The sequence below is a fragment of the Shewanella sp. W3-18-1 genome (assembly GCF_000015185.1).
GTDB lineage: Bacteria > Pseudomonadota > Gammaproteobacteria > Enterobacterales > Shewanellaceae > Shewanella > Shewanella putrefaciens.
In genome coordinates this window covers 2,076,178-2,191,520 of sequence record NC_008750.1, presented here as the reverse complement: position 1 = coordinate 2,191,520, position 115,343 = coordinate 2,076,178, and the positions used below count along the sequence as shown (strand labels likewise).

The following is a 115,343-nucleotide window of genomic DNA, read 5'->3' as shown; positions in this document are numbered from 1 at the left end:
CACTAACCCCGTTGCCTCAACGGCTCTTTGTATTTGGTATTTCATCAATGGCGCCTCAAACCCTTGAAGTGCTTTATCATTTAGCAAGCCGTATTGATGTGATTATCTTGAGTTTGAGTCCATGCCAGCATTATTGGGGTGATATTATCGATCCACGTCACCGTGCACGCATGGCGGTGCAATACGCAGGCAAGCGCCAATTAGCAGAGCAATGGGAAGATAAACTTGAGGTTGGTAATCCTCTGTTAGCAAACAATGGCAAGATGGGGCGTGAGTTACTCGATATGTTGCTTGAGCTTCCCGCCGAGCATTGTGATTTTGGTGATGATGTTTACTGTGAACCTTGCGATGACCCTAATGATCCTGCCAGTCACGCCAGTATGCTCCACGGGGTGCAATACGATATTTTAGAGATGCAGACCTTAGATAGCGTACTTGGGCCTGATGCTGCGCTTTACCAAAATATCGCAGCACGCCGCATACTTAAAAAAGATGACGAGTCAATACTCGTTAAGAGCTGCCATAGCCCACTGCGAGAAGTCGAGACCCTACACGATCACCTTCTCGATATGTTAAGTCGCCATCCCCAATTGTCCCCCAAAGATATTGTCGTGATGATGCCCGATGTCGCCGCCTATGCGCCTTATATCGATGCTGTGTTCGCAGCCAAACAGGGCCTGCATTATATTCCCTATGCCATCGCGGATCGCGGCGCGGCACAAGAATCACCTCTTATTAATAGTTTTTTGAATTTACTTGGGATTAATCAAAGTCGTTTCGGCTTGACCGATATCCTCAGCATCCTCGAAGTACCCGCCATTTTGCGCCGTTTTCAGCTTGATGACGATGAATTACAACTGATCCGCCGCTGGCTTGATGAAGCTGGCGTTCGTTGGGGGCGAGATCAACAAAGTCGCCTAAAACAAGGTGTACCCGCATTTGAGCAAAACTCTTGGGCCTTTGGCATAAAACGACTGATCTTAGGTTATGCCTTAAGTGACGATGCGCCGCTCTATCAAGATCATTTAGTGGTTACCGGCATAGAAGGACAATCGGCACAAGCACTCGGTAAACTGCTCAACTTTATCGAAGCACTCGATGAAACCCAACAAATACTCGAAAAGCCCCAAACGGGCGCCGTGCGTTTAATGGAATTAACGACATTATTAGATGCCTTTTACGACACAGATGAAGACGAGCGCGAGCAGTTACAAGATATCCGCGATGCCATTGCCACCCTAGAACAAGAGCTATTATCCGCAGGAAAACCGATCGAGGCACTATCAACAGCCCAAGCCGATATCGCCACGTCGCTAACCTTAAGCATCGAAGTATTACAGCAATGGTTTAATCAGCGTTTAACGGAATCCCGCGTTGGTCAACGCTATCTTGCAGGCAGTGTCAACTTTTGTACCCTTATGCCCATGCGTTCCATTCCCTTTAAGCTTGTCTGTTTGCTCGGGATGAATGACGGGGTATATCCAAGAGTGCAACACCCAGTCGGTTTTGACCTTATGGCCCACTTTGGGCCGCGTAAAGGTGATCGCTCCCGCCGTCTTGATGATAGATATCTGTTTTTAGAAGCCCTACTCTCAGCGCGCGAGCAGTTATATATCAGCTACATTGGTCGCAGTGAAAGGGACAACTCGGAGCGTATCGCCTCGATGCTTGTTTCTGAACTGATTGAATATTGTCAGCTTTGTTATCTGCCTGAAGATCTATCGCCGCAGCTTGCCACTATCAGTAACAGTGAAGAGGTAGAAAAAGCCCTGCTCAATGAGATTGTCAGTCAACAGCCATTGCAACCCTTTGATCCTAAGTTGTACCAAGCCGAAACGGCGGGCACAAAAGGGATCAAGCAAAGTTACAGCCAACAATGGTGTCCACCCAATACTCGAACGGATAATGGTCGTTTTATCGATGAATTCACTCGGATAGTGGTCGAGAATGAAATCACACAGGCCGCTATTATTGAAGAAGAACATCTGGATATTTCAGCCTTGATCCGCTTCTTTCGTAATCCGGCACAATACTTCTTTAACCGTACACTCAAGGTTGATTTAAGCCTTAATATTCAAGCTGATGACAATGACGAACCCTTTAGCTTGAATGCCCTTGAACGCTATATGTTACAAGCACAACTACTCGACAATAGCATAAGCCAAGGTGTGTTAGAACCGGACATTGAGCTTTTAAAACGCCTAAAAGCCAGTGGTAACTTGCCCATGCATCCCTTTGACGACCTACTGCTACGCCAATATCAGCAGGACATTAAACCGCTTATTGGCAGGACCTTATTCCTTAAAGGCGAGCAGCAGAGCCATCATGCAGACATTAGACTTAGCTTCGATTTAGCGATTTCACCCACAACTCAGCCCAGTAAAACGCGCAGAGTATGGCTTGAAGGTCGCATTGATGATATTAGCCCTAAGGGACTCATCAATTACCGCCCTGGCAGTGCCCATGGTCGCGATATACTGAGGCTGTATTTACGCCACCTGTGCCTTATGGCGATGGGGTATGACCATGCTAGCTATCTATTGGATATGGGACATTTTCATGCGCTTTCGCCCATCACGCCAGAGCACGCCCACCAGCTATTGACTGATTTACTGCAACTCTTTTATCAAGGTCAACAGCATCCCCTGTGTTTTATGCCACGCACCGCCCTTGCTTACGCGAGCAGTGAAGGCGAACATGCTGAAAGACTCAATGAGGCACAGGCTGAATGGCTAGATGAACAAGGAGAAATAGGTGAAGGTACAGAGCCCCATTATCAACGGCTATTCCAATTCCCACAGGATTTTACTGAAAACACCTTTGGCGTACTCGCCGACCGTATTTATCGCCCCATGGTCAGTTTATACGTGAAAGACACGCTGGCTCAGCTTGAGGACTTTGCCCTCAATAATGGCATGAACCTCGGAAGTGTTAACTTAGATCCAGCGGCCGACATCAATAGCGTTAGCACACAACAGCATATCTCACGGGGAGAATAAAGATGGGTGAAGATAGGATGTTGAGTACACACACGACAACCCAAACGCCAACAGTACAACATCAGGCTGAGGCACTTAACCCACTGACATTGCCCTTTGGCGGCAGTCGGCTGATAGAAGCCAGCGCAGGAACGGGTAAAACCTATACTATTTCAGGTCTTTATCTGCGTTTACTCCTAGGTGATGGCATCGATACCCCTTTAACCTGTGAACAAATTTTAGTGGTCACCTTTACCAATGCCGCAACTGAAGAATTAAGGGATCGTATTCGTCGCCGCATTCAAGTCGCCTTTAAGTGTTTTTTAGGCTTGCCGATTGAGGATCCCTTTGTACAAGCACTTTACGACAACACGCCTGTTGATGAACGCTCAATTGCCCTTAGGCGTTTCGATTTAGCACTAAAATCCCTCGACGAAGCCGCGATTTTTACTATTCACGGTTTTTGCCAGCGCATTTTGTCGGATCTTGCCTTTGAATCATCCCTGCTTTTCGAGTCAGACTTTACCTTAGATGATAGCGAATTCCTGCACCATGCTGTGCGGGATTTTTGGCGTGAGGCTTGTTATCCCTTACCAGACTACTTAGCCCAAGTTATCGCAAAAGAGTTTGGCGAGCCCGACGGTTTAATCAAACAACTGCGGCCATTACTGGGGGCGAGCCAAGCGCAACCGCTTAGCCCAACAGCAAACTTTACCACCTTAGCGCAATCCCTCAGCCAGAGTTTAGAACGCTTCAAGTTAGCTTGGCCCCGTGGCCGTGATGGATTACTCGAGTTATTGCATAACTTGCCACTTAATGGCACGCGATTTGGCAAGCCAAGTGATCATTATCCCAAGCTTGCCGCGATGTTCGATGCCTTAGATAATTGGCTTGCCTATGGAAATGGTCTACCGCCCATAAAAGTATTGGAGGATTTATCCCTATCGGAACTTAAGCTCAATAAAGGCGGCGTGCTCCCAAGTGTAAGCGAAGCTCCCTTACTGGATCATATGGAGCAATTGGCGGCACTCATTAAAGCCGTTAAACCCGCGTTTTTGTATAGTGCTAAACAGGGGATTAGCGCGCGTTTTGCAAAACAAAAACAACAACAAAATGTATTGACGCCCGATGACCTACTCACCACCTTAGCCGAAGCATTAAATGCCAACCGTCAGACCTTACCCAAAGCGGTAGCAAGTCGTTTCCCTGTGGCATTGATTGATGAGTTTCAGGACACAGATCCCCTGCAATTTGCTATTTTTTCAAGCATTTATCAACCCCATCACGCATTCAATTTACCAACTGATAATCACCTTAATCATGCTGAAAACAACCTCAGTCTATTGATGATTGGCGATCCTAAACAGGCGATTTATGCTTTTCGTGGCGCCGATATCTATACCTATATCGAGGCTCGCAAAGCCACTGAAGCCCACTATCACTTAGATACAAACTACCGCTCAAGCACCAATATGGTCGCTGGCGTTAACCATTTATTTAATCGACATCCCGATCCTTTTATCAGTCAATCGATTCCCTTTGACAGCGTCAAAACACCCAGTAGCGCGAAGCATAAAATATTAACCGAGCCAAGTGAAAATCCCGCTGCGCTCAGAGTAAGACTATTAAGTGAAACCGAAAATGGCCTAAATAAAACCACGGCAAGGCATCGACTCGCTAACGATGCCGCGGCAGAAATTACCCGTTTGTTAACGAGTGCCGCCCATGGTGAATGCTATACTCCTAAAGGGCCATTAATGGCTAAAGACATTGCCATATTGGTGCGTGATCGTAACGAAGCCGCGGTAATGAAAGCAGCACTCAGTCAGCGCCAAATCGGTGCTGTGTTTTTAAGTCGCGACAGTGTATTCGATACCCTTGAAGCGCGAGAAATGTCGTTGATCCTACGCTCACTGGCAAACCCCAAAGATGAGCGCGCACTGCGAAGCGCCCTCGCCACGGCATTACTTGGTTACAACGCTGAACAAATTCATGCATTTAACCAAAATGAAGAGCAGAGACAACAACTGTTAGAACAGTTTTTTGATTTACACACTATCTGGCAAAAACGCGGCATCATGCCAGCACTGCTCAGTCTTGCCAATAGTACGTCACTTATCGAACGTTTGCTGCACGCTCCTCAGCCCAAGTTGGATAACAATCAAGAGCAAGAAACAACATACGGTGAACGGCGCTTGACCGACTTTCGTCATTTAGCTGAACTATTACAGCAAAAGGCCACGGAACTCGACGGGATAAGTGCCCTACTCAATTGGTATGAACAACAACTTATTGATAATACAGGAACAGATGAACAACAGCTTCGCCTAGAAAGCGAGCAGAATTTAGTGCAAATCGTCACTATCCATAAAAGTAAGGGACTCGAATACCCCGTTTGTTTCGTGCCCTTTGTCAGTCTGGCGCGGGACAATCGCCGTCGCCCAACACCTATGCTTTACCACAAAATAAACCAGACTCATGGGCAAGCGTTAGTGTGGGATATTGAAGGAACAGAGGAAGGCTGGGAGCAGTTTAGGCAAGAAACCTTGGCCGAAGATCTCCGGCTATTGTATGTGGCACTCACTCGGCCTGTGTATCTGTGTTACTTGTATATCGCTAACCACAGCCGTCAACTCAAAAATGGCCTTAAAAGTCAGCTCCATGAAACCGCTATTGGCTATCTTCTGGGGATCACCGATGCCGATTGTGATTTTAACCGTATCAGCCAAGCAGCACAAAATCTTGCCCAACGTATTGATGCGATTAGCATTGATAAAATACCAGAAGAAACTAGCCTGCAAACATTGCCATCAAGCCATGATGCAACCCAAACACTCGCCCCCAAAACAATCCATCGCCAGTACAGTACACCTTGGCGAGTCGGCAGTTATTCTGGTTTAGTGAAAAATACCAGCCACGGTAAAGCCGCGCCCGGTGCCGATGATGAAGCGCTCAGCGTCTTAGAACAAGGTGTTGCATCACGCGACCAACTTGAAACCGATAACAGCTTAGATCCTAAGCCATTTGGGCTTAATCGCTTTAACTTTGAGCGCGGCGCAAACGCAGGGAGTTTTATGCACTTAGTGCTCGAGCTAATTGATTTTACAAAGGCAGAGTTCGATTTACCTGAGCAACTTCCTAAAGCCATGCTGCAATATGGTATCGCAGCCGAATGGGTAGACGTCTTGCATGCTTGGTATCTTGATATCCTCAAGGCACCCCTTGCACTGATGCCCGCTGAAGCCGAAGCGACGACTCCACTTATCAATCCAAAGCTGTGTTTGGCCACATTATCAAAACAAGATACCTTAGTTGAAATGGAGTTTTATTTACCCCTTAACGCGCTAAAAGATACACAGCTTAATGCGTTATTGAATCAGTTTGGTTATAGGTCAACCCTTAAATTTGATGATCTTCAAGGTATGCTGAAAGGTTTTATTGACTTAACCTTTGAATATGAAGGTAAATTTTACATTGCTGACTATAAATCCAACCATCTCGGTGATGATATATATGCCTACCATCAGGCGGCTCTTCAGGGAGCAATTAAAGAACATCACTATGATTTACAGTACATTCTTTATTCCCTCGCCCTGCACAGATACTTACGATTGCGCCTGCCCGCATATGATTATGACACCCATATAGGGGGTTGTTATTATTTGTTTTTAAGGGGAATGTCTGCTCAATATCCTGGCTATGGTATTTATTATGATAAACCGCCTAAGGCACTGATCTATGCGCTGGATGCTTTATTTGATAACCCATTTATCGACACTGGAGTTACGGTATGATGCGCTCAACATTCGGCTTAAATGCGCACGCTCATTCAGCGGAGCATTGGGTTGACTATGGCGCCATCCAACTTACGGCGCCACTAGCTGATTTACTCAAACAGTGGGAGCAAGAGCGATTGATAACATCGCTCGATCGGCATTTTGCACTACAAATGAGTCAGTTACATCAGGGTGATAGCCAAAATCCCCTGTTTATCTTACTCTGTGCGCTGTTGAGCCAACAGTTATCTTCACAGCATAGTTGCTTAGTACTTGCCCATATCGTGCCTCTCAACCCCATGGCAGAGCAAGTCAGTCATTGTAAAATCACATTAAGCCTTGATGAATTAACTAGCATTCTGCAAACCTTTGATGCCGTGGGCCAAGCTGGCAGCAATAAACCCCTGATTATCGAAAATGGCAGACTCTACTTACAGCGTTATCATCAGTTTGAAACTGCTGTTGCCACCTCGTTAATTCAATTATCCGCACAAACCAATACTGTAAAAGTTGAGGATCTTAAAAGTCACTTAGATCAGTTATTCCCTGCCAACAATGCCGAAATAATTGATTGGCAAAAAGTGGCAACGGCCACCGCGCTTGGCAAAAAGCTGGCGATTATCACCGGTGGGCCTGGCACAGGTAAAACCACAACGGTGACTAAGCTATTATTATTGTTGCAATTGGAATCAAACCAAACGATCCGCTTAGTCGCTCCTACGGGAAAAGCCGCGGCGCGCTTAAGTGAATCCATTAAGGCCTCAAAAGCCCGCCTTGCGAAAGAACTGAGCCTTAATCAAAGCGACAATAGCCAAGCGATATTTTTAACCGCACTCAGCCGAATACCAGAAGAGGCCTCTACTTTACACCGACTACTTGGGGTCATTCCTAATTCACCTCAGTTTCGCCACCATCAAGGTAATCCGTTAAGGCTCGACTTATTGATCGTGGATGAAGCCTCGATGGTAGATTTACCTATGATGTATAAGTTGTTAAATGCCCTACCAGAGCATGCCAGTTTGATTTTACTGGGGGATCAAGATCAGTTGGCTTCCGTTGAAGCGGGTGCTGTACTTGCCGATATTTGTGCAGGTTTAAAACTGCCTATGCCGCAAGGAGGTACACAAGAATCACTTTGGCAAATGCGCTATTCGCTCGAACAGGCCACACAGCTCAGTATATTGACAGGCTATGACTTAACACCATTTATCAGCCAGTCCCCCAAAATGGGCGATAGTTTATGTATGTTAATGCATAGCCATAGGTTCAAAGGGGATGCGGGCATAGGACTCCTTGCAAGTGCAGTTAATCGCGCTGATCTTCAAGGGATTCTACAGGTGTGGCGCCAAGGATTTGCGGAGCTTAACTGGTTAGAACACAGTACTCACCTGAGCCAAACCCAAGCAAAAGTCAGTGAACCGGCACACAACACTGGGCTTAACTTACTGCTTGAACAAGCATGCGCACAATATGGCGATTACCTCGGTTTATTAAATCAGGATATAGGGAATCGTCCTAGCACCGCAGAAATTATCGAGCGTTTTAACCACTACCGGATTTTATGCGCCATGCGCTCGGGTGATTATGGGGTAGAAGGTATTAACAGCTATGTCACCCAAGCGCTCACCCATGCCAAACTTATCAAACCACAACAGGAGTTTTATTTAGGCCGCCCGATTATTATCCAAAGTAATGACTATAACTTAGGCTTGTTTAACGGGGATATCGGACTAATTCTACAGGATGAAGATAAACCCGAACGCCTAATGGCACACTTTATTAAGGCCGACGGTGGTCTGCTTAAAGTCTTACCCGCACGTTTACCAAAGCATGAAACCTGCTACGCGATGACAGTGCATAAAAGCCAAGGGAGTGAATTCAATCGCGTGGCTTTGGTGCTACCACCGAGTCCAAGCCTAGCTCAGTGGCAACTATTAACTAAAGAATTAATTTATACAGCAATTACCCGCGCGAAAGCACATTTTACTTGCTTAGGCTCCCAGCAAGTTTTTGAGCGAGCCAGCAGCCAAGTCACCCAAAGGGCATCGGGTCTTGCCGATAGACTTTGGGGTTAAGGAGTAAGATTGATGGCTGAAAACATCATTAAATTAAATAACATACAAGAGGTTACCACGCTATTTGATAACATAGCGCCGGAAGCAAATCTGCCCGCTATATGCTATGAAAAGACCCGCTATATTCCATGGTCCGTATTTCAGAATATGCAGGTTTATGCACTCGATTTTGAGCCTTATCTTTCTATCGCTCAGCGCTGCAATATGCACTATTTTGGGATAATGCAAAGTAAACATCGTGTGTATCTTGCCCACAGCAATGATGCAGGCCATGCACCGCGCTGGGAGGCAAGGCCGATGACCTTGGCACAGCTCATGGATAGTGAATTAATGGAGTATTTGAACCAAAATCACGCCTATAACTTAGGTTTAAAGATAAGTTTCGATCTCGATTATGCAATTTAACCCTATGATAACCACACGTAATTTAACAGTGACCGAGATCCAATTGAAGGTCAATCTACAATAGATAAATCGACTCATTTATGCCTAAAAGACCAACGTTTAGTCCAGCAAATACCCTCGTCGTACTTGATTTTGAAACATCGGGTTTATCACCCAATCAAGGAGCTAGAGCCATCGAAATTGGTGCAGTATTGATTGAAAATGGCGTGATAACCCAACGATTTTCAGAGCTAATGGGTCCTGGCTTTAGGATCAGCTCTTTTATTGAAGACTACACAGGGATCAGCAACCAAATGCTGAGAAATGCCGCCCCCTGCCACGAAGTGATGGCACGTTTTGCCGATTTTATTGGCGATAACCATTTAGTGGCACACAATGCAGCCTTCGATCAACGCTTTCTTGATGCTGAATTTGCCCATATCCACCACGAGTATCAAGGCCAATTTGCCTGTTCTTTACTACTGGCAAGACGTTTATACCCCTTAGCGAGCAATCATCAACTGGCGACTCTAGTACGTTATAAACAATTGCCTAATAACGGCACCTTTCACCGAGCTTTAGCCGATGCAGAAATGACTGGCCACTTATGGTTAGCCATGCTGGCGGATTTACAGCGTGATTTTGCGATCACATCACCGCCTTTTAGCCTAATGCAAAAAATAACTCAAAAAACAAAAGCCGATGTGGCTAAATTTATCCGCCAATACAGCGCGAAATAAAACCCTTAAGCCCACTAAAATAGACGAATGCTGTGCACATTCGTCTATTGCGCAGATTAAGAGTCTTATTAATTAAAGGCCTAATTGGTCAAGTAAATCATCGGCATTAGCATCTGTTGTAAGTGAGGCTATCGCGGGTTTATCTTTCATTTTGGACCAAGGTGATACATCGCTATCGTTACTCGCACCGTTATTACCATGTTGCTCAAGCAAACTATCTGGATCGAATTCCTCATCGTATTCAAACTCGTCCAATTTAATAAATTCAGTCTTATCCATTGCAAACTCAAGGTAGAAAATATGGTTATTTTCTGTTTTAAAGGACACCCTTCTTGCGACAGCATCATCTAAATTTGCATCAATAGAAATAGTTAACTCTTTATTAATAGTCAACATCTTAGGTTGGCTTTGGCTAATGGATGTTTGCAACTCTTTAGAGATTTTATTAATAAAATCACCAAGAATTTGATTCATTAACTCCCCCATCACATTTCCCACTTCATCAGAAGTGTGGGAAAACGCCAACTCGGACTCCGGCATCCCCATATTCAACATATACCGACGATAGATCTCAATGGCGGCGGAAGCTGAAAAGTTGATCACGACAAGTCCAGAAAAACCACCATCAAAAATAGAAAAACAGCCAAGATCTGGCTTAAGGCGAGTCCGAGCAATACTCTGCACCATACCCGCATGGCTAACATGGCTAGCACTCGTGCTCGATAACACGTGGGCCACCGAATGACATAGCTTTAGTAAAATATCATCCGAAGTAACAATTGTGTCTGTAGTCATAATCAATTCTCAAACTGAACGATGAATTAATCTTGCGCGTAAAACCCAAAAAAATCAAAACTAAAACAATTGATTAGCCTCTTTTATCAAGAATAAAACCGTGAAAAACCTGTAACCTATTGATATTAGGTTAGTCTTCCAGATGATATGGCAATTCAAAAACAGGGCGAATAAAGAATAGGCTCGTTAACACTCACTTTTCAAAACCGTTGAATAAGATATCCTGCTTAAGATCAAAGAAACCTTCGATTCTTATTAACCTGTTACTAAATTTAGTAGTAAGTGATTCAATTAACAATGATTCGCATGTATATTGAGTTACACTATTTTTGTGTGTATTGTGCCTTTAAGGAACCCAAATGATCACATTTTTACGTCAACTGACAATATTGCAACGACTGATGATAATGCTCATCATGGCGGCAATAGGTACTGTTTGTTTTGCTAGCTTTTCAATAAAATTACAGTACAACAATTTGATAGAGCAGAAATGGCAACAGATCGACGGGCAACTTGGCAGTGTTTTGAGCATACTCGATGCCCATCGCCAAGATGCCCTTAATGGGAAATCCACCGAAGAAGAGGCAAAAAAAGCTGCAGCGGCATTAATGACCCAAATTCGTTATGCTGGCGCGGGTTATTTTGTTGTGATAGATGACACAAATCAAATCGTTGCACACGGTGAAAATAAGGCTTTAATTGGCACTTCGGCCATGAATGTTAAGCTGACAGATGGTTCAACCCCATTAGCAACCATGTTGCCGTTAGCGCGCAAAAATGCAAAAACCACCTTAGAATATCCATTTACGAATCCTGTCACTAATGTGATTGAAGATAAACTTGCCGAAGCCCGTTATTATCCTCAATGGGGCTGGACGATTGTTACTGGCGCATATCTTAGCGATGTAGAAAAAAACCTTAAATCGGTCATCGTTGATTATCTGATTATCATGTTTTTAATCTCTGTACCCATTTTTGCCTTTTTCCTCGTATTAAATCACTCCATCACCTCACCACTTAACGATGCCATTGAAGCATTGGAAGACATTGCCCAAGGTGAAGGGGATTTAAGCCAACGTTTAAGCACTAAAGGTAAAGATGAAATAGCCCACCTTGCCCAAGCTTTTAATCTTTTTGCACAAAAAATTGGCGATATGATTGGCCACTTACAACCTCTTGGCCATTCATTGGATAACGATGCAAAACAATTAATGCAAGCCGTTGAAGAATCCAATCAAAGTGCTGAGCATATTCACCGTGAAACCGGCAGTGTTGCTACCGCGGTGAATCAAATGCTCTCAACTACCCATGAAATGGCGAACAATACCCAACAAGCCGCAGATGCAGCAAATAGTGTTAAAGAACAAGCTCAGCAAAGCCAAATAGTAATAGACAATACCGTCCGCAACACTGAGAAACTCGTTCAAGAGCTTAAAGCCTCTGAAATCATAACCCAAAAGCTTGGCGTTGCCTCAGGGCAAATTGGCAGTATTCTTGATGTGATCCGCGGTATTGCTGAACAAACCAATTTACTGGCACTCAATGCAGCGATTGAAGCCGCAAGGGCGGGTAGTCATGGTCGTGGTTTTGCTGTCGTTGCCGATGAAGTCAGAGCGTTAGCTAACCGTACTCAAGATTCGACGAATGAGATTCAGAAGATCATCACTGAGATCCAATCCGGTGTTAGCTCAGTGATGAAAAGTAATAGCCAAACCCAACATCAATCCGATGAACTGCAAGCTCAAGCTCACGAAGCAGGTAAATCAATGGCGGCTATTTTGCAATTGATTGCCCATATTAGTGATATGAATACTCAGCTTGCCAGCGCAACGGAAGAACAGTCATTAGTGACAGAAGAAATTAACCGAAATATCTGTAATATCTCAGATTTAACCGAAGTATCGGTCAAAGCAAATGAAAGTAACAGCCATGCAGCACAATCGTTGCAGGACATTAGCCAAGATATGTCCCATACACTAGGTCAATTTAAAATCTAATTGGCCCAAGGTACATGTAAAAAGGCGCCAATCGGCGCCTTTTTTAATTAAAATGTTTCAAAACAAAAAACCTCACGCCTAAGCCAATAGGATTAGGGTATCCTGTCAAAAATATCAACAGAGGAACAGCCGATGCGCATGACTTTAGCCGTTCACACTCGGCAATACACCATCCATAGTTTTAGCCCCAATGCCCAACTACCGAGCAACATCTTTGCCGAAGATGTGTATTTTATCAGTAAAACTGCAGAAGGTTTTACGGTCGTTATCGGCAGTGATGTTGAACTAGACAGTCTTGAACAAGAAGGCCATTGGTGCTGTATAGAAGTGCTTGGGCCTCTCGGTTTTTCAATGACGGGCATTTTATCGAAAGTCTCTAGTACATTAGCCGACGTACAAATCAGTATTTTTGCTCTTTCAACTTTCGATACCGACTATATTTTGGTGAAACAAAGTCGTCTCACCAGTGCCATTGATGCTCTAAGAAAACAGGGTTATCAAGTTATCGAATCACAAGAAACACAGTAGAACGTAAAAGAGTGGATCCGCTATGTATGAAAAATTTGTCACTATTACCGCCAAACATGGTATTCACACTCGCCCAGCAGCATTACTCGTCAAAGAGGCTAAAACCTTTAACTGTGATGTTTTAGTGGAGTGCAATGGTAAACAAGCCAGTGCTAAAAGTTTATTTAAATTACAAACATTAGGTTTATATCATGGTGTTACTGTTAGAGTGTTTGCCGATGGAGAAGATGCACAGGATGCAGTTGAAAAAGTCTCCACACTCTTAATTACCTTAAGTTAAACTCTATTTCGCATTTAATTACGCGTAAATTGTAGGAATCAATATGTCGATAACAGGGATCATAGTGTCATCGGGTATTGCCTTTGGACAGGCATTACACCTTAACTACACCAAAAACTACCTCGATTATCGGCCCATTCCCCTCGCGAGGATCCCACAACAGCAAGCAAAGTTTTTCAAAGCATTACAGGAACTACAACAACAACTTAGCCATAGCCAAGCTAAACTTTCTGCCGAATGTGAAAATTATCAGCTTATTGAAGCCGATTTATTGCTGTTACAAGATGAAGAACTTATTGAGCAAGTCAAAGATGCCATTAGGACTCTGCAATTATCTGCCAGCGTCGCAGTTGAGCGGATATTCGCTCACCAAGCTAATGAATTAGCATCCCTTGACGACCCCTATTTAGCCAATCGGGCGCAGGATGTGCGCAGCCTTGGGCAACGTCTCGTTTCTGCCATCCATGGCCACTTAGATCAAGGCTTAGAGAAACTACATTCTCCCACGATTTTGCTCGCTCAAGATCTTACCCCGGCTGAGTTTGCTTTGCTGCCAAAGGAACATATTAGCGGTATCGTTCTGAAAACTGGCGGGTTAACCAGCCATACCGCCATCTTAGCCAAAGCCGCGGGAATTCCCGCTATTTTAAGTTGCCAGTTTGATGCCGAATGTATTCCCAATGGTACGCCCTTAATTCTCGACGCCCTTAATGGCGAATTGTGGGTAAAGCCTACGCCAGAGGAGCAAGCTCGGCTGACGGTCACATTGCACCATGAACAGGCTCGACGTGCAGCACTCGATGACTATAAAAACGTCCCTGCACAAACTCAAGATGGGCACCAGATTAGCCTATTAGCAAACGTGGGCAACTTGAACGATATCACCCATGTAAGTGATGTTGGTGCCGACGGTATTGGGTTATTTCGTACCGAATTTATGCTAATGAATGCCAGAACCTTACCCGATGAAAAAGCACAGTACAGCCTATATTGCGAGGCATTACATGTTCTTGGAGGAAAAACTTTCACTATTAGGACCTTAGATATAGGGGCCGATAAAGAATTGCCTTGTCTATATCAGGAAGTGGAGGAGAATCCTGCACTCGGGTTACGGGGAATACGCTACACTTTGGCGCACCCTGAACTGTTTAAAACCCAATTACGAGCCACGCTCCGGGCCGCTAATCATGGCCCAATTCGATTAATGTTTCCGATGGTCAATCAAGTCGAGGAACTCGAACAAATTTTTAAGCTGATTGCCGAATGTCAAGCTGCGTTAGAGGAAGAAGAAAAAGGTTATGGCGAATTGAGTTACGGCATTGTGGTAGAAACACCTGCCGCAGTACTCAACCTCAGTGCCATGCTGCCTAAACTGGACTTTGTAAGTATTGGCACCAATGACTTAACCCAATATGCCATGGCAGCCGATCGTACAAATCCGCAGCTTACACGGGACTATCCCTCACTCTCCCCTGCGATACTTGCCCTGATAAAAATGACCATATCACAGGCGAAATCAGCAGGCGTTAAAGTATCACTTTGCGGTGAACTTGCCAGTTCACCTCTTATGGTGCCTTTATTGGTCGGTATGGGTCTTGATGAACTGAGCGTGAATTTAAATTCCCTGTTAGAAGTTAAAGCTGCCATCTGCCAAGGGGATTTTGAACGATTTTCTGCGCTAGCGCACACTGCATTACAACAAGATAGAATTGCAACCTTACAGCAATGTATAACAAGCTATAAATAGTAGAATTTATTCGTTATGCTGCATCACGGATCGAAAAAATAATGACAAAAATCAATACAAGGGGCTCAACATTATGGGATTTCTAAGCCGCATAAGACGATTGGTATCGGGGCAACCCCATTTAGCCGGCGGTATCATGGTATATGCACCTGTGAGTGGTGATATTGTCGCCATTGAAAAAGTCCCCGATGTTGTTTTTGCAGAAAAAATTGTTGGAGACGGCATTGCAATTGCGCCTAAAGGTGATCAAATGCTTGCCCCAATTGATGGAACCATTGGTAAAATTTTCGAAACCAACCACGCCTTTAGCATAGAGTCACCACAAGGTTTAGAGCTATTTGTGCATTTTGGAGTGGGTACCGTTGAACTTCGTGGCAAAGGTTTTAAGCGACTTGCGGAAGAAGGCCAAACTGTAAAAGCTGGCGATCCGATTTTAGCGTTTGACATTGAGTATCTTAGGGATCAAGTCGAGAGTTTGCTTACCCCTGTAGTCCTCGCCAATATGGAGGACGTTAAATATCTTGATAAAGCTCAGGGAAGTGTGACCGCAGGTAAAGATGTGATCTTTACTGTCCAACTTTAATGATGAATATAAATTAAAACCGCTTAACCATTCTATGCCGCCACACTGCGTACCTATAGATCACACTGTCTGTCACAACATCTAGGCTAGCTCATAGGATCTAGCCTAAGATATACCCGTCATTCCGCAGCTAATTCCAGAATTTAAATAGTGTGATCTGGCGATCAGCTTTTCATAAAAACTACGACACCATCTTGACCGCGATCGACAGTTTTGATCTATTACTGCTATTTGACGGTCTCAAAATATGTCTACCCATCCTGTTATTAAACGCTTAGATCACCTTGGTCTCATTGCCGCCTTTTGTCACGAAATTGGCCTGCCACGGATGATAGATGCCGTTATCCCAAAATATTCTGACCACAATGTTTCTCATGGTGACGCGGTATTGGCCATGCTCCTAAATGGACTTGGCTTTCATAGCAGAACACTGCACATGTTCTCGGACTTTTTTAAGACCAAGCCTGTATCTAAGCTACTCGCCAAAGACATTGAAGCACACCACCTGACTGATGATGTACTAGGCCGCACATTAGATGCTCTATACGAAGCCGATGTCTCAGCGCTCTATCAGGTTATTGCTGAGCGTGTTGTTGATAAACTGGGCTTGACGACCGATTCTGTTCATCTTGATATCACTAGCTTCCACGTTGATGGTGAGTATGCACAAGATGAAAACACCAACGTGATTAAGCTTGTAAGAGGTTATAGTCGGGATCATAGGCCAGAGCTTAACCAAGTCGTGCTTGAACTCATCTGTGAAAACCAAGCAGGTATTCCTGTTTACATGCAAGCACTGAGTGGTAACACCAATGATGCCAAGGCATTCGCTGAAGTCACTAAAAGACACATACATTGCCTAAAAGCCGCGCAAAATAGTCGTTACTTTATCGCTGATGCCGCTTTGTACACCGAAGAAAGCATCTCCTCGCTAGATGAGCAAAATCAAAAATTCATTACCCGTGTCCCCATGACCATCAAGCTCGCAAAACAAGCACTACTTGCGCTAGAGCCAGAGCAATTAAGCACTATCGGTCATGGCTACTCAGGATGTTGGATAGACTCGGATTACGGAAAGGTCAATCAACGTTGGTTGCTCGTTCACAGTGAACAGGCCACCAAGCGGGAAGAAATCACTTTCTTCAAGAACTTAGAGAAAAACATAGCAAAAGAAATCAAAGCGTTGGAAAAGCTAAGTAAAAAACCATTCGCTTGTGAAGTTGACGCAGAATTAGCGTTTAACGATTTCAAGAAACAATGTGACTTACTTGGGTTTGAACAAGGCACTCTCATCAAACAGCCGACTTACTCTCATTCGGGCCGCCCAAAGACAGATGAAGCACCGACAGGATACCAATACTTTATCGAAGCCGCCCCCTTCACCGACCTAGAAAAAGTAAAACTGGCTAAGCTCAAAGTAGGCATGTTTATCCTCGCGACGAATGACACCGACAATGAAGCACTCACCATGGCGGCTCTTCTAGCACATTACAAATCGCAACAAAAAGTCGAGCGCGGCTTCCGTTTTCTAAAAAGCCCTGAGTTTTTAACCTCTTCCATCTTCTTGAAAAAGCCTGAGCGCATTGAAGCGTTGCTAATGATAATGACGTTGAGCTTGCTTGTTTACGCTAGTTTAGAACACAAAATCAGAGAACAACTCGCACAAACCGAAGCGTTCTTCCCAAGTATGGTAAAGAACAAGACGACCTCCAGACCGACGGCACGTTGGGTCTTCTTGCAATTCGAAGGCATAGATACGCTAGAGATTAACGGCCAAAGGTTCATCACTGGACTTCAAGATCACCAAACACAACTACTCAAATTACTCGGTAGATTCTATGAGGTAGTTTATTCCTAAATTAGCTGCGGAATGTCGGATATACACCTGCAATGTGCCATTAAGTAAGTTAACCTAGACTGGCCAAAAAGGCTTCTCTGATCAACGATAATACTCATCAATTCTCATTCCCAAATAACCCACATTACCTCACGCAAAACCCAAAAAAATCAACGTCTACGCTGGCTCTCGTGTAAAAGAATGACTATATATCTAGTAGTGCTTTTTTAATAAAGAGGAATAACAATGAAGTTCAGTCATAAGATTGTCGCCGCATCCTCTGCGTTACTTTTAGTGACAGTAACGCTACTCACAATAAAACAATACTACTCCATCCAGAAGGAAATGCAGGCACAAGTCGAAGCCAGTGTCACTGAAATCGTTGATGGTGTAAGAAACACTGTTTCATCGGAAATAGAAGCACGTAAACAACTGGCAGCTTATACCACTAGCTTGATAGAGCAAGATCTCACCCCAGCCCACATCAGTAGCGTTATTACGCGTCCCACGGTCAAAAATGCATTTTTGCTTATCGGTTTCGGATACGAAAAGGATGGCACTAATATTAATAATAATCCGAGTTGGGATCCCGGCGCTGGATGGGATCCAAGGGCGAGACCTTGGTATAAAGATGCAAAACAAGCCGATAAATTGATCATCACAGCACCCTATCCTGACTCTGCCTCCGGTGAAATTCTTGTCTCTATCGCAACCCCCGTAAAAGAGAGCGGTCAATTTATTGGGGCAATTTTTTATGATGTTAGCCTTGTTGGATTAGCAACATTAGTCAATGAGGTGAAGCTATTCAACGCTGGATATGTGTTTATTGTTGCGCAGGATGGAACGACAATCGCCCACCCAGAAGAAAAGAGAAATGGTACTCCAATGGCTGACTATCTGCCTAACATCAAAGTGATGGAACAACCTCAAAAAGTGAGTATTGACGGTAAAAACTTCACCTTAGATTTCTCTAAAGTGGCAGGAGAAAACTGGTATGTCGGCGTTATCTTAGATGAAGATATTGCCTATGCCGCCGTAACAGATTTACGCAATAGCTCTATTCTCTATACGGTTATCGCTTTACTTATCAGTATTACTGTACTTCTCCTACTCATCACAACTTTGATGCGCCCATTGCAAACCTTGAATGATGCGATTCAAGATGTCGCTTCTGGAGAAGGTGATTTGACCCAACGTTTGAATACAAAAACCGATACTGAGTTTTCATCTTTAGCCATTAGTTTCAATACCTTCACTGCTAATCTTCAACAACTTATTATTGAATCTAAATCGATTGGTCGACTCATCCATCAGAGTTCAGAAATGACATCGGTAGAGTTACAACAATCAACTGATGCAATGAACTCGCAGCTACATGAACTCGAACAACTTGCCACCGCAATGCATGAAATGGCAACGACCTCAACAGATGTCGCACGCAATGCTCAGGGTGCAGCCTCTGCGGCCAAAGAAGCAGACGACGCCACCAGTGCAGGAACTCGCGTCGTTAGCGATACAACGAAGGCGATTAATGCCTTATCCTCCGAAATCGATATGGCAGTATCTGAAGTCAAAATCTTAGGATCTGCGACAGATAATATTGCGACTATCTTAAAAGTCATTAACGATATCGCAGATCAAACCAATTTGTTGGCCTTAAATGCGGCAATTGAAGCTGCAAGGGCGGGAGATTCAGGGCGTGGCTTTGCCGTTGTAGCCGATGAAGTCAGAACTCTCGCGCAAAAAACACAGCAATCGACAACACAAATCCGCAATATGATAGAACAACTTCAGCAAGGAGCCCGAGCCGTGGCAGAAGTGATGCACCAAAGTAAGGAAACCGCAAAAGATGCCGTTACCCGCGCCCAAGATGCTAACACTGCACTCGATAAGATCCGTGAAGCCATATTACAAATCACAGACATGAACCTACAAATTGCTTCTGCGGCTGAAGAACAAAGTCTCGTTGCCGAAGAAATAAACAGTAATACAATTAGGATCAAAGATTTATCTGTCCAAGTTTCAGACACGGCCATTCGTGCTAACTCTGCAATGCATACACAAACGCAACATATCAAAGAACAAGACGCAATCCTGAATAAATTTATCGTCTAAGTCATCCCCTTTAGGAAAGGGGATATCCTACTTGTGACATCCAGCGCACAATGCCACAATGCGTGCAAAATCAAAGTTTGCACGCATTGCGTGCCCTACACTGGAGCAAGATTTTGACTCTCTTTGGTATTAAAAATTGTGACACTGTGCGAAAAGCACGTAAATGGATTGAAAATCATCAGCTTACTGTTTGCTTTCATGATTTTAGAGAAGATGGCTTAACCCAAGAAGATCTGACGTTCTGGTGCGATACCGCTGGATGGGAAACGGTATTTAACAAACGCAGTACTAGCTTTCGTGCGCTAAATGAAACCGATAAAGCCGATATCGATAGAGACAAAGCCATTCAATTAATGTTAATCCACCCTACGCTTATCAAACGTCCCATATTAGTTATTGGCGAGCAAGTACTGGTTGGCTTTAATGAAGCAAACTATAAGAAGGCCTTTTCCCTATGATGACAGCCGAACATTTTCCGGTCACCGAACTTGCTAAAGACCTGATTTCACGCCCTTCAGTCACTCCACTCGATGAAGGCTGTCAAACATTAATGGCAGAAAGACTGAGCGCTATCGGTTTTAATATCGAACCCATGATATTTGAAGACACCACCAATATGTGGGCACGCCGTGGCAACCAAGGCCCAGTTTTTTGTTTTGCAGGTCACACCGATGTGGTACCCACTGGGGATATAAGCCGCTGGCATACACCACCATTTGAACCCACCATTATCGATGGTTATCTGTATGGCCGTGGCGCCGCGGATATGAAAGGTTCCCTCGCTGCCATGATCGTGGCGACCGAACGTTTTGTGACAAAACATCCTGATCACCAAGGCTCTATCGCCTTTTTAATTACCAGTGACGAAGAAGGTCCATTTATTAATGGCACCACTCGGGTGATTGATACCCTAGAAGCGCGCAAAGAAAAAATCACTTGGGCACTGGTGGGCGAACCTTCATCAACCCTCAAGTTAGGCGATGTCGTCAAAAATGGTCGTCGTGGCAGTCTCACCGGCAATTTAACCATCAAAGGGATTCAAGGCCATGTGGCTTACCCTCATCTTGCTGATAATCCTATCCATAAAGCGGCCCCTTTCTTAGCGGAGCTAAGCCAAATGCATTGGGATAACGGCAACGAATTCTTCCCCCCCACCAGCATGCAAATCGCCAATATTCACGGTGGTACAGGCGCATCGAACGTGATCCCCGGCGCCTTAGAGGTGATGTTTAACTTCCGTTACTCGACAGAAGTGACTGCCGAGATCCTTATCGAGCGGGTAGAAGCCTTATTAAAAGCCCATGAACTTGATTATGATATAAGCTGGATATTCAATGGATTGCCATTTTTAACCGGCGATGGTCCTCTACTCGATGCCACGCGGTACGCTATTCACCAAGTGACGGGTTATGACACCTCACCACAAACCACTGGTGGCACGTCCGATGGTCGTTTTATTGCACCTACGGGCGCTAAAGTTTTAGAGTTAGGTCCAGTAAATGCGACCATTCATAAAGTGAATGAATGTGTAAAAGTGGATGATCTTGAACAACTCGCGCTGTGTTATGAAGTGATTTTGGAACAGCTACTGTGTTAAACACATCGACAATATCTCCTGCAACTGCGCGGCTTTATGGCTTAGAGCCTAATGCGCTCGTTGAAATAACCAGCCCATACCATAAGCAAGAAACACGGTTTAAGTTGGAAGCCAAGACCGCCCTTGCCTTCGAAGCTATGGCTGCCAAAGCGGCACTCGAGGGCATTCACTTAGCTATCTGCTCTGCCTATCGTCCCTTTGATCGCCAATTGGCCATATGGAATGCCAAAGCCAGTGGTAAACGAGTTGTTTTAGATGCTTGTGAGCAACCCATTGATATTGAAGGATTGAGTGATGATCAATTGATCGACTTGATTTTACTCTGGTCAGCACTCCCCGGTGCATCGCGTCATCATTGGGGCACAGATATTGATGTATTCGATGCCAATCAAATTGATGTTAAAGCACTTAGGCTTATTGAGGCTGAGTATATTGAGGGAGGCCCCTGCGCCAAACTGCATAGTTGGCTAAAAGAGAATGCCCGTGATTTTGGTTTTTATTTTCCCTTTCAGCGCGGACAAAGTGCGGTCAGTGCCGAACCTTGGCACATCAGTTATTTCCCCGTTTCGCAGCTATTATTACCCCAATTTGATACCCATGAACTGGCAATATTGTTAAAAAACAGTGATATGTTATTAAAAGATGCCGTACTCACCCGCTTAAACACCTTAGTGGATGAATATGTACGACGTATCGCAAAACCTGAATAACGGTGTCAGCTTTATCCTATTGCTGGTGTATTAATTGATATTAAGTAGGTTTTTATGGATTTATCTTTATACCGTCAAACTAAGATGATTTCAGGTCGTCAACTGAGTTATCTCGATATCGGTACTGGGCCAGTCTTGCTCCTAGGACACAGTTATCTCTGGGATAGCGCTATGTGGGCGCCGCAAATTATGGCATTAAGTTCCCATTACCGCTGCATAGCACCAGACCTGTGGGGACATGGACAATCTGACACACTGCCAGACAACTGCAACAACTTACTTGATATTGCCGATCATATGCTTATGCTGATGGACACCCTTGCCATTGATAATTTTAGTGTTATAGGGCTTTCAGTTGGCGCAATGTGGGGCGCAGAGCTTGTCCTAAAAGCGCCAACTCGAGTTAACAGCTTAGTCATGCTCGACAGTTTTATTGGGTTTGAACCAGAAATTACCCGTGCAAAATACGATAATATGTTGGATTTGGTCGAAAATGCCGGTGTCATTCCCCCTGCCCTTATCAGCGCCATTTCCCCCCTCTTTTTTGCAAACAATGCCATAAACAATCATCCAGAGCTGGTGGCGGGTTTTGAACAATATTTAGCCTCAATACCCCCAGAAAATATTCCGGCAATAGTACAGCTTGGACGTATGATTTTTGGCCGCCGAGATACTATGGATTTTGCGGAACAATTTACACTGCCTTGTTTAATCATGGTCGGTGTTGAAGATAAAGCCCGCAGTGTATTAGAAAGCTACCTGATGCACGATGCCATTGATGGCAGTGAACTGGTACATATCCCTCATGCTGGCCATATCTCAACTCTAGAGCAAGCCGATTTTATTAACCAACGGCTTAACCAATTTCTCAAACCTCTTACCAAAGATGCCTCATAACAACGCATTGGATAGACCAGCCGTCATAAAATTACTGGTATACTCTTGCAGAAAATTCGCTTATGCGTGATTTAGAGCATTAAAGATAAGTTAATGCGTTAATAAAACAATAGGTTAAAATGAAACTACTCAAACCTTTATTTGATAATAACCGCCGTTGGGCAGGACGCATACGCCAAGAAAATCCCGATTTCTTTGAACAATTGGCAAAACAGCAAAATCCTGAATACCTGTGGATTGGCTGCTCAGATAGCCGTGTACCTTCTAATCAAATCATCGATTTAATGCCCGGCGAAGTGTTTGTGCACCGTAATATTGCCAACATGGTCATCCACACGGATCTCAACTGTTTATCTGTGCTGCAATACGCCGTCGATGTACTGAAGGTAAAGCATATTATGGTAGTAGGCCACTATGGTTGCGGTGGTGTACGCGCAGCGATGAGTCAACAGCGACTCGGCCTTATCGATAACTGGCTCGGGCATCTACGGGATATTTACCGTATCTACCAAGAAGAATTACTGCAAATGGATGAAGCCAAACGCTTCGATCGTCTGTGCGAACTCAACGTGATTGAGCAAGTCGCCAATGTTACCAGTTCAACCATAGTGCAAGAGGCATGGGACCGTGGACAAGAAGTCGCCGTTCACGGTTGGATTTATGGCATAGATAATGGCTTACTCACAGATTTAGATGTCACTGTCGATCGAACTCAAGGTTTAGCCAATCCTCGCTAAGCAAATAAAAGTGGTCGATATTAACGTACTGCTTGCCTTATTTAGGATTAAAGTTCCAAGTAAGGCAAGCAGTTACAATATAGCCAGAAGCGATAGCTTAAAGAGAAAAGTCTTCGGCAGTATGTTGACCGCCCTATTCCACCGCATTTAAACTCTAGCCCATACTTAAGGTCTCTGCCGCGAGCCCTTTTATCTGTCTACAGCACATAACCTTGATAAGTAGGATATTTTGATGAACGTGATTCTGTTAATCCCAGCGCGTTACGGCTCTAGCCGCTTCCCAGGCAAGCCATTGGCACCGATTAACGGTAAGCCAATGATCCAGCACGTGTATGAACGTGCATCGTTAGCAAAAGGTCTCACGAATATTTATGTTGCTACCGATGACGAACGTATCAAAGCGACCGTTGAAGGATTTGGTGGCAAAGTGGTGATGACCAGCCCAGATGCCGCATCGGGAACTGATCGTATCAATGAAGCGATCAAACTGCTGGGATTGAAAGATGATGATTTAGTGATCAACGTACAGGGCGATCAACCCCTGATTGATCCCACGGCTATCGAGCAACTGATCAACCTATTCGAACGTCAACCGGGTGAGTTTGAAATGGCAACCCTAGGCTATGAAATCGTCAACAAAGCCGACATTGATGACCCAATGCAAGTAAAGATGGTCTTTGATAACAACTACTATGCCTTGTATTTCTCCCGCTCGCGTATTCCCTTTGGCCGCGATACCCAAGATTATCCTGTTTTTAAGCATTTAGGGATTTACGCCTATACAAGCAAATTTGTACAAACCTTCGCCGCGCTGCCATTAGGCCGCCTTGAAGATCTAGAGAAACTCGAGCAATTACGCGCTTTAGAACATGGTCATAAGATCAAAATTGCCATCAGCGCCTCTAATTCTCTTGAAGTCGATAGACCAGAAGATATCCACAAATGTGAGCAACGTTTAGCGGCAGGTTAATCCCGAAAACAGATATGCCAAACGAGGAGCTGTATATGTCGACCTTAGAAGTCTGGATCATTATTATTTTGGTCATCGGTGTTATCGCCAGCAATCTGGCAGCACTAAAATACAGTGCTAAGTTTAAGCTACCGCAATTTGGTCAGCATGATAAAGATAAGCAGCTAAAGACAGGTACAAGCGCTTCTGCTGCGGATCCTAACAAAGCACCTACCGAAGCAGATAATGAAAAACCATTACAGCAAACATCGCTGAAAGAGACTGTCTCAGAACCCAGTAAAACAGACAACAAAGAGTAACCTAGGCTCAAGTTAGGTTACTTTATGGGAATTCAAAGGCGCTAAATGCGCCTTTTTGTTAAATAAACGGCCAAAGACCAACCCAATAAACCTATTTCGACAAAACAACGACCTTAAATGCTCTTTCTTGCCGAAGTCCGGCTCAATGGCCGCTCCTCGAGATGCGCCACTAAAAAGACTAAAAAATTAAACAGAAATTTTATTCTAAGATTATGATTTTTATCGGGCTGTGCCGCGACTAACTTCTTTAAGGATTTAATTCTAGAATAGGCATTTTCAACTAAATAGTCGTTTTCTTTCCCGATATATGTAGCAAAACCAGTAAATTCACCAATAAATTGCTGCGTCACTTTACGGCGATTTAGCCCCGTCAGTGCAGTGCCCTCTTTGAGTTTGGCTTCGAAGACACTGTACTCCAAACCATTGGCAATCGCGTTTTGCGACAAACCACTACTCAAGGCATCGGCAAGAAAACCTAAATTCGCTTTTAGCTCGAAGGCTATCGCTTGTTTACTGGCGCTCGATTGTTGCCAACGGCTGCGTTCTTTATCGAAAATATCGTATAGCTCTTTCCAAATAGTCATGCGCTTTGCCTACCTTGCACGAAATGGATCCCTGTTGTTTAAATCACTAGCCGCTGAAAGTTATCATAAATTTAAGCGTTTCTGCACAAATCTATTTCAAAAAATAATTTATACTAAAAATACAAATCTGAAGTAAAAAAATAGCCCGAACAAGTCGGGCCATCTCTCAATTGGTTTTCACCTTAATAGTCGTACACTCATTAAACTGTGCCAGTTTGCTTTAGTTTATTTTTTTGTGCGGCGAGTTTACGTAGCGCTTCTTTCTTCTCTCGACGCGCTTCAATCACTTGATTTACGTCGCTACCGATATGCGCTTCGTTTCTTGCCTTGGCGAGATTAACTTGACGTTCGCGCTCGACAAAACGCTTGCGCTGCTCATCAGAAATTTTATCGACACAATGAGGACAACTGACACCCTGCACATAGGCAGGACTGCGTTTTTCGGCTTCAGTGATCGGCATACGGCAAGCATTGCATTGATCGTACTGGCCTTTCTTCAACTCATGGTTAACGGCAACACGATTATCAAACACAAAGCACTCGCCTTCCCATAGGCTTTCTTCTTGTTTGACTTCCTCCAAGTATTTAAGAATACCGCCTTCAAGATGATACACCTCCTCAAAACCTTGCTCCTTCAAATAGGCCGTTGACTTTTCGCAACGAATGCCACCTGTACAAAACATCGCCACCTTTTTATGTTTGACAGGATCAAGGTTCTGCTTTACGTATTCTGGGAATTCTCTAAAGGTTTCAGTGACAGGGTTAATGGCATTTTTGAAGGTTCCGATCTGTACCTCATAATCATTACGAGTATCGACTAAAATCACATCAGGATCAGAAATCAGCGCATTCCAATCCTTAGGTTTAACGTAAGTGCCAACCACTTTTAGTGGATCAATCCCTTCCACACCCATAGTCACAATTTCGTTTTTCAGTTTAACTTTAGTGCGGTAAAACGGCATTTCATCGTCGAATGATAACTTGTAAACAATATTGTCTAGACCATTTTGATTATTGAGCCACGCTAATAAGGCTTCGATAGCCTCTTGGTTGCCAGCAACCGTGCCATTGATCCCTTCACTTGCGAGTAGCAGCGTACCTTTGACCTCAGCCTGTTCCATCATAGCGAGCAAAGGTGCTCGGATAGATTCAAAATGCGGCAACGACACAAACTTATATAACGCACACACAACAACTTTAGTCATAACACCCTCTTTGCTGGCTGGAACTTAATTTCCAGTGCATGAACTTAAAATAAACGATGAATTTGCGACAGATCGCAAAATAGCGCGAAATTTTACCTGAGTCACAATCAAATAAACACAGACAAAAACAAAGGTCATTAAATAGGGCGGCGTTAGGCTGGGAAAATGATTTATACGTCAATATAAAAAATGTGATCTAGAATGCTAGCTAAAAACAAACAATCTTGTTAGGAATGAATGTAACTCAATAACTTTTAAGAAATTTTTTATTTTACCTTGTAGCAATCGGTAAAATATTCAAGTAAGGTAAAGCACACTTAAGCAACGATACCTATTCAAGTCATTAACACGTGGTAAGACATCTTAATCCCTTTTACAGGTACGAGTTACAAGGATAAGTCAGTTGGAAGATATGGATATTAATATTATGGTTATGCTAGTGGGTCTGCTCGTATTACATTTTTTATTTGCGTTTAAAGCCTTTAAAAGTCAGGTTCATATCAGTACTAATAAAAAATGTTTTTGGTGTTTATTAAGCCTGCTATTTGGCCCTTTAGGCTACTATAGCTACCATGGTTTTATCCCCTTAGATGCCATTCTCAAAGAGTAAGTAAAAAATAGCGCAGTACATGACTACGCTATTCATCTTTGCTGCACCACAAGGTAATGCTCAGCTTACAAGTGACTATGTAATAACACTGAGTCATCAGGAAGCTTTTGTATAACAGGTGCTTGCCCTTCAGCCAATGCCTGTTTATAACTTTGATTCATCTTAAGCGCTAAGTATAAATCTGGTCGAACTAAAATCCCGCCTTCACCTGTTTGCATGCCCGTCAGTTCAAACCACCCAAGCATCTGACGTTTACGCCCGGCCAATACTAAGCGCACACCTCGTTTTTTCAGTAACTGATGTAAATCCGCCAGCATGGCCATGACACTCAGATCAAGGTGTGTAAAACAAGGCACTGCATCAATAATGATGCAATCTACGGGCTCGGGTTCACGAACAAACTTCTCGAGTAAACGGCGCTTAAAATAAGTCGCGTTAAAGTAAGTCAGTGGTGAGTTAAAACGGTAAATAAATACGCCAGGCACTGGTTTCGCTTTTCCCGAGTCATCAATACTCCGAATGACCCCTTTTTCATCTAATCCAAGCACTTGATCTGTCGGACGCATCACGGTTGCTAAAAACTGGAATAGTCCCAGTAATACCGCCAAAGTAATCCCAGGAATAACACCAATAAATAAGACTGAAAATAGCGTAATACAAGCAAGTAAAAAAGCTGAGCGATCTCTGACCCGTAAATTCCATAATGCTTTTAAATCGATAAGTGAAATTGAGGCAATGACTAAAACAACCCCAAGGGCGGAACTTGGAATATATTTCAGCGGTGCGGTAAAAAACAATGCTACTAAGGCGATTAATACCGCAGCAATAATCGAGACAAGCTGACTCTTTCCGCCATTGGCATCATTGACTGCAGTGCGAGAATCTGCGCCGCTCACGGCAAAACCTTGGGATAATGCTGACGCAATATTGGCAATGCCAAGTGCTCTAAATTCTTTATCTGCATCAATATCATAACCATTTTTTGCAGCAAAACTTCGCGCTGTGAGCATCATACTGACAAAGCTCACCATGGCTAAGTTAAGTGCTGGTACTACCAATTCACGGGCAATGCCAAGATTAAACACTGGGGCATAAAACGAGGGTAATCCTGCGGCCACCTCTCCCACTACATTGATATCAAAGGCGGTCAGATTAAATACCCAAACTAAAAATGCGGCCATAGCCATTGCGCACATTGAGGCAGGCCAAAGGGGGCGAAAACGCTTGATCAGCGCATAGGTTGCCAATGTCACAATCCCCATCAGTAGGGTCGGCCAATGGGTTTTAGATAAGTAGGAGGGCGCCCCAGTAAGCCGCTCAATCAAGTAACGCTCATCGAAGGTAAATCCAAATATTTTGGAGAACTGCCCCACAATAATAGTAATGGCTACCCCGTTAAGGAGTCCCATCAAGATGGGTTTAGAAAGGAAGTCCGCTAATACACCGAGTCTAAACCGACTCGCGATAAGACACCAAAAGCCGGTCATCGCGGTCATCGTCATGACTAGCTGCCAATGCTTCATGCTATCACCAGCAGCAAGTGGGGTGACAACCGCGGCAATCACCGCACAGGTAGCAGCATCAGGACCGACAATTAATTGCCTTGACGTGCCAAACAATGCATACACTAGCATAGGTAAAACACAGGAATATAAACCGACAGCGGCATTTACCCCTGTAAGTTGGGCATAGGCAATCGCCACTGGCAACGCCACTGCTGCAACGGATAATCCAGCGCGTACATCATCCCTAAGCCACTGCTTCTCATATTGCAATAACTGCGCTAACCCGGGCATAAAGGATACTAAACTGGGAAACTTCACGTGGTTAACCTCCATATACACCCCCAAGATACGCACATCCTTGGAGGCAAGAATATCAAGACATGCCTAAATTGTTAGCGAAAGGCCTATGTCACAAAAAATTCATCAATATTAGGTTGGTTATGACATAAAGCCAATCGTTACGCGAGTTTGTTTTCCAGAATATTTATGGATTTAAGGGTTCTGAAATTTAAGCTAACGTAAAATCATCGGTAAAGACACCAGAAGTAAACTACCCATAAACCAATTGAAGTGTCGCTTACGTTTAGCGGTATTGAGTTTTTTACTGATCGCTGCGCCCATCAATACCCAAGTAAATGATGCTGGAAATCCCACTAAGTTAAACACTAATACGCCGAGAAAAGCACTTAACCAAAAGCCCTCCCCACTTAATGTAAAAGCACTACAAAGGGTAATTGTCGACATCCAAGATTTAGGGTTAATCCATTGAAACAATGCAGCTTCTATTAGCGTCATTGGTTTTCGCCCATCATCTAGATAAGTTTCTTGCACTGGTAAAGTCACTAATCTGTAAGCTAAATACAACAAGTAAGCTAAAGCGAAGTATTTCAGCACTTGATGCAATAGGGGGACTGTTGCAAACAAAGCACCAAGACCAAGCAATACCGATAGATGCAAAGAGGTCGAGCCTAAGCGGATCCCCGCAATATGTGGCACAGTCCGTAATACGCCAAAATGCGCACCTGAGCTAGCCAATAGAATATTATTCGGGCCGGGTGTCATTGTCATCGTGGCACAAAATAGCGCCGCCGAAGTCATTAAACTCCATAATTGTGTGTCGTAAAAAAATGCAATATTCATAATTACCCATAATTGTATGCATACATTGTTTGACATAAAAATATTCAACAAATAATATACGGTGAATATTAGAGATCAATGGATTTATTGTTATGGGTACAATTTGGATGCCAGACCTAAGTGCTTTTTCAGGTCCAAAATACCAACGCTTAGTCAGTGCAATTGAACAAGATATTTTAAATGAGCAACTGCCCCATGGCCGTAAACTCCCACCACAGAGGCGTTTAGCCGATGCACTAGGTGTCACGATAGGGACAGTTACGCGTGCCTATGCCCTTGCTGAGCAGCGGGGATATGTTGAAGCCCGCATTGGCGATGGCACCTATGTCAGCGGTTCCCCATCTCCAGTAGCAGAATTAACGAATGTGCCACTCAATATGGCAACCTGCCAACAACCTCTCACCGATCAAACGAGTACATTAAGCGACTGCCTTAGCCAACTCGCGAAAGATCCCAGAAAATTAAGTCAATTGATGGGTTATAGAGCAAGCCCGTTAGATCAACACCAACAAGTGTTCCATCAATGGTTATCCCAACGAGGCATAGAACAAAAGCCTGAACAATTGATCTTTAGTCACGGGGGGCAACAGGCCATTTTTGCCTGCCTGAGTGCATTTTTATTTAAGGGTGATGTGCTATTGCTCGAACAATACAGTTATCCCGGTGTACGCATTTGCGCTAAACAATTGGGTATTACCAGCATCGGAGTCCCACTGACGGATGAAGGGGTTGATCTCGCTCGATTTGAAGCATTAGTGCAGTTGCATAATCCTAAACTGGTTTATTTGACCTTGAATAACCAAAATCCAACCTGTATCCAATACAGTCATGAGCAAAGGTTAAAATTACTTGAACTTTCTGAATTATATGAATTTTATATTATTGAGGATGATGTCAATTATTGTTTGCCAGAGGAATGGCATATACCGCTATGGCAATTAGCACAGCAAAAAGCCGTTCCTCGAGTGATCTATATTTCTAGTCTTTCTAAACTTTTTTCCGGCGGTTTAAGGCAAGGTTTTATCTTAGTACCGGAAGCACTCATCGCCCCAGTTCGCTTGGCTATTCACAGCCAATGCTGGATGGTATCACCGCTCAATGTGGAAATCGCCTGCCAAATCATCAAAAAAGGAAACATCACAGCAGCCCGGGATGCCATAGTACGCCAACGCCAAAGCCAATGTATTGCTATGGGTGAACGCTTAGGTTTAAAACAGCGCTGGCGCGGCTTAAATGGCTGGTTGCAATTACCCGAGGATATTAAAGCACATCACTTAGTCACGGCTTTAGCAGCCAAAGGCGTACTCATTCGTAACGGTGATGATTTTAATTGCCATGATAATTTTATCCGCTTAAGCCTTGGTGGCGCGGACAATGATGCGCAATTCAATCTCGCCGTTGAATGTATAGAAGCGACCATACATTCCTTGGTGCAAAATGCCTACTCTGTGGTTTGACTCAAAACAGCCATGAATTTTGTTCACGCAAAATGCAAGATAAACTGAAAATCGCGCTAATCTACTAAAAATAACGCCAGCAGCATTACTGCTGTTGGCGTTAATCTGGATGGGTATACTAAACCGTTATTTTACATTCAACTGATAAACACTGGTGCTGCCGCTAACCTCGTTGCCAATAATCAGCAAAGGTTTGCTGTTAGGACTCTTATCAGCACTCACAAACTTCATCCCTTCTGGGCCTAAATCCCCCGCCAGAGTCGCATCACCTTTAACCACTCCAGTTTCAGTATTAATCGTAAAGTCAGCGTCAAAATCACGATTGACGACATAATCAATAAAATGCACATCGAAAGGATTCGTCACGTCATAAATCATAAAACCCGAAGTTCGCTCCAAACCAATAAAGGCATAAAGACGCTGGCCAATTTGACCTAAGGCCAAGGCTTCTGGCTCCGGGCCTTTATCATCACTGCGGCTATCACCTTTATTTTCTTCGTTGTTATTATTGAATTTATTACCTAATAGTGCTGCGGTAATACGTTCAAAATCACTGCCACTGTCAAACACTTGTTGACCATCGGCAGTCCAAATCGAGAATGAACGAGCACCAAAACTAACAATCCTATCGTAATCGCCATCTTTATCATCATCCCCCATGCTTGTCGTTACCTTAAGACGTGCTAATTGGGTTTTATCCTTAGCGGCTGCAAATTGGGGATGATTGGCATCGAGTATTAAATCCCCTGCTCGGGCTTCTTCCGAAAAAGCACTGTAGTCACGGGAGTCACCTTCATTAGCTGTGACAATAAAGTCTGTGTTATTCCAGCGGTACGTCGCAAGAGTGTCGGGTTGATACATGCCGTAAACGCCGGTGTAGCTTTGCAAGTTCACTCGGTCATCTTTATCACTCGCATCAATTTTATTCACTTCAAGCCCATAATCCTTCAGACCTAAGGGTAAAATTTTTGCAACTTTGGCATTGACGATATCAATGACAGCAATGGCATTGTTCTCTTGTAAGCTGACAAATGCACGACGGTTATCTTGGCTTACCGCGATATATTCAGGTTCTAAATCCTGTGCCACACTGGCCATTGGGCCATTAATTTTGATGTCCGCAGTGATCTCACTATGACGTGTACCACCTTGATTAAAATCACTAAAGCCTATGATGGTAGCCGTTGCTGCAGGTTTACCCTCTGTAATAGCAATAAGCGCAATGCTGCCTTCAGGATCTAAGGTATAGGATGAATTGGGTTCGCCTTCATTGGCGACTACTACCATTTTGCCATCATGGGTAAATACCACATTATCCGGCAAGGCACCAACTTCAACGGCACTGATAAACTGTGGAGTATCTGCACCGTTAAGCTGATAAAAGGCTACAAAACCATTAGCTTGCGTTTTATTACCCGCCGCATCCCCACGTTCAATTGCCGCAGCAAGCAAGTTACCCGAAATGCTAACGCTATTGACGCTCCCCATAAAGGTTTGCCCCACATCTTTAGCAACATCGAGTTCTGCTAGTTTATCGAGATTATTCAATGCCAAGGGTTCAGTGGCTGCTGATGAGGTTGCTAATAAACTACCATCAATAATATCGACTTTACCGCTGATCGCATTAACGACAAAAATACGATTTGAAGCACTATGGTATTCAACAATCTCGGCGGCACTTAATCCATAAATGCCCGTCTGATGCCGACCAATCAACTCTGCAGTTAATCCTACTACTTGAGGCTGACACACAAACTGTATTTGTGTGGGGTCTACTTCACTTTCATCTAATACCCCATTGCGATTAACATCTAATCCGGTCTCAATACGCTGACCTCCCGCGGGACAATTAGCATCCCCAACATTCAATGCAGTCACGTTAACAAGTGAACTCAGTCCATTGTCGCCTTTATCACCCGTAGCACCGTCATCACCACTGCAAGCACAAAGCAATAAGCTACCCATAACAGCCGCTGTAAGAGGGAATGTTCTTATTTTCATCGTTATATTATTTCCTGTCAGAATGGGGTAAAGAGAAACTAAAGCCCATTAAACTAAAGAAGGAAAAAGTCGCAGGAATGACAATATGGTGACACTTAGGTGACAAGATAAAACCTAGATACAACAGTTGGTTAAAAATTGAAAAAGTATATTCACCGTTCAAGGCATATCATTTATTCAGTTCTCCTTTCGTTACACTTTAATACGAAAAAGAAGAGAAAGAAGCGACGCCAATGATTGGTTTATTTGCCTGACCGCTTTACTATGTTATTGCTTAGCTTCTTCGAGCCTTGTGTGCCAGTGAACGAGACAAGCCATTCGCGTTAATCCCCATATACATAACAATCAATATTGTATTGAGCTAAATATTGATGATAGATATGGTTGACCAAGGAATAGGCTTCTTACCATTTAACAGCAAGTGTTAATCACAGAAGTGAGTTTTTATTTCTTTCGCCACCCGAGGTTACAGTGGATCCACAATTACAACCTAGTAGCACAGCCACTAATATCAGACGCATACCCAATTTAGGCCTGCTTATTCCCATGCTAGCTGCCATAGTGGCAATTACCCCTCTGGCTATCGACATGTATTTACCCGCAATGTCGACCTTGGCACTGAGTTTCCATACCGACATCACTACAGTGCAACAATCACTGAGCATCTATTTAGCAGGTTATGCACTCGGCATGTTGTGTTTTGGCCCATTAGCCGATCGCATCGGTCGAAGACCTATGGTCATTATGGGGCTGAGCGGATTTATGCTGACAAGTTTTCTGATTGGCTTTGCAGCACAAGTCGAAATCTTTTTAGGGCTGCGTTTCTTGCAAGCTTTTATTGGTGCTGCGGCAACAGTCGTTGTTCCTGGGTACATTAAAGAAGTGTATGGGGACAATACGGCAAAAGGCATGTCCTATGTCAGCTTAATTATGATGCTAGCCCCCTTATTAGCCCCCAGTATCGGTAGCTTAATTTTAGAGTTAGGCGAATGGCATTTAATTTTCTTCATTCAATCTGCCTATGCAGCGCTGTTGCTGTTGATGGTGATAATACTGCTGAAAATGCCAAGCGATAAAGATCAAGATACCCGTAGTCAAAAATCCTTCTTAGGTGCATATGCCACTGTATTTTCCCGTGCTGGCGTTAAACTGAATATTGCCAGTGGTGTATTAACCTCCTTTGCCTTCTTCTGTTACCTCACAGCATCTCCCTTTATTTATATGGAAGTATTTGATTTAGATAAATCTTTTTTTGCTATTTTATTTAGTATTAATGTTGGCGCTTTGATGCTGGCCAATATCCTTAATACCCGAGTAGTAGGTCGTTATGGCTCCTTAAGAATGTTACACGTTTCAACTTTCTTTGGTGCCTTGGCCGGTGTCGGACTATTAGCAGTAAACCTACTAGAACTTAGTTACCACTTTACTGTGATGATGCTCATTCCTCTCATGGGGTGCTTAGGGATAATGTCGGTGAATGCCGATGCCATAGTGCTCATGAAATTTAAACAAGAGACCGGAACTGCTACTGCAGTTATTGGTACCTTAAGGTTTGGTTGTGGTGCCCTTGCAGGCCCTCTGCTTGCTGTATTTTATAATGGTACTGCCGTCCCCTTCTCGGCATTAATGTTAGCAGCAGTGGTACTCGTGGGGATTTGTCAGTGGAATAGACCTAAGCATAAAGCAGGCTAGCAATCAAAACGCAATATCAGCTTTCATTAATATTGCTTATCTTTGATGAAAAACGATGTCCTGACATCGTTTTTTTATTTTACATCGTTTACTTCATTGATATTTAGCGTTTTTATAAAAATATCATCACAAAAACCTAGCCTCACAGACTTATTTACTGCGCTTAGAAAGTTGAAAATGTTTCAAGTTGGTTATTTTTTAGATAAAACGCTTGAAATGTCATTTTTTTTGAATATGATGAAATTCTGTTCATTGCAACAGTTGCTGCATCCAAGAGGATGAGTCACTTGCCCTACTAGAGCAAGTTCAGCAGTTTGGAGTCTGAATTACCCTTCAGGCTTAACTTTAGAGCGATTACCGTCGCTGTAACAAAATACTGTTTACCGTAACGGTACTATGCAATAGGAGTTCCACATGGAGATGTTATCCGGCGCCAGCATGATAGTGCGATCCTTAATAGACGAAGGTGTAAAGCACGTATTTGGTTATCCTGGCGGTTCAGTTTTAGATATCTACGATGCCCTACACGTTATCCCCGGTATAGAACACATTCTGGTTCGTCACGAACAAGCCGCCGTGCATATGGCCGATGGTTATGCACGTGCAACGGGTAAAGTGGGCGTGGTACTTGTCACCTCAGGTCCTGGCGCCACGAATGCAATTACTGGTATTGCTACTGCCTATATGGATTCAATTCCGCTGGTGGTATTGTCCGGCCAAGTACCGAGTAACCTGATTGGCAATGATGCCTTCCAAGAATGCGATATGATCGGTATTTCACGCCCGGTAGTAAAACACAGCTTTTTAGTCCAAGATCCAAAACAAATCCCTGAAATTATTAAGAAAGCGTTTTATATTGCTTCAACAGGACGCCCTGGCCCTGTCGTTGTCGATTTACCAAAAGATTGTTTAAACCCTGCGTTGCTGCACGAATACCTCTATCCCGAAAGCGTAAAAATGCGATCCTATAATCCAACGACTTCAGGGCATAAAGGTCAAATACGCCGAGGCCTACAAGCGCTACTGACGGCTAAAAAGCCAGTGCTATATGTGGGTGGTGGTGCCATTATCTCTGGTTGCGACAAGCAAATTTTGCAACTTGCTGAAAAACTGAATATCCCAGTGATTAGTACACTTATGGGACTTGGCGCCTTTCCTAGTACCCATAAAAATAGCTTAGGTATGCTTGGTATGCATGGCCGTTACGAAGCTAATATGACCATGCATCATTGCGACTTAATCTTCGGCATAGGTGTCCGTTTCGACGATAGAACCACTAACAATGTTGAAAAATATTGCCCAAATGCGACCATTCTGCATATAGATATCGACCCTTCATCCATATCCAAAACCGTGCGCGTGGATATTCCCATTGTAGGCTCTGCCGATAGCGTGCTTGACAGTATGTTAACGCTGTTAGACGAATCGAATGAACGCAATGATAACGATGCTATCGCAACATGGTGGAATGATATCGAGCAATGGCGTAGCCGTAATAGTCTCGCCTATGACAAAAATACTGTTCGTATTAAGCCGCAGCAAGTCATTGAAACTTTATATAAATTGACCCATGGGGATGCTTATGTCGCCTCTGATGTGGGTCAGCATCAAATGTTTGCAGCACTATACTACCCCTTCGATAAACCCCGCCGCTGGATCAACTCTGGTGGCTTGGGCACTATGGGATTTGGTTTGCCGGCTGCTATGGGTGTTAAGTTAGCTATGCCAGATGAAACCGTAGTCTGTGTCACGGGTGATGGCTCTATCCAGATGAATATTCAAGAGCTATCAACCGCATTGCAATACGATACTCCTGTCAAAATTATCAATTTAAACAATCGCTTTCTTGGGATGGTTAAACAATGGCAGGACATGATTTACTCTGGTCGTCATTCTCATTCTTATATGGATTCAGTGCCTAATTTTGCCAAAATTGCCGAGGCTTATGGACATGTGGGTATGACTATCAGCGATCCTGCCGAGCTTGAATCAAAAATGGCAGAGGCCTTAGCGATGAAAGACAGATTAGTCTTTATTGATATCATGGTGGATGAAACTGAGCATGTTTACCCTATGCTTATCCGCGGCGGGGCAATGAATGAGATGTGGCTAAGCAAAACGGAGAAATGCTAATGCGTCGAATTATATCTGTTTTATTAGAAAACCAATCCGGTGCCCTGTCTCGAGTAGTGGGCTTATTTTCACAACGCGGCTATAACATTGAAAGTTTAACCGTGGCACCCACCGATGATATTACACTGTCGCGTTTAACTGTCACCGTCGTTGCCGATGAAAAGATCCTTGAGCAAATCGAAAAACAACTGCATAAGTTGATTGATGTACTTAAAGTATCGAATATCACGGAGTCAGCCTATATTGAGCGTGAACTTGCCTTAGTGAAAGTGCGAGCTCAGGGTGAGTTCAGGGAAGAAATCAAGCGGACTGCCGATATTTTTCGTGGCCAGATTGTCGATGTCACCGCGAACCTTTATACCATCCAGCTAGTGGGTACGACTGACAAACTCGATGCTTTTATCCATGCGATGGGCGAAGTTACAAAAGTGGTTGAAGTCTCGCGCTCAGGCGTTGTCGGCCTTTCCCGTGGTGAAAAAGCCATGAAAGCCTAAGGCTCAGAAAATATAAAACAAAGGGGAGCATTTGCTCCCCTTCTCTTTTAGGCTAGCATCGCAAAGACCATTATTGCTGGTTATCTAATAAACGCGATGATGTGATTTCAATTTTGCGTGGTTTTAATGCTTCAGGGATTTCACGCACTAAGTCGATATTCAATAACCCATTTTCTAAACTGGCACCCAGTACAGTGACATAATCGGCCAATTGGAAAGTACGCTCAAATCCGCGTTCAGCAATACCTTGGTACAGATATTTACGCTCGGTTTGGCTTTCAGCCTTATTGCCTTTTACCAGTAACTTTTCACCTTCGCTACTGATCTCAAGCTCTTCCATTGAGAATCCCGCGACAGCCATAGTGATGCGGTAACGGTTTTCACCTAATAATTCAATGTTATATGGAGGATAACCTGAGTTACCATTATTAGCTGCGGCATGTTCGGCCAGTTGTGCTAAACGATCAAAACCAATGGCACTACGGTAAAGTGGAGTTAAATCATAAGTACGCATATTCATATCCTTGTCTTAAGCAATATGGGAAATTAGCGGACAACCTTCACAAACAAACGTGATATGTCTCGCCGAACTTAACTTCTGTCCTTGCGGCACAGAAACAATCACGGATCCTCATCGAGCGATCCTGCAATAGATATAAGGATAGGAAAGCCGATTTCAAGGGAAAAATTTAAAAAAATTTTCCAATAAAAAAGGAGCCATCAGGCTCCCTTCTTCGGTCTTGCACTCAGATTAACGAGTACGTGGACACAGTTCTTCAGCACTGAAGAAGTAAGCAATTTCACGAGCAGCAGATTCAACAGCGTCTGAACCGTGTGCAGCGTTTTCGTCGATGCTTTCAGCGAAATCAGCACGGATAGTACCAGGAGCAGCTTGAGCTGGGTTAGTTGCACCTAAAATTTCACGGTGAGCTAAAACAGCGTTTTCGCCTTCTAATACTTGGACCATAATTGGGCCAGAAGTCATAAATGCAACCAGAGCACCAAAGAAACCGCGTTCGCTATGCTCTGCATAGAAACCTTCAGCTTGTTCTTTAGTCAGGTGTAACATTTTAGCCGCAACGATCTTAAGACCTGCAGTTTCAAAACGATTGTAGATAGCACCGATGTGGTTTTTTGCAACAGCATCTGGTTTGATAATAGAAAATGTGCGTTCGATCGCCATAATAACGAGCTTCCTTTGTCAGCAAGTTTGAAAAAATTCGCGCGGATTATACGAAATTTAAAAGCCAAATCCTATCTTTATAGCCAATTAGCCTGAAATATTGCGCACAGTAGCTTTATTCGTAAACAGTTTGACCATACAAAATGCCCCACTAGGATCAAAAATCCGAGTGGGGCCAATCAATTATGAATATGGGATTATTTTCGATTTTTAGCCCAAATCCCCGCCCATGCAATCAAAGCCACAAGGATAATTGCAGGGGCAAGATCTAATAGGTGATGGAATAGACCAACACCGCCATGCCCTGGATGAGCCCAAGCCATTGAAGGAACGAGTATAGATAACAAAACAAGCAAAAGTTTCATGTGAACATCCTTGCAGTTGCGATACCAAAGTTAAGACAGCAAAATGTCTTAACCAATGTATAACAAGATACGGTATTCATCCAGAATGAACTTGATTGCGATCAAACTCCCACAAAATATTCTCTACGCCACCACTAAAACGTGAGACAAATCACCTTAGCCAATATTCATAAAGACAGTATGACTCACATTAATGGTGCTATCTGTGCTTTTAACTACCCAAAAATCAGTTATTTCTCTTCAATCCAACATTGCTGAATGGCTTCAAGAATACGTTCATTACAATGTTTAGGCTCATCATCAAAGTCATCTAATGCTAAGATCCATTCATACAACTCAGTAAAATGTAATTTGTGAGGGTCAACATCTGAGTGTTTTTCGAGTAACTCTAATGCAATATCTAAGGAATCTGTCCATTTTAAGCTCATCTTTTTCTCCTTATTCATTTATAGGGAAGCGAAAAAACTGATAGCCTTAATGTGACGCAACCTACACTATTTAACCTTGCGCCTGAGTCACCTTTTTCACTTTAGTCACATTTTTTTCAACAAATTCAATAATCGCACCTGCCACATCTTTAGTGGTGGCACCTTCAATCCCTTCAAGCCCAGGGGAGGAATTCACTTCCATTATGACGGGGCCATGATTCGAGCGTAGCAAATCAACACCTGCCACATTCAGTCCCATAGTCTTAGCTGCACGAATAGCAACGGAGCGCTCTTCAGGCGTAAGTTTAACTAAACTTGCGGTACCACCACGGTGCAAGTTAGAGCGGAACTCACCTGGCATAGCTTGACGCTTCATGGCGGCAATCACTTTATCACCGAGCACAAAACAACGAATATCCGCGCCATTTGCTTCTTTAATATATTCTTGCACCATGATATTGGCTTTAAGGCCCATAAAGGCTTCAATGACACTCTCGGCAGCTTTACGGGTTTCTGCTAAGACCACGCCAATTCCTTGTGTGCCTTCAAGCAATTTGATAACAAGAGGCGCACCACCCACCATATCAATTAAGTCAGGAATATCACTGGGTTTATTAGCAAACCCTGTAATTGGTAACCCAATTCCACGACGTGACATCAACTGCATTGAACGTAATTTGTCACGTGAACGGGAGATGCCAACGGAATCATTCAAAGCATAGACCCCCATCATCTCAAACTGACGCAGCACCGCCGAACCATAAAAGGTGATCGATGCGCCAATACGGGGGATCACTGCATCAAACGTAGGAAGTTCTCTCCCACCAATATGAATACTCGATTGCCGCATGTTGATATTCATATAACATTCAAGGGGATTAATTACGTGTACTTCATGACCACGTAGTTGAGCCGCTTCAACGAGTCGCTTAGTTGAATATAGCTCAGGCCCTTGCGATAGGATCGCGATTCTCATTCTGGTCTCCGGCAACCATTTAATTTTGAGCGCATAATACGCCTGCTAAAGGATAAATCAATCATCGCTATTATTGCTTGAGCAAATGCTCAGCATCATAAGTCAAAAACCAGTCGCTTGGACTGGTTTTTGACTATTTAAGCGGCGCAGCTTGATGGCTAATTACCTTCACTCACCATATTGACCGTGTACTTAGGGATCTCAATCACCATATCACTATCGACCACTTTAGCCTGACAGGATAAGCGACTCTCAGGCTCAAGTCCCCAAGCTTTGTCTAACATATCATCTTCAAGTTCATCACTTGGCTCAAGTTCATCAAAGCCTTCACGCACAATACAGTGACATGTTGTGCAAGCACAGGACTTTTCGCAAGCATGCTCAATATTGATGCCGTTACGCAACGCAACATCAAGAATAGTTTCACCGACATTTGCCTCAAGCACTGCACCATCAGGGCACAGCTCTGCGTGGGGAAGAAAAACTAATTGTGGCATCACATCACCTATATGTTATCGATCGATTGGCCCTTAAATGCCACTCGAATAGAGTTGTCCATACGTCTAGCGGCAAAATCTTGGGTTTGCTCATCCAGTCGTTCAATCGCTTGTTTAATTGCCTCGGCATCATCGCCCGTGGCCAATTGCGCCACATTGGCCATAGTGGCATCGATCTGCCCACGCTCATCTTCATTTAGCAAATCGCCATCTTTCGCTAACGCGGCATGTAAAGATTCGAGCACCCTTGCAGCTTCGACTTGCTGCTCGGCAAGCATACGGCGGCTTATATCATCTTTTGCGTACTTCATCGAATCTTTCAACATAGTCGCAATTTCAGTATCTGATAAACCAAAAGATGGCTTCACTTGAATGCTCGATTGCACCCCCGTGGATTTTTCCATCGCGGTCACGCTGAGTAAACCATCGGCATCCACTTGGAAGGTCACCCGAATGTGCGCAGCACCTGCGGCTAAAGGCGGAATACCTTTCAAGGTAAAACGCGCGAGTGAACGGCAATCAGCCACTAATTCACGCTCCCCCTGCACCACATGGAATGCCATGGCCGTTTGACCATCTTTAAACGTGGTAAATTCCTGCGCCCGTGCAACCGGAATCGTGGTATTACGCGACACCACTTTTTCCACTAAGCCGCCCATGGTCTCTATGCCTAACGACAAAGGGATCACATCGAGCAATAACAAATCCGATTCGGGTTTGTTACCCACTAAAATGTCAGCTTGAATTGCAGCGCCAATGGCGACAACACGATCGGGATCTATAGATGTCAGCGGTGGTTTGCCGAAAAAAGCTTCGACCTGTTCACGCACTAATGGCACGCGCGTTGAACCGCCAACCATCACAGTTTCAAGCACTTCTTCTGCTGTGACGCCAGCATCACGTAGAGTTCTGCGGCAACTGGCGATAGTTTTTTTCACTAATGGGCTAATCAAACTATCAAAGTCACGTTTTGTGACAACTTGCTTAAGTTCAGAACCATCGGCAAGGATGATTCTAGCTTCGGTTTCATTGGCATCGGTTAACGCTTCTTTAACCCGGCGAGCCTCAATCAATAATTGACGACGTAACTGAACATCGATGTCACCAAGCTGCCAAACTTGCTGCATATGTTCCTGTAGCAAATGATCGAAATCATCACCACCAAGAGCCGAATCTCCCCCTGTTGCCAATACTTCAAATACGCCACGATTTAAACGTAAAACTGAAATATCAAAGGTACCACCACCTAAATCGAAAATGGCAATCACACCCTCTTGCTTAGAGTCTAAACCATAGGCAATCGCGGCTGCGGTTGGCTCATTGAGCAAACGCAAGACTTTAACACCCAACAATGCCGCAGCATCTTTAGTGCCTTGACGTTGGGCATCATCGAAATAGGCGGGAACTGTGATTACCACACCTTGGAGTTCGCCGCCTAAGGTTTTTTCTGCTCGGGCAATAAGTGGTCGCAAAATCTCAGCAGAGACTTGCACTGGATTGACTAGGCCTTGGGGAGTGACAAATAAAGGTAACCCATTTTCACTTTCGGCAAACTCATAGGGAAAGGACTGTTCACCCGTTTGAATATCGGTCAGACTACGCCCCATAAAACGCTTTACCGATACTATCGTGTTCTTTGGATCTTGGGCTGAGCTTAATGCCGCAAGCGCACCAACTTCAACAGTGTCTTGGGTATAACGGACAATGGAGGGTAAAGAATGTTGTCCATCTTCGTCCGGCAAGGTTGCCGTTTCTCCACTTCGAACTGCTGCAACCAACGAATTGGTCGTACCTAAATCGATACCAACGGCAAGTCTATGTTGGTGTGGCGCGGCACTTTGACCGGGCTCAGCTATCTGCAAAAGGGCCATATATATCCAACTTAGTAACGCCAACCCCAAAAAAAATGAAGTTGGCTGAATCACATAAACACGGAAAATTAATCTAACAGAGCATCTTCAATTCTTGTCAGCTCATCATGCAATTTTGCCATAAACTTGAGCTTGCGAACTTGATCTGCCGCTAACAAAGCATCTTCATCTTTGCTACTGTTAAGTTGTGCAGTCAACATATAAGTAAGTTTGGCACGATACTCGGCAAAGGATTGATATAACTCATCAATACTCTCTTGAGGATCAGTGCTGTGACGGATATCTTCTAAAGCCTCACGCCACTCCATTTGCTGCATCAAAAAAACAGTATCTTTGACTGTGGTGGTTTCATGGCTTAGATCAATACCGCGCAGTGACAACAGATGCTCAGCACGACGAATGGGGTCTTTTAAGGTTTGATAACCATCATTCACTTGTGCTGTGCGCTGCACAGACAACAACTTCTGCTGCTCAGTATCATGGGCAAACTTATCGGGATGCACCGCCCGCTGCAATTCGCGATAGCGTTCTGCAAGCACAGCGGTGTCTATATCGAAGGCAGGAGAAAATTTAAACAGCTCGAAATAATTCATGCGTCAACTTTAGCGGTTAAACAGTGAAACTCTCACCACAACCACACTCACCTTTTGCGTTAGGATTGTTAAATTGGAAGCCTTCATTGAGCCCTTCTTTAACAAAATCCAGCTCGATCCCTTGAAGATAGATAAGACTCTTGGCATCTATAATGATTTTCACATCTTCGATATCAAACACTTCATCGTCATCATTCAAAGTATCAACAAACTCAAGCACATAAGCCATGCCAGAACAACCAGAAGTTCTTAAGCCAAGGCGAAGGCCAATACCTTTGCCTCTATTTGCTAAGAAAGATCTGACTCGCTCTGTTGCCGCTGGGGTCATTGTAATCGCCATCTTAACTCCAGAAGCTACTGAGCTTGCTTCGATTTATACTCATCAATAGCGGCTTTAATGGCATCTTCTGCCAAAATTGAGCAGTGAATTTTCACTGGAGGTAACGCAAGTTCCTCAGCGATATCAGTATTTTTAATCGCTGCGGCTTGTTCAATCGTTTTACCCTTGACCCACTCAGTTACCAGTGAACTAGAGGCAATGGCACTACCACAACCGTAGGTTTTGAACTTAGCGTCTTGAATGATGCCATCAGCACCAATTTTCAACTGAAGTTTCATCACGTCACCGCAAGCAGGCGCGCCTACCATACCGGTCACGACCGAAGGATCGTTTTTATCAAAGGAACCTACATTACGTGGGTTCTCATAATGATCTATCACTTTTTCACTGTAAGCCATGGTATTACTCCAAAATTATCTATTGTTAAGTGTCAGAACTAATGATGTGCCCACTGAACTTGGTTCAGGTCGATACCATCTTTAAACATTTCCCATAACGGGGACATTTCTCTTAATTTATCAATAGATTGTGTAATAGTTTCGATAGCATGATCGATTTCTTCTTCCGTTGTGAAACGGCCAATGGAGAAACGAATTGAGCTATGTGCCATTTCATCATTTAAACCCAGTGCACGTAATACGTAGCTCGGTTCAAGGCTGGCTGAAGTACAAGCCGAACCCGATGAAACAGCTAAATCTTTTAAGGCCATCATCAAAGACTCACCTTCAACATAGTTGAAGCTGACATTGAGGCTACCGCAAAAACGTTGCGTTAGATCACCGTTAATATACGTCTCTTCAATATGTTTGATGCCATTCCATAATTTATCGCGCAAACGACCAATACGTTCGTTATCTGTTGCCATTTCCGCTTTAGCTATCGCGGCGGCTTCACCTAAACCGACTATTTGGTGAGTCGGTAATGTGCCACTGCGCATACCACGTTCGTGTCCACCACCATGCATTTGCGCTTCTAAGCGAATACGAGGTTTACGGCGAACATAAAGGGCACCAATGCCTTTAGGGCCATACATTTTATGACCAGAGATTGAAATAAGATCGACCTTTGTGGCTTGCACATCAATTGGCAATTTGCCTGCACTTTGTGCTGCATCCATATGGAAAATAATGCCTTTTGAGCGGCATAACTCACCGATTGCATCGATATCGTGGATCACACCGATTTCATTGTTGACGTGCATGATGCTAACAAGAATAGTGTCGTCACGCATAGCAGCTTCTAAACGTTCCATCGGAATAATGCCGTTAGATGCGGGCTCTAAATAGGTGACTTCAAAGCCTTCACGTTCTAGTTGACGGCAGGTATCGAGTACAGCTTTGTGTTCAGTCTTGCTGGTAATGATATGCTTGCCTTTCTTGTTATAGAAATGAGCAACACCTTTGATGGCTAAGTTATTTGACTCAGTCGCGCCAGAGGTAAACACAATTTCACGGTGATCGGCATTGATCAAATCAGCCACTTGATTGCGAGCAATATCCACCGCTTCTTCAGCTTGCCAGCCGTAGCGATGTGAACGAGAGGCTGGGTTGCCAAAGATGCCATCCATCGTCATATATTGGAACATCTTTTCCGCGACTCTCGGATCGACAGGCGTGGTGGCGGCATAATCTAAATAGATAGGAAGCTTCATAACACACTCCGTACTTAGCAGTCTCTGCCGAGGCTACATACAACGTACAATATAATTTTTATGTATAACAAGGAGCCTATAAAATGACTCTTTGTTCCTTTTGCATAGTGTCTTGCTTAAGCGAGATAAATTGCACATCGCGCTTCTGCATCAAGCCGGCAAGACTGATACCATCTAAAAAATCTGAAATTTGTTTGCTTAGATCACCCCAAAGCGAGTGCGTTAAGCAGCGAGTTCCACTCTGACAATTGCCTAATCCTTGACAACGAGTCGCATCAACGGACTCATCTACGGCATGAACAACCATACCCACTGAAATATCGTTGGCTTCTAGGCCTAAGCGATAACCACCACCCGGACCACGAACACTGGCAACTAAGCCATGTTTTCTTAACTTAGCGAAGAGTTGTTCCAAATAAGAAAGCGAAATCCCTTGTCTTTCAGAGATATCCGCTAAGGGAACCGGCCCCGATGCTGAGTGGATGGCCACATCCAGCATAGCGGTTACTGCATAACGACCTTTAGATGTAAGTTTCATAGCTACCATAGCTCCCGAACAGGTATGGAAAGCATTTCAACATACCCGAGTAAATTAGTCAAGTATAAGTCCTACTAAAACACTCAGGTAATAGGTCATATTGTAAACCAATACCCTGTCATCTTGGTGGGGTATTTAACCTTTTTCTCTCTGAAGATTCAATGCCAAAACCGCAATAAATAAGCCTTAAGAGACCTAGATCGCGATCTAAAGCACTATCATTAGCGATAAACCTGATTGCTTATTCCAAAACACCACAAAGAGAGTGAAATATAAACCTATTCCCTAATCTGTGGATTTATTAACAGCACTGGCACTTCTTCTGGGCAAACACGATCTGTAGCGAAGCTTAAATGCTAGGATCAAACTCTTCTAATGAACTTTGACGTTTATCCGCTGCCGCTTTTTCTGCCTCATTAAACTCACCCATATCAAGCTCTGGCAGTTTTTCAGTGCAGACATCCCCACCTAAACGTTGTATTGCCTGACACAATTCTTGCACTTTTGAATCCATTAAATGCATATGATCTAGCATTTGACCTATGGCATTAGCGACAGGATCAGGATTATCAGGTGAAACTGCATAGGCATCAAAACCGTATTTCTTTGCCATAGCACTACGGCGTTCAGATTTTTCCTTCGATTGAGGTGAAGGGGTTGCGACAACGCGCCCAGGAATACCGACTACTGTGGTATCCTTAGGTACATCTTTAACAACAACTGAATTAGAGCCTACGCGTGCGCCATCATGCATAGTAATAGGACCAAGGATCTTAGCCCCTGCACCGACCACTACGTTATTGGCTAAGGTTGGATGACGTTTCCCTGCCTGCCAAGTCGTTCCCCCTAAGGTTACCCCATGGTATAAAGTACAATCATCACCAATCTCTGCGGTTTCACCGATCACAACCCCCATACCATGATCGATAAAAAACCGATGGCCTATGGTTGCGCCGGGATGGATTTCAACCCCCGTCAGCCAACGGGAAAACGTCGATAAACAACGTGCTGTCAAGCGCCAATCTGCCTTCCATAATTTATGGCTTATCCTGTGCAACCAAATAGCATGCATTCCTGGATAGTTAACCAAGATCTCAAAGGCACTGCGCGCCGCTGGATCACGGTGATAAATAGATTCAATATCTTCTTTTAGCCTAGCTATCACGCCCATTGTTTATCCTTCGCGATTATTTTTGACTATTGTAGGGTTAACTATTTTTGTTTATTGCTAACCACTTTATCGATGGAAGTCAGGATCCCTCTAAGAATATTCATTTCCTGGCTTTCAATCCGTGCACGACTGAACAAACGGCGCAATTTAGTCATCACTTGTCCAGGGTGGTTTTTAATAATAAAGCCCGTAGAAAATAACGTATTTTCAAGGTGTACAAAAAAACGCTCTTGATCGGCTGCCAATGGATATTCTGTCGGCTCTTGTGCAGATTCAATTCCAGCTAAGTGTGCAACGCGGGTTTCATAACAAATAATTTGTACCGCTTGAGCGAGGTTAAGTGAGCTGTACTCAGGATTTGCAGGGATCGCCACATGATAAGTACATTGTTGCAACTCTTCATTGCTGAGCCCATGATTTTCACGGCCAAAAACAATGGCAACAGGGCCAGTTACGCTTTCTGTAACCAGTTTCTGCCCTGCTTCGCGTGGTTCAAGCATAGGCCAATCTAAGGTTCTGCTGCGCGCACTGGTGGCAATGACCAGACTACAATCGGCAATGGCTTCGGCGAGTGAGTCGACTTTAACGAGGTGTTTCAAAATATCAGAAGCACCCGCGGCAAGCGCAATAGATTGACCATCGGGTTCTACGCGAGGTTCGGCAAGATATAGCGTAGACAGACCCATTGTTTTCATCGCTCTGGCGGTGGAACCTATATTGCCGGGGTGCGATGTCCCCACTAAAACCACACGAATATTACTTAGCATGAAACAACTTAATTTAATTCATAAAACACTGGGGGCGAATATTATCACAGGCGCGGGCGAATGCTTATATGAAAATCGGTATTTGATATAACAATCAAATCGAGTATAATGCCGCCCGCTATTTTAACGTTCTTTAACATCCAGGGGATTGCAATGCATCCGATGCTGACGATTGCTGTACGCGCTGCCCGCGCGGCCGGCCAAACTATTATGCGCGCCTATACTGAACTTGACCGTGTTGAAGTCAGTGCTAAAGGTATCAATGATTTTGTTACCAGTGTAGACAAGGAAGCAGAAGCGGCTATTACGTATCAAATTCGTAAATCTTACCCAGATCATACGATTGTGGGTGAAGAGAACGGCGAAAACCGTGGTAGTAACAAAGACTATATTTGGATAGTTGATCCTCTGGATGGCACTAACAACTTTATTCGAGGCATTCCCCACTTCGCTGTTTCTATTGCACTGCAACATAAAGGTAAAACTGAAGTTGCCGTCGTTTATGATCCTGTTCGCGAAGAACTCTTTACCGCTATCCGTGGTAAAGGCGCCAAACTTAACGATTTCCGTATCCGTGTTACTAATGTGAATGAATTAGCGCCAACCATGATTGGCACTGGTTTTCCATTCAAATCTCGTCAACACACCGAAACTTATATGGCTATTTTCGGTGAGGTTTTCAGTCAATGTTCAGACTTACGTCGCGCAGGTTCTGCCGCATTAGATTTAGCCTATGTTGCCGCGGGGCGTTTGGACGGTTTCTTCGAAATCGGCTTAAAGCCTTGGGATATTGCTGCTGGCGATCTGATTTGCCGCGAAGCTGGCGGTACTGTGACTGATTTTACGGGAAACCATAACTATTTGGTTTCGGGTAATATCGTCGCTGGCTCACCTAAAGTGACTACAGAATTAGTGAAAATCATGCGTCCTTTATTGAATGAAGGCTTAAAGCGTTAATTTATTCACAATAATTCACCCAAGAACCCATATTAAAAAGCCCGTGATATTTAAAAATATCACGGGCTTTTGTTTAGTTTCTCATCAAGCCAATATCTGCCAACTACCTACCCGCTAATGCTTGCGCAGGTCCAATTTGACTGGCCTTCCATGCTGGATACAGCGTTGCAATCAGACTCATCACAAATGCCATAGCAATCACTAAGATGGCATCTGAGGTATGTAATTCTGAAGGCAAAAAGTCAACGAAATACACATCCGCCGATAAAAGCTCAATACCCAATAACTGTTCAATGGTACTGGCTATCTCACTTAAATTAAGTGCAACACTAATACCAATAATTCCTCCTAAACCGCAGCCTAATAGGCCATTTAGAGCGCCCTGCACCATAAAAATGCCCATTATGCTTAAGCGGCTCAGACCCATGGTCATTAAAATCGCAATTTCAGAGGCTTTATCCCGTACCGCCATCACAAGGGTTGAGACAATATTAAAACAGGCAACACCAATCACTAACACTAATACCAAGTACATCACGGTGCGAACCAGTTGAATATCTTGATATAAATGCCCTTGAGTTCGAGTCCAATCACTAATATAAACCGATTGTTTTTGCGCATAGCCAAGTTCACGGACTTTGGCTGGTGCATCAAATACTTGCTCGACACTGATCCGCACCCCTGTCACGCCATTCTGCATATTAAGGATCTGCGCAGCATAACGCATTGGAATATAAGCCGTCGTCAGTTCAAGCTCTCCCCCCAAGGCATAAACGCCCGAGACCACAAAACGATGACTCTTTGCTGCACGTAGACTGCCCGCATTTTCGGGGTCCATATCCTGCACATATAACGCTAGCGTATCGCCAATCTCAAGTCCTAACTTTTTCAGTAAACTTTTACCAAGGACAATATGATTCTCATCCTGTGCGAGGCTCTGCCAGCTTTCATCATTCATAAACTGGGCTAGTGTGGACACTTTAGTCTCTTCTTCAGGCGCAATTCCAACCACGGATAATCCTTGAAATCCGCCAGGCTTTTGCACTAATCCTTGCATGCGAATAAAGGGCGCCGCACCACGAATCCCCTCAATTTGCAGGGCGCCCTCTGCAACGCTCTGCCAATCGACAATGGGCTCGTTAACCCCAACAATATCGGCTTGAGGGATAACGCCAAGGAGTCGTTGCTCAAGCTCACGCTCAAAACCATTCATGGCCGACAACACCACGATCAATACCGCAACGCCCAAGGCAATGCCGGCGGTGGATGCAAAAGAGATAAAGCTAATAAAACTGTTTGATTGGCGAGCGCGGTAAAAACGCCAGCCGATAGATAACGCTAACGGTCCTTTCATACTTGGGTTTCCGCCGCGACTTGCAAGTAACCGTTTTTCATCATCAATTGTCTATCCATACGCGCGGCTAATTTATGATCATGGGTCACCACCACAAAGGCTGTACCAAGTTGATTCGCTAACTCGCGAATAAGCTCATATACTGCATCACCACTATTTGCATCAAGATTACCCGTTGGTTCATCGGCAAGCACCAATTTAGGTTGATTGATTAACGCCCGCGCAATGGCTACTCGTTGACGTTCGCCGCCCGATAACTCGGCGGGAATATGCGTTATGCGGTGACCCAGCCCCACCCGCTCAAGTAGCAGTTTTGCATCGGCAATCGCTTGCTTACGATCTTTCCCTTGAATAAATGCGGGCATTGCCACATTTTCTAGCGCGGTAAATTCAGGCAATAAATGGTGAAATTGATAAATAAAGCCTAAATCTTGATTGCGGATCTGCGCTTGGCGAGCACTGGATACTTGATATAAATCTTCGCCTAACAGCAAAACTTTACCCGCCGTTGGCTCATCCAAAGTGCCCATAATATGCAATAAGGTGCTCTTACCCGAACCAGAGCTACCGACAATGGCTAACTGTTCGCCTTTAAAGACCCGCAGATCCACATTGGACAATACTTGCGTAGTCACCGCGCCATCATGGTAACTCTTACTGACATTCTGCACTTGCAGTAACACGTCTTGCATTGAGGTTCTCTCTATAAAATACTTGTTATAGGTTTGGCCATTTACCTAAGCCAACACTTGATTATTCGTATCAACTTCCGATTATTCATATCTTAGTGCATTAGCAGGTTGCACTCTGGCTGCACGCAATGCGGGATATAAGGTCGCGAGTAACGTCACGAGTAAAGTGCCCACCACGATAACGGACAGTTGCGTCAACTCAAGTTTGACGGGTAGCACTTGTCCAGCACCTAAAATAGAAATGCCAAGGGTAGACATAATCCCATTCAAATTAAGCGTGAGGAGAATGCCAACCCCTAACCCCAGCACTAAACCTAATATGGCATTGAGCGAGCCTTGCACAATAAATATGCCCATCACAGCGGGGGTAGTTAGGCCTTGGGTTTTCAGCACTGCCACATCCGTCGTTTTATCCACCACCATCATCACTAATGCCGAAACAATGTTAAAGGCTGCCACGGCAACAATCAGACTGAGCATCAGTGACATCATGTTTTTTTCCATTTTCACTGCGCCAAATAAGTGCCCGTAGGTATCGCGCCAATCGCTGGTTGTTGCCTCGATATTTTGTTTGAGTAAGATATCTTGCACCTTAGGCGATAACGCTGGTGCGCTAAAGGGATCATCAAGATAAAGCCGAAGTTGATCGATTGCTTCGCTGGGCTGACGCATTAATCGCTTAGCATCTTGATAGTGAATATAAGCCACGCCAGCATCGACTTGAGAGCCCATTTCAAATATGCCTGAAACCAAAAATTTACGTTGGCTAGGTACTGGACCAAAGGGTGAATACACCACCCCATCACCACTTAATAATCGAACCGTATCACCTGGATTCACTTTAAGTTGGCGCGCCAACTCGGAGCCCAAAATGATCTTATATTGACCCGCGACAAGTTCATCAAATGCACCTGAATAGGTGTGCTGTGCAATAACCGAAAGCTTTGCTGCAAGCTCGGGAAATACCCCGAACACTTGCACCGCGCGAATATTAGCCGCCGATTGCACCATAGCTTGGGTTGAAACACTGGGTGTGACGCCTTGCACACCAGGCAAAGCCTTAAGCACATTCGCCTGTTCAGTCCAATCGTTTAAGGGCGCACTGGTATAAACCGTGAGCTGCGGCACTGCGCCAAGGATGCGTTGTTTAAGTTGACCTTCGAGACCATTCATCACAGAACTGACCACAATTAAGGCGGCAACGCCTAAAAAAATGCCTGACACTGCAAATAAAGTAATAAACGAGGCAAACGCGTTTGCTTTTCTGGCCCGCCAATAGCGGTAACCAACGTAGAAAGGAATTCCTAAATTCATTGAAAGGGGGCTGCGTCCTGTGTGCTGAACTTGCTAAATCATGAAGATGGGCACGATAATAGGGGTTTAGGTCCTATAAATAAAGAGGCAAGCCTTGTTCACTGACTCCAATCCGTATTTTAGTGTGCCTCACCCCTTCACAGCTTACCTAAGTGCATGGCCGCAGAGTCAGCCAGTACCCAGTGAAATAGCATTAAGATCAATGCAATCACTGGGGATACAGCTACTCAGTGAAGTCAAAGAACTCGAGGCAAACTGCCTACTGCAACTGCGGCATATAGATAATGAAGCTAAGGCCGTTGTCGACTTTCTCAAACTACAATCCCGCAAAGTCGATTTAGTACTACAGCATGTACTAGAGAAAGAAACCCAAGAAGGCGATAAATTCCAGGGCTGTCAATTTGGTGGTAGCAGTATTCGGCTGATAAGCCCAAGCCCACTCCCCCTTGGCGCCCAGTATAAAACGACGCTTTTTATCCACGATGAATTGGTCGCCATTTTATGTTTCGCGAAGGTAGTCGCAAGTAACCCTGATACAAGGGTTCAAAACGATGGCGATCCCACTGCCGAGCAATATTTTATCGATCTTGAATTTAGCCAAATTCTTGAATCCGATATCGAACAATTGGTAAAAGCCAGCCTTAACGTACAACAAAAACAACTGAAACTGCGTAAACTTGCCAGAGATGGAAACCAATAATGGCTGACTTTTCACTGGCACCTGCGCCTGCAAGCCTCTACAATGTCTGCAACTCTTTGTGAATGAATCAGTTTATATTCCACGCCAATGACTCACTTTTCAGCCCTAACGCCACCAGTCGTCAAAAATGGTACTCAAATGCAAACCCTATCCGCACTCGGTGGTGTTTGCCAAGCGGTCACACTCGCCAGCTTAGTGCGCCAACATCCAGGGACAACACTGCTTGTCACCAGCGACACGCCTAGCGCCTTAAGCTTAGAGTTAGAGCTCACCTATTTACTCGGTAAATGTGATATCAAGGTTCGGCTATTCCCAGATCGTGAGACCTTACCCTATGACAGTTTCTCGCCCCATCAGGATCTGATCTCTCAACGCCTAGAAACACTGTCACAAATATCCCAAACCGAACACAGTGTGGTTATCGTCCCCGTCACCACTTTGATGATGCGCCTGCCACCTAAAGCCTATTTGAGCGCCAACGTCTTTGTACTTAAAAAGGGCGATAGATATCAATTACACAATGTACGCCAACATTTAACCGATACAGGTTACCACTTGGTGGAGCAAGTGTATGAACATGGCGAGTTTGCCATTCGTGGTTCGATTTTGGATATTTTCCCGACGGGCGTTAATATGCCGCTGCGCATCGAGCTATTCGATGATGAAGTTGAGACCATTCGCCATTTCGACCCTGAAACCCAGCGTTCGTTACATCCTGTTGAGTCCATTCGTCTATTACCGGCCAAGGAGTTTCCGACTGACAGTGCCGCCATTGAAGGATTTAGGCAACGATACCGCCGCCGTTTTGAAGTGATAGTCAAAGAGCCTGAATCGGTTTACCAATTAGTAAGTCGTAATCAAATGCCCGCAGGGATTGAAAATTACCTGCCACTGTTTTTTGATGAAGTCGCCACCCTATTTGATTACTTACCCAAGGAGACTCAACTTGTCACCCTTGGGGATATTGAAAAATCCGCCCGAGCCCATTTGCAGGAAGTCGAAACCCGCTACCAAGACAGACGTGTCGATCCACTGCGGCCACTGCTCGAGCCTAAAGAACTGTATTTACTGATTGAAGAGCTATTTGCGGCATTTAAACCACTGCCGCGCTATCAGTTTATTTCGCCCACTACCGAGTCGGTAGAGACAGGTAAAGCCACGGTTATCGATGCTAATCAACTTCCCGATATCAGTGCGAATCACAAATTAAAGCAGCCATTACTCGCATTACAAGATTACGCGCAAAATGCACCGCGGATGCTATTTAGCGCCGAGTCTGAAGGACGGCGCGAAGCCCTGCTTGAACTCTTAAGTAAAATCCAACTTAAACCCGCATTATTCAGCCATTTTGATGAATTTATTCAAAGTGATGCCAAACTGGGGCTTATCGTTTCGCCACTGTCACGCGGCTGTTTACTTAAGCTCAGTCCAAAAGATGCCGTGAGCATTATTTGTGAGACAGAACTTTTTGGTCACCGCATCTCCCAGCAGCGGCGCCGGGAAAAACAGCGCCAGATCAGCAATGATGCACTGATTAAAAACTTAGCCGAACTGAAAGTCGGTCAACCCATAGTGCACCTCGAACACGGCGTGGCGCTATACCAAGGCTTAGTGACCCTAGACACGGGCGGTTTAGTTGCCGAATACCTGCAATTAGAATACGCCGGTGGCGATAAACTCTATGTACCCGTATCGAACTTACACCTGATCAGCCGTTACAGTGTTGGTGCAGATGAAGACGCCCATCTCAATAAACTTGGCAACGAGACGTGGGCCAAAGCCAAGAACAAAGCCATAGAGAAAATCCGCGATGTGGCAGCCGAACTGCTTGATGTTTACGCCCGTCGCCAAGCGCGTCCCGGCGAAAGTTGCGAGATTGACGAAGAGGAATATGCCCAATTTGCCCAAGGGTTCCCCTTTGAAGAAACCGTCGATCAAGAAAGTGCTATCCATGCCGTATTAGCAGACATGCGTTCCCCAATTGCCATGGACAGACTTGTATGTGGTGACGTGGGCTTTGGTAAAACGGAAGTCGCAATGCGCGCAGCCTTTGTGGCCGTCAACGCAGGTAAACAAGTAGTTGTACTGGTGCCCACCACACTGCTTGCCCAGCAACACTATGAAAACTTTAAGGATAGATTCGCCGATTGGCCCGTTGTCACAGAGGTGATGTCGCGATTTAGAACGGCAAAAGAACAAACCCAAGTGCTCAAGCAGCTGGAAGAAGGTAAAGTCGATATCGTTATTGGCACCCATAAGTTACTGCAATCTGAAGCTAAATTTGAAAATCTCGGCTTACTGATCATTGATGAAGAACACAGATTCGGTGTACGCCAAAAAGAAAAAATTAAGGCGCTGCGGGCCAATGTGGATATTTTAACCCTCACAGCAACCCCCATTCCGCGAACCTTAAATATGGCCATGTCGGGCATGCGTGATTTATCCATTATTGCCACCCCGCCCGCCAAACGCTTAGCAGTAAAAACCTTTGTACGCGAATCCGATCCCGCAACCGTACGCGAAGCCATTCTGCGGGAAATTCTGCGGGGCGGCCAAGTCTATTATCTGCACAATAATGTCGAAAGCATTGAAAAATGTGCCCAAGGGATTATCGACTTAGTGCCTGAAGCTCGCGTTGTCGTCGCCCATGGTCAAATGCGTGAACGGGATCTTGAGCGAGTCATGTCTGACTTTTATCATCAAAGATTCAACGTGTTAGTCTGCACTACTATTATCGAAACTGGGATTGACGTCCCCAGCGCAAACACCATTATTATTGAGCGCGCCGATACCTTTGGTCTGGCACAATTACACCAACTGCGTGGTCGTGTAGGCCGCTCACATCATCAAGCCTATGCTTATTTGATGACACCACACCCCAAACGCATGACAAGTGATGCCCGTAAACGCCTTGAAGCCATTGATGCACTAGAAGATCTTGGTGCTGGATTTATGCTCGCAACCCAAGATTTAGAGATCCGCGGTGCGGGAGAACTCCTTGGGGACGAGCAAAGCGGCCATATTTCCAAAATTGGTTTTAGCCTTTACATGGAAATGCTCGAGTCGGCGGTAAAAGCGCTTAAACAAGGCAAAGAGCCATCGCTTGCGCAAATGCTCAACCAGCAATGTGAAATCGAACTGAGGATCCCAGCGCTATTGCCTGAGGCCTATGTGAGCGACGTAAATATTCGCCTATCCTTATATAAACGCATTGCAGGCTGCGAAACCCAAGAGGCACTCGATGAATTAAAAGTCGAATTAATTGATCGCTTTGGCTTACTGCCAGAGGCAACTAAAAACCTCATGGAAATGACGCTCTATAAACATCAAGCAACTCGCCTAGGGGCGACTAAAATTGAAGTACACGCCAAAGGCGGCAGTATCGAATTTAGCCATGATCATGTGATAGATCCGGGTTTTATTATTGGATTACTCCAAAGCCAGCCACAAATCTATCGAATGGAAGGGCCGAATAAGTTAAAGTTCAGTCTTACTGCTGAAACAGCCAAAGATAGACTCGATGTAGTCAAACTCTTGCTTGAACAATTATCGCAACATCGTCTTGGAGATAAATAGTGTTACGTCAACTCGCGGTCTCTATCGCCACCCTCATTGCACTATCGCATAGCCAGTTAGCCCGCGCTGAGGCTTGGTTTGAAGTGGAAGTCTATATCTTCGAACGCAAAAGCCAATCAACCGAGCAATGGCCAGATACTCCCATAGCCACTAAGACGAATCGAGTCATTGACTTAATCTCACCCGTTGTCGGCCAAGCGGTGACACCAATGGCCACGGAGTCAGCACCTTGTACTTTAGTATTTGATGCAGAGGCCAATAGTCACTGTGCTGAAAACCTCAACACAGATGGCACCTCAAGCATCGATCCCTTAGCCAATATGTCAGATAGAGTAGAATACCGTTATCCCTCCGTGATACCCGCCCAAATTGGTAGCAATGGAACTCAATATGGCTCTGCAAAGGGAGAACCTATATTACTCTCGACGAGCCAAGGTAAGTTTTCAAGTATTATTAATAGCTTATCAAGGGAGCGGGGAAATCGCAGCCTATTACATATGACATGGCAGCAACCGATGCGTACTAAGAATGGCTCAGTGCCTATCCGTTTATTTGCGGGCAAAGATTTTTCAGGAACCTACCATTTTGACGGCCGAAAAATAGTGCAACAGGCTCTCAATGAGTCCATATCGAATACCAATGGCAGCACAGTGTCAGCACCGGCAATTTCCCCTGTATGGGAACTTGATGGCACATTAAATATCTATCTTAACCACTATTTGTATATTGAAACGGCATTAAATTTACGTAAAGAAGGTAGAAAAATGTTACCCGCGCCGACGGACGATGCGAATGTCAGTACGTCAGCTTCACTTACGGCCCCTAAGGTAATGACACCTTATTTAATGGCAATTCCACTTGAGCAAAATCGCCGAATCAAAAGTGAAGAAATCCATTATTTAGATCATCCCGAAATGGGTATGGTGATCCAAATACGTAAGATGGCACAACCAAGTGCCCAACAACAAAACCAAAATGCCGAATCGATACAAACGGTTGGACAATATTAAGCAAGCTCGTACATTGCAAAAACGAAAGTCAAATCAGTGCGCCAAAATTAATGCTTCATTTTTTGACTTAACACTGCACTGTTATTTAAGACTGTACAATGGAGAAGTCGAGGTAAATATCATCGCCCTCGTCTTCTCCCACAGTCACTGTTAATCCCTCGGTACAAGGTACACCCACCTCGCACCAAGCAATCAAATTATTCACCGCAATATCACTGCCCTGCGCTAACACTTCGACACTACCATCACGACAATTCGTTACATATCCCGTTACACCTAAGGCTCTGGCTTTAGTCAGCGTTGCATGACGACAACCCACACCTTGTACTTTACCCGTCAAATTAATTAATACACGCTTCATCTCACGCCCCTTTTGCACACAAGCCTGTTATTGAATTAAGCATAGCCGCAATTATCCGAAGGCTAAGTGTTAACCTATGGATCTATAGAGCAAAAAACAAACAATATTTGAATTTACGCAAAAAAACAGCTAACAAAACTGCAGTTAGCTGTGTCGGGCGACATACGCAAAGGGATATCCAATAAATGGACAAATAAAGCAGCGACTTTGTATCATTTTGTTACAAAATAGCGAGAATCGCTACTCTACACAATAAATAATTATTTTCAAGAGTTTGAAAAATAAAACTATCCACCTTTATGGAATATAATACTTTTAGTTGAAAATCATCTTAGGCTTCTGTCTATATTGTTCATATTTGAAAACACCCATGTGATCACAGGAAGCATCAAACTATTTTGATGCTTATACCAATCGTATTAAAGGCGAGATAGTGTTTATCTGGTAGGCTAATGATGACGAAACAAAGGGGTTGGTAATTGAAATGTCGCTATTCCACTTCAATCACGATCGGCGTACATAGCAAAAAGTTAACGTAATTCCAGCAAAGGATATGCAAATGGCAAAAGCAGAAAACCAGCTCATCCGCCTGTCTCTTGATCACAAGTCCTGTTCAAGAGACAGAGCAAGTTCGTAACCCTCAAGGATTGCTTGCAATTTGAGCCATCCTTCCCAGAGCGTCTTTACTGATGCTCTTCCATTTCTTTTACTGTCTTTCCAACCACCAAGCCTTGCCAGGTGCTCATATGCCCATTTTGCAGTGGGTACTTCCTCTGGAGGTGGCGTCTTTATTCTTTTAAGCCAAAGTAACTTCCACGCTCTTGGTGACAAGATTTTCTCACTGCTAATGTCTTTGATTTGCTCATTGGCAAATTTCAATTGGAAGATCCTTACCGCTAAAAAGGCATAAATAGTCGCTAATCTATCTAAGTTATCTTTGCTCTGTACTCGAAGGTCTTCAACTCCGGTCCCTTCACTTTTCCAGACCTTATGATACTCCTCAATCAGCCAGCGCTTCTCGTAATAACCGATAATTTTTAAAGCATCTTCGGCACTGTTTACTGGCTCATTGGTCAGAATATGCCAATTGAGCGTCTTCTCTTCATCACCGACTTCGGAGCAACCCACATAGTTCAGAGAAATGGGGGAGCCTTTTTTGTTAGCCGGGGTTTTTAACGTTACTGCCGCATATTTAACATCCAGCGTGACTTCTCGAGCTTTACGACCGCCCCTTTGAGCTATCTGGATTTGGCGTTGTTTCACACTGTTAAGCTCTGATGCAAAATGATAAAGCTTATCTGAACCTTCTTCTATATGACGACTCATCATTGACCGCACAACAAAACGTTGTTGGTTCGCTATCTTGTAAAGGAGATAATCGTAGATGTCGGCTTCACGATCACAAACCGATATCACGTTAGCCATCGCGGTTCCTAGACGTGCAGCCATATTACGTGATGCACTTTCCCATTTATAACCTTCTTTTTCTTCGTAAGGTCGTTTTAAATTCTCACGGCGGATACCTCGAGTCTTGATGTCTCTGGTCCATCTGTGTTGTTCAATCAATCCAACAACGTCAAGAGTTTCAGGAGCAAACAACAAAATACTATGGGCAAGCAGACCTCGATAACGATTACCTTGGTTGACATGTCCTAAGTCCGCTCGAATAGAGCGATGCTTGTAGCTTAAGGTGGTTGTATCTTCAATAGCGAGAAGGAGGGGGTAACGGTGGGCTTGATTGACTGTCGCACGAAAACCGGCTTCAGCAATATCGTCTGCTGATACATTATCGTTTCGAATAAACCGGTAAGCGCCCTCCATACTTGCTGGTGAAGGTGACGATTTTACTACCGACTTACCGGGATGCTGAGCTAAGTCTGACGCCATTTTTACGAGCCTAGCCGTTCTTCTTGGGTCACCAAGTTTAGCATGACCAAATTGTTCTTCAGCCCAATCATTATTGCCTTTTATCATCTCAGGGAGCCTCAATTAAAGCCGTTAAAGATCTGATCGTGAGCCAAGAATTTAGTTCAAAAAAAATCCCTCATATCATATGAGGGACTTCTGTATAAAAGACAGGCTCATCCGCCGGTTTTTGCTTTATTACGCACTCACCTGATTAAGCGATAACGTGCTACTCGCTTATCATCTGACCATTTTGATAGCGATATTCGGATGACGGTTCACCATTAACGTAGTACACCAACCTGCCGTGCAGTTGATTATCAAGATACTCATCACTTTGCAGTAGGCTACCATCTTCGTTAAAGCTGTAGCTTTTACCTTGCAATTGACCTTTCTTATCATATTGCATCTGCCCTAATAAATGGCCGTTAGCGGAAAAGGCCTGCCAGTTCCCTACTTCGTGTCCTGCCTTATAGTTGCCATGCCATAGCTTAACCATGCTGTAGCTGCTTTCATCTTGCAGCAGCCATTGGCCTTCGCGCTGACCATTAACATATTGACCTTGGGCCTGCAATTGTTTATCAAAGCCACGCTGTAGATACGCGCCATGTAACTTTTCGTTTTTATAAAACGCTTGATGCATTACCGTGCCGTCTGTGGCGATTTCGCTCTGTTCACCATTAAGCTGGCCTTGTTGGTTAAACTGCTCATTACGGGTCGTATCAGCGTTTTGGGTCACCCACTTACCAACCTTTACGCCTAAGTGATATTGCCCAGTGACAAACCCACCAACTACGGCATTATCTTCGCGATATGCACCGTGCATTTTACCTTTGCGGTAGTTTATCCGTCTGATATAGCCATTCCAGCCATCACCGATATACAAACCTTCGTAGTGCCCCTCGAGTTGTTCTTCGCGTCCAATCAATTCACCGGTTGCAGTAAAACGCTGACGTAGGCTCCAATCTTTGACAGTATCATACTGATATTGATAGGTTAATACTCCTGTTGCATCGAAGCGTTTTTCAGTAGTCATCCGACCTTTAGCGAGGTATTGCGTGTCGTTCTGGCTTACTACTTTACCAGTATCATCGTAGGTAATATTTTGAATTTCACGGCCATCCTTATCGTACAATTGTTGCGCTGCTAACTGCCCTAGTTGATCAAAACGCTGCTGGTTTCCCACCTGCTTATCATGCTGATAGTGTTTAATTTCTCGTAGCACATCTGCGGCCTGATAAATCAACACTTCACCGTGTAATTTCCCCTTAATGTAAAACTCTTTGGTGAATAACCAGCCTTCCTTTGTCCAATACAGTCGCTCACCTTCTCTTTTTCCTGCCACCATATTCACGGTTTGTTCTGGCTGACCATTGGAATGAAAGCTTTCATAAAGCCCTTCCATACCGTTAGCACCATAGGTTACCCGTGTTTGCAACTGGCCATTGTCAAAATAACTTTGCGATAAACCTAATTCAGCCCCATTCACGCGATGCTGATGATCTCGTAATTGGCCATTGGTATGGTAACTTTTCTGCTCACCATGCAACTGGCCATTCAGGTAGTGGTACTCTCCCGAGAGCGTTCCATCTTCCCAGTAATGCAAATGTGTTCCCTGATAACGCCCTTGTGCATCGCCACTGCCTTTGCGAGACAGTTGACCGTCGGGATAGAAGAACTCGAAATCACCGACAAGATAACTCTCGGCTAAATTAGGTCCTTTAACGCTACCCTTAAAAACCGGCTTATCCGTCTCCAGATAAAATAGCTGCACTGGCAACACGCCATTTTGCTCTGTTGCCGCTTGCTCCTGATAATAGATAGCTTCGCCCGGCACATCGCTAACCCGCCATAGTTCGTCGAGTAAGATCCGCTCCGCTGACAGATTAAATGACATCAAGAGTACTGATAATAGTAATAAAACTCTCATATCACCTCCTTAAGGTAACGGTGGGAAAGTGTTAACCCACTGTTTATTGACGGGTTCGCCGCTTATCGTCAAATACTCTATCGCGGCTGCACGCCCCGCCAGTACAAACCAGCGCTCCTCACGTAATACTTGCTGCAACGGACGCTGATAAAAATCATCGCTCTCATCTTGAATAGCAGGAGCTAGCGGTACATTCTGCGCATTTAAAAAACGATAACGGCGCATAAAATCGGCCACAGTTTGACGGGTATCAACATTCGGCAATTGCGTGATATCAATCAACCAGCTTTGCTCGGGTTGATACACTAGCGCTTGCCATTGAGGCGTACCTTTACAGGCCAAGGTGCTGCTGACATTGATATCGTAAAAATTGCGGCGGATCCCATCGGCGCTACTCAATTGGTACAGTACAGACTTATCCAGCCCACCACCGAAACCCGTATTAGTGTTAGAGCTTATATTTGTCCATTGCAGTGTGTGCCCGTTTACCTTAGGTGCATCCACAACACTGAGCGTACACACCGCTGCCTGCTCTGAGGTTAACAACAAGCTGACACCGTACTTAGCCACGATCTGCGGCTCAAGTAAGGCGATATCGACAGGTGTGATAGCTTGCGGCTGATTATCATAAGCCGCATACATATCATCACGGTAAAGCAGTTGTTGCTGGACTGGTGGATACGCCACATTTTGCGCGTAATCTAAGGTCGGAATAAAACGAATATTTTTAGTCAGTTCGCCGCTGTCAGCCGCAGTATTCACATAGAGTGTCAGCGTTGGCGGCACAGCGGTAAAGGTAAACTGCGTGGTCGTTTCATATTGGTCAAATGACACCAGCGCCAACATATTTTGCTCTGCTGAAGTTAACCAATCCGGTCCAGTGGGCGGCGGTGAAAGATACTGCACCATAGCGCCTTCGGCACCATCATAATGCCTATATAACCAAGATTTGTCAGAACCTCGCGATTTCAATAAATAACTGAACGGTTTGTCGGGGAGCGGCGAGAGTTCCAGTTGTAAGTCTTCATACTGCAAGGTCACGGTTTTGCTGGGATCGGGTGTCAGGTTAAGTTTTACCAGTTTTGCGCCATGATAATGGGCTTTTGCGCGAAACTCAGTAACCTGCGTTAAGAGTTCATTCGGCGCATTCCAGCCGATAAGCAGATTTTGCTGAACGGATTGATAAAAACCATCCTGCTCTGGATAACTGTAACTGCCCACCTTACTCAGTTGCAGCGGCAGCACTGTGCCATCCGCACTGTGTGCCGTGATATCAGTTAAGTTAAACCCACCTTCGGGTTTATAACCTGAAAAATCATGTTGATAAGTTAGATTCAACAAGTCATCTTGCTGGTAAAAGTAACCCGCATCATAGGCAAATACGACATCTTGGGTTAAAGCTTTATTAACGTCATCCAGCACAATGTCAGGCTGTTTTGGATACTCAAAGGCAGGGAAATCATAATCAAAACCTAAACGCTGCGTTAGATCACCTAGCTGGCGCTGTTGCGGCAACATAATGACATTGCTGCGCACTGTGCCTTTATAGCCGTAGCGCTCAAACGGCGCTTCCGCGACTAAGGCTAACTGCGCTAACCAACCCCGCACACGCTCTAACATCAACTGACCGTATATTTTGGCTTGCTCGCTGTCACTTTCAACTTTGGCTAACACATGCGAGTCTGTGACTTGTAGTACGGTAAGCTTGGCATTGGCGTGGCCTTGATAGGCAGGAAGCGCAACAACCGCCCCTGTTTTAGCGGGTATAGAACTTAGAAAGGCCGATGAACTAAAGAGCTTTTTCAGTTCCAGCTCAAGCTCTGCACCGCGCTCAGCCAACTGAGCTTGCCATACCGATTTGTTTAGTGCGCTCAATTCTTTAACGCTGCCATTGTCTAGATTTAACGTAAATTCAAATCCTTGCGAGAAAATAGCGTGCATTTCTGGATTACGATCGGCTCGTTGGCCACTGCTGACACCGCTTCCTTGACCATCGCGCATGTTCATATAATCGACATGTACTTGAAACTGGCTGTTTTTGCCTGTTTCGAGGACCTTATAACGCAACAATTGATGTGAGCTGGTGTTAACCGTTTCGGTACGCCGACCATTATCTACTGTGATCTTGCTGGTGCTATAAAGCTGATACGAGCGTTCTTCCCCTTTTTCAGGTGTAAACTCAACATCAGCATCCCCAAAAGAACAGGCCGATAATAAACAGCATGCAACTACGCTAACCAAGTACTTCATGGTTATTCCTTGTATCTCAAATAGTAAGCGCCGCATTATGCCCTTTCGTGCCCAGTAAATAAAATGCTTTGGCTATTTATGCCTGTTCAGCACAACACACGAGTACGCTACTAAAACATCCTTTTTAGATAGTCACAGCTACTGCAATGCCAATCTTAGGCAAATTCTTAATGACGAATTCCCGCATAAAGAACTAATGCACAAAGCTAGATCTGCGGCATTAATTGTCATTGTTTACCAGTAACTCGCCGATTATTTTATTTAATAAGAAGTATCCCTATAGGCTCAACGGCGACATCTGCAGCACAAGTGTAAATGCCGCGTTCACATGATCAATGATGTTCCCGACATCATAGTGACATTTCCCATATCCCTATGGGTCAGATGTGAAAGAGCGGTCATGTCGCCAACGGTCACTGTTGTAACAAAGCCAATCTTAACTAAGTTATTAATACACAAATCAGCCCTAAACAGCTTTGCCCCAAAGTTTGCTAGCATTTATTTAGTGAATCGAAAATTGACGAACTATTTGCCCTAACAGTTCTTATCGATGAACCTTATTTTTAGTGAGTCTTCATGAATAAGCGGAACTGGATGGGTATACAGTCATATTTAAATTTAGATGTTTTTGAGTGTTTTTACACTCATTAGTTTGCGCGTTTTTCCAGCCTAAAATTAACAAAACTCTTTAAAATCATTTATATATACTTTTCCAAAATTAGTTAATAGGTTTGGAAAACGCGCATGCGCGTTTTTCCAGATGGTGTATTTGATAGAAAGCTGATAAGTTCTTTGCATACAGGTAGTTAACTGTGCGCGTTTTAACTGGTCCAACGAGGTAAACGCGCATGCGCACTAATAAAATGTTGAACTAAGCCGCTGCGCGGAGCCTAAAACGATCCACTGCTCCACACTTACTCCTAGGGATAATCCCTCACCTAGGAGGTCTACCATGTCATCACTTCTGCAACAATTCCATGATGAGATTAGTTTACGTGGTTACTCGGCCCGTACGCGTAACGCTTATTTGTATGCCATCACCCAACTGCAGCAGTATGCCAACCAACCGCTCGATAACATTACGGATGAGCAGCTTACGGCTTATTTCCGTTACTTAAATCTTGAGCGGCATCATTCCAGAGCCACCTTAAAGTTACAGCTTAATGGCATTCATTTTTTCTATGAACATGTCCTAAAACGTGACTTTACGATTCAGCTAAGTTTACCTAAACGTCCGCACAAACTGCCGCAATTGCTGAGTTGCCAAGATATCGCGGCACTGCTGTACCACTGTCAAAGCCTGAAACAACGTGCCATGTTGGCGCTGTGTTATGGTTGTGGTTTACGCGTCAGTGAGTTAACCCATATTAAGGTTGCTGATATCGATGGGCAGCGGCAGTTGCTCAAAGTGTGTCAAGGCAAGGGGGCCTGCGACCGCTGGGTGATTATTTCACCGACCTTACTCACCCTGTTGCGTCAGTATTGGCAAGCGTATCATCCCGTCGAATGGTTGTTTGCCTCGACCTATCATGATGTGGTTTATCCGCTGCATGAGTCGACCTTTCGTAAAGCCTTAGCGAAGGCGGCTCGCTTAGCGGGTATCACTAAGCCGTGCAGCCCACACAGCCTAAGGCATGCTTATGCGACCCATCAATTACAAGCGGGTATGCCCCTTCATCAATTACAGGCCCAACTTGGTCATCACAGTATTAAGTCCACCGAGCGCTACTTGCATTGGTCGCCGGAATTGGGTCATCAAGGGTGTGACTTGCTAGCAAGTCTTGGGGGGATGCAATGGCAACCACCTACCATTTAAGCGATATCCTTCATCAGCACTTAGCCCACTACCAACAGCAGCATAAACTGACCGAACAGCAAGCCTTAGTCTGCCAGCATATTCAGCAGTGTCGCACGCAAACCTTAGGCATACAGCAATGGCGTTGTGATACTTGCCAATATGAGCAGCAGGTATTTTGCTCCTGTGGTGACCGGCATTGTCCTCGTTGCCAGGGAAGGCAGACACAAGCATGGATTGCTGCGCAACAGGCGCAAGTCTTGCCTTGTCGCTATTTCCATTTGGTCTTTACCTTACCCCACGAGTTGAACATCTTGGCGCACTACGCTGCCAAGCCGCTATACAGCGCCCTGTTTGAGTCGGTGTGGCAGACGCTTGCGCAGTTTGGTATGAAGCGAAAACACCTTCAGGGTCAATTGGGTTGCACTATGGTGCTGCACACGTGGGGGCAAACCTTGAGTCAGCATATTCACTTGCATTGCTTAATCCCGGGTGGGGTGCTGACGTCAGCGGGAGATTGGCATAGCGTGAAAACGGATTATCTGTTTCCGGTGAAAGCCTTGTCCACCGTGTATCGGGCCAAGTTATTACGGGTGCTTCGACAACATGAGCTGGCTATCCCTGCGGCTGACACCTTAATGGCAAAACCGTGGTGTGTTTACAGCAAAGCGTGTCTGAGCCGCGCTGAAACCGTGGTGGAATATCTCGGGCGTTATACCCGTAAAGGCATGCTGCATGAATCAAGAATTGCCGACGTCACCGCAGAGCATGTCAGTTTTTACTACAAGGACTATCGTGACGGTCAGCAGCATAAGCAAATGCGGCTAAGCTGTGATGAGTTTATCCGCCGTTACTTATTACATGTGTTGCCCAAAGGGCTGATGCGAGTGAGACACTTTGGTTTTCTCGCCAACGCTTGCCGCCGTAAAAAGCTCGCGCTTATCCAGCCGCAATTACGTAAGCCGCAGGTGGTATTGGTGAGTCCTTTAGTTAAGGAGGACTGTTTGTGGTCATGTCCGCAATGCCAGTTAGGTCATTTACAGTTTATTGGGCTGATAAGACAGCAGGGATTAGTGATGATTAACAACCAAAGTCAGCCAATATGCCTGTCAGGATAACCCCTCCCTCAAGACGTAGCGTAACCGACAGCGAAAAGCAGCCAGTCTTATGGGGTAAGCCAGTGAGGGGATAGGGTGTGAGTGTCAGCCTGAATGCGGGGCCCAAATGCTGTCAACCAAGGTCAATAATCAGTCGAAAGTTAGCGTAAAAGAATGAGAAAGCTAAAACGATATCAAGTGATTACCCATCAAACTGTATAAAAAACCGCTACCGCAAAAAAGCAAATTCCTATAGCATCATTCATACCCATTTACACGGATGTGGCAGCGGCCAAGTCCAACAAGCGATTTATGCCCTGCAAACAGCGCAGCGCATAAATACTAAGACGTTAGGCTACATATTTAAACTTATAGCACTCGAAAGTGCCAATTTACCCTTGTATAAAATATTGTTATTAGTGTTCTACTAAGTATGGAGTAGTTATGAGCAAACAAGCTATTTACACAGTTGGTGATATCGTAAAACTTAAATCTGGTGGTCCAGATATGACTGTCAAAGAAGTTATTAAAAAAGGCATAGGCTCTATTGATCATGATTCTTTCAGTGGTAGTTATCGTTGCCAGTGGTTTGCAGGTAAAAAACTAGATAACGGTGTTTTTCCACAAGAATCTCTACTCAAAGTAAGTTCTGGTGAGTAACTCAATGGATGTAAAGTCACTTGCAGCTTGGATGCAACTTGAACTAGAAAAGCAAGGTTGCCTTTACCAAGATGATGTTGTTGATCATGCTATTAAATCGTGCGCCGAAGAACTTTTACGTGAAAACGCTGATGGTAATCAGGTCATAGGGCGTAACACACTGGATGAGTTTAAAAAGTTAAATTCAGAAACTGTGGTCTGGGTTCGTCCTGATAAGTACTGGCGTTTTCGAGTTCCAGAAGATGAAGAAGGTCGGGATGCAAGAGGGTAACCTGTAGCCTAACAAACGCCTCAAGAGGGACTGTCAACGCGTGGCGTTTCCAGTCCCATTGAGCCGCGGTGGTTACGGTTGTTGCGTTTGAGTTTAGTGGAATGCGTTGCCAGCCCCTTAGGCGGGCGTTAGAGCTAAGGAAAGTCATGAATATCACATTGGAAGAGATTACAAGTTCAAATTATGAAGACGTATGTGACTTAGATGTCACGGATGAGCAACAGGAATATGTTGCGAGCAATATGTGGTCTTTGGTTGAATCACATTACTGCCAAGGGCATACCTGCAGAGCTATCTATCAGAACGATAAGCCTGTCGGTTTTTTCATGTGGGTATCTGAAACGCCTGAAAAAGTTTCTATCTGGCGCTTTATGGTGGATCAACGCTATCAACAATCTGGTATTGGCAGAGTTGCACTAAATTTGGCGCTCAATGAAATCAAAGCCAGTGACAAAGTAAAAGAAATAGAAATTTGCTATGACCCTGAAAACCCAGTGGCCAAAAATTTTTATTCAAGTTTTGGCTTTCAGGAAGTGGGGTTGGATGAAGATGGTGAAGATATGTTGGCAGTCATCAAGCTGTGAGCTCTAACAATCGCCTTAAACATCGCGGCCTACGGCCGCTGGACTCGCAACAAGTTGCTCGCCGTTTAGGCGAGCGATATTCCCGAGGAGAACTATGGAGCTTCCAAAGTTTAAATACCATCCAAATCCTATAAATACAGGCAGCATTGTCAAAAGTGGAGAAGTTTGTGAATGCTGCAACAAGAAAAGAGGGTTTATATATAAGGGGTCGATGTATACAAGGCATAGACCCGAGTACATATGCCCTTGGTGTATTGCTAACGGCGAAGCTCGGGAAAAGTTTGAAATTGAATTTTCGTCAATTATGCCAGCGGTAATTGATCCTAAAAATCCGATATCTATTAATTGCCCGGACAGCGCCTTTGAAGAACTGCTTTATCGTACCCCTGGGTTCTCTAGCTATCAAGAAATTGAATGGCCAAATCATTGCGAAGATTTTTGCGTGTTCCATGGAGTCGCCACTATCGGCGATATACAGAAGATCTCAAAAGAGGAAGAGGAGCGCCTGTATAAAACCACCTGGATGGACGAAGGCGAATTACGATCATGTCAAAACGGCAATCCTGAAGAGGAACTTCACTATTTTTTCAAATTTGTTTGTTTGAAATGTGGCGAAATAATGCTTCAAGTAGATCCAGACTAGAATATAATTTGAAACTTACTAATTTGAGCTAATGGTCTAACTCGGAATTGTCCAAAAGTGCGTTACGTATGTTTTTAAATCTACAGATTACGCGAATGCTCGAAAGGTGAGCCATGGTGATTGGCGAGACGACCGTCCGCCCCATGGCCGCTCATTGGCGTCCATGCCATCGCGGCATTTGTGAATCCTTTCACATCAGATGGGGCGGTCGAGCAGGACGGACTTGAACAACATCCTTGTTTAACTGCCAGTTCACCGTCTATGGCTCTCGCTCATAAGCTTAGAAACCCTAGATTTCTATTCACCGTGTCGGTGAGTCAATGCCATGGTAAGCCTATATACGTAGATACCAGCCAACACTAAATCCCTAAAACCAAAAACAAAAGTCGCAGCCATCCGAGACTACTTTCCTACACATTTAAGTCCAAAACCAATACAGCCGATTTTATAATCTAGAGCCCTCAATATGCCCTACTGAAATATATACCCATAGCCACACTCATATTCAGAGTCGCAATGTGCGCCACATGAAGTATGAAAGCCGAAACATAAGGTTAAATAGCCGATAAGATAAATCCACTCCCCTCTTCAATATAAAAAGAGGAGTGATACTTTTATATAATCGATATAAATCAAGCCAACTTAAAGGCTTTTATTTTGGGGAGATGTGCGGCGAGTTGGGGAAATTTGTGGGGCTGAACATCATCCCATTCAATCGCATAATATTCACTTAATTCTTGGGCGTTTGCCTTACAATCTAAAACGTCATCATTCACCGAAAAAATACACATCGCTCTGTGAGTATTTTTCAATCTAAATTCAGAAACACACTTACTCGCAATATCGGCATATTCTTCTGGGCGGTCAATCTTGCCCTGCATATTATTTTCAGGGTGTAAGTTAGGATTAATCAAGACAGACTTTAAGCCATTTAAAAATCCAATCCGTTCGGCCCAATAAGCGCCTAGCCCAACGCCAACCATCAAAGGCGCGGGGTCGTCGGTATGCTGCATTTGCTTAGCGACTTCCTTGAGCAAATGCTGCATGTCATGCTTAGGGTGCAAGGTGCTATAACTTAACAAACGCACATCAGGGTCAATAAATTGTAACTGCCGCATTTTTTCATGGTTACCTGGGCTAGTCGCATCAAATCCATGCAGATAGAAAATCATATCAAGGCCTTTAACCATTTTTAACAGTGAATTAACTAACCCTAGCAAAAGAGTGAACTCATACTTTGCGCTACATCAAGCTTTTGCCTTTTGTGCCAAACAAATTTGTTCCGCCAATTGTTTTGCATTTTCCCAACGAGCCAGATTTTCTAGTGCCAGTGAAGTTTGATTAACATTGGGTTTTAACAAACTTGCAGGATGTAACGGTGCATTTTCAGGCCAACTAAAGCCATCAAGCAACGACATAACACCCGGATTATCATTACAGACTAAGATCATATCGCACCCTGCATCAAGGGCAGCTTGGGCTCGAGCGCGATAATCCCCTGCAAATGCAGCGCCCTTCATCCCTAAATCATCGGAGAAAATCACCCCAGTAAAACCAAGTTCCTGACGCAACACTTGCTTAAGCCAATAATGTGAAAATCCCGCTGGATGAGGATCGACTTTAGAATAAATCACATGGGCAGGCATAATGCCAGATAATTTCCCCTTAGCAATCAATCCCTTAAAGGGAAAAATATCCTTAGCAAATATGGCCTTCGCATCACGCTCATCAATAGGCTGGGCAATATGAGAATCCGCCGCCACACTGCCATGGCCGGGAAAATGTTTACCTACTGCGCCCATTCCCGCCTGAGCCATCCCGTCAATAAAACTATCTGCCAGTGCGATAACCTCGCTAGGATCCGCACTAAAGCTTCGTTTACCGATCACTTCACTAATGCCATTAAGATCAAGTACAGGTGCAAAGCTTAAATCGATATCACAGGCCAGCAATTCTATTGCCATTAAAAATCCTAACTCACAGGCCCAACGCTTAGCTAACGTCATATCACCTTTCGCCGCGGGTAAAATATCCCCCATTGCAGGAATAAGAGTAAACCCATCTCGAAAACGCTGCACCCGACCACCTTCATGATCGACCGCGATCAGAATTTCTGGGCGAATTTGGCGTATCTGTTGTACCAGACGGATTAACTGATCACGACTCGAAAAATTACGGGAAAATAAAATTAAACCACCCACCTGTGGATGGCGTAACATTTCAGCTTCTGCCTCACTGACATCTACAGACAGCAAATCCAACATCAAATAACTCATACTTATCCCTAAAAATATTCATTAATACTCAAAAAATAACCACAGTGTAGAGTGGCTACATGGTTCACATAAAATCAGAAAAAAGCGAACCATTCACCGTACGAGCACCATAAAAACCCTTAATTCTGTCCATAAATTAGCCTAGCTCTGTTTGACAGTTAAGCTCAGCTTATCCGAAGTATTTTAAATCAAAAAAACTAATGTGAATTGTCACGCTAATCTATGGGATACTGATGGCAAGAGTATTACACAAGCAGATTTAGCATGGAAGATGCGAGCAGATTGCCTGAACCTACGCAAGAAAGATAAGCGTACTTAAGGTGTCATACCTCGGGCAATCCAGTGCATTCAGACTAGAATAAAAATCGAGACACAACAGGACTTCTATCATGATTAGCGTATTTGATATGTTCAAGATCGGCATTGGCCCGTCGAGTTCACATACTGTCGGACCGATGAAAGCGGGCAAAATTTTTATGCAAAACCTTGCAGACTCTGGACTCATGGCCCAAGTGGATGAACTAAGAGCTGAACTATTTGGCTCCCTCGGCCAAACAGGCAAAGGCCACGGCACGGGCAAAGCAGTGATTTTAGGCTTAATGGGCGAAGATCCTGAAACCGTCGATACCGACAGTATCGATGGCATTTTAGAACACGTCTCCAAGGATGAAACCTTAACGCTGCACTGTGGCAAAGTGGTTAAGTTTACCCGTGAAAATGGCATCATTTACCATAGACGCAAAACACTACCTGCGCACGCTAACGCTATGACCCTATACGCCTATAGCGAAGATAAATGCATATATGAGCGCACTTACTACTCAGTGGGTGGCGGCTTTATCCTAGATGAAGATGAAATTAGCCAACGTAATGCCTCACCAGCCTCACAAATTGAATCGGCACCTTTTGATTTTGTGAGCGCGGCTCACTTACTGAAATTATGTGGAGAGCAAGGTCTCAGCATTTCTTCTTTGATGATGGCGAACGAACTGAGTTTAGCCTCTGAAGAGGAAGTCAAAGCCAAGCTGTGGAATATTTGGCAGACAATGAAAACCTGTATCGAGCGCGGTTATCAGAAGGAAGGCATTTTACCTGGTGGCCTAAAACTGCGTCGTCGTGCTCCTGCACTGTACCGTCGTTTGAAAGCCGAAGGCCGTAACAATGTCGATCCATTAACCGCTATGGATTGGGTCGATTTATTCGCCCTGTCGGTCAACGAGCAAAATGCCGCAGGTGATCGCGTTGTTACTGCGCCAACAAACGGTGCTGCGGGAATTATTCCTGCCGTTTTATGCTATTACGATACCTTCGTACAAGAAGTGGATATCGATGTCTGCGCTCGTTATCTATTAACTGCCGCTGCGATTGGTATTTTGTACAAGAAAAATGCCTCAATTTCGGGCGCCGAAGTCGGTTGTCAAGGTGAAGTGGGCGTGGCCTGTTCTATGGCCGCTGGCGCTCTGACAGAGATCATGGGCGGTACGGTTGAGCACGTTGAAAACGCGGCTGAAATCGGCATGGAACATAACTTAGGTTTAACCTGCGATCCTGTGGGCGGCCTAGTGCAAGTGCCTTGTATCGAACGTAATGCCATGGGCGCGATCAAAGCGATTAACGCTTCTCGTATGGCCCTACGCGGCGACGGTAACCATAAGGTTTCACTGGATAAAGTGATCAAAACCATGATGGACACTGGCAAAGATATGCGCAGTAAATACAAAGAAACCGCCAAAGGTGGTTTAGCGGTCAACATTGTTGAGTGCTAAGTGCTGAGTGTTAGTTCACTCTCGTTAATCGCTTAAATCGCACCATGAAAAATGCCGCAACTCAGTGAGTTGCGGCATTTTTGTTTTAGCGCATCGACGTGACTACCGAATCGGCTATTTATGGCTTAAAGTACAAGCTATGGAACTTAAGGTGCTCTTCAATAAAGCTCGCTATAAAGTAATAGCTATGATCGTAACCTGGCTGCATCCGCATATCTAAGGGATAACCCTTGGCATGGGCGATATCCACCAGCGATTGTGGCATCAATTGGGTGTCTAAAAAGCTGTCAGCTTCACCTTGGTCAATTAGTACTGGCACTTCGCTAATCGCGAGCTTAAGCAACTCACAGGCATCATACTGGCGCCAATGTTCACGATTTTCACCTAAGTACTCGCTAAAGGCTTTAATACCCCAAGGTGCATTACTCGGATTCGAAATCGGGCTAAAAGCCGAAATTGAGCTGTATCTGTGCGGGTTACTCAACCCAATCACCAAAGCACCATGACCGCCCATCGAATGGCCGGAGATAGCGCGCTGAGTAGTGACAGGGAAATGCGCTTCAATCAAAGTTGGCAGCTCATGGACTATGTAATCGTACATTTTGTAATGACGATTCCAGGGTGCCTTGGTTGCATTGAGGTAAAAACCCGCGCCTAAGCCTAAGTCGTAGGCTTTATCCGCCGCATCGGGCACATCATCACCACGAGGACTGGTATCGGGGGCAACTATCGCCATCCCAAGCTCGGCCGCCATGCGCTGGGCGCCCGCCTTCTGCATAAAGTTTTCATCGGTGCAGGTTAGGCCCGAGAGCCAATACAGCACAGGCACTGGCTTAATGACTGCCTCTGGCGGCAGATAAATCGCAAAGCGCATCTCGCAATTTAGCGCCTGAGATTGATGGCGATACTGCTTATGCCAACCGCCGAAACTCTTGTTACAACTGATATTTTCTATGGTCATACAAGTCCTTTTAAGCTCAATCTTTTAGCGTTTTGTCTTAGCATTTATCTTAGCATTCGTCATGGCGCTGATCGTCTGCTCAGTTGGCAACACAGCAAACAGATTTGCACCTGTCTGCCGGTTTGTCACATCAAGCTGAAGCATCCATTTACAATGCGAAACCGCTTATTTATCACAATGGATCACGCTGCGGATGCTCTTACCTTGGTGCATCAGCTCGAATGCTTCATTGATTTGCTCAAGCCCCATAGTATGGGTGATAAAATCATCGAGCTTAAATTCGCCCGCTAAGTAACGCTCAACGATGTGTGGCAGTTCAGAACGCCCTTTCACCCCGCCAAAGGCAGAACCGCGCCAAACGCGGCCCGTCACAAGCTGGAATGGACGGGTTGAAATCTCTTGTCCAGCACCGGCAACACCTATGATCACCGACTCGCCCCAGCCCTTATGACAACACTCTAAGGCGCTGCGCATCACGTTGACGTTGCCGATACACTCGAATGAGTAATCCACGCCACCGTCGGTCATCTCAACGATCACCTCTTGGATGGGCTTATCCAATAATTTTGGGTTGATGCAATCGGTCGCGCCGAGTTTTTTGGCTAACTCGAACTTAGATTCGTTGATATCAATCGCGATAATGCGACTGGCTTTTGCCATAGTGGCACCGATAATCGCCGATAAACCGATACCGCCGAGGCCGAAAATCGCCACGGTCGCACCTTCTTCCACTTTGGCTGTGTTCATCACAGCGCCCATGCCTGTGGTTACGCCACAACCTAACAGACAAATTTCTTCTAATGGCGCGCTCTTATTGACTTTAGCCAATGAGATCTCAGGCAAGACGGTATATTCAGAGAAAGTCGAGCAGCCCATGTAATGGAAAATAGGCTTGCCATCAAGATAAAAACGCGTGGTGCCATCGGGCATTAAGCCTTTACCTTGGGTCGCACGAATTTTTTGGCACAAGTTAGTTTTGCCCGATAGACAAAACTTACATTCGCCGCACTCTGGGGTATAAAGTGGGATCACATGATCGCCCACTTGTACGCTGGTCACACCCTCGCCCACTTGCTCAACGATACCGCCGCCTTCGTGGCCTAGAATCGCCGGGAATACCCCTTCTGGATCATCACCGCTCAGGGTAAACGCATCTGTGTGACACACGCCTGTAGCCACAATGCGCACTAAGACTTCGCCCGCTTTAGGTAACATCACATCCACTTCTTCAATCTTAAGTGGTTGTCCTGGTCCCCAAGCAACAGCGGCCTTTGATTTAATAAACTGCGGTTTTTCGTTCGACATTGTTACGTCCCTTGAATAGGTAATAGGAGTAAGTCATTGGTGTATCATAATTCAATTCAGGCCAAGCAAACTCTTGCGCCCATTGCACTGATGCTACTGAATAGGAGGATTGTATTTGTTTCTCAGCGAGAGACAATCTAGTATTCAAGCAATTCATTTTTACTGAGTAACAACAATGTATCTCTGGGACGGCATTTCTGAATTTGTCGCGGTGGCTGAGGCCGAAAGTTTTACCCTAGCGGCGCAGCGGCTGAATATCTCCACCGCCCACGTTAGCCGCCAAGTGAGCACCTTAGAAAATCGCCTCGGCACAAAACTCTTTTACCGCACCACCCGCAAAGTGTCGTTAACCGAAGAAGGAACGATTTATTATCGTCATTGCCGCCAATTACAAACTGGGTTAGAAGAAGCCGAGCGCGCCATCTCAAACCTAAAGGACTCACCCCAAGGCTTAGTCAAGCTCACGGCGCCCGTGGCCTATGGCGAGAAATTTATCATGCCGTTACTCAATGATTTTATGGTGCAATATCCCAGCGTTGAGTTTAGCGTCGACTTGACCAATCGCACCTTGGACTTGATTGAAGGCGGTTATGATCTGGCCATTCGCCTCGGAAAACTCGCCGATTCGAGTTTGATGGCCAAACCTCTTAGCAGCCGCACTCACTATGTCGCCGCCTCACCAAGCTATGTGGAAAAATACGGTCAGCCCCATACCTTATCTGAGCTTAACCAGCACAATTGTTTGATCGGTAATCATAATTACTGGCGCTTTGTAGAAAATGGCCGCGAGCGCAATATTAAAGTCCGCGGCAATCTTAATTGTAACAGCGGCTACGCATTAAGGGATGCGGCACTAAAAGGCATAGGGATAGTTCAACTGCCTGATTATTATATTGAAGAAGATATTCAAGCCGGACGGTTACTCTCCTTCCTTGACACTCACCGCGAAGCCAAAGAAGGTATTTGGGCACTCTATCCGCAAAATCGCCACCTGTCGGCCAAGATCCGTGTATTGGTCGATTACCTTGCCGAAAAACTCGCCGAGCAGGATTAAATACTGTTTGAGCAGATTGATTAGTAGGTGGTAGCAGACAAAACGGCGCAAACTAGCGCCAGTTTTCCCGCAAAGTGTAATACAACATGCCTAACGCCAGCGCTTGATTGCCGAACCATTCATTTAACGGAATGCGGATATGGCGCATAGCGGCAAACAAATCAAATTCATGTAATTGCCCATCCATCGCATTGGCCATGATCTCGGCCATAATGTGCGATGTCGCCACTCCGTGCCCAGAATATCCTTGGCAATAGAATACATTAGGCGACACTTTGCCGAGCTGCGGGATACGGTTAATCACAATTCCTGCCATTCCCGCCCAGGCAAATTCGATATCAACGCCCTTTAATTGTGGAAACGTACGCTCAATCGCGGGCCGTAATTCCGCCGCCACATTTTTAGGATCGCGGCCGCTGTAATTAGTGCCACCGCCGAACATCAACCGTTTATCTGCGGTCAGACGATAGTAATCCAACACAAAGCGGCAATCGTACACGGCTAAATCCTGCGGATTAATTTGCAAAGCGATATCATCGGGCAGAATCGCAGTGGCGCAATTGCCTAAGGACGCCGGAAATAACATACCGCGCAGTTTTGGACGGGCGAGTTTATGGTAAGCATTACCGGCGATCAGCACACTGTTGGCGCGCACTTTTCCCTTGGTAGTGACAACAGTCGCCACATCGCCTTCTTCAATATCAAGTACGGGCGAGTGTTCAAAGATTAACGCCCCAAGACCTGCTGCGGCGCGGGCTTCACCCAGGCATAAATTAACTGAGTGCAAATGCATATTGCGCCGATTGACTAAGCCGCCGTGATACAAGGGCGAACCTAAATAGGCAGGCATTTCATCGGCGGATACCAGCGTCATAAATTCACCCATGCCGCGGCGCTGCGCCTCATCATGCATAGCCCTAAGCTCTTGCATGTGCTTTGGCTGGTAAGCGGTTTGGATATGACCAAACTTTAAATCGCAGTCTATGCCGTACTTGGCCACCCGATTTTTAATTATATCGTGGCCGCGCCAACGCATATTCCACACATAATCTTCAGCTTCATTGCCGATTTGACAGCGCAGCTGCTTTGTCATCGCAACATCGCCGGACAAACTGCCCGTCACCTGCCCGCCGTTGCGTCCGGTCGCGCCCCACGCAATTTTATTGGCCTCAATAAGCGCCACTTTGTAGCCCTTCTCAGATAATTCCAACGCCGTTGCCACGCCAGTAAAACCGCCACCGACAATCGCCACATCGACTCGAATGTCGCCTTCAAGCGCAGGATAATCTGACTCTTGGTCAATGGTGGTATTGTAGTAGGAGGCGCAACGCTCTGCTGGCATGGTCATTCCTTGATGTTGAAAGTTAACTGTTGAAAGTTGATGGCTGAAAGTGAGCGTTGAGTCTTAGTTCTGGACACTCAGTTCTTCTGGACACTCTGTTTTGGAGACTCGTTTTAACACGGCATCATGCCGACGTTGTTTTATATTTTTTACAAGCGTTCAGAATTTGTGAGTATATCTAAGTTGAGATCGAGGTCAACAGTGAATTGCGATAACTATTTTTGCAGGACATGACAAAGGGAGTTGAGCTGGCTGCAGGCTCCTTCTTGAAGAACCTGAAATGGAGGTGCTTGAGATGGAAGCTTCTGAAATGGCGGTACCTAAAATTAAGGCACTAAAATTAAGGTACCTAAGATTAAGGCACCTAAGATTAAGTTACCTAAGATAGAGACTCCGAATGTTAAGGCGCGGCTGATTTTATCTTTTAAGCCTTATACTTTTTGCTGGTTTAAGATAGGCTTGTGCAGCGTCATCCTCTTTTTATCTCAGCAACCTAGAGTCCATTATGCCACTAATGCCAATTACCCAGCCACTTGTCCAATTGCCGTTTTCCCAAGCATGTGAAAACAACAAAGCGCCGATTTTAGCGGTATTAACACAAGCATTCTCACTCAACCAACATGTACTCGAAATCGGCAGTGGCACAGCGCAACATGCTGTGTATTTTGCAGCAAATCTTCCCCATTTAATCTGGCAAACCAGCGATCAGGCTGAATATATTGAGGTCATTACCGCAAGGTGTATGCATGAAGGCAAGCGACCCAATGCAGCGGCAAACCTACGCTTACCACTTACCCTTGATGTCACTGTGCCATGGCCAGTGGAGGGATTAACACCTGATATTGATGGCGTATTTACTGCAAACACTTTGCATATTATGAGCAAAAATATGGTTGAAGCGTTTTTTACTGGCCTTGGTCTGTATCTCCCCCAACTCAAGACCCTGTGCATTTACGGCCCCTTTAACTACCAAGGCGAATTTAGCAGTGACAGCAATCGCCAGTTTGATGCCTTTTTAAAACAGCGCGATCCCGCCAGCGGCATTCGTGATATTGAATGGATTTGCAGTTTAGCCAGCGAGCAAGGCCTAACGCTGAAGCAAGATGTGGCTATGCCAGCCAATAATCGACTACTGCATTTTGTCAAAGTGTAACGGGTTATCTCTCTTCACCCAAAAGCCTAATAGAATTAACGACGATGCAGATAACACTAAATTAACGTAGCACCAACACCTCAAGAGCATAAGTTAACTATCATCACGTTTTCCGTATTCACCACAAAAACGCATAAATATTCTCATTTAATTCAAATTGGCTGTTGCAAAGGCTCATAAAAGCGGTTAGTTTAAATCCACTTATACGGATAGACACCCGTAGCAACGAATTAAACGCTTCACTGTAATTAGAACGGTTAAGCGATAAATATAAACAAATAACGAACAAAGACCGAGAGAGTAAAATGAGCCCACTACTGAACGCTATCCACCATCACCACCATATGCGGTAGCCTTCGGACGCTCACTGCCGGAGGACTATATCCTTCTGGCGGACTGATTCAAGATGATCAAAAACCCCTGGAAGGAATTCCGGGGGTTTTTGCATTTAGGCACTAATTTTGAATCTTTTAATTTTGATACTTTTGAGCGAGATAACACTATGACTGAATCGAACCGTTTACGCATCGCCATCCAAAAATCTGGCCGTCTTTCAACTGACTCTCAGCAACTGCTAAAAAGCTGTGGTGTTAAATTTTCCATTAATGAACAACGCCTTATCGCTCACGCTGACAATATGCCTATCGATTTACTGCGCGTTCGTGATGACGATATCCCAGGATTGGTGATGGACGGCGTGGTCGATATGGGGATCATAGGTGAAAACGTGCTCGAAGAGGAACAAATCGAGCGTCAAACACTGAATAAACCCGCGGATTGCCTCAAACTGCGTCAGTTAGATTTCGGTTCGTGTCGCCTCTCGTTAGCCGTACCAACAGAATTCAGTTACGCCGATGCCTCCTCGTTAGAAGGATTACGCATCGCCACTTCTTACCCGAACCTGCTGCGCCGTTTTATGCAACAAAAAGGCATAACTTATCGCGACTGTATGTTAAAAGGCTCGGTTGAAGTCGCCCCGCGTGCCGGCCTTGCCGATGGGATTTGTGATCTCGTATCGACGGGCGCCACCTTAGAGGCCAACGGTTTATACGAAACCGAAGTGATTTACCGCTCTATGGCCTGCATCATTCAATCGACCCAAACCCAATCGCCGACTAAACAAGCACTCATCGATAAAATTCTATCCCGCGTCAATGGCGTTATCCGCGCGCGCGAGAGCAAATACATCCTGCTGCATGCGCCAACAGAAACCTTAGATCAAATCGTCGCCCTGCTGCCCGGCGCCGAAAACCCAACCGTATTGCCATTAAATGATGATACTAATCGCGTTGCTATCCACGCCGTCAGTACCGAAGATTTGTTCTGGGATACCATGGAACAGTTGACCGCACTCGGTGCCAGCTCGATTCTGGTAATGCCAATCGAAAAAATGATGGGGTAATGTATGGAAATCCTAACTTGGTCAACCTTATCAATCGCCGAGCAAAAAACGGCGCTGAAACGCTCGCCTTTAATTGGTGACAGCGGCTTAGAGCAAAGCGTTCGCGCCATTCTCGATGCGGTGGCAACGCGGGGGGATGCCGCCATTGCCGAATTTAATCAAAAGTTTGATGGCTTCAATAGCGCGACCAAAGATTTAAATGGACAAGGTAGTGGTGAGCTGCGCATGGGCGAAGCCGAAATAACTGCGGCAAGTGCACGAGTATCGCCTGAGCTAAAAGCGGCAATAGCCAAAGCCATGGCGAACATAGACGTGTTTCACAGCGCCCAGCAATTTCGCCCGATTGATATGGAAACCGAGGCGGGAGTGCGCTGCGAGCTACGTAACGAACCGATTGAAAAAGTGGGTTTATATATCCCCGGTGGCAGCGCGCCATTAATCTCGACCGTGATGATGCTTGCCCTGCCCGCCAAAATTGCAGGCTGCGAACAAAGAGTATTGGTCAGCCCACCGCCCATCAACGATGCCATTATCTATGCCGCCAATGCCTGTGGGATCACTGAAATTTATCAAGTGGGCGGCGCGCAGGCCATTGCGGCACTGGCCTTTGGCACAGAAACGATTCCGGCGGTTGATAAGATTTTTGGCCCAGGTAATCGCTACGTGACAGAAGCTAAACGCTTAGTGTCACAGGATAGTCGCTGCACTGTGTGTATAGATATGCCAGCTGGTCCTTCTGAAGTGTTAGTGATTGCCGATAGCGATGCCAATTGCGAATTTATTGCCGCCGATTTGCTTTCACAAGCGGAGCACGGCCCTGATTCACAAGTGATCTTAGTGACAGATTCGCAAGCTATCGCCAATGGTGTGAATGAGGCGATGGCAAGACAACTTGCCGCCCTGCCGCGTTGTGATATCGCGGCAACGGCACTACTAAGCAGTCGCACTTTTGTTGTGGACGATATGATGCAAGCCGCGCAGGTTTCGAATCAATATGGGCCTGAGCACTTGATCATTCAAACGCGCTTTCCCCGTGAGGTGCTAAAAAACATTCGCGCGGCGGGCTCGGTATTTTTAGGCGCTTATACACCTGAATCTGTTGGTGATTATGCCAGTGGTACCAACCACGTGCTACCAACTTACGGTTACAGCCGCGCCGTGTCGAGTCTGTCATTAGCCGACTTTAGCCGCCGCTTTACCGTGCAGGAACTCAGCGCGAAAGGCTTAATCGGATTGGGGCAAGCGGTCATGACGTTAGCCAGTAACGAATTGCTCGATGCGCACAAAAATGCCGTCGCCATTCGTCTAGCTAGCCTAGAGAAATGACCCGCCTAGATCTTAAGTGATTAGCCCTTAAGTTTATAAAAATAGAGCTGAGTGAAGAAAATGAGCCAAGTAAGCAGCATGGAAAAGACAGCAGAACCCACAGTATTAACGGCATCAAAGTTAGCATCATCAACGTTAGCGCAATCGGCGCCGCTAAATTTAGCCGAGCGACTAGCGCGCCCCGAGTTACTGGATTTAACGCCCTACCAAAGCGCCCGCAGACTGGGCGGTCGTGGTGATATTTGGATCAATGCCAACGAATCCCCCTTCAATAATGTCGATACGGCAGCGCTCGATTTATCAAAATTGAATCGTTACCCAGAATGTCAACCGCCGCAGCTTATCAAGGCCTACAGCGAGTACTGCGGCGTGAGTGCCAGTAAGATAGTTGCCAGCCGCGGCGCCGATGAAGCGATTGAACTATTAATTCGTGCCTTTTGTATACCTGGCGTCGACAGCATTGCTTGCTTTGGCCCGACGTACGGCATGTATGCCATCAGCGCGAACACCTTTAACGTGGGCGTTAAAGCATTAAATCTCAGCGCGGAATATGGCTTGCCGTCAAGCTATGCCGAGGACGTTCGCGGCGCAAAACTGGTGTTTATCTGCAATCCCAATAATCCGACCGGCACTGTGATTGACAAGGCCATTATCGAGCAAGCGATCAAAGCCCTGCCTGACGCGCTTGTGGTCATCGATGAAGCCTATATTGAGTTTTGCCCCGAATACAGCGTGGCGGATTTGCTGGAAAGCTATCCGAATCTGGTGGTACTGCGCACCCTGTCAAAAGCCTTTGCACTTGCCGGCGCACGCTGTGGTTTTATGCTGGCAAACGAGGCTGTGGTCGAAATCATTATGCGCGTGATTGCGCCCTATCCGGTGCCGCTGCCCGTGAGTGAAGTCGCTACACAGGCGTTATCAAGCGCAGGCGTTGCGCGGATGAAAATTCAGGTAGAAGAACTCAATCAACAGGGTAAAAGACTTGCCGCGGCACTCAATCTTTACTGTGAACAATGGGGCGGCAGAGTACTAACTCCCCATGGCAACTACGTATTGGCTGAATTTGATGATGTCGCCAAGGTCGCGGCGTTACTGCAAGGCAGTGGTGTTGTCGCCCGCGCCTACAAGGACCCAAGGCTTGCCAAAGTGATACGCTTTAGCTTTAGTTCAAAGGCGGATACCGATCGCTTAGTCGCCCTTTTTGAGTCACAACGAGTTGAATAATAAAACGAACTATATTTTAAGGTAGCGCCATGAACCCACAATTTATCCCAAACGTTGCACAAAAAATTCTGTTTATCGACCGCGATGGCACCTTGATTGAAGAGCCCATCACCGACAAACAGGTCGATAGTCTAGCGAAATTAGTGTTCGAGCCACAGGTGATCCCCGCTTTGCTACGTCTGCAAAAGGCAGGGTTTCGTTTAGTCATGGTCAGCAATCAAGACGGCCTTGGCACACCGTCTTTCCCGCAGGAAGATTTCGACGCGCCCCACAATATGATGATGCAAATCCTCAAAAGCCAAGGGGTGAACTTCGAAGATGTGGTGATTTGCCCGCACTTTAATGATGAAAATTGCAGCTGCCGTAAACCTAAGCTGGGGCTAGTAAAAGACTACCTCACCCAAGGCTGCATCGATTTCACCCAATCGGCGGTGATTGGCGATCGCGAAACCGATGTGGAGCTGGGCAATGCCATGGGCATTAAAAGCCTGAAATATCAACGCGACATTTTAGGCTGGAACGCCATCGCCGATGCACTGCTCAATAAAGGCCGCACCGCCACGGTCGTACGTACCACCAAAGAAACCGATATTCGCGTGACTGTGGATCTCGACAGTTCAATCAAAGGTAAAATTGATACAGGCATTGGCTTTTTCGACCACATGCTCGATCAAATTGCCACCCACGGTAATTTTAGAATGGATGTGAAAGTCGATGGCGATCTGGAAATCGACGATCACCACAGCATCGAAGACACAGCGCTGGCCATAGGGGATGCCCTGCGCCAAGCGCTCGGTGACAAACGCGGCATTGCCCGTTTCGGCTTTAGTCTGCCGATGGACGAAGCCAAGGGCGAATGTCTGCTGGATATCTCTGGCCGCCCTTTTATCAAATTCTCGGCCGATTTTGAGCGCGAGCATGTGGGCGAAATGGCCACTGAAATGGTGCCGCACTTCTTCCGCTCCTTTGCCGATGGCCTGCGCTGTACGCTGCATGTGTCGACCGAAGGCGATAACGATCACCACAAGGTTGAAGCCCTGTTTAAAGTGCTCGGCCGCGCGCTACGCCAAGCGGTTAAAGTCGAAGGCGATATTCTGCCATCGAGCAAAGGCGTGCTTTAAGGCATCAGCATAAATCGTTTAAGAGGTTAGGATGCAACAAGACTCTCTATTAACAGCTGGTCAGCAATTAACAGCTAGCCCGCAATTAACAGCAAATGAATCGCCAGATGCTGAAACCGTTATCATAGACACGGGCTGCGCTAACTTAAGCTCAGTACGTTTTGCCTTTGAGCGTTTAGGCGCTAAGGTATTGGTCACAGACGATAAAGCCAAAATCAAAGCGGCAAAACGCGTGGTATTGCCAGGTGTAGGTACGGCGGGAGCCGCCATGGCATCCTTGCATGAAAAAGGCTTGGTCGAACTCATTCAAGACCTGACCCAACCTGTGCTGGGCGTGTGCCTTGGCATGCAAATGTTGGCGGCAATTTCTAAGGAGCGCGGCGGCAAAGGTCAAGACTGCAAATGCTTAGGCATAATCCCAACCGACATTAGCGAATTAGATACTGAGTTACTCAAAGCTGAAGGCTTACCTTTACCGCATATGGGCTGGAATCAACTTAAGCTAACGACAAACTCACAAGGAGCCAAAAACCCTAATGTTCACCCGCTATTTGCGGGCATTGAAGATGGCAGTTATGTGTATTTCGTCCACAGTTACCGCGCGCCGTTGAGTGAATTTACCTTAGCCCAATGTTCCTATGGTGAAGGCTTTAGCGCCGCCATCGGCAAAGGCAACTTTATGGGCGTGCAGTTCCACCCAGAAAAAAGTGCCGCCGTGGGCGCGCAAATTCTGCGTAACTTTTTACAGATGGATGAGTTACAGATGAACGAAGCTCTGATGAACGAAGCGCTGCAAAGCAACTCTGCTGATGGCCAAGCGGGTGTAAAAAAGGCTGACCAATGAATAAATTACTCAATACAAAAGAAGTTATTAATGAATCACTTATAAATAAGTCAATCGAGGATTTAAGCTTATGATTATTCCTGCGATTGATTTAATTGATGGCAATGTCGTCCGCCTTTATCAAGGCGATTACGGTCAGCAGACCACCTTTGATTTAAGTCCTTTGGCGCAATTGCAATCCTACGAGGCACGAGGTGCGAAATGGTTGCATATCGTTGATTTAACGGGCGCGAAAGATCCCGCGAAACGCCAAACTCGCCTTATCAGTGAATTAGTGGCGGGACTAAACGCCAATATTCAAGTGGGTGGCGGTATTCGTACTGAAGAACAAGTCACTGAATTATTAGCTATCGGTGTAAAACGAGTGGTAATTGGCTCACTGGCGGTGAAAGAACCTGAGTTAGTCAAACAATGGTTTATCAAATACGGCAGCGAAGCGATTTGCCTCGCACTCGATGTCAATATCAACCAGAGCGGCGAGAAAATGGTCGCCGTATCCGGTTGGCAAAGTGGCGGCGGTAAGAGTTTAGAATCCCTTGTAGAAACCTTTAGCGCTGTCGGCTTAAAGCACGCGCTAGTGACTGACATTAGCCGTGATGGCACCTTAACGGGCGCCAATACCGCGCTTTATCAAGAAATTGCAGCAAGCTTCCCAAACATCGCTTGGCAAGCCTCCGGCGGTATTGCGACTCTTGAGGATGTTGCCGCCGTGCGAGACAGCGGCGCTGCGGGCATCATTATCGGTAAAGCCTTGCTTATCAATCAGTTTAACGTGGCGGAGGCAATCCAATGCTGGCCAAACGACTAGTCCCCTGTTTAGATGTAAAAGACGGTAAAGTAGTGAAAGGCGTGCAGTTTCGTAACCACGAAATTGTCGGCGATATCGTCCCCTTAGCCGCGCGTTATGCCGAAGAAGGCGCCGATGAACTAGTGTTTTATGACATTACCGCCAGTGCCCATGAACGTGTGGTCGATAAATCTTGGGTGAGCCGCGTGGCGGAGCAGATTGATATTCCCTTCTGTGTGGCAGGTGGCATTAAAACCATTAGCCAAGCCCGTGAATTATTAGCCTTTGGTGCGGATAAGATTTCGATTAACTCGCCCGCCTTAACCGATCCGAGTTTGATCTCACGCCTGCAGGACGAGTTTGGCCGCCAATGTATCGTGATTGGTATCGACTCCTTTTTCGATGCCTCCAGCAACAGCTATAAAGTAAAGCAATTTACCGGCGATGAAGCGGCGACTAAGGACACGCAGTGGTTTACCCAAGACTGGGTTGAAGAAGTACAAAAACGGGGTTGTGGTGAAATCGTGCTCAATGTGATGAACCAAGACGGCGTACGCGGCGGCTATGATATCAAGCAGTTAAGCCTTGTTCGTGCCATCTGCGACGTGCCGTTAATTGCCTCAGGCGGCGCTGGAACTATGGCGCATTTTCGCGATGTATTTATTGAAGCTAAGGTCGATGCGGCGCTGGCGGCGAGCGTATTCCACAAGGCGATTATCAACATTGGTGAATTAAAAGCCTATTTAGCGGCCGAAGGGATCGCGATTAGACGCTAGAGCGGTTCTAGGTTCTAGGTTCTAGGTTCTAGGTTCTAGGTTCTAGGTTCTAGGTTCTAGGTTCTACAAACAGATTAAGAGTGAATACTATGTCAACGCAAACAAACACTAAGTCGGATTTTAGCGAGCTGGATTGGAATAAACAGGATGGGCTTATTCCTGCCGTTATCCAAAACCATTTATCGGGCAAGGTATTAATGCTCGGTTATATGGATAAAGCCGCGCTGGAAAAAACCTTGAGCACAGGTGATGTCACCTTTTTCAGCCGTTCAAAACAGCGCTTATGGACCAAGGGTGAAACCTCTGGCAATACGCTAAGATTGGTCGCTATCGATAAAGACTGCGACAACGACAGCCTGTTAGTGCAAGTGATCCCCAACGGCCCAACCTGCCACAAAGGCACCGAAAGTTGCTGGTTAGATGATAATGCGCACCCTTTCTTGAACAACCTCGCGAGCTTAATCACCTCACGTAAAGGGCAAAGTGCCGATTCCAGTTACACGGCGTCTTTATTTGCGCGCGGCACAAAACGTATCGCCCAAAAGGTCGGGGAAGAAGGTCTTGAAACCGCCCTTGCCGCCGCGACCCACGATAAGGAAGAGCTGGTTAACGAAGCCTCAGATCTTATCTATCACTTGCTAGTATTGCTTGAAGATCAACACTTAAGCCTCAGTGACATCACAGCAAACTTGCTGGCAAGACATGAAAAGGCGCTACGGAGTAAAGCATAATCTGCTTACTGTTCCTGATGTATTGCTATCGATTTTACCGCTAAAAATGCCGCCCGCTTAAATCAAGTCGGCGGCATTTTTTATTGCGCGATTCCCTCAAGTGCCATTGCCGCAATGTAAACAATGAATATCTTGCGCCTTAATCCTGTGACAAAAAATAATCAAAATACTGTTGTAATGGTTGACAAGTACACTTCAGTTCCCTATGGTAACCTCCGTTGCCGTTAGGTTATTAAGGCAAAGCATCAAAACACTTATCCGTTTTTACTCAACACACGCTAAGGCAAGTTTTATGTGTTTCACAGCATTTTATACTCCCTATCTGTAGCCGCAATGGCATAGATAGGCACCTCGCCTGACCTTCCATTGTGGCCATATCCTTTCGGATCCGCTGAGCGCCACTGTCTCATTTGCTTAAATCATTTTGTGCTTGAATCGCATCAAAATCCTTTAAGACAGTTGCTTTAGGATCAAGTCTTTATCTCTTTTTCTTGCAACACGCTTTTGAGATCATGTTATGACACAGAATAAAATTTTCGGCAGCTTGCTGCTTATCGCCGGCACCACAATCGGCGCGGGCATGTTGGCTTTGCCTATCGCATCGGCTGGACTTGGCTTTGGCACTTCCTCCGCCATTATGCTCATCCTATGGGCGCTGATGGCCTACACGGCGCTGCTAATGGTGGAGATCCACCAATTCGCCCCCAGCGATGCCAGTCTTAATCACTTAGCGCAGCGCTTATTGGGTCGTAAGGGCCAGTTGATCGCCAATAGCGCCTTGATGTTTTTACTGTACGCCCTCTGCGCCGCCTACATTGCTGGCGGCGGCGAGCAAGTGAACCAAAAACTGAGCACTTGGCTAGGACTAAATTTGCCACCGCAGGCGGGTGCAATCCTATTCACCTTGCTGGTTGGCGCCATTGTGGGCATGGGAACCCACTGTGTGGATCTCATCAATCGCGGTTTATTTGCCCTTAAGCTATTGGCATTATTGCTTATGTTAGCCTTATTACTGCCGCAGGTTGAAAGCCCACATTTGCTCGAACTCCCGCTCAACCAAGGCCTGATTATCTCAGCTATTCCGGTGATTTTTACTTCCTTTGGATTTCACGGTTCTATTCCCTCTGTGGTGCGCTACTTAGGCGTTGAGGTCAAAGCCCTGCGCAGGATCATGCTGTTTGGCTCGGCTTTGCCATTAGTGATTTACCTTTTGTGGCAACTAGGCAGTCAAGGCGTATTGAACCAAAGTCAATTGCTCGAAAACCAGAGTTTATCGAGCTTTATCAATCGACTGGCGAGCGTGCTGCACAGTGAATACTTAAGTAGCGCTATTAGTCTGTTTGCCGACCTCGCCCTTGCGACCTCGTTTTTAGGGGTAAGTTTAGGCCTGTTCGATTTTATGGCCTCAAGCTTAAGGCAAGAAGATAATGCAACAGGTCGCAGCTTAACCGCGGCTATCACCTTTTTACCACCCTTAGGTTTTGCCCTCTTCTACCCCCAAGGTTTTATCACAGCGCTGGGTTACGCGGCGATTGCGCTGGTGATCCTCGCCATCTTTTTACCTGTGGCCATGGTGTGGACACAGCGCCAGACAAGGGATGCGGCCAATATGCCGACGGGATATCGGGTCGCGGGCGGCAAGTTTGCCTTAATGCTCGCCACACTTTGCGGAATTGTGGTGATCGCCGCCCAGATATTTAGCTAGCCGCAATTCACTCACCAAGAGTGAGTTAACCAAAAGTTAGCTAGCCCGAATAAAAGATTAGGTACAAGAGCCTGTAAAACCTCAACTATTGACAGCAGGCTTTTGTCTATTCAATGATCCTTTCACATTAGTCAGCTAGGTTCTTGAGTGTTAAACTCGCTCTGATGCTCGTGTGTGATACGATAGCTTCAAAATAAAAGTATCTAGGTAAATACAGGTTAGTGTATTTTTGCGCAGCTAAGGCACGAGTTTAGTCAGGGCTCAGTGAATAAGGATAGAAGTCGAACCCAATGCCAATCCACAACAAGCCAGATCGCCGTAAATTCCCCCTAAAAAAGACCCTATTGGCGACCAGCTTAACGGGTATCTTGGCGAGTGTGGCGTTAACCGTTTGGATTGTGAATACCCAGACTGAACAACTCATCATGCAAGCGGCAAATTTTGCCCTCGCAGGCATGGACAGCGAACTGATTGACATTGAGTTAGGGAAAAGTCAGTTAGCACATTGGCGTATTACCTCTGCTAACCTTAGGATACATGACAGCCATATCAGGCTTAATAACCTGAATATCCAGCTAAAACTGGACTGGCCGCAGAGCTTTGCCGAGCTGAAACAGTTTAGCCAAGTCTCTTACCTCACTCAAAAAATCACCCAAATCTCCACAGGTGATATTGAGGTCGAGTTAGGGCAATCGCTATTTTTACCTAATCGAAATGCTATCGATGAACAAGGCCCCGCCTTAACCCTAGATATCAAATCATTGCCACTTATTGATATAGGTAAAACCAGCCTAATTCTCAAAGCCCACCATCTCAACACCCAAAATGATTTACCCGCCTATCGTTTGGTGATGGACAAGTTGAGCCTCAACAGCGCGGGGGAAATCAACAGCGAATTTAGCCATGCAGGTGAAAGCATCGCCAAACTTAAAGCAACACTCGAAGCTAACAAGTGGCAACTTGCGAGCGAAATTGCACTCGCGCCGCTGCTTGCGAGCTTGCATCAAATCAGCCTGAGGCAAGCGCAAGACAGTGTACTTAGTCCGTTAACTGAACTTGATAATGAATGGCAAGCGTTAGCGATTGAGCTACAAGGTCAGTTGGTGTCCAACAGCAGTATCACTTTAACCTCAGGCGAACTTATCAGTGAGCATCAATTAATCGATCCAAAGCTGACCTTTAATCAACTGGCTGCACTAGAGCTTGTGCCAAAACCTAAGTTAGCATTTAACATTACCGGACATTTAGCAGAGCTTGACCTCAGCCTTGAGCCCTTTACCTTAGCGGTAAATCCCAATGTAATGCAGCAACAGCGATTAATGCAGCTACTCGATGCGTCGCTGGCTAATCCTTTAACTCAGCCTTCGTCTCCACCGACAACCAAGCCCGACTCTGAGCAAGCGCCAGATCAAGTTGCAAACCAAGTAACTGGTCAAATAACTAAGCTGCTATCTGGGCTTAAAAGCACAGATACACCAGTGGGATTATCGCTGACATTGCCTGAAACCCTGCATTATCCGCTGACTCACATACAGCAAGATACACACGCAAAGCCTAGTGCGGATAAGCCGTTTATATTTAATCTTCCCCGAATTCAACTAACAACATTAGGCAGTAAGCTCGATGCGCAAATCGATTTAGCCAATGTTGAAGTGGTCCAGTCCGCCGATGCTCTGTCTTTTAACTCGGATTGGCACCTAGAGATAAATCAAACCAGCCCATTACAATTATCCCAATTGTGGGCAAATGTACCGCTGGATCTCAGTTGGAGCCACAGCCAGTTAACAACCGCAGGGAAATTTCACTTTGCAACAACACCCAACTCAACTGACTGGCAATTCATTACTGAGCCTATCGGGACTGCTAGGTCAACAACACAAACGAAAAACAGCACATTGCAGTTTGTCATGGGTGAACTTAAGCAGATCAACACGCAAGATAAAAATCGGACTAAGCATGCTGATATAAGCCTTGGCAATATCGCCATTAATGGCCTTGCGCCACTTAAGGTAAATACAAATACCACAGACGGGTTAACAGTCACCCTACCGCCTTTAACCTTAGCACTTGAGCAACTGCATCTTTCGCAAACCATACAAACTATAGAGGCCGCACCAGCAGAAACCGAGTCCAATGAAGCCATACACTCGGGTATCGTCAGTAAAACTGACGTGAACACGGGCCATTTCTCAATTGCCTTACAAAACTCCATGTTATTTACGCTAAGGCCCGAGATTGAAACCCCACTCGACTCACTACTCGCCTCCCCTTGGCAGAATCGACTCGAGTGGCAGGCCAGTCAGCTTCATATTGAAAAACAGCTCAGTAGCAGAGGTCGAAGCCGCAAAGAAACAGTATTAAAGCTCGATACATTAACCCTTAAACAAGATGTAGATTGGCAACAAGGTACACTGCTAGGTGAAGAAAACTGGCAGGTTGGCACCGTTAAACTACAAAGCCATCATCAATTAAACCTCGCCACAGCAAACAAACCACTCGCATTGACTGGTCAATGGGTTGTCGATACGAGCATGACCGAGGCACTGTCCTTGCTCAATCAAACCCAGCCTTTACCTGCTGAGCTTAATGTTACGGGCAATAATCAATTACAGGCGCAGTTTAATCTGACACAGCAGCGTGATCAGACTCAATTTGCCATGCAAATTACTCAATTGATGACAAATCTTGAAGGTTTTTACAAAGACACCACCTTTGAAGGCGGAAAACTGCAGGCACAATGTGAGTTCACTTGGGGCCTCTCTCATAAAAAGCCGCAGGATAAAGGCTATTTTAGCAGTCTAAGTAAACTCAATTGTCCACAAACGCTGATGACATTTACCCTGTTCGACCCTGGCTTTCCGCTCACCGATATCGAAGTAGAAGCCGATATTGCCCTTAGTAAAGATGCTGAAAAACTGCCCGAGAATTGGATACAACAACTGACGGGCTTAAGCGATACCGATGTATCTATGACAGCTAAAGGTAAAGTGCTCAATGGTCAGTTTTTACTGCCAGAATTTACCCTTAAATTACAAGAGAAATCACATGCCTATCTGCTATTGCAAGGCATGAGTCTAGAGGAAGTATTACGAATTCAACCACAAATTGGCGTCTATGCCGACGGTATATTCGACGGTGTATTACCTGTTGATTTAGTTGATGGCAAAGTCTCCATCTCGGGTGGGCAACTTGCCGCAAGGGCGCCCGGAGGACTTATCGCGATTTCAGGCAATCCTGCGGTGGACGGCATGCGTCAATCCCAACCCTATCTCGACTTTGTCTTTTCTACCCTAGAGCACTTACAATACAGTCAATTATCGAGTAGCTTTGATATGGATCAAGAAGGTGATGCAACCCTAATTGTCGAAGTCAAAGGACGTAGCCAAGGGGTTGAACGGCCAATTCACTTGAATTACTCCCATGAAGAGAACATGCTGCAATTATTTAGAAGTCTGCAAATTGGTAATGATTTACAGGACAGAATCGAAAAATCAGTGAAGTAACAAGGAAATCTCAGTGAAAACATTTCAATTACAGCAAGTTAGCATTAGTGCTCGAAGCGCTCTCATCGCTTTAATCGCACTCGCCACATTGCAGGGCTGCGCGCCCACAGTCAAAATAGAGCCACCGGATAAACCTATCGTTATCAATCTCAATGTAAAAATTGAACACGAGATAAAAATCAAAGTAGATAAAGAGTTAGATCAACTCCTATCTGATGAGAAGCTGTTCTAAATTACACAAGAATTGAGGAACTACCATGAAATCAATGCCATTAAAAACAAAGCGACTAAAAACAAAGTTACTACAGCTATTCACTCTCTGCTTCTTAAGCCTTAGCCTCTTAAGCCAAAGTGCCTTTGCCATGTCACTTCAAGAAGCCAAATCTCAAGGCTTTCTCGGCGAACAAGCCAACGGCTACTTAGGATTAGTGCAAGCCAATCCCGAAGCCAAAGCCGTTATGGACGATGTCAATAACAAACGCCGCGCCCACTACGAAACCATCGCGAAAAAGAACAATATCTCCGCCGCCGATGTCGCTAAACTGGCCGGTGAGAAAGCCATCGCCGCCACAGATAAAGGCAACTATGTGCAAGATGCCAGCGGGAAGTGGATTAAAAAGTAGCCCTATTTAAGCGCTCTAGTGTATAAAACAACGCCTGCAATAGCAGGCGTTTTTATGGGTGGATTTGTCGTTAGAGGGATATATGATTAACTGGCAACGATGTTATTGCCTTACAATGAATGCCTCAATTTACTTTCAACTACCAGCTCAAATACATGAAAAAGCTGGCAAAGCCAGTGCCTGATATCGACTCACTTCTACCGTAGAACTTCTCACACAAAAGCACCCCGAGGGATCATGGGGCGAATACAGACTGATAAACAGCCTAATTAACTTGGCGCAGAATGATGGACAGCCTCACTTGAAGATTATATTTCAATCTATAAAAGGAAACGGTTTGTTTTGAACCATTTCAAAATGGTGGGCTCTGCAATAAGCACTGCTCGTTATTGCTCCTCTTTGGCACTCTTCATTTTTGCACTGTACCTGACTTCTTTCTTCACCAAGACAATCATAAAAATCTCTGTCTACTTTCCTTTGGTATTCTTCTTGTTCTAAGGGCTTGAAACCTGGATAAGGTAAAAACGCATCGTAGTCATAATAATATTGGAATGACTCAAATAAAAAATCATCAGTTAGCTCAAAATCAAGACTCTTAGCAAAAGAAAATATACTTTCAATCGTTCCTGTATTAAGAGTGGAAATTAATCCTTTTTCTTTCGCAATAAGTGGCTCATCTTGTTCATCGACTTCATGGATATCTAGCTCGTCATCATCGATTATCAACCCGAGTGTATTAAGATTCCATGCTCCTTCTTCCGGAAGATATAACCAACCACTTTCAAGTTGACCGTTCGCTCGTCTTAAAAAATTAATTAATGTATCCATATTTACCTTTGATACCGCCGCCAGCAGAGGTGCAGGCTTGCGATCGTCCTACTGACTGGCTTTGTTAAGCGATTACTCACGGAAGCCAGCATCTTTAAGGATTGCGTCGATATCCGCTAATGGCTCTTCGTTCACCACTTGCTCCCACGTCGGCTCCGGCCCCCCGAACTCATATACCCTCAAGTACAAGATACTTCCGTTCTGCTTCCAATCCACGTAAAAACCTTCGCATAACAAGCCCGTTATTTGGTCAACTATTTGATCAGTTTCAACATCAATGACCCCAACCAAATCAACGCCACAATACTGAACTAACTTGCATTCGCGGAAAGTACTCACATTTGCCCATGCGTCAAATGCGGCTAATTTACGGTTTAACTTTTGCTCAAATTCTGGATTCATAGTTCTACCACTTAACGTGTTGCTAATGGGTTGCCGCTGCGCAGCATAGGCAGTCCCGTGGAGGCCATGTCGTTTGTGGCCGTAACTAATTTAACAATCTGTTAGTTGTCCTAGTATAATGTCAGCGCTAACATTTGTACTCACAATAAAGGAGCTCACCATGGATACAGAATTCAATTTCTTGTGGACGAAGAAATAAAACGCTTAGCTCAACAAATGGCAGAAAGCCAAGACCGAACTGTTAGCGATGCTTGTCGTGAACTCATGGAAATTTAAGCGAATTATCGGCTAATGGTTGATATTAAAAACCAATAGTGACTATTGATCTGCAACTACGTTATGCCGCAACCACATGACGCTGCGCACGCAGTGGGTGTAAGCGGTTATGCATCACTTTGATGGTTTCAAACTGCACCATGGTTTTAGCGCCAGATAAAACACATTCCGGCGATAATAACATCACTAGCGCGGACTGTAGGGTATTTTCAACCACAAGTACCAGTGCCCTTTGCTTTTGGCATTTAAGCTCAAAAACTTTACCCACATCGCTATAGACACAGACATCACTGGTATCAAAAAACCATGATTTAGGCATTTGCGGTGTTAGCATAAAATGAGCGGCGGTGGCATTGAGGGCAATTTGAACAATCGCAGCATCGGTCAAAGATAAACTTTTAGGTAATCTATCAAGTAAGTTCATATAGAATTTGGCGTGCGCGATATTAAACTCCATCCTCGATAAGGCATCAGGAATTAATGATTTTGCTTTATAAGCCGTCAGAAATTCTATTTCGGAACCTAACGATACGCCTAATACACCATACGAATCGTTATATTTCCATTGCCAATCCTTTTGCGGCATTAATAACATAACGTTTACCTACTATTTGAACACTCGCACATCATAGTAGATATTTTATTCAATATCAAAATAAAAATAATAAAATACAAATTATTTAACAGTTACTTAGTCGATCTATTATCGGATCTTAACTGCGATCCAATGATCTTTTTAGATCGCAGTTATTCAAAAAGATCTTATTTTCGATCTCTTTATTGATCTTAAGATCATTATTTTAAGCGATAAGCTTCTACTATCTCTTTAATTAACTTCGGACCTTGGTAAATAAAACCAGAATAAATCTGTACCATAGTGGCGCCCGCATCAAATTTTGCTAGGGCATCTTCAGCACTATTAATCCCACCTACGCCTATGATTGGGATCTGTCCTTTCAAACATGCTGCCAATTGCCTTATCACTTTTGTTGACAGCTCTGTTAAAGGTTTGCCGCTTAAACCACCGCTTTCATTAGCATTAGCAAGGCCACTAACGCCATCGCGCGTTAACGTGGTATTCGTTGCAATAGCACCATCAAATTTATTTTTAATCAGCGCGTCGGCGATATTTTCAATTTCTTCAATGGTTAAATCTGGTGCAATTTTAAGTGCGATAGGCACGTATTTTTTATGCTTCTCAGCCAGTTCAAGTTGCTTTGTTTTAATGGCGCTTAATAATTCATCTAATAGATCGCCATATTGTAGCGATCGTAATCCGGGGGTATTGGGAGATGAAATATTCACCGCAATATAAGCGGCATAGGGATAAACTTTATCCATGCAGATCAAATAATCATCTTTGCCCTGCTCCACTGGTGTGTCTTTATTTTTACCAATATTAACACCCACCATGATATCGGACTTTTTCGCGATCAAATTTCTAACTAAATTATCAACCCCTTTGTTATTAAACCCCATTCGATTAATGATGCCTTTGGCAGGTTTTAATCTAAATAAACGGGGTAAATCATTACCTGGTTGTGGTCTTGGGGTAACGGTGCCCACCTCAATGTGCCCAAATCCCATCGCATGAAAGGCATCAATTGATTCGCCGTCTTTATCCATTCCCGCAGCGAGACCTACCGGATTTGGAAAAGTCAGCCCCATAAATGTGACTGGAGCTGGCGCAATCGTTTGGCGATAAAAGCAGTTTAACGGACTGTTTCCTGTCATTTTTAAGCTGCCAATAGCCAGATTATGCGCTCGCTCAGGATCCATCTGAAACATGACTTTCTGTGCGATTTTATAGAACATGTACTTTCCTCGACCTAAAAAAAGCCCCGGCGATCGCCAGGGCTTCTGATTATTATAAAAGTTTACTTTTGGCCTTCGCAATGAAGGATCAGAAGATTAAGTTCACGTAGGGCGACGGAGAACTTAGCAAACTCATGGATTTGCGATGTCTTGAAGTCAGCTAGCATATGGAACCATCTTTCCAATAGGGCTTGATTAGAATCAATCCATTGGGAAATCACGCTCTGGGCGTCACAGGTTGCACTGCAGGTTCTTAAGACCACTGAACTCAACGCACGTTGTTGCCAATCCAACTCTTCCCTAAAGGCTGCACGAGCCAGTGCTTGCCAATGGTTCGCCACAGGTTGAGCACTGATCTGTTCTAGGAACCAGTGTAACTCAACACGAGCACCGAGTTTAAAGTAAGTTTCAGCAACCAACGCCACTGTCTTATCTTCAGCTTGGGCAATTTGTGCAATATCTAACGCTGAGAATAAGGTACTCATGTTAGCTACTAAGGTCGCAACATCCTGTGGCACATTTTCCTTGATCAAGGCGTTGATCTCAGTTTGAATGCCCGCGGCTTCTTCTTCTACTAGATATAAATGAACATTGGCCTTAATTTGTTCAAATACAGGTTTGAAGAATGCAACGGTTTGTTCAATGCTCCACGCGCGATTGCGATGACGTAGGAACCAACGACATGCACGGCGCATATTACGGCGCAATTGGTGCAACATTTCACCTTGAACCACAGCAGGTACGATACCGTTTAAGTCAGTGATCGATTTAGTTAATTCAGCTAAACCAAACACTTCGCGAGCCATAGTGTAGCAAATCGCCGCATCGGCAACTGAGGCACCAGTCTCATCTTGCATACGTTGAACGAAGTTCAAGCCCATATCGTTGACAAGTTCATTGGCGAGTGAGGTCGCAATGATTTCACCACGCAGTGGGTGTGTCGCCATTCTGTCGCTGTATTTTTCCTGCAGTTTTTTAGGGAAATACGCGATAAGCAATTGGCTTAATAAGGTATCTTCAGTGATTTCTGGCGTCACTAACTGTTCTTTCAGCACCATTTTCGCGTAGGCAACCAGTACAGAAAGCTCTGGGCGTGTTAACGCGCGACCACTGGCTAAACGCTCAGCAAGTTCATCCTCTGAGGGTAAGAACTCTAATGCTCTGTCTAACTTGCCTTCTTTTTCCAGATATTGGATAAAGCGGATCTGCTCTTTAAGCTGCTCAGCACCACGCACTTGAGTCACAGAGATAGTTCGAGTTTGATCTTTACAGTCTTGCAGAACAATTTGACCGACTTCTTCGGTCATTTCTTCCAGTAAACGGTTACGCTGCTTAAGCGTTAGTTCACCTTCAGTCACCATAGCGTTCAGCAGGATCTTGATGTTCACTTCGTTATCTGAACAGTCCACACCACCAACGTTATCCACGAAGTCAGTGTTGATTCGACCACCATTAGCCGCATATTCGATACGACCTAACTGAGTACAACCTAAGTTACCTCCCTCGCCGACAATCTTAGCACGCAGTTCGCCACCGTTGACCCGCAGAGCATCGTTAGCGCGATCGCCAACTTCAGCATGGGTTTCACGGGATGACTTAACATAAGTCCCGATCCCGCCGTTCCAGATCAGATCCACTGGCATTTTCAGCAGTTCTTTCATCAGTTCAGTTGGGGTCATAGAGGTTTTCTCTGTGGCCAACATTTGCTTCATTTCTGCCGATAATGGGATTGATTTAGATGAGCGGAGGAAAACCCCACCGCCCTTAGAAATCAACTTGCTGTTGTAATCTTCCCAGCTTGAACGTGGCAGAGCGAATAAACGCGCCCGTTCATCATAACTCAACGCCGTATCTGGATTGGGATCGATAAAGATATGCATGTGGTTGAAAGCGGCAACTAATTTAGTGTGCTTAGACAACAACATACCATTACCAAATACGTCGCCCGCCATATCACCTATACCCAAACAGGTAAAATCAGTGGTTTGACAATCGATGCCGACTTCGCGGAAGTGGCGTTTAACCGACTCCCAACCACCTCTAGCGGTGATCCCCATTTTCTTATGGTCATAACCGTTACTGCCACCCGATGCAAACGCATCGCCGAGCCAGAAATTGTATTCAAGGGAGATCGAGTTCGCGATATCGGAGAAAGTCGCCGTGCCCTTATCGGCTGCCACCACTAAATAAGGATCATCTTCATCGTGACGTACCACCTCTGCAGGATGGACTATCTCACCATTAACGATGTTATCGGTAATATCGAGCAATGCACGGATGAACAGACGGTAACACTCTTGGCCTTCGGTAAAGAAGGCTTCACGGCCACCTTCGGTCGGCAATTGTTTACAAACAAAACCACCTTTAGCACCGACAGGCACAATCACAGTGTTTTTCACTTGTTGTGCTTTTACCAAACCTAATACTTCGGTACGGAAGTCTTCACGACGATCTGACCAGCGCAAACCACCTCGAGCCACTTTACCGTAACGTAAATGCACACCTTCAACCCGTGGCGAATAGACGAAAATTTCAAATTTCGGCAGTGGGCGCGGCATCTCAGGGATCATGGAAGGCATGAATTTAAACGAGATATAACTCTTAGGTTCGCCTTTAGCGTCCAACTGATAGAAGTTGGTACGCAGCGTCGCGTTAATGAGGTCTAAATAACGACGAATAATACGATCATCATCAAGGCTAGACACTTCATCTAAACGTAAGTTGATCTGCTCCAAAAACTTGCCCAATGTACGGGTCTTCAGTTTAGGATTGAACTTACGGATAAACATTTTAACCAACAAATCAGCGATTTGTGGGTAACGGCCAAAGGTTTCTTCGATATAGGCTTGGCTAAATGTTGCATCAATTTGACGCATATATTTTGCATAGGCACGTAATACCGACACTTCACGGCCCGTTAAGCCAGACGCCAGAATAATGCGGTTAAAACCGTCATCTTCGAGTTTCTTTTGCCATACTTGTGACAGTGCAGTTTGGAATCTGTCTTGGCTATCGGCGATATTGTCAGTGTTGACCACTTTAACCGTCATCAAGAAATCTAAGATCCAGAAGGTAGAACCATCTGAGGTCGTGACTTCATAGGGGCGCTCGTTGATCACACGCAGACCAAAGTTTTCTAGCATTGGTAGCACATCAGAAAGATGAATAGGCTCATCTTTATGGAACAGCTTTAAACGCACTTTATTGTCGTTCAGCGCCGCTTCCTGTGGTTGATAGAACAACATGCCAAGCTTGTGTTCATCGTCCAAAGCCTCTAAATGCTGCATATCCACTACAGCAGAGCTTGGCAGTACGTCTTCTTTATAGCTTTGTTCAAACGCATTGAGGTAACGCTTAGTAAGGTGAGTACCGGCTTCTTCACCTAAGGCATTGTTAAGCGCAGTGCTTAACTTATCTTCCCAAGAACGTGCCGCTTCAATCAAATTATTCTCTATCGCAGCCACATCGACATCCATATTATTGTTATCAACTTTGACAATGTAGTGTGTACGAGCAAGGGACGACTCGGAGAAATAAGTCGTAAACTCTACATCTTCTTTGCTGTTAAAGTGCTGAGCCAAAATACGCTGAGTATCCTGACGAAGTTTAGTGTTGTAACGATCCTTAGAGACATACACTAAACAGGATAAGAAACGACCAAAACCGTCTTTACGTACAAAGAGTTTTAGTTTGTCTCTGTCTTGCATTTCAAGCACACCGTGAGCAGTGTGTGCTAAATCCTCAACATTGGCTTGAATTAGCTCATCACGGGGAAGGTTTTCAAGAATATTGAGCAGGGCTTTATAGTCGTGAGAACGTGGTGTTAAGCCTGAACGATCTAACACTCGTTGCACTTTTTCATTTAGCAGCGGAATTTCACGCGGACTACGGTTATACACGTTAGAGGCATATAAACCGATAAATCTGTCCTCACCCACCACATTGCCTTTCTTATCGAAACGCTTAATACCGATATAATCAACATAAGCTGGGCGGTGGACACGACTTTTGGCACTGCTCTTGGTCAAGATAAGCAAGCTATCATCTAAGGCTTCTTTACGGGCGCTATCGGAGAAGCTAGAAAGCAGCAAACCTTGTTCTGGCTGAGCTTTAGAGTGCTTATTCATCAACCCCAAACTCGAGGCAATATTAGGCACAAGCTCAACGTCACCTTCAACACGTTTCAAATCGTATTGACGGTAACCTAATAGCGTAAAGTGATGATTATTCAAGTAAGTCAGGAAGTTAATTGCTTCTTCTAACTCTTGCTTATCTCCAGGGAATGGACGCTTAGGTAAATCTTTAATGGTTTCCGATAATTTAGCTGACATCGCAGCCCAATCATTGACTGAGGCGGCAACATCGGCGAGCACTGACTTAATTTCGCGCTCGAGCACCTTGATGTCATCGGTACTACTTTGACGGTCAATTTCAATTAAGAAAACGGCAACATGCTCAGTGCTATTTGGATTTTGATTAAGATAGGTCACTTTAGAAACATCAGATGCCGTGCGCTCAATTGCTAACGGTGTATGTAACATCAGGTGTGCAGTAATACCCATACGATTCAATGCCATACCAACTGAATCTACCAAGAATGGCATGTCAGGTTGGATAACCTCAATAATCGAGTGGGTAGATTGCCAGCCGTGTTTTGACTGGCTTGGATTGAAAACTCTGAGGTGAGTTTCACCTTTTGGGGTTTTGTTGAGAGCGTTCCATAAACTGAGAACGGCACCGTACAGATCGCTATCATTACGCGCATTGAGATCATCTTTCGACATACGGCCGTAAAGACAGGTCGCGAACTGTTCAACTTGCTTGGCTTGTGAATTAGGGACTTTAGCGTGAATTAAACTGACTACATTTTCAAGTAGTACTGAAGGCATTGCATCTTTCAAGGCCATGTTGCTGTTTCCTTAAGCGTCTATGGCAGCGCTTTTTTTCATTATTTGGATGCTTCGGCTTAACGATCTCAGAAAATTAGTGTGATCCGGATCATCGCGAAGTTTATTACTAAATCCTCTGTATTTCGAGGAAAATTTTAGTGGTACATCCTCTTAAAATCGAGTAAAGGCAGGGATACAGGATGAATAATGACCAAACAATCGTAAAAACAGACTAACTATTCAAATACAAATGGGGAGTTAAACTCCCCATTGCTAGACTCTACTTGGCTTGTCGCCAAAATACCGCGGCTAACGCGGGTAGGATAATTATTGCACCCAGCATATTTACCACAAACATGAAGGTAAGCAATATTCCCATATCCATTTGGAACTTAAGCGCCGAGAAAAACCAAGTGCTCACACCAATCGCCAAAGTCAAACCAGTGAAAATCACCGCACTACCCCGTTCGACCAAAGCTTCATAGTAAGCCTGCTGAACAGGCATACCGTTAGACAGCTTAGACGACATAGTAGATAAGATATAAATCCCATAATCCACACCAATTCCCACACCAAGAGCAATCACAGGTAACGTACTGACCGCGAGCCCAATATTAAGCTGCGTCATCAAGGCTTGCGCTAATGTTGAAACAACATATAAAGGAATAATCACCGCCACCGTCGCTTTAAAGGATTTAAAGCTAATTAAACAAAGTACAAAAACAGCACCATAGACGTATAGCATCATAGGCAATTGCGCGGCAGCAACGGCTTCGTTGGTCGCAGCCATCACACCCACAGGACCCGACGCCAGCTTAAACTGCAATTGTTCATTATCCATTTTCGCCGCGACCGCCTTCACCTTTGCCACAACGGTTTCGATGGTTTCGGCCTTATGATCTTTCATAAACAAATACACGGGCATCACGGAACAATCACCATTTAACAACCCTGATGTTGTTGGGATCTGGCCTATCGCTTGTACCAAGCTTGCCGTCGTGCGCGGCAGCACTTCCCATCTTGGATTACCTTCGTTAAAGCCCGCATTCACTTTTTTTGCAACTGAAGCTAAACTCACTGTCGATTCAATCCCAGGAGTATTGCGAACTAACCATTCAAATTCATCTATTTGCGTCAATATATCATGATAAGTACATGCCTCTGGAGTCGCTTCAACAATCACAGTCATCACATCTGTGGTAATAGAAAAATGGTCAGTAATAAAGAAAGTATCTAAGTTATACCGTGAGTCTTGATGTAAGGCGGGAGCCCCACCCTGCAAATCGCCAATTTTCATCTGATTAGCCTGCTGCAAACCAACAAAATACAATGCTGTAGTTGCGATAATCACCACAACAGCATACTTAGGGGTCGCAAACTTTGCTAAAAAACGCCAAATGGCTTCAGCACGCACTTCTTCAGCCGTCGGCTCTGCGTGTTTGACGGCTTTCAATTCAGTGAAAGAAATCACTAATGGCAGCAAAATAAGGTTAGTGAAAATAATCACACCTACGCCTAAAGACGCAGAAATAGCTAACTCACGGATAATGCCGATATCAATAGATAACAGTGTAATAAAACCAACGGTATCAGAGAGTAACGCCACACCGCCTGGGACTAATAAACTACGAAACGCCGATGCCGCCGCCGCTTTTGTCGTTTGCCCATCCATCACTCGGCGCCTAACCGCATTGATCATTTGCACACCGTGGCTCACCCCAATCGCAAATACGAGGAATGGCACTAAAATCGACATGGGATCGAGACCAAAACCGATCACCGTTAATAGTCCAAGTTGCCATACCACCGCTGTCAAGCTGCAAGCCAAAGGCAAAATAGTGAGGATCAGGGACTTAGAAAAAAGATAAACCATCACGGCCGTGATCAAAATCGCGATCACAAAAAACAGCAACACGCCCTTGGCACCGTCGGCAACATCACCCGCCATTTTGGCAAAACCAATAATGTGAATTTTAACCTTATCGGTTTCGAATTTCCCTCGGAGTTCATTTTCAAGTTGAGCCGCAAAAGCGATAGTATCCAGTGGTTTACCTGTTTGTGGATCAAAATCCATTAATTGGGCGGACACCATAGCAGCACTGTAATCATTTGCGATTAAGCGCCCAACAATCCCTGCTTTTTCAATATTATCGCGAACCGTATCCAACCCTGTTTGAGTCGTTGAAAAATCAGCGGGGATCACAGGCCCCCCTGCAAAGCCATCTTCTACCACTTCCGTAAAACGCGTTGAAGGAGAAAAAATAGATTTCACCTGCGAACGTTCGACCCCGGGGATAAAGAAGAGTTGGTCATGGACGTTTTTTAACGTATCAAAGTAATTTGCATTAAAAATATTGCCGCTTGTATCTTCAACGGCCACCATAATGCTATTCGCTCCCCCAAAATCCTTTTGATGTTTGAGGTAAGTCTGCATATAACTGTGGTTTAGCGGAATATTTTTGATAAACGCCGCATCCATTTTCAACTGACTAGCTTGATATCCCAAAAACAGTGTCAATAACGCAAAAATACCAACTACCCATGCGCGATTGCGAAATAAAAATGATTCAAATCCGTTGACCAGTTTTTCTAACATCTTCTCGGCCCTATTATTGTTGTTCTAGAATTTTATGGCTTAAGAATAAACAGCCCTTGGCTGCCGGATAACCACATATTCCCTTGATTATCTTTTGCGATAGAAACTAAATTTTCCCCTTGACGACGGGTGACTATGCTACTGGTGTCATCACTATTTAGCTGTATCACAACCCCCGCATTGCCGACTAAATAGAGTGTTTCATCTGAGATAGCCATAACCCCATTGATTGAAGATTGTACTGGCATCTCAATTTCATGCCATTGTTCCAAACTCAAATCGGTCTTAAATATATTTCCCCTCAGCCCCATCACATAGATTGCATCTCGCATTTCAATGGCATTAAACATAGAACCATCATAATCAAAACTAGTTCGGGTGAAGGTTATTCCCTTATCGTCCGATGAAGCCACTAAACCCAGTTCTCCGACTAGAATTAGGCGACCATCTTTTAAAGCGATAATGCGGTTAAAATGAGGTAATAAAGAAGCTCGCTCATCCAGATAGGCGGCTTCATCGCTACCTTTTAACTCAGCCAAATAAGCGACATCCTCTTCGGCGAGTAATTCTTCATGGAACTCGGCACGCCAATTAACGCCACCATCCCTAGTACGATAAAACAATCCATAGGCACCTATCGCCATACCTTCTCGTTCATTTAAAAACAGAATATCGAGAAAAGGCTTTTCAACCTCGCTAGATTGCATTTGGAGTTGCCATGTTTGACCGCCATCCTGTGTATGCAAAATCGTTGCGTCATGTCCAACAGCCCAACCTAATGTGCTATTAATAAAAAACACTTTAGTTAACTGAACCGATGTAGGCGTAATCACTTGTTGCCAATGGTTATCATAAACCAGTACATGCCCACGCTCACCCACCGCGACTAAGCGTTGACCCGTATCGGCAATGTCTAATATTAGTGATGAGCTAGCCAAAGGTTGAATTTGAGATGGCGGCGTAACTGATGTCGCAGAAAACAAAGAAGAACTAAATAAACAACTGAGACTGAGCGCAGTAACACAGTGAAGGATGCGAAACGACATACAAACTTCCTTAAACTAATGAGGGGCGCTTAGCGCCCCTTAATATTTGGCGATTAACGAATACCTTCACGACGTAAGGCGTCTGGGGTAAAGTTTGCTTCGCTCAATTTGGCATCAAAGTTATACATACCACTTTGGTTGTCTAAGCCCATCACCAAATAACGACGAGACTGTAAATCATGGAAAACCTCTAAAGTATTCCATTGCGTCGGTACTTCGTAATAGTTCAAACCATGGGCAACGGCGACACGGTATAACTCATCACGGTTATCATATAAATCGGCAACTGATACTTGCCATGAATCTTCATCTAGGTACATCACACGGGTTTTATAAATGTGGCGCATTCCTGGTTTTAATGTCGCCTTCACTTCCCAAACACGGTGTTTTTCCCAACGAACATACTCAGGATTAATATGACCCGCTTTTAAAATTTGGTTATATTTCAGCTTGTCTGAGTGCAATTTATAGTCATTATACGGAATATAAATTTCTTTCTTGCCAATCAACTCCCAGTTATAACGCACTGGAGAGCCGTTAAACATATCGAAGTCATCCGTAGTGCGTAAACCGTCCGAAACCGTACCTGGAGTATCAAAGGCCACGTTTGGTGCCTTACGTACACGACGCTGCCCCGTGTTATAGGTCCAAGCTTGGCGTGGCAATGCTTCTTGATCCATGGTTTCTTTAACCAAGAGGGCTGTTCCAGCCAAACGAGCGGGTTGAGTCACCACTTGCTTGAAATAGAATAAGGTGTTGTTGGCTTTTAACTGTTCTAAGGTGATCTCAGGACGCGAGTATTCAAAACGAAGCTCTTCAGCCATTTCAACCAAGGTAAAGTTCCCATCAGCGGTCGGAGCTGCTTGGCTACGAGTAGTCTCAACATCCACCCCTCGGAAACGTAAAATATGGTTCCAAATAGCCTCTAACCCATTAGTTGGAATAGGAAATGGAATACCAATCGATGCACCTGACAAGCCATTTCCTTGTGCGACTAACTCAGCGCGAGTCGCGTTTGCTTTAGTGGCATCATAGACAAACTGAGGCACGGATGCGCTTCGGCGAGTCTTGTAGACATTCATTTTGTATGTGTCAGGATAAAGTTCAAATAACCGTAGCTGACCTGGCGTTAAAAAATCTTTATATTCTGCTTTGTTAGCATTCGTAATGGTGAATTCTATTTTATCCTCAGGAAAAGGATCGGGATGATGCATTCCTTTGGTATAGCCTGCAACAGGTTGCGTGATACCACCATCCCACGCCGGAATAGAGCCATCGGCATTACCCGCTTTTTCAGCACCCAATGGCGTTAATTCATTACCTAGTTTTGCTGCATCAGCCTCTGAGACTTTCGCCATTACAACAGGCGCTGCAAGTGCCATTATGACTGCACTCGCCAATATCGTCAGTTTCTTCATTGTTTTAATCCTTTTAGATCGAATACTTGATATTGAATGAAACATAATCACGATCTGCCATCGCATTCGTCGTACCCACACCGCCAAAGAAGTTGTTATAGGACAGATCTGCACCCCAGCGGTTTTGGTAGTCAAAATTAAGACCTAGTGCAATTGATTTACGTCCTTCCGTAAAAAGGAACATAGGATCTGGTGTGATACCGTCGACGTCATGGGAGAAAATCACCCTTGGAGACATATTCACACCCGCAAATAGGTTATTAAATTCAGCTTTAGCAACAATGCGATATCCCCAAGCAAAATCGGTTGGGAATGGGTTGGTTTCTGGACCATTGTGCAGTGCTTGAATAATTCCAGGCATATCTGGATTACCACCAGAGCGCGAAGTGCCAGGTCCATTGAGACGCAGTTCATCAAAACCAGGCATATCATGGATCCACACACCACCGACTTCGGCCAACATAGTTAAGTTATCTAAACCTAATGTTGGGCCAAATAAGTGTGTTAAGGTCATTTGCGCTTGGGTCGTATCCAAGCGAATAAACCCATCAACAGTTTCTCCTGGTTTAACATCCTTTATCTGGGAAATACCATCAAGATCAGGCCGTATTCCAGCATTGGCTAACTGCTGCGGCATACCCGCAAACAACAATTCCACATCATCAATCTGCAACGGCTCATCTTGACGGTGGGCGATTTCCGCAGCGACAGAAGTATCACCAATCAAGGTGTTAAAGCTAAAGCCATACAGCTTAATATCTTCTGGGTAGACAATTTGAGCCTTGGAAAAGCTCTTCAAACTCAGTAACAGTTCGCGATTAATATTGCCTGAGTTTTGGCCTATCGTTGCCAGATCAGCTATGATAGCCCCTGTACTGAAATCAGCCGCTGTACCACTGATCAATGGTCTACGGCTATGGTAGTTCATAAAATAGAACCCAAATTCGGTCTCGCCGAGTGAAGGTGCATAATAACCCAGCTTAATACCGTATTGCCCACCGTTGCTAGGCTCTTGTTCATCCTGCACTAAGGTCACTTTGGTTGGGTAAGCTAATCCCATAGACACCAATTGTGCTGTTGGGATAGTCTGACCACTGGCAATCATTCCTGCTAAGAGTTCATACTCTTGCATCACGAAGTCTAGATTAATATCTGGGTTCGCGTTAAAGCCAAGCTGTGCATTTTGGGCATAACCACCAAAACCCGCAAAATCATTGGTCGCAAAAATGGAGCCTGGCGTTGGAACCCAAATGGGTTGCCAATCGTATTGATAGAAAGCTTCAACTGTTAACGAATCAGTGATCCCAAGGGATGCCCACACCATGCCTTGAGGTCTAAAAGCTTCTTTCAACTCTGCGCCTGGTGCGTTAAGGATATTTAAATCAACAGCGTTAATTTCACTGATCCCATGGGCAATTAACGTACTTTCCCCCCATGAAACCACTTGGTTACCCAAACGAATGGATAAAGGGTTTGCACCATCGTTTAAATCGAAATTACCGTAAACAAAAGCATCAAGTAGACGAATATCCTTACATTGAACTTCAGATGCTCGGTTATCATCACAAGGATCAAATGCTTTACCTGTTATCGGGTCGTTGTAGTCATAATTACCGTCGTTTAATTTACGATCGTAAAAATACATACCGCGGGCAAATAGGCCATAGTTTTTATACTTAAGTGATAACTCATGTAAGCCTTTGAAGATCTCAGAAGTAGTATCACCCTGAGAATAAAGTAAATTACTTAAATCGTTGTTACTTGAATAAGAGCCTGGCTGAGCCCAGATCTCTGTAGAGGTATACTTAGTATTCCCAAATGCGCTGTAGTTAGACCAATCAAATTGAGGCTGATTCACTTTACCAATTTGACCAGACCAATCACGGTCTCCAACACGCCAACTCGCGCCAGCAGTCCAAGTTGAGTCAAATGTTCCCTTAACCTCACCCCAATCAAATGAGACTGCATTAACACTTGCCACTGTTAATAAACTCAATGCCGACGCCACCCCCAAAGCAAGCGCCGACTTGTTAAAGCTATTTTTAACCATTTTCATTTTAGCTCTCCGTACCCTGCTGGATTCTTTGTTTTAGGAATTACAACCAACATCTTGTTAGCTCACAGGTAACATCATTGTTACAGCAATTAATCCCCTTGAGCAAGGCACTATTAGAGAAAATTTTCTAAAGAATTAAGCACGTAGACATGTTTATGTCATAGATTTGTCAGAGAGGATTTAAATTAGAAAAGGGTAAGACAAAAGGCTGAGGGCAAAAAACACTAAAAAATCATAATATTCATTAACATAAAGAGCGACAAATTGTTACTTCATAAAATGTATATTCATCCACCCGTTTAAAGTAATTGCTCTAAGTAACAATAAATAAATATGAATTAAACACGATTTAATGAAACAAATTGTCCCTTATCATCGACAACTAATTTGAAATAGCCGTGGATCCCGTCTTCTGTTAAAAAACGTCGAAAATGGCGCCCATTGATCCATAATATTCGACCTTGGCTTTCGCGTACTTCCACTTTATCAGCAATACCCTGATAGTAAGGCAAAAAGTCTCGATAGCTGATCGTTAATTTGAAGTAAAATTCCATCAATAAATGGGGCGACATACACTGCCGCCCTCCTCCTACAGAATCCTAATTTGCCAACGCTTTAGATACTTTCTCATACATATCTTTAGACAAATCGGGCAACGCTAAGAGCTGCGCTAAGCAAGCCTTAATATGCATTTGACGTGCTAAATCAAATTTACTGAATTGGATTAATGGTGTCACCATTCGTGCAGCCACCTGAGGATTGAGTTGATTTAATGTGATTAAGCATTCCGTTAAGAAAGCATACCCCTTTCCATCGGCACGGTGAAATTGGTCAATATTGCCTGCGGCAAAACTGCCAATGAGTGAGCGTACCCGATTAGGATTGCTCATACTAAAGCTGCTGTGTTGTTGCAATTGACGTAAACTATCAATGACATCATCTGCATTACGCGTTGCTTGCAACATAAACCATTTATCCATCACTAGCGGAGTATCTCGCCAACGCTGTTCAAATGTTGCCATTAATTCACTTCGACAAGGCAAATCACCAACATTCGCGGCCATTAAAGCACCGAGGGAATCCGTCATATTAGTCGCGTTTTCAAACTGGGATATGACAAAATCTTCAGCGCCAACGGAAACTCGGCTCATCCAATTTAGACATTGATTCTTAAGAGCGCGAGCCTGAGTACTTTCCACGGTCAACAGTGAACGATAAAGCGCAACTAACTCATCTTCACAATATGAGGCAAGTTCAGTTAATACAAACTCCCGAGCACAGACTAATGCATCTAAATCAACGGTTTCAACCTGCTCAATCAAGGCTGATGCGGATGGAATAGCTAAAATTTCAGCAATTAAAGCCTGATCTAGCACAGTATCAAGCAACACACCCTTGAAGCTATCACGCACCCTCTCATCCAGAGTCATCGCTTGCTGCTGTTGTAGATGAGTAACATTCTGCCAAATAGCTTGGCTTACCAAGGTGACAGAGGCTTCCCAACGCGCAACGTCACTGCTGGCAAAACGCATCAAATGGACTAAATGTTCGACACTAAAGTTATAATGCAATTTTACGGGTGCTGAAAAATCCTGCAGTAATGAAACTACCGGTTTATGGCTTAATCCTTCGAAACTGAAAACCTGCTCTGCCTCTTTAAAATCAAGTACTTCATTAACTAATGACACTCCTTTGGTATCTAAGAGTTCAATGCTGAAGGGAATATGTAATGGAGATTTACAGCCCGCTAATGTCTGTTTAAGACTAAGCTGATAAGTACCTGAATTTGCATCAAAACAGTCTGTTACCGTCACTATCGGGGTACCTGCTTGGCTATACCACAAACGGAATTGGGTTAAATCAACTCCGCTGGCATCTTCCATCGCAGCCACAAAATCATCACAAGTCACAGCTTGACCATCGTGACGTTTAAAATACAATTTCATTCCTGCCTGAAATTGAGTTTCGCCGAGCAAAGTGTGCATCATTCGAATCACTTCGGCACCTTTGTTATACACAGTGACAGTGTAAAAATTATTCATTTCAATCACTGATTCAGGACGGATCGGATGGGACATTGGGCCTGAATCCTCAGCAAATTGCTGATTCTTGATCACTTTAATTGCGTGAATTCTATTTACCGCCCGTGAACCTAAATCGGAACTAAATTCCTGATCACGAAATACGGTTAACCCTTCTTTTAAGCTTAACTGAAACCAGTCACGGCAAGTCACCCGATTTCCCGTCCAGTTATGGAAATACTCATGCCCGACAACTGACTCAATACCGTGGTAATCTTCATCCGTAGCAGTCAAGGTATCAGCAAGCACATATTTGGTATTAAAGATATTTAAGCCTTTGTTTTCCATGGCTCCCATATTGAAAAAGTCGACGGCCACTATCATATAAATATTTAAGTCATACTCGAGAGCAAACCGTGATTCATCCCAAGCCATCGACTTTTTAAGAGACGCCATCGCATGGTTTGCTTTATGTAGATTACCTTTATCAACAAATACTTGAAGTATCACTTTGCGATGACTACGGGTGATAAATTCATCCTCTAGCATATCAAAATCCCCTGCGACCAAGGCAAACAGATAAGCAGGTTTCGGAAACGGATCTTGCCAGCACACATAATGGCGCCCACCCTCTAATGGCCCTTGGTCAATTAAGTTGCCGTTACTCAGTAAAAATGGAAATGCCGCACTATCCGCTTCTATTCGCACAGTATATTTGGCAAGTACATCGGGACGGTCGAGAAAATAGGTAATACGCCTAAAACCTTCTGCTTCACATTGAGTACAGTAAGCACCATCGGACATATACAAACCTTCAAGGCTTAAGTTTGCCTCAGGATCCAGCTTAGTCACTATCGCCAACTCAAACTCATCGAGGGTGGTTTCAAGAGTTAAGTATCCAGCACCGACTTGGTAAGGCACAGCTTCGCCATTGATAGTTACCGATTCAAGAACAAGATCATCACCATCAAGCGTTAAGGGATGTGTATGTGATGAAGTACGTTTAACAGTACTTGTCGCTTTAACACGCGTGTTTTTACCCGCTAAGTCAAAGACTAAATCAATGGTATCAATAGTGAATAGCGGGGCTTGATAATCTTTAAGGTACTTGGCTTGTGCTTGCGTCATTTCGATCCCTTTAACTCTGAGCTTAATAAGAAAAACGCGCCATAAGCGCGTTTTAATACGGGGTATATCTCTTTAGTCACACCTATTGCACATTAGTTTTAGCGAGCTTTTTAGCATCAATCATATCTAAGGTGATATAAGCGGTTTCGTCTAAAAATGGATCCGGTGCTTCAGTAGTATCTTTAATGTCTTCCATGGATTTAACCACAGCCAAACCTTGAGCAACACGGCGTTCATTGGTTCTATCTAACAATTTTTTCTCATCAGCTTCACGAGAAGCAATTCGTTCACTCTCAACTAAAGAAATGGTCTTCTCTTTGTGATGCTTTTTAAATTCAGCAATATCTTGATTGATATAATTAAACTCTACGCTGTCTTTAATTCGGTTGAGGTGTTTCTTCTCTAAGTTAACAACCAACTCAGGCGTTACATCACTTAATCTATTGTATTGGGCTTCCGGAACTTTATCCCATGGCAATGCATTTTTCTCTTCAGCTTCACCATACTCACCTGGCTCTAATGCACTTGGATAAGCAATATTAGGAGTGACCCCTTTAATTTGGGTGCTGCCACCATTAATACGATAAAATTTTTGAATAGTGTACTGCACATGACCAATAGGCTTATCATACATATCGTAAATACGGCCTAAACTCTTATGTTGCTGTACCGTGCCCTTACCAAAACTTGATTCACCCACAATTAATGCTCGGTCATAGTCCTGTAATGCAGCGGCGAAAATCTCAGATGCAGAGGCGCTATAACGATCAACCATCACAGTTAATGGGCCTGAATAGCTGGTTTTACCATCATTATCACGGTGTGCTGACACTCGGCCATCGGCATCCCGAATTTGTACGACAGGCCCCATATTAATAAAGAGTCCTGTCAGCAATACGGCCTCAGTTAACGCTCCACCACCGTTTCCTCTTAAGTCGATAACAATCCCTTCTACTTTAGCTTCGTTAAGTTTAACGAGTTCTTTTTCAACGTCTTGCGACAAATTCATGTAGAAACCAGGGATTTGAATAACACCCACTTTACGATTGGCGTATTCACCTTCTTTAGGTTCAATCACTTTTGATGTTGCCGCGCGATCTTCGAGGCGAATCTTGTCACGTACTAAGGTCAAATTGAATGGTTTTGCATTTGAGCCACCCTTCTTAGGTAGAATTTGCAGAACCACTTTACTGCCTTTTGGCCCTTTTATAAGGTCAACAACATCGTCTAAACGCCAACCAATGACATCGACAATCTCGCCGCCCTCCTGACCAACACCAACAATTTTATCTTCGGGTGAAAGCTTCTCGCTACCAGCAGCAGGCCCGCCCGCAATCAAACTCTTGATCACTGTGTAATCATCTTCAAGCTGCAATTGAGCACCAATACCTTCAAGACTAAGGTTCATTTCCATTTGGAAACGCTCAGCATTGCGTGGCGATAGGTAGCTAGTATGTGGCTCTATGCTACGGGAAAAAGCATTCATCACACCTTGAAATACATCTTCACTGTTTGTTTGAGTGAGACGTTTGATCGCGTTGTTATAGCGCTTTTGTAAAATATCGACGATCTCAGGCCACTTTTTGCCTGTTAACTTAAGATTTAACGCATCATATTTAACACGTTGACGCCACAGTTCATTGATCTCAGCTTGATCCTTAGGCCAAGCAGCATCTTCCCTATCGTATTCGTACACATCAGCCGGAACTGTAAAATCAATTTCTTGATCCAATAATGACAAGGCATAAACAAAGCCTTCATAACGGCGCTTTTGCACTACATCAAACATCTTGTATGCAGGTTCAAGCTCACCGGAAATCAACATGTTATCGAATTGATTAATATAAGGTTTAAAGCTATCTACATCCGCTTGGGTCAATACATTGCGGCGATAATCCAATTGTTGTAGATAGCGATCGAAGATTTGCGCTGAAAACGCATCATCTAAGTTGAATCTGTGGTAATGCGAACGAGTATATAAGTCCGTCACTCTCTTACTGGCAACCTTATGTTGTGCCTCTTGCTTGAGAGTGGGTAACTCGCTGATTTGAATCGTGGGTGGTACGGCCCAAGCCGAAAATCCGACAAAAACAGTGGCAATCGAGATAGCCAAAGTGAGTTTTCGCATCAACAAGTTACTCCGTCTTAATAAATGATTACAGCAGGATATGTTCCGCTCTAACTTTAATCGTTAGACCGCTATCAAGCTGAACATGAATGTCCTCTTTATTAATGTCAGTGATCACGCCGGCTACGGGTGTCATACCTAACTTAACATTAACACGTTGTTTTTTCGCTAAATCAGTCAACTGTGCTTGCACTAAATTGACCACTGGCGCAGCAACTTTAGGTGCTGGTTTAGCAGGACGCTCAGTTTTAGGACGTTGAGGAACGGCCACTTTCTTATGCGCTTTTTTGGCTGCAGCTTTAGGCGTACTAGGTGCTTTTGCCGCACGTTTTGCCTTCGCTTTTTCCTGACTTTCTTTCAACATGGCTTGAGCATGATCAATATGTTCTTGCTCTAACTCACCACAAGGTTCGCCATCGAGGTTAACCCGTTGTGCGCCTGCTTTTACACATTTCAGGTAACGCCAGCTGCTGGTATAACGTCTTAAGGCAACTCGTAGTTGAGTTTTACTGACCTTAGAATCATCAGCCAACCTTTCAGCCAAATCTTGAAACAATCCGATTTTTAATGGCTTAGTTTCACCTTCAGCAATAAAGCACAAAGGAAATGTTTCATACAAATACGCCAAAATTGCATTGGTGTCGGTCAACTTATCTGTTGATTCCATCATTACTTCCACAGTCAAAAAGGGACATCGAATTCGAGGTGATAAAAATCAGCTTCTTACGTGTCGTTTGTCTTCGTTAAGCCCAATATTGAGCCAAGGTACAAATTAGCATTCTCGCCGCATTTTCTAAAGTTAAAAAAGTATAACTTAACCATTTTTTACGGCTTAACACATCAAGCTTATTGATGACATTGGTGTCAAACCGGCTTAATCGATGCTGGCGCATATTATAAGGCGCACGCTAGCGATTGCGACTATGAATTATGTGTTATTGCACGCAAATTAATCAAATAGGCAGTTTTCAAAGCTTTTAACTAACAATTCCAGCCCTTTTTGGTCGTCTTCATCAAAACGATCGAAGCTCGGACTGTCAATATCGAGCACTGCAATAACTTTTCCGTTAGCACGAACTGGCACAACAATTTCAGAATTACTGGCAGAGTCACAGGCGATGTGTCCATCAAATTGGTGTACATCTGCAACCCGTTGCGTCTGATTAGTGTATGCGGCAGTCCCACAGACGCCTTTTCCTAAAGGGATGCGGGTACAAGCCACTTTACCCTGGAACGGGCCTAACACTAATTGCTCACCACGCATAACATAAAACCCAACCCAGTTAAGATCGGTTAAATTATCATTCAGCAAGGCGGAAAAGTTTGCCATTGCCGCCACAACATCATCTTCACCTTCAAGCAAAGCTAACGCTTGACGATTCAGTGACTCATAAAATTGCGATTTCATTATATTTCCTAACCTTGTCTACTCTGCCGCTTCAGCTTTTTTTGCTGTTTTCTTGGTTACCGCTTGATTCGTTGGCGTACTATTAACC

The 115,343-nt window shown here is 44.7% G+C and carries 96 protein-coding genes (2 of these 96 only partly in view); 49 read left to right on the top strand and 47 right to left on the bottom strand.

Features of this window, described 5'->3' with window-relative positions:
* The 5 genes from recC to SPUTW3181_RS09865 all read left to right on the top strand — a co-directional run.
* Positions 1 to 2,999: the 3' portion of an exodeoxyribonuclease V subunit gamma gene (gene recC, locus SPUTW3181_RS09885; protein ID WP_011789228.1), read on the top strand. It extends 682 nt beyond the left edge of the window; the window shows 2,999 of its 3,681 coding nt (coding positions 683–3,681); the start codon falls outside the window, past its left edge; it ends in the stop codon at positions 2,997 to 2,999.
* A 17-nt stretch (positions 3,000 to 3,016) separates the two neighbouring features.
* Positions 3,017 to 6,772 carry an exodeoxyribonuclease V subunit beta gene (gene recB / locus SPUTW3181_RS09880; protein WP_011919375.1) on the top strand — a complete coding sequence of 1,252 codons (3,756 nt, stop codon included), beginning with the start codon at positions 3,017 to 3,019 and terminating at the stop codon, positions 6,770 to 6,772.
* The gene (gene recD / locus SPUTW3181_RS09875) at positions 6,769 to 8,829 is read left to right on the top strand and encodes an exodeoxyribonuclease V subunit alpha (protein ID WP_011789226.1); all 2,061 of its coding nucleotides are present in this window, start codon (positions 6,769 to 6,771) and stop codon (positions 8,827 to 8,829) included. Before recB ends, recD begins: the two co-directional genes overlap by 4 nt.
* Positions 8,830 to 8,841: 12 nt before the next feature.
* Complete coding sequence (locus tag SPUTW3181_RS09870; protein ID WP_011789225.1) at positions 8,842 to 9,234, top strand: hypothetical protein; 393 nt, start codon at positions 8,842 to 8,844, stop codon at positions 9,232 to 9,234.
* 80 nt (positions 9,235 to 9,314) lie between these two features.
* Positions 9,315 to 9,953, top strand: a complete 639-nt coding sequence (locus SPUTW3181_RS09865) for a PolC-type DNA polymerase III (RefSeq protein ID WP_011789224.1) — start codon at positions 9,315 to 9,317, stop codon at positions 9,951 to 9,953.
* A gap of 72 nt (positions 9,954 to 10,025) precedes the next feature.
* Here the strand turns inward: SPUTW3181_RS09865 and SPUTW3181_RS09860 are convergent, their stop codons facing one another.
* Complete coding sequence (locus SPUTW3181_RS09860) at positions 10,026 to 10,748, bottom strand: DUF3334 family protein (RefSeq protein ID WP_011789223.1); 723 nt, start codon at positions 10,746 to 10,748, stop codon at positions 10,026 to 10,028.
* Positions 10,749 to 11,107: 359 nt separating this feature from the next.
* Between SPUTW3181_RS09860 and SPUTW3181_RS09855 the strand changes: the two genes are divergently transcribed.
* From SPUTW3181_RS09855 to SPUTW3181_RS09790, 14 genes are all read left to right on the top strand, one after another.
* A complete protein-coding gene (locus tag SPUTW3181_RS09855; protein WP_011789222.1) occupies positions 11,108 to 12,745 on the top strand; it encodes a methyl-accepting chemotaxis protein in 1,638 nt (545 codons plus the stop codon).
* A gap of 132 nt (positions 12,746 to 12,877) precedes the next feature.
* Positions 12,878 to 13,273, top strand: a complete 396-nt coding sequence (locus tag SPUTW3181_RS09850) for an ACT domain-containing protein (protein WP_011789221.1) — start codon at positions 12,878 to 12,880, stop codon at positions 13,271 to 13,273.
* A gap of 22 nt (positions 13,274 to 13,295) precedes the next feature.
* Complete coding sequence (locus tag SPUTW3181_RS09845) at positions 13,296 to 13,553, top strand: HPr family phosphocarrier protein (RefSeq protein WP_011789220.1); 258 nt, start codon at positions 13,296 to 13,298, stop codon at positions 13,551 to 13,553.
* A 43-nt stretch (positions 13,554 to 13,596) separates the two neighbouring features.
* The gene (ptsP, locus tag SPUTW3181_RS09840) at positions 13,597 to 15,300 is read left to right on the top strand and encodes a phosphoenolpyruvate--protein phosphotransferase (RefSeq protein ID WP_011789219.1); all 1,704 of its coding nucleotides are present in this window, start codon (positions 13,597 to 13,599) and stop codon (positions 15,298 to 15,300) included.
* 73 nt (positions 15,301 to 15,373) lie between these two features.
* Positions 15,374 to 15,883: a PTS glucose transporter subunit IIA gene (gene crr, locus SPUTW3181_RS09835; RefSeq protein WP_011789218.1), complete on the top strand. Its 510-nt coding sequence runs from the start codon at positions 15,374 to 15,376 to the stop codon at positions 15,881 to 15,883.
* Between the two features lie 247 nt (positions 15,884 to 16,130).
* Entirely contained in the window at positions 16,131 to 17,741 is a 1,611-nt protein-coding gene (locus SPUTW3181_RS09830; protein WP_011787758.1) for an IS1634-like element ISSpu7 family transposase, read from the top strand.
* Between the two features lie 225 nt (positions 17,742 to 17,966).
* Positions 17,967 to 19,835, top strand: coding sequence for a methyl-accepting chemotaxis protein (locus SPUTW3181_RS09825; protein ID WP_011789217.1), 1,869 nt, complete (start codon positions 17,967 to 17,969; stop codon positions 19,833 to 19,835).
* A gap of 113 nt (positions 19,836 to 19,948) precedes the next feature.
* On the top strand, positions 19,949 to 20,293 hold the full coding sequence (locus SPUTW3181_RS09820; RefSeq protein WP_014610501.1) for an arsenate reductase: 345 nt from the start codon (positions 19,949 to 19,951) through the stop codon (positions 20,291 to 20,293).
* Positions 20,293 to 21,432: a succinyl-diaminopimelate desuccinylase gene (gene dapE, locus SPUTW3181_RS09815; protein WP_011789215.1), complete on the top strand. Its 1,140-nt coding sequence runs from the start codon at positions 20,293 to 20,295 to the stop codon at positions 21,430 to 21,432. The genes SPUTW3181_RS09820 and dapE overlap by 1 nt, the downstream gene beginning before the upstream one ends.
* Positions 21,426 to 22,142 (top strand): M15 family metallopeptidase, encoded by a 717-nt coding sequence (locus tag SPUTW3181_RS09810; RefSeq protein ID WP_011789214.1) that lies wholly within the window; start codon positions 21,426 to 21,428, stop codon positions 22,140 to 22,142. The genes dapE and SPUTW3181_RS09810 overlap by 7 nt, the downstream gene beginning before the upstream one ends.
* 54 nt (positions 22,143 to 22,196) lie before the next feature.
* Complete coding sequence (locus SPUTW3181_RS09805) at positions 22,197 to 23,039, top strand: alpha/beta fold hydrolase (RefSeq protein ID WP_011789213.1); 843 nt, start codon at positions 22,197 to 22,199, stop codon at positions 23,037 to 23,039.
* A 119-nt stretch (positions 23,040 to 23,158) separates the two neighbouring features.
* On the top strand, positions 23,159 to 23,776 hold the full coding sequence (gene can / locus SPUTW3181_RS09800; RefSeq protein WP_011789212.1) for a carbonate dehydratase: 618 nt from the start codon (positions 23,159 to 23,161) through the stop codon (positions 23,774 to 23,776).
* 232 nt (positions 23,777 to 24,008) lie between these two features.
* Entirely contained in the window at positions 24,009 to 24,746 is a 738-nt protein-coding gene (kdsB, locus tag SPUTW3181_RS09795; protein WP_011789211.1) for an 8-amino-3,8-dideoxy-manno-octulosonate cytidylyltransferase KdsB, read from the top strand.
* 35 nt (positions 24,747 to 24,781) lie between these two features.
* Positions 24,782 to 25,045 (top strand): DUF2897 family protein, encoded by a 264-nt coding sequence (locus SPUTW3181_RS09790; protein WP_011789210.1) that lies wholly within the window; start codon positions 24,782 to 24,784, stop codon positions 25,043 to 25,045.
* A 113-nt stretch (positions 25,046 to 25,158) separates the two neighbouring features.
* Here the strand turns inward: SPUTW3181_RS09790 and SPUTW3181_RS09785 are convergent, their stop codons facing one another.
* Positions 25,159 to 25,629: a hypothetical protein gene (locus SPUTW3181_RS09785; protein WP_011789209.1), complete on the bottom strand. Its 471-nt coding sequence runs from the start codon at positions 25,627 to 25,629 to the stop codon at positions 25,159 to 25,161.
* A gap of 200 nt (positions 25,630 to 25,829) precedes the next feature.
* Positions 25,830 to 26,834, bottom strand: a complete 1,005-nt coding sequence (locus tag SPUTW3181_RS09780; protein ID WP_011789208.1) for a rhodanese-related sulfurtransferase — start codon at positions 26,832 to 26,834, stop codon at positions 25,830 to 25,832.
* 412 nt (positions 26,835 to 27,246) lie between these two features.
* On the opposite strand from SPUTW3181_RS09780, the gene SPUTW3181_RS09775 reads away from it, so the two are divergent.
* Entirely contained in the window at positions 27,247 to 27,444 is a 198-nt protein-coding gene (locus tag SPUTW3181_RS09775) for a hypothetical protein (RefSeq protein ID WP_041408380.1), read from the top strand.
* Between the two features lie 65 nt (positions 27,445 to 27,509).
* Here the strand turns inward: SPUTW3181_RS09775 and SPUTW3181_RS09770 are convergent, their stop codons facing one another.
* Both SPUTW3181_RS09770 and SPUTW3181_RS09765 read right to left on the bottom strand, forming a co-directional pair.
* Complete coding sequence (locus tag SPUTW3181_RS09770; protein ID WP_041408379.1) at positions 27,510 to 29,267, bottom strand: SulP family inorganic anion transporter; 1,758 nt, start codon at positions 29,265 to 29,267, stop codon at positions 27,510 to 27,512.
* A gap of 195 nt (positions 29,268 to 29,462) precedes the next feature.
* Positions 29,463 to 30,089: a LysE family translocator gene (locus SPUTW3181_RS09765; RefSeq protein WP_011789205.1), complete on the bottom strand. Its 627-nt coding sequence runs from the start codon at positions 30,087 to 30,089 to the stop codon at positions 29,463 to 29,465.
* Positions 30,090 to 30,181: 92 nt separating this feature from the next.
* On the opposite strand from SPUTW3181_RS09765, the gene SPUTW3181_RS09760 reads away from it, so the two are divergent.
* A complete protein-coding gene (locus SPUTW3181_RS09760) occupies positions 30,182 to 31,546 on the top strand; it encodes a PLP-dependent aminotransferase family protein (RefSeq protein WP_041408170.1) in 1,365 nt (454 codons plus the stop codon).
* A 126-nt stretch (positions 31,547 to 31,672) separates the two neighbouring features.
* Here the strand turns inward: SPUTW3181_RS09760 and SPUTW3181_RS09755 are convergent, their stop codons facing one another.
* On the bottom strand, positions 31,673 to 33,547 hold the full coding sequence (locus tag SPUTW3181_RS09755) for a choice-of-anchor I family protein (protein ID WP_011789203.1): 1,875 nt from the start codon (positions 33,545 to 33,547) through the stop codon (positions 31,673 to 31,675).
* Between the two features lie 471 nt (positions 33,548 to 34,018).
* Here SPUTW3181_RS09755 and SPUTW3181_RS09750 point away from each other — a divergent pair, with 471 nt between their 5' ends.
* From SPUTW3181_RS09750 to ilvN, 3 genes are all read left to right on the top strand, one after another.
* On the top strand, positions 34,019 to 35,239 hold the full coding sequence (locus tag SPUTW3181_RS09750) for a multidrug effflux MFS transporter (protein ID WP_011789202.1): 1,221 nt from the start codon (positions 34,019 to 34,021) through the stop codon (positions 35,237 to 35,239).
* A gap of 414 nt (positions 35,240 to 35,653) precedes the next feature.
* A complete protein-coding gene (locus tag SPUTW3181_RS09745; protein WP_011789200.1) occupies positions 35,654 to 37,372 on the top strand; it encodes an acetolactate synthase 3 large subunit in 1,719 nt (572 codons plus the stop codon).
* Positions 37,372 to 37,866, top strand: coding sequence for an acetolactate synthase small subunit (gene ilvN, locus SPUTW3181_RS09740; protein ID WP_011789199.1), 495 nt, complete (start codon positions 37,372 to 37,374; stop codon positions 37,864 to 37,866). Before SPUTW3181_RS09745 ends, ilvN begins: the two co-directional genes overlap by 1 nt.
* Before the next feature lie 70 nt (positions 37,867 to 37,936).
* Here the strand turns inward: ilvN and SPUTW3181_RS09735 are convergent, their stop codons facing one another.
* The 14 genes from SPUTW3181_RS09735 to trmJ all read right to left on the bottom strand — a co-directional run bounded on the left by SPUTW3181_RS09735 (position 37,937) and on the right by trmJ (position 48,246).
* Positions 37,937 to 38,380: an Hsp20 family protein gene (locus tag SPUTW3181_RS09735; protein ID WP_011789198.1), complete on the bottom strand. Its 444-nt coding sequence runs from the start codon at positions 38,378 to 38,380 to the stop codon at positions 37,937 to 37,939.
* Positions 38,381 to 38,617: 237 nt separating this feature from the next.
* Positions 38,618 to 39,049, bottom strand: coding sequence for a nucleoside-diphosphate kinase (gene ndk / locus SPUTW3181_RS09730; RefSeq protein WP_011789197.1), 432 nt, complete (start codon positions 39,047 to 39,049; stop codon positions 38,618 to 38,620).
* A 197-nt stretch (positions 39,050 to 39,246) separates the two neighbouring features.
* Positions 39,247 to 39,414, bottom strand: coding sequence for a hypothetical protein (locus SPUTW3181_RS09725; RefSeq protein ID WP_014610490.1), 168 nt, complete (start codon positions 39,412 to 39,414; stop codon positions 39,247 to 39,249).
* 230 nt (positions 39,415 to 39,644) lie between these two features.
* Positions 39,645 to 39,842 carry a Fe-S cluster assembly protein IscX gene (iscX, locus tag SPUTW3181_RS09720; protein WP_011789196.1) on the bottom strand — a complete coding sequence of 66 codons (198 nt, stop codon included), beginning with the start codon at positions 39,840 to 39,842 and terminating at the stop codon, positions 39,645 to 39,647.
* 70 nt (positions 39,843 to 39,912) lie between these two features.
* The gene (gene rimK / locus SPUTW3181_RS09715; RefSeq protein WP_011789195.1) at positions 39,913 to 40,818 is read right to left on the bottom strand and encodes a 30S ribosomal protein S6--L-glutamate ligase; all 906 of its coding nucleotides are present in this window, start codon (positions 40,816 to 40,818) and stop codon (positions 39,913 to 39,915) included.
* A 158-nt stretch (positions 40,819 to 40,976) separates the two neighbouring features.
* On the bottom strand, positions 40,977 to 41,315 hold the full coding sequence (gene fdx, locus SPUTW3181_RS09710) for an ISC system 2Fe-2S type ferredoxin (RefSeq protein WP_011789194.1): 339 nt from the start codon (positions 41,313 to 41,315) through the stop codon (positions 40,977 to 40,979).
* 8 nt (positions 41,316 to 41,323) lie between these two features.
* Positions 41,324 to 43,186, bottom strand: coding sequence for a Fe-S protein assembly chaperone HscA (gene hscA, locus SPUTW3181_RS09705; RefSeq protein ID WP_011789193.1), 1,863 nt, complete (start codon positions 43,184 to 43,186; stop codon positions 41,324 to 41,326).
* A 68-nt stretch (positions 43,187 to 43,254) separates the two neighbouring features.
* Positions 43,255 to 43,779, bottom strand: coding sequence for a co-chaperone HscB (hscB, locus tag SPUTW3181_RS09700; RefSeq protein WP_011789192.1), 525 nt, complete (start codon positions 43,777 to 43,779; stop codon positions 43,255 to 43,257).
* Positions 43,780 to 43,795: 16 nt separating this feature from the next.
* Positions 43,796 to 44,119, bottom strand: a complete 324-nt coding sequence (iscA, locus tag SPUTW3181_RS09695; RefSeq protein ID WP_011789191.1) for an iron-sulfur cluster assembly protein IscA — start codon at positions 44,117 to 44,119, stop codon at positions 43,796 to 43,798.
* Positions 44,120 to 44,133: 14 nt separating this feature from the next.
* Positions 44,134 to 44,517, bottom strand: coding sequence for a Fe-S cluster assembly scaffold IscU (gene iscU / locus SPUTW3181_RS09690; RefSeq protein WP_011789190.1), 384 nt, complete (start codon positions 44,515 to 44,517; stop codon positions 44,134 to 44,136).
* A 38-nt stretch (positions 44,518 to 44,555) separates the two neighbouring features.
* Complete coding sequence (locus tag SPUTW3181_RS09685) at positions 44,556 to 45,770, bottom strand: IscS subfamily cysteine desulfurase (protein WP_011789189.1); 1,215 nt, start codon at positions 45,768 to 45,770, stop codon at positions 44,556 to 44,558.
* A 76-nt stretch (positions 45,771 to 45,846) separates the two neighbouring features.
* Complete coding sequence (gene iscR, locus SPUTW3181_RS09680; protein ID WP_011072275.1) at positions 45,847 to 46,308, bottom strand: Fe-S cluster assembly transcriptional regulator IscR; 462 nt, start codon at positions 46,306 to 46,308, stop codon at positions 45,847 to 45,849.
* 349 nt (positions 46,309 to 46,657) lie between these two features.
* Positions 46,658 to 47,479: a serine O-acetyltransferase gene (gene cysE, locus SPUTW3181_RS09675; RefSeq protein WP_011789188.1), complete on the bottom strand. Its 822-nt coding sequence runs from the start codon at positions 47,477 to 47,479 to the stop codon at positions 46,658 to 46,660.
* Positions 47,480 to 47,520: 41 nt separating this feature from the next.
* On the bottom strand, positions 47,521 to 48,246 hold the full coding sequence (gene trmJ, locus SPUTW3181_RS09670) for a tRNA (cytosine(32)/uridine(32)-2'-O)-methyltransferase TrmJ (RefSeq protein WP_011789187.1): 726 nt from the start codon (positions 48,244 to 48,246) through the stop codon (positions 47,521 to 47,523).
* Between the two features lie 153 nt (positions 48,247 to 48,399).
* Here trmJ and suhB point away from each other — a divergent pair, with 153 nt between their 5' ends.
* A complete protein-coding gene (suhB, locus tag SPUTW3181_RS09665; RefSeq protein WP_011789186.1) occupies positions 48,400 to 49,203 on the top strand; it encodes an inositol-1-monophosphatase in 804 nt (267 codons plus the stop codon).
* A 103-nt stretch (positions 49,204 to 49,306) separates the two neighbouring features.
* Here suhB and lolE read toward each other — a convergent pair whose 3' ends face one another.
* The 3 genes from lolE to SPUTW3181_RS09650 form a co-directional block, all read right to left on the bottom strand.
* On the bottom strand, positions 49,307 to 50,557 hold the full coding sequence (gene lolE / locus SPUTW3181_RS09660) for a lipoprotein-releasing ABC transporter permease subunit LolE (RefSeq protein ID WP_011789185.1): 1,251 nt from the start codon (positions 50,555 to 50,557) through the stop codon (positions 49,307 to 49,309).
* Positions 50,554 to 51,249 (bottom strand): lipoprotein-releasing ABC transporter ATP-binding protein LolD, encoded by a 696-nt coding sequence (lolD, locus tag SPUTW3181_RS09655; RefSeq protein ID WP_011789184.1) that lies wholly within the window; start codon positions 51,247 to 51,249, stop codon positions 50,554 to 50,556. The genes lolE and lolD overlap by 4 nt, the downstream gene beginning before the upstream one ends.
* Positions 51,250 to 51,330: 81 nt before the next feature.
* The gene (locus tag SPUTW3181_RS09650) at positions 51,331 to 52,563 is read right to left on the bottom strand and encodes a lipoprotein-releasing ABC transporter permease subunit (RefSeq protein ID WP_011789183.1); all 1,233 of its coding nucleotides are present in this window, start codon (positions 52,561 to 52,563) and stop codon (positions 51,331 to 51,333) included.
* A 94-nt stretch (positions 52,564 to 52,657) separates the two neighbouring features.
* On the opposite strand from SPUTW3181_RS09650, the gene SPUTW3181_RS09645 reads away from it, so the two are divergent.
* From SPUTW3181_RS09645 to SPUTW3181_RS09635, 3 genes are all read left to right on the top strand, one after another.
* The gene (locus SPUTW3181_RS09645) at positions 52,658 to 53,263 is read left to right on the top strand and encodes a hypothetical protein (protein WP_011789182.1); all 606 of its coding nucleotides are present in this window, start codon (positions 52,658 to 52,660) and stop codon (positions 53,261 to 53,263) included.
* Between the two features lie 87 nt (positions 53,264 to 53,350).
* On the top strand, positions 53,351 to 56,839 hold the full coding sequence (gene mfd, locus SPUTW3181_RS09640; RefSeq protein ID WP_011789181.1) for a transcription-repair coupling factor: 3,489 nt from the start codon (positions 53,351 to 53,353) through the stop codon (positions 56,837 to 56,839).
* Positions 56,839 to 57,849: a peptidoglycan binding protein CsiV gene (locus SPUTW3181_RS09635; RefSeq protein WP_011789180.1), complete on the top strand. Its 1,011-nt coding sequence runs from the start codon at positions 56,839 to 56,841 to the stop codon at positions 57,847 to 57,849. Before mfd ends, SPUTW3181_RS09635 begins: the two co-directional genes overlap by 1 nt.
* An 85-nt stretch (positions 57,850 to 57,934) precedes the next feature.
* On the opposite strand, the gene SPUTW3181_RS09630 is transcribed toward SPUTW3181_RS09635, so the two are convergent.
* From SPUTW3181_RS09630 to SPUTW3181_RS09615, 4 genes are all read right to left on the bottom strand, one after another.
* Complete coding sequence (locus SPUTW3181_RS09630; protein ID WP_011789179.1) at positions 57,935 to 58,210, bottom strand: acylphosphatase; 276 nt, start codon at positions 58,208 to 58,210, stop codon at positions 57,935 to 57,937.
* Between the two features lie 600 nt (positions 58,211 to 58,810).
* Positions 58,811 to 60,184 (bottom strand): IS4-like element ISSpu9 family transposase, encoded by a 1,374-nt coding sequence (locus SPUTW3181_RS09625; RefSeq protein ID WP_011789101.1) that lies wholly within the window; start codon positions 60,182 to 60,184, stop codon positions 58,811 to 58,813.
* A gap of 160 nt (positions 60,185 to 60,344) precedes the next feature.
* Positions 60,345 to 62,045, bottom strand: coding sequence for a toxin-antitoxin system YwqK family antitoxin (locus tag SPUTW3181_RS09620; protein WP_011789178.1), 1,701 nt, complete (start codon positions 62,043 to 62,045; stop codon positions 60,345 to 60,347).
* Positions 62,046 to 62,054: 9 nt separating this feature from the next.
* Positions 62,055 to 64,295 carry a hypothetical protein gene (locus tag SPUTW3181_RS09615; RefSeq protein ID WP_041408169.1) on the bottom strand — a complete coding sequence of 747 codons (2,241 nt, stop codon included), beginning with the start codon at positions 64,293 to 64,295 and terminating at the stop codon, positions 62,055 to 62,057.
* A gap of 952 nt (positions 64,296 to 65,247) precedes the next feature.
* Between SPUTW3181_RS09615 and SPUTW3181_RS09610 the strand changes: the two genes are divergently transcribed.
* From SPUTW3181_RS09610 to SPUTW3181_RS09585, 6 genes are all read left to right on the top strand, one after another.
* The gene (locus SPUTW3181_RS09610) at positions 65,248 to 66,111 is read left to right on the top strand and encodes a tyrosine-type recombinase/integrase (protein ID WP_011788367.1); all 864 of its coding nucleotides are present in this window, start codon (positions 65,248 to 65,250) and stop codon (positions 66,109 to 66,111) included.
* The gene (locus tag SPUTW3181_RS09605; RefSeq protein WP_011788368.1) at positions 66,090 to 67,208 is read left to right on the top strand and encodes an IS91 family transposase; all 1,119 of its coding nucleotides are present in this window, start codon (positions 66,090 to 66,092) and stop codon (positions 67,206 to 67,208) included. Before SPUTW3181_RS09610 ends, SPUTW3181_RS09605 begins: the two co-directional genes overlap by 22 nt.
* Positions 67,209 to 67,631: 423 nt before the next feature.
* Positions 67,632 to 67,847 carry a YodC family protein gene (locus SPUTW3181_RS09600; protein WP_011789175.1) on the top strand — a complete coding sequence of 72 codons (216 nt, stop codon included), beginning with the start codon at positions 67,632 to 67,634 and terminating at the stop codon, positions 67,845 to 67,847.
* Positions 67,848 to 67,851: 4 nt separating this feature from the next.
* Positions 67,852 to 68,118 (top strand): DUF6953 family protein, encoded by a 267-nt coding sequence (locus SPUTW3181_RS09595; protein WP_011789174.1) that lies wholly within the window; start codon positions 67,852 to 67,854, stop codon positions 68,116 to 68,118.
* A 146-nt stretch (positions 68,119 to 68,264) separates the two neighbouring features.
* Positions 68,265 to 68,702 (top strand): GNAT family N-acetyltransferase, encoded by a 438-nt coding sequence (locus SPUTW3181_RS09590; protein ID WP_011789173.1) that lies wholly within the window; start codon positions 68,265 to 68,267, stop codon positions 68,700 to 68,702.
* Positions 68,703 to 68,796: 94 nt separating this feature from the next.
* Entirely contained in the window at positions 68,797 to 69,345 is a 549-nt protein-coding gene (locus SPUTW3181_RS09585; RefSeq protein ID WP_011789172.1) for a CbrC family protein, read from the top strand.
* A gap of 632 nt (positions 69,346 to 69,977) precedes the next feature.
* On the opposite strand, the gene ycfP is transcribed toward SPUTW3181_RS09585, so the two are convergent.
* Both ycfP and nagZ read right to left on the bottom strand, forming a co-directional pair.
* Positions 69,978 to 70,517 (bottom strand): alpha/beta hydrolase YcfP, encoded by a 540-nt coding sequence (gene ycfP, locus SPUTW3181_RS09580; protein ID WP_014610477.1) that lies wholly within the window; start codon positions 70,515 to 70,517, stop codon positions 69,978 to 69,980.
* A 75-nt stretch (positions 70,518 to 70,592) separates the two neighbouring features.
* On the bottom strand, positions 70,593 to 71,621 hold the full coding sequence (nagZ, locus tag SPUTW3181_RS09575) for a beta-N-acetylhexosaminidase (RefSeq protein WP_011789170.1): 1,029 nt from the start codon (positions 71,619 to 71,621) through the stop codon (positions 70,593 to 70,595).
* A gap of 389 nt (positions 71,622 to 72,010) precedes the next feature.
* On the opposite strand from nagZ, the gene SPUTW3181_RS09570 reads away from it, so the two are divergent.
* A complete protein-coding gene (locus tag SPUTW3181_RS09570; protein WP_011789169.1) occupies positions 72,011 to 73,387 on the top strand; it encodes an L-serine ammonia-lyase in 1,377 nt (458 codons plus the stop codon).
* A 118-nt stretch (positions 73,388 to 73,505) separates the two neighbouring features.
* Here SPUTW3181_RS09570 and fghA read toward each other — a convergent pair whose 3' ends face one another.
* Both fghA and SPUTW3181_RS09560 read right to left on the bottom strand, forming a co-directional pair.
* Positions 73,506 to 74,348 (bottom strand): S-formylglutathione hydrolase, encoded by an 843-nt coding sequence (gene fghA / locus SPUTW3181_RS09565; RefSeq protein WP_011789168.1) that lies wholly within the window; start codon positions 74,346 to 74,348, stop codon positions 73,506 to 73,508.
* Between the two features lie 165 nt (positions 74,349 to 74,513).
* Positions 74,514 to 75,653 (bottom strand): S-(hydroxymethyl)glutathione dehydrogenase/class III alcohol dehydrogenase, encoded by a 1,140-nt coding sequence (locus SPUTW3181_RS09560; protein ID WP_011789167.1) that lies wholly within the window; start codon positions 75,651 to 75,653, stop codon positions 74,514 to 74,516.
* 175 nt (positions 75,654 to 75,828) lie between these two features.
* Between SPUTW3181_RS09560 and SPUTW3181_RS09555 the strand changes: the two genes are divergently transcribed.
* Entirely contained in the window at positions 75,829 to 76,707 is an 879-nt protein-coding gene (locus SPUTW3181_RS09555; RefSeq protein ID WP_011789166.1) for a LysR family transcriptional regulator, read from the top strand.
* A gap of 52 nt (positions 76,708 to 76,759) precedes the next feature.
* On the opposite strand, the gene SPUTW3181_RS09550 is transcribed toward SPUTW3181_RS09555, so the two are convergent.
* Entirely contained in the window at positions 76,760 to 78,049 is a 1,290-nt protein-coding gene (locus SPUTW3181_RS09550; RefSeq protein WP_011789165.1) for an NAD(P)/FAD-dependent oxidoreductase, read from the bottom strand.
* Positions 78,050 to 78,554: 505 nt separating this feature from the next.
* Between SPUTW3181_RS09550 and SPUTW3181_RS09545 the strand changes: the two genes are divergently transcribed.
* From SPUTW3181_RS09545 to SPUTW3181_RS09485, 13 genes are all read left to right on the top strand, one after another.
* Positions 78,555 to 79,202 (top strand): DUF938 domain-containing protein, encoded by a 648-nt coding sequence (locus SPUTW3181_RS09545; RefSeq protein WP_011789164.1) that lies wholly within the window; start codon positions 78,555 to 78,557, stop codon positions 79,200 to 79,202.
* Between the two features lie 502 nt (positions 79,203 to 79,704).
* Positions 79,705 to 80,604, top strand: coding sequence for an ATP phosphoribosyltransferase (gene hisG / locus SPUTW3181_RS09540; protein WP_041408375.1), 900 nt, complete (start codon positions 79,705 to 79,707; stop codon positions 80,602 to 80,604).
* A gap of 3 nt (positions 80,605 to 80,607) precedes the next feature.
* Positions 80,608 to 81,930, top strand: a complete 1,323-nt coding sequence (gene hisD / locus SPUTW3181_RS09535; RefSeq protein WP_011789162.1) for a histidinol dehydrogenase — start codon at positions 80,608 to 80,610, stop codon at positions 81,928 to 81,930.
* A 60-nt stretch (positions 81,931 to 81,990) separates the two neighbouring features.
* Entirely contained in the window at positions 81,991 to 83,154 is a 1,164-nt protein-coding gene (gene hisC, locus SPUTW3181_RS09530) for a histidinol-phosphate transaminase (protein WP_011789161.1), read from the top strand.
* Positions 83,155 to 83,183: 29 nt separating this feature from the next.
* A complete protein-coding gene (gene hisB, locus SPUTW3181_RS09525; protein ID WP_011789160.1) occupies positions 83,184 to 84,275 on the top strand; it encodes a bifunctional histidinol-phosphatase/imidazoleglycerol-phosphate dehydratase HisB in 1,092 nt (363 codons plus the stop codon).
* A gap of 31 nt (positions 84,276 to 84,306) precedes the next feature.
* On the top strand, positions 84,307 to 85,119 hold the full coding sequence (gene hisH / locus SPUTW3181_RS09520; protein ID WP_011789159.1) for an imidazole glycerol phosphate synthase subunit HisH: 813 nt from the start codon (positions 84,307 to 84,309) through the stop codon (positions 85,117 to 85,119).
* A gap of 70 nt (positions 85,120 to 85,189) precedes the next feature.
* Positions 85,190 to 85,927: a 1-(5-phosphoribosyl)-5-[(5-phosphoribosylamino)methylideneamino]imidazole-4-carboxamide isomerase gene (gene hisA, locus SPUTW3181_RS09515; RefSeq protein ID WP_011789158.1), complete on the top strand. Its 738-nt coding sequence runs from the start codon at positions 85,190 to 85,192 to the stop codon at positions 85,925 to 85,927.
* Positions 85,909 to 86,682, top strand: coding sequence for an imidazole glycerol phosphate synthase subunit HisF (hisF, locus tag SPUTW3181_RS09510; RefSeq protein WP_011789157.1), 774 nt, complete (start codon positions 85,909 to 85,911; stop codon positions 86,680 to 86,682). Before hisA ends, hisF begins: the two co-directional genes overlap by 19 nt.
* Positions 86,683 to 86,771: 89 nt before the next feature.
* Positions 86,772 to 87,413 (top strand): bifunctional phosphoribosyl-AMP cyclohydrolase/phosphoribosyl-ATP diphosphatase HisIE, encoded by a 642-nt coding sequence (gene hisIE, locus SPUTW3181_RS09505; RefSeq protein ID WP_011789156.1) that lies wholly within the window; start codon positions 86,772 to 86,774, stop codon positions 87,411 to 87,413.
* Between the two features lie 517 nt (positions 87,414 to 87,930).
* Positions 87,931 to 89,118, top strand: a complete 1,188-nt coding sequence (locus SPUTW3181_RS09500) for an aromatic amino acid transport family protein (protein ID WP_011789155.1) — start codon at positions 87,931 to 87,933, stop codon at positions 89,116 to 89,118.
* Positions 89,119 to 89,408: 290 nt separating this feature from the next.
* Complete coding sequence (locus SPUTW3181_RS09495; RefSeq protein ID WP_011789154.1) at positions 89,409 to 92,621, top strand: YdbH domain-containing protein; 3,213 nt, start codon at positions 89,409 to 89,411, stop codon at positions 92,619 to 92,621.
* A 13-nt stretch (positions 92,622 to 92,634) separates the two neighbouring features.
* Positions 92,635 to 92,853 carry a YnbE family lipoprotein gene (locus SPUTW3181_RS09490; RefSeq protein ID WP_011789153.1) on the top strand — a complete coding sequence of 73 codons (219 nt, stop codon included), beginning with the start codon at positions 92,635 to 92,637 and terminating at the stop codon, positions 92,851 to 92,853.
* 25 nt (positions 92,854 to 92,878) lie between these two features.
* Positions 92,879 to 93,244, top strand: a complete 366-nt coding sequence (locus tag SPUTW3181_RS09485; protein ID WP_011789152.1) for a YdbL family protein — start codon at positions 92,879 to 92,881, stop codon at positions 93,242 to 93,244.
* Positions 93,245 to 93,559: 315 nt separating this feature from the next.
* Here SPUTW3181_RS09485 and SPUTW3181_RS09480 read toward each other — a convergent pair whose 3' ends face one another.
* The 15 genes from SPUTW3181_RS09480 to SPUTW3181_RS09405 form a co-directional block, all read right to left on the bottom strand.
* A complete protein-coding gene (locus SPUTW3181_RS09480) occupies positions 93,560 to 94,072 on the bottom strand; it encodes an adapter protein MecA (protein ID WP_011789151.1) in 513 nt (170 codons plus the stop codon).
* A 72-nt stretch (positions 94,073 to 94,144) separates the two neighbouring features.
* Complete coding sequence (locus SPUTW3181_RS09475) at positions 94,145 to 94,474, bottom strand: hypothetical protein (RefSeq protein WP_011789150.1); 330 nt, start codon at positions 94,472 to 94,474, stop codon at positions 94,145 to 94,147.
* A 337-nt stretch (positions 94,475 to 94,811) separates the two neighbouring features.
* Complete coding sequence (locus SPUTW3181_RS09465) at positions 94,812 to 95,345, bottom strand: cell division protein ZapC (protein ID WP_011789148.1); 534 nt, start codon at positions 95,343 to 95,345, stop codon at positions 94,812 to 94,814.
* A gap of 200 nt (positions 95,346 to 95,545) precedes the next feature.
* The gene (gene pyrD, locus SPUTW3181_RS09460; protein WP_011789147.1) at positions 95,546 to 96,565 is read right to left on the bottom strand and encodes a quinone-dependent dihydroorotate dehydrogenase; all 1,020 of its coding nucleotides are present in this window, start codon (positions 96,563 to 96,565) and stop codon (positions 95,546 to 95,548) included.
* A gap of 62 nt (positions 96,566 to 96,627) precedes the next feature.
* Positions 96,628 to 101,472: an NAD-glutamate dehydrogenase gene (locus tag SPUTW3181_RS09455; protein ID WP_011789146.1), complete on the bottom strand. Its 4,845-nt coding sequence runs from the start codon at positions 101,470 to 101,472 to the stop codon at positions 96,628 to 96,630.
* A 262-nt stretch (positions 101,473 to 101,734) separates the two neighbouring features.
* Entirely contained in the window at positions 101,735 to 104,050 is a 2,316-nt protein-coding gene (locus SPUTW3181_RS09450; protein ID WP_011789145.1) for an efflux RND transporter permease subunit, read from the bottom strand.
* A 32-nt stretch (positions 104,051 to 104,082) separates the two neighbouring features.
* On the bottom strand, positions 104,083 to 105,096 hold the full coding sequence (locus tag SPUTW3181_RS09445; protein ID WP_011789144.1) for a WD40/YVTN/BNR-like repeat-containing protein: 1,014 nt from the start codon (positions 105,094 to 105,096) through the stop codon (positions 104,083 to 104,085).
* 53 nt (positions 105,097 to 105,149) lie between these two features.
* Entirely contained in the window at positions 105,150 to 106,514 is a 1,365-nt protein-coding gene (locus SPUTW3181_RS09440) for a DUF1329 domain-containing protein (protein WP_011789143.1), read from the bottom strand.
* 13 nt (positions 106,515 to 106,527) lie between these two features.
* Positions 106,528 to 108,570 carry a DUF1302 domain-containing protein gene (locus tag SPUTW3181_RS09435; protein ID WP_011789142.1) on the bottom strand — a complete coding sequence of 681 codons (2,043 nt, stop codon included), beginning with the start codon at positions 108,568 to 108,570 and terminating at the stop codon, positions 106,528 to 106,530.
* A 338-nt stretch (positions 108,571 to 108,908) separates the two neighbouring features.
* A complete protein-coding gene (locus SPUTW3181_RS09430) occupies positions 108,909 to 109,124 on the bottom strand; it encodes a DUF2835 domain-containing protein (RefSeq protein WP_041408373.1) in 216 nt (71 codons plus the stop codon).
* 45 nt (positions 109,125 to 109,169) lie between these two features.
* Complete coding sequence (gene pepN / locus SPUTW3181_RS09425; RefSeq protein ID WP_011789140.1) at positions 109,170 to 111,719, bottom strand: aminopeptidase N; 2,550 nt, start codon at positions 111,717 to 111,719, stop codon at positions 109,170 to 109,172.
* A gap of 82 nt (positions 111,720 to 111,801) precedes the next feature.
* Positions 111,802 to 113,847, bottom strand: a complete 2,046-nt coding sequence (gene prc / locus SPUTW3181_RS09420; RefSeq protein WP_011789139.1) for a carboxy terminal-processing peptidase — start codon at positions 113,845 to 113,847, stop codon at positions 111,802 to 111,804.
* A gap of 28 nt (positions 113,848 to 113,875) precedes the next feature.
* Positions 113,876 to 114,514: an RNA chaperone ProQ gene (proQ, locus tag SPUTW3181_RS09415; RefSeq protein WP_014610697.1), complete on the bottom strand. Its 639-nt coding sequence runs from the start codon at positions 114,512 to 114,514 to the stop codon at positions 113,876 to 113,878.
* A 282-nt stretch (positions 114,515 to 114,796) separates the two neighbouring features.
* Positions 114,797 to 115,255, bottom strand: coding sequence for a GAF domain-containing protein (locus SPUTW3181_RS09410; protein ID WP_011789137.1), 459 nt, complete (start codon positions 115,253 to 115,255; stop codon positions 114,797 to 114,799).
* Positions 115,256 to 115,273: 18 nt separating this feature from the next.
* Positions 115,274 to 115,343: the end of a YebG family protein gene (locus SPUTW3181_RS09405; protein ID WP_011789136.1), read on the bottom strand. The gene runs 230 nt beyond the window's last position; the window shows 70 of its 300 coding nt (coding positions 231–300); its start codon lies off the right edge, out of view; its stop codon occupies positions 115,274 to 115,276.

What these genes read in the sequence shown, in the direction of transcription:
- SPUTW3181_RS09590 (WP_011789173.1), top strand. Translation starts at nt 68,265, where the DNA reads ATGAATATCACATTGGAAGAGATTACAAGTTCAAATTATGAAGACGTA.
- crr (WP_011789218.1), top strand. Translation starts at nt 15,374, where the DNA reads ATGGGATTTCTAAGCCGCATAAGACGATTGGTATCGGGGCAACCCCAT.
- SPUTW3181_RS09870 (WP_011789225.1), top strand. Translation starts at nt 8,842, where the DNA reads ATGGCTGAAAACATCATTAAATTAAATAACATACAAGAGGTTACCACG.
- SPUTW3181_RS09595 (WP_011789174.1), top strand. Translation starts at nt 67,852, where the DNA reads ATGGATGTAAAGTCACTTGCAGCTTGGATGCAACTTGAACTAGAAAAG.
- hisG (WP_041408375.1), top strand. Translation starts at nt 79,705, where the DNA reads ATGACTGAATCGAACCGTTTACGCATCGCCATCCAAAAATCTGGCCGT.
- lolD (WP_011789184.1), bottom strand. Translation starts at nt 51,249, where the DNA reads ATGCAAGACGTGTTACTGCAAGTGCAGAATGTCAGTAAGAGTTACCAT.
- SPUTW3181_RS09850 (WP_011789221.1), top strand. Translation starts at nt 12,878, where the DNA reads ATGCGCATGACTTTAGCCGTTCACACTCGGCAATACACCATCCATAGT.
- SPUTW3181_RS09790 (WP_011789210.1), top strand. Translation starts at nt 24,782, where the DNA reads ATGTCGACCTTAGAAGTCTGGATCATTATTATTTTGGTCATCGGTGTT.
- hisH (WP_011789159.1), top strand. Translation starts at nt 84,307, where the DNA reads ATGCAACAAGACTCTCTATTAACAGCTGGTCAGCAATTAACAGCTAGC.
- pepN (WP_011789140.1), bottom strand. Translation starts at nt 111,719, where the DNA reads ATGACGCAAGCACAAGCCAAGTACCTTAAAGATTATCAAGCCCCGCTA.
- nagZ (WP_011789170.1), bottom strand. Translation starts at nt 71,621, where the DNA reads ATGAGTTATTTGATGTTGGATTTGCTGTCTGTAGATGTCAGTGAGGCA.
- SPUTW3181_RS09745 (WP_011789200.1), top strand. Translation starts at nt 35,654, where the DNA reads ATGGAGATGTTATCCGGCGCCAGCATGATAGTGCGATCCTTAATAGAC.
- SPUTW3181_RS09555 (WP_011789166.1), top strand. Translation starts at nt 75,829, where the DNA reads ATGTATCTCTGGGACGGCATTTCTGAATTTGTCGCGGTGGCTGAGGCC.
- iscA (WP_011789191.1), bottom strand. Translation starts at nt 44,119, where the DNA reads ATGGCGATTACAATGACCCCAGCGGCAACAGAGCGAGTCAGATCTTTC.
- hisIE (WP_011789156.1), top strand. Translation starts at nt 86,772, where the DNA reads ATGTCAACGCAAACAAACACTAAGTCGGATTTTAGCGAGCTGGATTGG.
- SPUTW3181_RS09685 (WP_011789189.1), bottom strand. Translation starts at nt 45,770, where the DNA reads ATGAAGCTTCCTATCTATTTAGATTATGCCGCCACCACGCCTGTCGAT.
- SPUTW3181_RS09465 (WP_011789148.1), bottom strand. Translation starts at nt 95,345, where the DNA reads ATGTTATTAATGCCGCAAAAGGATTGGCAATGGAAATATAACGATTCG.
- hisF (WP_011789157.1), top strand. Translation starts at nt 85,909, where the DNA reads ATGCTGGCCAAACGACTAGTCCCCTGTTTAGATGTAAAAGACGGTAAA.
- SPUTW3181_RS09760 (WP_041408170.1), top strand. Translation starts at nt 30,182, where the DNA reads ATGGGTACAATTTGGATGCCAGACCTAAGTGCTTTTTCAGGTCCAAAA.
- SPUTW3181_RS09560 (WP_011789167.1), bottom strand. Translation starts at nt 75,653, where the DNA reads ATGTCGAACGAAAAACCGCAGTTTATTAAATCAAAGGCCGCTGTTGCT.
- SPUTW3181_RS09615 (WP_041408169.1), bottom strand. Translation starts at nt 64,295, where the DNA reads ATGAAGTACTTGGTTAGCGTAGTTGCATGCTGTTTATTATCGGCCTGT.
- SPUTW3181_RS09550 (WP_011789165.1), bottom strand. Translation starts at nt 78,049, where the DNA reads ATGCCAGCAGAGCGTTGCGCCTCCTACTACAATACCACCATTGACCAA.
- SPUTW3181_RS09825 (WP_011789217.1), top strand. Translation starts at nt 17,967, where the DNA reads ATGAAGTTCAGTCATAAGATTGTCGCCGCATCCTCTGCGTTACTTTTA.
- prc (WP_011789139.1), bottom strand. Translation starts at nt 113,847, where the DNA reads ATGCGAAAACTCACTTTGGCTATCTCGATTGCCACTGTTTTTGTCGGA.
- rimK (WP_011789195.1), bottom strand. Translation starts at nt 40,818, where the DNA reads ATGAGAATCGCGATCCTATCGCAAGGGCCTGAGCTATATTCAACTAAG.
- SPUTW3181_RS09755 (WP_011789203.1), bottom strand. Translation starts at nt 33,547, where the DNA reads ATGAAAATAAGAACATTCCCTCTTACAGCGGCTGTTATGGGTAGCTTA.
- ycfP (WP_014610477.1), bottom strand. Translation starts at nt 70,517, where the DNA reads ATGATTTTCTATCTGCATGGATTTGATGCGACTAGCCCAGGTAACCAT.
- can (WP_011789212.1), top strand. Translation starts at nt 23,159, where the DNA reads ATGAAACTACTCAAACCTTTATTTGATAATAACCGCCGTTGGGCAGGA.
- SPUTW3181_RS09430 (WP_041408373.1), bottom strand. Translation starts at nt 109,124, where the DNA reads ATGGAATTTTACTTCAAATTAACGATCAGCTATCGAGACTTTTTGCCT.
- pyrD (WP_011789147.1), bottom strand. Translation starts at nt 96,565, where the DNA reads ATGTTCTATAAAATCGCACAGAAAGTCATGTTTCAGATGGATCCTGAG.
- SPUTW3181_RS09480 (WP_011789151.1), bottom strand. Translation starts at nt 94,072, where the DNA reads ATGGATACATTAATTAATTTTTTAAGACGAGCGAACGGTCAACTTGAA.
- dapE (WP_011789215.1), top strand. Translation starts at nt 20,293, where the DNA reads ATGACAGCCGAACATTTTCCGGTCACCGAACTTGCTAAAGACCTGATT.
- hisD (WP_011789162.1), top strand. Translation starts at nt 80,608, where the DNA reads ATGGAAATCCTAACTTGGTCAACCTTATCAATCGCCGAGCAAAAAACG.
- SPUTW3181_RS09410 (WP_011789137.1), bottom strand. Translation starts at nt 115,255, where the DNA reads ATGAAATCGCAATTTTATGAGTCACTGAATCGTCAAGCGTTAGCTTTG.
- hscA (WP_011789193.1), bottom strand. Translation starts at nt 43,186, where the DNA reads ATGGCCCTTTTGCAGATAGCTGAGCCCGGTCAAAGTGCCGCGCCACAC.
- SPUTW3181_RS09500 (WP_011789155.1), top strand. Translation starts at nt 87,931, where the DNA reads ATGACACAGAATAAAATTTTCGGCAGCTTGCTGCTTATCGCCGGCACC.
- iscR (WP_011072275.1), bottom strand. Translation starts at nt 46,308, where the DNA reads ATGAAACTTACATCTAAAGGTCGTTATGCAGTAACCGCTATGCTGGAT.
- SPUTW3181_RS09765 (WP_011789205.1), bottom strand. Translation starts at nt 30,089, where the DNA reads ATGAATATTGCATTTTTTTACGACACACAATTATGGAGTTTAATGACT.
- SPUTW3181_RS09610 (WP_011788367.1), top strand. Translation starts at nt 65,248, where the DNA reads ATGTCATCACTTCTGCAACAATTCCATGATGAGATTAGTTTACGTGGT.
- suhB (WP_011789186.1), top strand. Translation starts at nt 48,400, where the DNA reads ATGCATCCGATGCTGACGATTGCTGTACGCGCTGCCCGCGCGGCCGGC.
- SPUTW3181_RS09845 (WP_011789220.1), top strand. Translation starts at nt 13,296, where the DNA reads ATGTATGAAAAATTTGTCACTATTACCGCCAAACATGGTATTCACACT.
- SPUTW3181_RS09855 (WP_011789222.1), top strand. Translation starts at nt 11,108, where the DNA reads ATGATCACATTTTTACGTCAACTGACAATATTGCAACGACTGATGATA.
- fdx (WP_011789194.1), bottom strand. Translation starts at nt 41,315, where the DNA reads ATGCCACAATTAGTTTTTCTTCCCCACGCAGAGCTGTGCCCTGATGGT.
- cysE (WP_011789188.1), bottom strand. Translation starts at nt 47,479, where the DNA reads ATGGGCGTGATAGCTAGGCTAAAAGAAGATATTGAATCTATTTATCAC.
- SPUTW3181_RS09630 (WP_011789179.1), bottom strand. Translation starts at nt 58,210, where the DNA reads ATGAAGCGTGTATTAATTAATTTGACGGGTAAAGTACAAGGTGTGGGT.
- hisA (WP_011789158.1), top strand. Translation starts at nt 85,190, where the DNA reads ATGATTATTCCTGCGATTGATTTAATTGATGGCAATGTCGTCCGCCTT.
- trmJ (WP_011789187.1), bottom strand. Translation starts at nt 48,246, where the DNA reads ATGCTAAGTAATATTCGTGTGGTTTTAGTGGGGACATCGCACCCCGGC.
- SPUTW3181_RS09780 (WP_011789208.1), bottom strand. Translation starts at nt 26,834, where the DNA reads ATGACTAAAGTTGTTGTGTGTGCGTTATATAAGTTTGTGTCGTTGCCG.
- SPUTW3181_RS09485 (WP_011789152.1), top strand. Translation starts at nt 92,879, where the DNA reads ATGAAATCAATGCCATTAAAAACAAAGCGACTAAAAACAAAGTTACTA.
- recB (WP_011919375.1), top strand. Translation starts at nt 3,017, where the DNA reads ATGTTGAGTACACACACGACAACCCAAACGCCAACAGTACAACATCAG.
- SPUTW3181_RS09455 (WP_011789146.1), bottom strand. Translation starts at nt 101,472, where the DNA reads ATGGCCTTGAAAGATGCAATGCCTTCAGTACTACTTGAAAATGTAGTC.
- SPUTW3181_RS09600 (WP_011789175.1), top strand. Translation starts at nt 67,632, where the DNA reads ATGAGCAAACAAGCTATTTACACAGTTGGTGATATCGTAAAACTTAAA.
- kdsB (WP_011789211.1), top strand. Translation starts at nt 24,009, where the DNA reads ATGAACGTGATTCTGTTAATCCCAGCGCGTTACGGCTCTAGCCGCTTC.
- iscX (WP_011789196.1), bottom strand. Translation starts at nt 39,842, where the DNA reads ATGAGCTTAAAATGGACAGATTCCTTAGATATTGCATTAGAGTTACTC.
- SPUTW3181_RS09830 (WP_011787758.1), top strand. Translation starts at nt 16,131, where the DNA reads ATGTCTACCCATCCTGTTATTAAACGCTTAGATCACCTTGGTCTCATT.
- SPUTW3181_RS09725 (WP_014610490.1), bottom strand. Translation starts at nt 39,414, where the DNA reads ATGAAACTTTTGCTTGTTTTGTTATCTATACTCGTTCCTTCAATGGCT.
- SPUTW3181_RS09620 (WP_011789178.1), bottom strand. Translation starts at nt 62,045, where the DNA reads ATGAGAGTTTTATTACTATTATCAGTACTCTTGATGTCATTTAATCTG.
- SPUTW3181_RS09450 (WP_011789145.1), bottom strand. Translation starts at nt 104,050, where the DNA reads ATGTTAGAAAAACTGGTCAACGGATTTGAATCATTTTTATTTCGCAAT.
- fghA (WP_011789168.1), bottom strand. Translation starts at nt 74,348, where the DNA reads ATGACCATAGAAAATATCAGTTGTAACAAGAGTTTCGGCGGTTGGCAT.
- hisB (WP_011789160.1), top strand. Translation starts at nt 83,184, where the DNA reads ATGAACCCACAATTTATCCCAAACGTTGCACAAAAAATTCTGTTTATC.
- lolE (WP_011789185.1), bottom strand. Translation starts at nt 50,557, where the DNA reads ATGAAAGGACCGTTAGCGTTATCTATCGGCTGGCGTTTTTACCGCGCT.
- proQ (WP_014610697.1), bottom strand. Translation starts at nt 114,514, where the DNA reads ATGGAATCAACAGATAAGTTGACCGACACCAATGCAATTTTGGCGTAT.
- iscU (WP_011789190.1), bottom strand. Translation starts at nt 44,517, where the DNA reads ATGGCTTACAGTGAAAAAGTGATAGATCATTATGAGAACCCACGTAAT.
- SPUTW3181_RS09475 (WP_011789150.1), bottom strand. Translation starts at nt 94,474, where the DNA reads ATGAATCCAGAATTTGAGCAAAAGTTAAACCGTAAATTAGCCGCATTT.
- SPUTW3181_RS09805 (WP_011789213.1), top strand. Translation starts at nt 22,197, where the DNA reads ATGGATTTATCTTTATACCGTCAAACTAAGATGATTTCAGGTCGTCAA.
- SPUTW3181_RS09545 (WP_011789164.1), top strand. Translation starts at nt 78,555, where the DNA reads ATGCCACTAATGCCAATTACCCAGCCACTTGTCCAATTGCCGTTTTCC.
- SPUTW3181_RS09605 (WP_011788368.1), top strand. Translation starts at nt 66,090, where the DNA reads ATGGCAACCACCTACCATTTAAGCGATATCCTTCATCAGCACTTAGCC.
- recD (WP_011789226.1), top strand. Translation starts at nt 6,769, where the DNA reads ATGATGCGCTCAACATTCGGCTTAAATGCGCACGCTCATTCAGCGGAG.
- SPUTW3181_RS09585 (WP_011789172.1), top strand. Translation starts at nt 68,797, where the DNA reads ATGGAGCTTCCAAAGTTTAAATACCATCCAAATCCTATAAATACAGGC.
- ptsP (WP_011789219.1), top strand. Translation starts at nt 13,597, where the DNA reads ATGTCGATAACAGGGATCATAGTGTCATCGGGTATTGCCTTTGGACAG.
- SPUTW3181_RS09495 (WP_011789154.1), top strand. Translation starts at nt 89,409, where the DNA reads ATGCCAATCCACAACAAGCCAGATCGCCGTAAATTCCCCCTAAAAAAG.
- SPUTW3181_RS09435 (WP_011789142.1), bottom strand. Translation starts at nt 108,570, where the DNA reads ATGAAAATGGTTAAAAATAGCTTTAACAAGTCGGCGCTTGCTTTGGGG.
- SPUTW3181_RS09625 (WP_011789101.1), bottom strand. Translation starts at nt 60,184, where the DNA reads ATGATAAAAGGCAATAATGATTGGGCTGAAGAACAATTTGGTCATGCT.
- SPUTW3181_RS09865 (WP_011789224.1), top strand. Translation starts at nt 9,315, where the DNA reads ATGCCTAAAAGACCAACGTTTAGTCCAGCAAATACCCTCGTCGTACTT.
- SPUTW3181_RS09785 (WP_011789209.1), bottom strand. Translation starts at nt 25,629, where the DNA reads ATGACTATTTGGAAAGAGCTATACGATATTTTCGATAAAGAACGCAGC.
- SPUTW3181_RS09445 (WP_011789144.1), bottom strand. Translation starts at nt 105,096, where the DNA reads ATGTCGTTTCGCATCCTTCACTGTGTTACTGCGCTCAGTCTCAGTTGT.
- SPUTW3181_RS09775 (WP_041408380.1), top strand. Translation starts at nt 27,247, where the DNA reads ATGGATATTAATATTATGGTTATGCTAGTGGGTCTGCTCGTATTACAT.
- SPUTW3181_RS09650 (WP_011789183.1), bottom strand. Translation starts at nt 52,563, where the DNA reads ATGAATTTAGGAATTCCTTTCTACGTTGGTTACCGCTATTGGCGGGCC.
- mfd (WP_011789181.1), top strand. Translation starts at nt 53,351, where the DNA reads ATGACTCACTTTTCAGCCCTAACGCCACCAGTCGTCAAAAATGGTACT.
- SPUTW3181_RS09735 (WP_011789198.1), bottom strand. Translation starts at nt 38,380, where the DNA reads ATGCGTACTTATGATTTAACTCCACTTTACCGTAGTGCCATTGGTTTT.
- ilvN (WP_011789199.1), top strand. Translation starts at nt 37,372, where the DNA reads ATGCGTCGAATTATATCTGTTTTATTAGAAAACCAATCCGGTGCCCTG.
- ndk (WP_011789197.1), bottom strand. Translation starts at nt 39,049, where the DNA reads ATGGCGATCGAACGCACATTTTCTATTATCAAACCAGATGCTGTTGCA.
- SPUTW3181_RS09860 (WP_011789223.1), bottom strand. Translation starts at nt 10,748, where the DNA reads ATGACTACAGACACAATTGTTACTTCGGATGATATTTTACTAAAGCTA.
- SPUTW3181_RS09570 (WP_011789169.1), top strand. Translation starts at nt 72,011, where the DNA reads ATGATTAGCGTATTTGATATGTTCAAGATCGGCATTGGCCCGTCGAGT.
- hisC (WP_011789161.1), top strand. Translation starts at nt 81,991, where the DNA reads ATGAGCCAAGTAAGCAGCATGGAAAAGACAGCAGAACCCACAGTATTA.
- SPUTW3181_RS09440 (WP_011789143.1), bottom strand. Translation starts at nt 106,514, where the DNA reads ATGAAGAAACTGACGATATTGGCGAGTGCAGTCATAATGGCACTTGCA.
- hscB (WP_011789192.1), bottom strand. Translation starts at nt 43,779, where the DNA reads ATGAATTATTTCGAGCTGTTTAAATTTTCTCCTGCCTTCGATATAGAC.